The sequence below is a fragment of the Arthrobacter yangruifuii genome (assembly GCF_009192775.1).
In the GTDB taxonomy this organism is placed as follows: domain Bacteria; phylum Actinomycetota; class Actinomycetes; order Actinomycetales; family Micrococcaceae; genus Arthrobacter_B; species Arthrobacter_B yangruifuii.
On the sequence record NZ_VTFX01000001.1, the window covers coordinates 110361 to 224607 of the forward strand.

103 protein-coding genes, 3 tRNA genes, 1 pseudogene and 1 riboswitch (2 of these 108 only partly in view) are annotated in these 114247 nt (G+C 65.5%); of the genes and pseudogenes, 47 read left to right on the plus strand and 60 right to left on the minus strand.

All coding sequences use genetic code 11. The features are described 5' to 3' along the window. The 7 genes from folP to dacB all read right to left on the minus strand — a co-directional run. Positions 1-319, minus strand: partial view of a dihydropteroate synthase gene (folP, locus tag GD627_RS00615; protein WP_152270943.1) — the start only. It extends 587 nt beyond the left edge of the window; the window shows 319 of its 906 coding nt (coding positions 1-319); its start codon is at positions 317-319; its stop codon lies beyond the left edge, outside the window. Positions 320-326: 7 nt separating this feature from the next. Next, on the minus strand, positions 327-938 hold the full coding sequence (gene folE, locus GD627_RS00620; RefSeq protein WP_146359557.1) for a GTP cyclohydrolase I FolE: 612 nt from the start codon (positions 936-938) through the stop codon (positions 327-329). A gap of 72 nt (positions 939-1010) precedes the next feature. Further along, entirely contained in the window at positions 1011-3098 is a 2088-nt protein-coding gene (gene ftsH / locus GD627_RS00625) for an ATP-dependent zinc metalloprotease FtsH (protein ID WP_152270944.1), read from the minus strand. A gap of 188 nt (positions 3099-3286) precedes the next feature. Beyond that, complete coding sequence (hpt, locus tag GD627_RS00630) at positions 3287-3838, minus strand: hypoxanthine phosphoribosyltransferase (protein ID WP_146359563.1); 552 nt, start codon at positions 3836-3838, stop codon at positions 3287-3289. Positions 3839-3875: 37 nt separating this feature from the next. Continuing rightward, on the minus strand, positions 3876-5036 hold the full coding sequence (gene tilS, locus GD627_RS00635) for a tRNA lysidine(34) synthetase TilS (RefSeq protein WP_425481867.1): 1161 nt from the start codon (positions 5034-5036) through the stop codon (positions 3876-3878). A gap of 6 nt (positions 5037-5042) precedes the next feature. Beyond that, complete coding sequence (locus GD627_RS00640) at positions 5043-6212, minus strand: zinc-dependent metalloprotease (protein WP_152270945.1); 1170 nt, start codon at positions 6210-6212, stop codon at positions 5043-5045. 100 nt (positions 6213-6312) lie between these two features. After that, the gene (gene dacB / locus GD627_RS00645) at positions 6313-7743 is read right to left on the minus strand and encodes a D-alanyl-D-alanine carboxypeptidase/D-alanyl-D-alanine endopeptidase (RefSeq protein WP_152270946.1); all 1431 of its coding nucleotides are present in this window, start codon (positions 7741-7743) and stop codon (positions 6313-6315) included. A 214-nt stretch (positions 7744-7957) separates the two neighbouring features. Here dacB and GD627_RS00650 point away from each other — a divergent pair, with 214 nt between their 5' ends. After that, on the plus strand, positions 7958-8503 hold the full coding sequence (locus GD627_RS00650; protein ID WP_146361602.1) for an inorganic diphosphatase: 546 nt from the start codon (positions 7958-7960) through the stop codon (positions 8501-8503). 392 nt (positions 8504-8895) lie between these two features. Next, on the plus strand, positions 8896-9537 hold the full coding sequence (locus GD627_RS00655) for a hypothetical protein (RefSeq protein WP_152270947.1): 642 nt from the start codon (positions 8896-8898) through the stop codon (positions 9535-9537). Between the two features lies 1 nt (position 9538). On the opposite strand, the gene GD627_RS00660 is transcribed toward GD627_RS00655, so the two are convergent. Both GD627_RS00660 and serS read right to left on the minus strand, forming a co-directional pair. After that, positions 9539-10387: an HAD family hydrolase gene (locus GD627_RS00660; RefSeq protein ID WP_152270948.1), complete on the minus strand. Its 849-nt coding sequence runs from the start codon at positions 10385-10387 to the stop codon at positions 9539-9541. A gap of 131 nt (positions 10388-10518) precedes the next feature. Continuing rightward, complete coding sequence (gene serS / locus GD627_RS00665) at positions 10519-11793, minus strand: serine--tRNA ligase (RefSeq protein ID WP_146359580.1); 1275 nt, start codon at positions 11791-11793, stop codon at positions 10519-10521. A gap of 67 nt (positions 11794-11860) precedes the next feature. Here serS and GD627_RS00670 point away from each other — a divergent pair, with 67 nt between their 5' ends. Then, on the plus strand, positions 11861-12934 hold the full coding sequence (locus GD627_RS00670) for a diacylglycerol/lipid kinase family protein (RefSeq protein WP_152270949.1): 1074 nt from the start codon (positions 11861-11863) through the stop codon (positions 12932-12934). A 47-nt stretch (positions 12935-12981) separates the two neighbouring features. Here GD627_RS00670 and GD627_RS00675 read toward each other — a convergent pair whose 3' ends face one another. From GD627_RS00675 to GD627_RS00690, 4 genes are all read right to left on the minus strand, one after another. Continuing rightward, positions 12982-13248, minus strand: coding sequence for a hypothetical protein (locus GD627_RS00675; protein WP_146359586.1), 267 nt, complete (start codon positions 13246-13248; stop codon positions 12982-12984). Between the two features lie 97 nt (positions 13249-13345). Beyond that, the gene (locus tag GD627_RS00680) at positions 13346-14320 is read right to left on the minus strand and encodes a DNA topoisomerase IB (protein ID WP_152270950.1); all 975 of its coding nucleotides are present in this window, start codon (positions 14318-14320) and stop codon (positions 13346-13348) included. 50 nt (positions 14321-14370) lie between these two features. Further along, on the minus strand, positions 14371-15348 hold the full coding sequence (pheA, locus tag GD627_RS00685) for a prephenate dehydratase (RefSeq protein WP_152270951.1): 978 nt from the start codon (positions 15346-15348) through the stop codon (positions 14371-14373). After that, positions 15345-15671, minus strand: a complete 327-nt coding sequence (locus GD627_RS00690) for a rhodanese-like domain-containing protein (RefSeq protein WP_146359595.1) — start codon at positions 15669-15671, stop codon at positions 15345-15347. The genes pheA and GD627_RS00690 overlap by 4 nt, the downstream gene beginning before the upstream one ends. Positions 15672-15819: 148 nt before the next feature. Between GD627_RS00690 and GD627_RS00695 the strand changes: the two genes are divergently transcribed. Continuing rightward, positions 15820-17220 carry an amidase gene (locus tag GD627_RS00695; RefSeq protein WP_152270952.1) on the plus strand — a complete coding sequence of 467 codons (1401 nt, stop codon included), beginning with the start codon at positions 15820-15822 and terminating at the stop codon, positions 17218-17220. A 6-nt stretch (positions 17221-17226) separates the two neighbouring features. Here the strand turns inward: GD627_RS00695 and GD627_RS00700 are convergent, their stop codons facing one another. Beyond that, positions 17227-18213: an MsnO8 family LLM class oxidoreductase gene (locus GD627_RS00700; protein ID WP_152270953.1), complete on the minus strand. Its 987-nt coding sequence runs from the start codon at positions 18211-18213 to the stop codon at positions 17227-17229. Between the two features lie 275 nt (positions 18214-18488). Here GD627_RS00700 and GD627_RS00705 point away from each other — a divergent pair, with 275 nt between their 5' ends. The 3 genes from GD627_RS00705 to pgm all read left to right on the plus strand — a co-directional run bounded on the left by GD627_RS00705 (position 18489) and on the right by pgm (position 23071). Further along, a complete protein-coding gene (locus tag GD627_RS00705) occupies positions 18489-19892 on the plus strand; it encodes a peptide MFS transporter (RefSeq protein ID WP_152271697.1) in 1404 nt (467 codons plus the stop codon). 124 nt (positions 19893-20016) lie between these two features. Beyond that, positions 20017-20141, plus strand: a riboswitch (SAM riboswitch). Positions 20142-20156: 15 nt separating this feature from the next. Beyond that, positions 20157-21362: a cobalamin-independent methionine synthase II family protein gene (locus tag GD627_RS00710; protein WP_146359604.1), complete on the plus strand. Its 1206-nt coding sequence runs from the start codon at positions 20157-20159 to the stop codon at positions 21360-21362. A 77-nt stretch (positions 21363-21439) separates the two neighbouring features. After that, positions 21440-23071 carry a phosphoglucomutase (alpha-D-glucose-1,6-bisphosphate-dependent) gene (pgm, locus tag GD627_RS00715; protein ID WP_194265914.1) on the plus strand — a complete coding sequence of 544 codons (1632 nt, stop codon included), beginning with the start codon at positions 21440-21442 and terminating at the stop codon, positions 23069-23071. 66 nt (positions 23072-23137) lie between these two features. On the opposite strand, the gene GD627_RS00720 is transcribed toward pgm, so the two are convergent. Both GD627_RS00720 and GD627_RS00725 read right to left on the minus strand, forming a co-directional pair. Beyond that, positions 23138-24544: an aldehyde dehydrogenase family protein gene (locus GD627_RS00720; RefSeq protein WP_152270955.1), complete on the minus strand. Its 1407-nt coding sequence runs from the start codon at positions 24542-24544 to the stop codon at positions 23138-23140. Then, the gene (locus GD627_RS00725; protein ID WP_146359613.1) at positions 24541-25404 is read right to left on the minus strand and encodes an SDR family NAD(P)-dependent oxidoreductase; all 864 of its coding nucleotides are present in this window, start codon (positions 25402-25404) and stop codon (positions 24541-24543) included. The genes GD627_RS00720 and GD627_RS00725 overlap by 4 nt, the downstream gene beginning before the upstream one ends. A 133-nt stretch (positions 25405-25537) precedes the next feature. On the opposite strand from GD627_RS00725, the gene GD627_RS00730 reads away from it, so the two are divergent. Further along, positions 25538-26851: a uracil-xanthine permease family protein gene (locus GD627_RS00730; protein ID WP_152270956.1), complete on the plus strand. Its 1314-nt coding sequence runs from the start codon at positions 25538-25540 to the stop codon at positions 26849-26851. A 7-nt stretch (positions 26852-26858) separates the two neighbouring features. Here GD627_RS00730 and GD627_RS00735 read toward each other — a convergent pair whose 3' ends face one another. Next, positions 26859-27968: a glycerate kinase gene (locus tag GD627_RS00735; RefSeq protein WP_152270957.1), complete on the minus strand. Its 1110-nt coding sequence runs from the start codon at positions 27966-27968 to the stop codon at positions 26859-26861. A gap of 46 nt (positions 27969-28014) precedes the next feature. Then, complete coding sequence (locus GD627_RS00740) at positions 28015-28824, minus strand: glycerophosphodiester phosphodiesterase family protein (RefSeq protein WP_152270958.1); 810 nt, start codon at positions 28822-28824, stop codon at positions 28015-28017. Positions 28825-28951: 127 nt separating this feature from the next. Between GD627_RS00740 and GD627_RS00745 the strand changes: the two genes are divergently transcribed. The 3 genes from GD627_RS00745 to GD627_RS00755 are packed head-to-tail and all read left to right on the plus strand — an operon-like array spanning position 28952 to position 33583. After that, on the plus strand, positions 28952-31492 hold the full coding sequence (locus GD627_RS00745) for a bifunctional lysylphosphatidylglycerol flippase/synthetase MprF (protein ID WP_152270959.1): 2541 nt from the start codon (positions 28952-28954) through the stop codon (positions 31490-31492). A 4-nt stretch (positions 31493-31496) separates the two neighbouring features. Further along, positions 31497-32807 (plus strand): alpha/beta hydrolase-fold protein, encoded by a 1311-nt coding sequence (locus GD627_RS00750; protein WP_152270960.1) that lies wholly within the window; start codon positions 31497-31499, stop codon positions 32805-32807. Next, complete coding sequence (locus tag GD627_RS00755) at positions 32804-33583, plus strand: phosphatase PAP2 family protein (RefSeq protein ID WP_152270961.1); 780 nt, start codon at positions 32804-32806, stop codon at positions 33581-33583. The genes GD627_RS00750 and GD627_RS00755 overlap by 4 nt, the downstream gene beginning before the upstream one ends. Here the strand turns inward: GD627_RS00755 and GD627_RS00760 are convergent. The 4 genes from GD627_RS00760 to GD627_RS00775 form a co-directional block, all read right to left on the minus strand. After that, complete coding sequence (locus GD627_RS00760) at positions 33504-34355, minus strand: HAD family hydrolase (RefSeq protein WP_152270962.1); 852 nt, start codon at positions 34353-34355, stop codon at positions 33504-33506. The genes GD627_RS00755 and GD627_RS00760 overlap by 80 nt on opposite strands. A gap of 72 nt (positions 34356-34427) precedes the next feature. Beyond that, positions 34428-34958, minus strand: a complete 531-nt coding sequence (locus GD627_RS00765) for a YbhB/YbcL family Raf kinase inhibitor-like protein (protein ID WP_152270963.1) — start codon at positions 34956-34958, stop codon at positions 34428-34430. Between the two features lie 57 nt (positions 34959-35015). After that, positions 35016-35930, minus strand: coding sequence for a carbohydrate kinase family protein (locus GD627_RS00770; RefSeq protein ID WP_152270964.1), 915 nt, complete (start codon positions 35928-35930; stop codon positions 35016-35018). Positions 35931-35964: 34 nt separating this feature from the next. Further along, the gene (locus GD627_RS00775; RefSeq protein ID WP_152270965.1) at positions 35965-36723 is read right to left on the minus strand and encodes an alpha/beta hydrolase family protein; all 759 of its coding nucleotides are present in this window, start codon (positions 36721-36723) and stop codon (positions 35965-35967) included. A gap of 98 nt (positions 36724-36821) precedes the next feature. Between GD627_RS00775 and GD627_RS00780 the strand changes: the two genes are divergently transcribed. Then, on the plus strand, positions 36822-37928 hold the full coding sequence (locus GD627_RS00780) for a GTP pyrophosphokinase (protein WP_152270966.1): 1107 nt from the start codon (positions 36822-36824) through the stop codon (positions 37926-37928). A gap of 7 nt (positions 37929-37935) precedes the next feature. On the opposite strand, the gene GD627_RS00785 is transcribed toward GD627_RS00780, so the two are convergent. Both GD627_RS00785 and GD627_RS00790 read right to left on the minus strand, forming a co-directional pair. Then, positions 37936-38346, minus strand: coding sequence for a VOC family protein (locus GD627_RS00785; protein WP_152270967.1), 411 nt, complete (start codon positions 38344-38346; stop codon positions 37936-37938). 31 nt (positions 38347-38377) lie between these two features. Beyond that, entirely contained in the window at positions 38378-38839 is a 462-nt protein-coding gene (locus GD627_RS00790) for a helix-turn-helix transcriptional regulator (RefSeq protein WP_194265915.1), read from the minus strand. Between the two features lie 190 nt (positions 38840-39029). Here GD627_RS00790 and GD627_RS16920 point away from each other — a divergent pair. Both GD627_RS16920 and GD627_RS00800 read left to right on the plus strand, forming a co-directional pair. Then, positions 39030-39200, plus strand: a pseudogene (locus GD627_RS16920) (DNA glycosylase AlkZ-like family protein); the annotation flags it as partial. A gap of 74 nt (positions 39201-39274) precedes the next feature. Further along, the gene (locus GD627_RS00800; RefSeq protein ID WP_152270969.1) at positions 39275-39982 is read left to right on the plus strand and encodes a DNA glycosylase AlkZ-like family protein; all 708 of its coding nucleotides are present in this window, start codon (positions 39275-39277) and stop codon (positions 39980-39982) included. Positions 39983-40008: 26 nt separating this feature from the next. On the opposite strand, the gene GD627_RS00805 is transcribed toward GD627_RS00800, so the two are convergent. After that, positions 40009-40998, minus strand: coding sequence for a LacI family DNA-binding transcriptional regulator (locus GD627_RS00805; RefSeq protein ID WP_152270970.1), 990 nt, complete (start codon positions 40996-40998; stop codon positions 40009-40011). A gap of 157 nt (positions 40999-41155) precedes the next feature. On the opposite strand from GD627_RS00805, the gene GD627_RS00810 reads away from it, so the two are divergent. Then, positions 41156-42154 carry an SDR family NAD(P)-dependent oxidoreductase gene (locus GD627_RS00810; protein WP_152270971.1) on the plus strand — a complete coding sequence of 333 codons (999 nt, stop codon included), beginning with the start codon at positions 41156-41158 and terminating at the stop codon, positions 42152-42154. 78 nt (positions 42155-42232) lie between these two features. Here GD627_RS00810 and GD627_RS00815 read toward each other — a convergent pair whose 3' ends face one another. The 3 genes from GD627_RS00815 to GD627_RS00825 all read right to left on the minus strand — a co-directional run bounded on the left by GD627_RS00815 (position 42233) and on the right by GD627_RS00825 (position 47951). Beyond that, positions 42233-42700, minus strand: coding sequence for an SRPBCC family protein (locus GD627_RS00815; protein WP_152270972.1), 468 nt, complete (start codon positions 42698-42700; stop codon positions 42233-42235). Between the two features lie 96 nt (positions 42701-42796). Beyond that, positions 42797-45277, minus strand: coding sequence for a phosphoketolase family protein (locus GD627_RS00820; protein ID WP_152270973.1), 2481 nt, complete (start codon positions 45275-45277; stop codon positions 42797-42799). A gap of 37 nt (positions 45278-45314) precedes the next feature. Then, positions 45315-47951: an ATP-dependent DNA ligase gene (locus GD627_RS00825; protein ID WP_152270974.1), complete on the minus strand. Its 2637-nt coding sequence runs from the start codon at positions 47949-47951 to the stop codon at positions 45315-45317. A 170-nt stretch (positions 47952-48121) separates the two neighbouring features. On the opposite strand from GD627_RS00825, the gene GD627_RS00830 reads away from it, so the two are divergent. Further along, positions 48122-49621 (plus strand): SDR family oxidoreductase, encoded by a 1500-nt coding sequence (locus GD627_RS00830; RefSeq protein ID WP_152270975.1) that lies wholly within the window; start codon positions 48122-48124, stop codon positions 49619-49621. A gap of 176 nt (positions 49622-49797) precedes the next feature. Beyond that, a complete protein-coding gene (locus tag GD627_RS00835) occupies positions 49798-50994 on the plus strand; it encodes a L,D-transpeptidase (RefSeq protein WP_194265918.1) in 1197 nt (398 codons plus the stop codon). Here GD627_RS00835 and GD627_RS00840 read toward each other — a convergent pair. From GD627_RS00840 to soxR, 4 genes are all read right to left on the minus strand, one after another. Next, positions 50991-51668, minus strand: a complete 678-nt coding sequence (locus GD627_RS00840; RefSeq protein ID WP_152270977.1) for a pentapeptide repeat-containing protein — start codon at positions 51666-51668, stop codon at positions 50991-50993. The genes GD627_RS00835 and GD627_RS00840 overlap by 4 nt on opposite strands. A 2-nt stretch (positions 51669-51670) precedes the next feature. After that, positions 51671-51889: a hypothetical protein gene (locus GD627_RS00845; RefSeq protein ID WP_146359673.1), complete on the minus strand. Its 219-nt coding sequence runs from the start codon at positions 51887-51889 to the stop codon at positions 51671-51673. Between the two features lie 56 nt (positions 51890-51945). Further along, positions 51946-52509: a flavin reductase family protein gene (locus GD627_RS00850; protein WP_152270978.1), complete on the minus strand. Its 564-nt coding sequence runs from the start codon at positions 52507-52509 to the stop codon at positions 51946-51948. Positions 52510-52592: 83 nt separating this feature from the next. Then, positions 52593-53051, minus strand: coding sequence for a redox-sensitive transcriptional activator SoxR (gene soxR / locus GD627_RS00855; RefSeq protein WP_246165223.1), 459 nt, complete (start codon positions 53049-53051; stop codon positions 52593-52595). A 249-nt stretch (positions 53052-53300) separates the two neighbouring features. On the opposite strand from soxR, the gene GD627_RS00860 reads away from it, so the two are divergent. The 4 genes from GD627_RS00860 to GD627_RS00875 all read left to right on the plus strand — a co-directional run bounded on the left by GD627_RS00860 (position 53301) and on the right by GD627_RS00875 (position 56225). Next, positions 53301-53936, plus strand: a complete 636-nt coding sequence (locus GD627_RS00860; protein ID WP_186764141.1) for a TIGR00266 family protein — start codon at positions 53301-53303, stop codon at positions 53934-53936. Positions 53937-54039: 103 nt separating this feature from the next. Beyond that, positions 54040-54969: an alpha/beta hydrolase family protein gene (locus GD627_RS00865; RefSeq protein ID WP_152270981.1), complete on the plus strand. Its 930-nt coding sequence runs from the start codon at positions 54040-54042 to the stop codon at positions 54967-54969. Positions 54970-54984: 15 nt separating this feature from the next. Next, positions 54985-55905, plus strand: coding sequence for a non-homologous end joining protein Ku (gene ku / locus GD627_RS00870; protein ID WP_152270982.1), 921 nt, complete (start codon positions 54985-54987; stop codon positions 55903-55905). A gap of 5 nt (positions 55906-55910) precedes the next feature. Continuing rightward, positions 55911-56225 (plus strand): hypothetical protein, encoded by a 315-nt coding sequence (locus GD627_RS00875; protein WP_152270983.1) that lies wholly within the window; start codon positions 55911-55913, stop codon positions 56223-56225. 53 nt (positions 56226-56278) lie between these two features. Here GD627_RS00875 and GD627_RS00880 read toward each other — a convergent pair whose 3' ends face one another. Both GD627_RS00880 and GD627_RS00885 read right to left on the minus strand, forming a co-directional pair. Next, positions 56279-56518: a DUF2630 family protein gene (locus GD627_RS00880; protein ID WP_152270984.1), complete on the minus strand. Its 240-nt coding sequence runs from the start codon at positions 56516-56518 to the stop codon at positions 56279-56281. A gap of 70 nt (positions 56519-56588) precedes the next feature. Continuing rightward, positions 56589-57092 carry a DUF4383 domain-containing protein gene (locus tag GD627_RS00885; protein WP_152270985.1) on the minus strand — a complete coding sequence of 168 codons (504 nt, stop codon included), beginning with the start codon at positions 57090-57092 and terminating at the stop codon, positions 56589-56591. A gap of 209 nt (positions 57093-57301) precedes the next feature. On the opposite strand from GD627_RS00885, the gene GD627_RS00890 reads away from it, so the two are divergent. After that, on the plus strand, positions 57302-58786 hold the full coding sequence (locus GD627_RS00890) for an FAD-dependent oxidoreductase (protein ID WP_152270986.1): 1485 nt from the start codon (positions 57302-57304) through the stop codon (positions 58784-58786). Between the two features lie 70 nt (positions 58787-58856). On the opposite strand, the gene GD627_RS00895 is transcribed toward GD627_RS00890, so the two are convergent. After that, positions 58857-59447: an SRPBCC family protein gene (locus GD627_RS00895; protein ID WP_152270987.1), complete on the minus strand. Its 591-nt coding sequence runs from the start codon at positions 59445-59447 to the stop codon at positions 58857-58859. 286 nt (positions 59448-59733) lie between these two features. On the opposite strand from GD627_RS00895, the gene GD627_RS00900 reads away from it, so the two are divergent. Continuing rightward, on the plus strand, positions 59734-60231 hold the full coding sequence (locus GD627_RS00900; protein WP_146359709.1) for a Dps family protein: 498 nt from the start codon (positions 59734-59736) through the stop codon (positions 60229-60231). Between the two features lie 100 nt (positions 60232-60331). Here GD627_RS00900 and GD627_RS00905 read toward each other — a convergent pair whose 3' ends face one another. After that, positions 60332-61036, minus strand: a complete 705-nt coding sequence (locus GD627_RS00905) for a FadR/GntR family transcriptional regulator (RefSeq protein WP_152270988.1) — start codon at positions 61034-61036, stop codon at positions 60332-60334. Between the two features lie 243 nt (positions 61037-61279). Between GD627_RS00905 and GD627_RS00910 the strand changes: the two genes are divergently transcribed. From GD627_RS00910 to GD627_RS00920, 3 genes are all read left to right on the plus strand, one after another. Beyond that, positions 61280-61798 carry a gluconokinase gene (locus GD627_RS00910; RefSeq protein ID WP_152270989.1) on the plus strand — a complete coding sequence of 173 codons (519 nt, stop codon included), beginning with the start codon at positions 61280-61282 and terminating at the stop codon, positions 61796-61798. Between the two features lie 112 nt (positions 61799-61910). After that, positions 61911-62687, plus strand: a complete 777-nt coding sequence (locus GD627_RS00915) for a metal-dependent hydrolase (protein ID WP_246165225.1) — start codon at positions 61911-61913, stop codon at positions 62685-62687. A gap of 46 nt (positions 62688-62733) precedes the next feature. Then, positions 62734-64464: a cation:proton antiporter gene (locus GD627_RS00920; RefSeq protein WP_152270990.1), complete on the plus strand. Its 1731-nt coding sequence runs from the start codon at positions 62734-62736 to the stop codon at positions 64462-64464. Between the two features lie 15 nt (positions 64465-64479). Here GD627_RS00920 and GD627_RS00925 read toward each other — a convergent pair whose 3' ends face one another. Further along, positions 64480-65247, minus strand: coding sequence for a LysR family transcriptional regulator substrate-binding protein (locus GD627_RS00925; RefSeq protein WP_152270991.1), 768 nt, complete (start codon positions 65245-65247; stop codon positions 64480-64482). 79 nt (positions 65248-65326) lie between these two features. On the opposite strand from GD627_RS00925, the gene GD627_RS00930 reads away from it, so the two are divergent. Further along, positions 65327-65689: a DUF5997 family protein gene (locus GD627_RS00930; protein ID WP_194265976.1), complete on the plus strand. Its 363-nt coding sequence runs from the start codon at positions 65327-65329 to the stop codon at positions 65687-65689. Positions 65690-65898: 209 nt separating this feature from the next. Here GD627_RS00930 and GD627_RS00935 read toward each other — a convergent pair. Beyond that, positions 65899-65981: transfer RNA gene (locus tag GD627_RS00935), tRNA-Leu, on the minus strand. A 481-nt stretch (positions 65982-66462) separates the two neighbouring features. Here GD627_RS00935 and GD627_RS00940 point away from each other — a divergent pair. From GD627_RS00940 to pknB, 7 genes are read left to right on the plus strand one after another with little or no spacing between them, the layout of a single operon-like run. Then, positions 66463-67194 (plus strand): FHA domain-containing protein, encoded by a 732-nt coding sequence (locus tag GD627_RS00940; RefSeq protein WP_152270993.1) that lies wholly within the window; start codon positions 66463-66465, stop codon positions 67192-67194. 2 nt (positions 67195-67196) lie between these two features. Then, on the plus strand, positions 67197-67679 hold the full coding sequence (locus GD627_RS00945; RefSeq protein ID WP_146361607.1) for an FHA domain-containing protein FhaB/FipA: 483 nt from the start codon (positions 67197-67199) through the stop codon (positions 67677-67679). A gap of 2 nt (positions 67680-67681) precedes the next feature. Next, positions 67682-69178, plus strand: a complete 1497-nt coding sequence (locus GD627_RS00950; RefSeq protein ID WP_425481868.1) for a PP2C family protein-serine/threonine phosphatase — start codon at positions 67682-67684, stop codon at positions 69176-69178. Next, positions 69178-70593: an FtsW/RodA/SpoVE family cell cycle protein gene (locus GD627_RS00955; protein ID WP_152270994.1), complete on the plus strand. Its 1416-nt coding sequence runs from the start codon at positions 69178-69180 to the stop codon at positions 70591-70593. Before GD627_RS00950 ends, GD627_RS00955 begins: the two co-directional genes overlap by 1 nt. Beyond that, positions 70590-72029 (plus strand): peptidoglycan D,D-transpeptidase FtsI family protein, encoded by a 1440-nt coding sequence (locus GD627_RS00960; protein ID WP_152270995.1) that lies wholly within the window; start codon positions 70590-70592, stop codon positions 72027-72029. Before GD627_RS00955 ends, GD627_RS00960 begins: the two co-directional genes overlap by 4 nt. Then, positions 72026-73915 (plus strand): protein kinase domain-containing protein, encoded by a 1890-nt coding sequence (locus GD627_RS00965; protein ID WP_152270996.1) that lies wholly within the window; start codon positions 72026-72028, stop codon positions 73913-73915. The genes GD627_RS00960 and GD627_RS00965 overlap by 4 nt, the downstream gene beginning before the upstream one ends. A 6-nt stretch (positions 73916-73921) precedes the next feature. Continuing rightward, positions 73922-75847 carry a Stk1 family PASTA domain-containing Ser/Thr kinase gene (pknB, locus tag GD627_RS00970; RefSeq protein ID WP_152270997.1) on the plus strand — a complete coding sequence of 642 codons (1926 nt, stop codon included), beginning with the start codon at positions 73922-73924 and terminating at the stop codon, positions 75845-75847. Between the two features lie 21 nt (positions 75848-75868). Here the strand turns inward: pknB and GD627_RS00975 are convergent, their stop codons facing one another. From GD627_RS00975 to GD627_RS00980, 3 genes are read right to left on the minus strand one after another with little or no spacing between them, the layout of a single operon-like run. Beyond that, on the minus strand, positions 75869-76507 hold the full coding sequence (locus GD627_RS00975) for an aminodeoxychorismate/anthranilate synthase component II (RefSeq protein WP_152270998.1): 639 nt from the start codon (positions 76505-76507) through the stop codon (positions 75869-75871). Positions 76508-76511: 4 nt separating this feature from the next. After that, entirely contained in the window at positions 76512-76682 is a 171-nt protein-coding gene (locus GD627_RS16535; RefSeq protein ID WP_186764142.1) for a hypothetical protein, read from the minus strand. A 1-nt stretch (position 76683) separates the two neighbouring features. Next, positions 76684-77403, minus strand: coding sequence for a class E sortase (locus tag GD627_RS00980; RefSeq protein WP_152271701.1), 720 nt, complete (start codon positions 77401-77403; stop codon positions 76684-76686). A 284-nt stretch (positions 77404-77687) separates the two neighbouring features. Here GD627_RS00980 and GD627_RS00985 point away from each other — a divergent pair, with 284 nt between their 5' ends. Beyond that, the gene (locus GD627_RS00985; RefSeq protein ID WP_152270999.1) at positions 77688-77939 is read left to right on the plus strand and encodes a cell division protein CrgA; all 252 of its coding nucleotides are present in this window, start codon (positions 77688-77690) and stop codon (positions 77937-77939) included. 388 nt (positions 77940-78327) lie between these two features. On the opposite strand, the gene GD627_RS00990 is transcribed toward GD627_RS00985, so the two are convergent. Continuing rightward, positions 78328-79038, minus strand: a complete 711-nt coding sequence (locus tag GD627_RS00990; RefSeq protein ID WP_343032368.1) for a rhomboid family intramembrane serine protease — start codon at positions 79036-79038, stop codon at positions 78328-78330. Between the two features lie 216 nt (positions 79039-79254). Continuing rightward, on the minus strand, positions 79255-79797 hold the full coding sequence (locus tag GD627_RS00995) for a peptidylprolyl isomerase (protein WP_146359752.1): 543 nt from the start codon (positions 79795-79797) through the stop codon (positions 79255-79257). 152 nt (positions 79798-79949) lie between these two features. On the opposite strand from GD627_RS00995, the gene GD627_RS01000 reads away from it, so the two are divergent. Continuing rightward, entirely contained in the window at positions 79950-80996 is a 1047-nt protein-coding gene (locus GD627_RS01000) for a hypothetical protein (protein WP_194265919.1), read from the plus strand. Positions 80997-81117: 121 nt separating this feature from the next. On the opposite strand, the gene GD627_RS01005 is transcribed toward GD627_RS01000, so the two are convergent. The 11 genes from GD627_RS01005 to dnaA form a co-directional block, all read right to left on the minus strand. Then, positions 81118-82038: a DMT family transporter gene (locus GD627_RS01005; RefSeq protein WP_146359755.1), complete on the minus strand. Its 921-nt coding sequence runs from the start codon at positions 82036-82038 to the stop codon at positions 81118-81120. 123 nt (positions 82039-82161) lie between these two features. After that, positions 82162-82234 (minus strand) — tRNA-Ala (locus GD627_RS01010). Between the two features lie 66 nt (positions 82235-82300). Further along, entirely contained in the window at positions 82301-82420 is a 120-nt protein-coding gene (locus GD627_RS16625) for a DLW-39 family protein (RefSeq protein WP_210244034.1), read from the minus strand. 47 nt (positions 82421-82467) lie between these two features. Next, positions 82468-82541: transfer RNA gene (locus GD627_RS01015), tRNA-Ile, on the minus strand. Positions 82542-82652: 111 nt separating this feature from the next. Further along, positions 82653-83039: a DUF3566 domain-containing protein gene (locus tag GD627_RS01020; RefSeq protein ID WP_425481869.1), complete on the minus strand. Its 387-nt coding sequence runs from the start codon at positions 83037-83039 to the stop codon at positions 82653-82655. Between the two features lie 119 nt (positions 83040-83158). After that, positions 83159-85807, minus strand: coding sequence for a DNA gyrase subunit A (gene gyrA / locus GD627_RS01025; RefSeq protein ID WP_152271001.1), 2649 nt, complete (start codon positions 85805-85807; stop codon positions 83159-83161). Between the two features lie 76 nt (positions 85808-85883). Next, positions 85884-87923 carry a DNA topoisomerase (ATP-hydrolyzing) subunit B gene (gene gyrB, locus GD627_RS01030; RefSeq protein ID WP_146361610.1) on the minus strand — a complete coding sequence of 680 codons (2040 nt, stop codon included), beginning with the start codon at positions 87921-87923 and terminating at the stop codon, positions 85884-85886. A 286-nt stretch (positions 87924-88209) separates the two neighbouring features. Continuing rightward, a complete protein-coding gene (locus tag GD627_RS01035; RefSeq protein ID WP_146361611.1) occupies positions 88210-88668 on the minus strand; it encodes a DciA family protein in 459 nt (152 codons plus the stop codon). A gap of 64 nt (positions 88669-88732) precedes the next feature. Beyond that, positions 88733-89917: a DNA replication/repair protein RecF gene (gene recF / locus GD627_RS01040; protein ID WP_152271002.1), complete on the minus strand. Its 1185-nt coding sequence runs from the start codon at positions 89915-89917 to the stop codon at positions 88733-88735. Between the two features lie 181 nt (positions 89918-90098). Then, positions 90099-91223 (minus strand): DNA polymerase III subunit beta, encoded by a 1125-nt coding sequence (gene dnaN / locus GD627_RS01045; RefSeq protein WP_146359767.1) that lies wholly within the window; start codon positions 91221-91223, stop codon positions 90099-90101. Positions 91224-91824: 601 nt separating this feature from the next. Beyond that, the gene (dnaA, locus tag GD627_RS01050; protein ID WP_146359770.1) at positions 91825-93246 is read right to left on the minus strand and encodes a chromosomal replication initiator protein DnaA; all 1422 of its coding nucleotides are present in this window, start codon (positions 93244-93246) and stop codon (positions 91825-91827) included. Between the two features lie 535 nt (positions 93247-93781). On the opposite strand from dnaA, the gene rpmH reads away from it, so the two are divergent. The 8 genes from rpmH (at position 93782) to GD627_RS16540 (ending at position 99815) form a co-directional block, all read left to right on the plus strand. Further along, complete coding sequence (rpmH, locus tag GD627_RS01055; RefSeq protein ID WP_022892375.1) at positions 93782-93919, plus strand: 50S ribosomal protein L34; 138 nt, start codon at positions 93782-93784, stop codon at positions 93917-93919. Positions 93920-93982: 63 nt separating this feature from the next. Continuing rightward, the gene (gene rnpA / locus GD627_RS01060) at positions 93983-94348 is read left to right on the plus strand and encodes a ribonuclease P protein component (RefSeq protein WP_146359773.1); all 366 of its coding nucleotides are present in this window, start codon (positions 93983-93985) and stop codon (positions 94346-94348) included. Positions 94349-94355: 7 nt separating this feature from the next. Next, positions 94356-94727 carry a membrane protein insertion efficiency factor YidD gene (yidD, locus tag GD627_RS01065; RefSeq protein WP_152271003.1) on the plus strand — a complete coding sequence of 124 codons (372 nt, stop codon included), beginning with the start codon at positions 94356-94358 and terminating at the stop codon, positions 94725-94727. A 9-nt stretch (positions 94728-94736) separates the two neighbouring features. Next, a complete protein-coding gene (yidC, locus tag GD627_RS01070; RefSeq protein ID WP_146359779.1) occupies positions 94737-95699 on the plus strand; it encodes a membrane protein insertase YidC in 963 nt (320 codons plus the stop codon). Next, a complete protein-coding gene (locus tag GD627_RS01075) occupies positions 95696-96241 on the plus strand; it encodes a Jag family protein (RefSeq protein WP_152271004.1) in 546 nt (181 codons plus the stop codon). Before yidC ends, GD627_RS01075 begins: the two co-directional genes overlap by 4 nt. A 40-nt stretch (positions 96242-96281) precedes the next feature. Then, the gene (gene rsmG / locus GD627_RS01080; protein WP_146359785.1) at positions 96282-96914 is read left to right on the plus strand and encodes a 16S rRNA (guanine(527)-N(7))-methyltransferase RsmG; all 633 of its coding nucleotides are present in this window, start codon (positions 96282-96284) and stop codon (positions 96912-96914) included. Between the two features lie 354 nt (positions 96915-97268). Beyond that, a complete protein-coding gene (locus GD627_RS01085; protein ID WP_246165336.1) occupies positions 97269-98210 on the plus strand; it encodes a ParA family protein in 942 nt (313 codons plus the stop codon). A gap of 147 nt (positions 98211-98357) precedes the next feature. Beyond that, positions 98358-99815 carry a ParB/RepB/Spo0J family partition protein gene (locus GD627_RS16540; RefSeq protein WP_425481887.1) on the plus strand — a complete coding sequence of 486 codons (1458 nt, stop codon included), beginning with the start codon at positions 98358-98360 and terminating at the stop codon, positions 99813-99815. A 4422-nt stretch (positions 99816-104237) separates the two neighbouring features. On the opposite strand, the gene GD627_RS01095 is transcribed toward GD627_RS16540, so the two are convergent. The 6 genes from GD627_RS01095 to GD627_RS01120 form a co-directional block, all read right to left on the minus strand. Beyond that, entirely contained in the window at positions 104238-105431 is a 1194-nt protein-coding gene (locus tag GD627_RS01095; RefSeq protein WP_146359823.1) for a peptidoglycan-binding protein, read from the minus strand. A 6-nt stretch (positions 105432-105437) separates the two neighbouring features. Continuing rightward, the gene (trxA, locus tag GD627_RS01100; protein ID WP_146359826.1) at positions 105438-105764 is read right to left on the minus strand and encodes a thioredoxin; all 327 of its coding nucleotides are present in this window, start codon (positions 105762-105764) and stop codon (positions 105438-105440) included. A 27-nt stretch (positions 105765-105791) separates the two neighbouring features. Beyond that, the gene (trxB, locus tag GD627_RS01105; protein ID WP_146359829.1) at positions 105792-106832 is read right to left on the minus strand and encodes a thioredoxin-disulfide reductase; all 1041 of its coding nucleotides are present in this window, start codon (positions 106830-106832) and stop codon (positions 105792-105794) included. Positions 106833-107001: 169 nt separating this feature from the next. Continuing rightward, on the minus strand, positions 107002-108489 hold the full coding sequence (locus GD627_RS01110) for an ABC transporter substrate-binding protein (protein WP_152271006.1): 1488 nt from the start codon (positions 108487-108489) through the stop codon (positions 107002-107004). 173 nt (positions 108490-108662) lie between these two features. Continuing rightward, positions 108663-110324 (minus strand): murein biosynthesis integral membrane protein MurJ, encoded by a 1662-nt coding sequence (murJ, locus tag GD627_RS01115; RefSeq protein ID WP_281349948.1) that lies wholly within the window; start codon positions 110322-110324, stop codon positions 108663-108665. A 66-nt stretch (positions 110325-110390) separates the two neighbouring features. Beyond that, entirely contained in the window at positions 110391-110921 is a 531-nt protein-coding gene (locus tag GD627_RS01120; protein ID WP_146359833.1) for an NUDIX hydrolase, read from the minus strand. 143 nt (positions 110922-111064) lie between these two features. Here GD627_RS01120 and GD627_RS01125 point away from each other — a divergent pair, with 143 nt between their 5' ends. The 3 genes from GD627_RS01125 to GD627_RS01135 form a co-directional block, all read left to right on the plus strand. Beyond that, on the plus strand, positions 111065-112591 hold the full coding sequence (locus GD627_RS01125) for a CCA tRNA nucleotidyltransferase (protein WP_152271007.1): 1527 nt from the start codon (positions 111065-111067) through the stop codon (positions 112589-112591). Further along, positions 112588-113244 carry a histidine phosphatase family protein gene (locus GD627_RS01130; protein ID WP_152271008.1) on the plus strand — a complete coding sequence of 219 codons (657 nt, stop codon included), beginning with the start codon at positions 112588-112590 and terminating at the stop codon, positions 113242-113244. Before GD627_RS01125 ends, GD627_RS01130 begins: the two co-directional genes overlap by 4 nt. A gap of 684 nt (positions 113245-113928) precedes the next feature. Further along, positions 113929-114247, plus strand: partial view of a hypothetical protein gene (locus tag GD627_RS01135; protein ID WP_152271009.1) — the 5' portion only. It continues 2 nt past the right edge of the window; 319 of the gene's 321 nt are visible here — the first part of the coding sequence; its start codon is at positions 113929-113931; the stop codon is cut by the window's right edge — 1 of its three bases falls inside, at position 114247.

Here is a 114247-nt window from a genome sequence, read left to right on the forward strand (position 1 = left end):
GCGCCTCGACCACGGGAAGGACCCGGGCCTGCTCCTCCTCCGGGGAGACACGGACGGCGTCGGGCCGCGTGGACTCGCCCCCGACGTCGATGATGTCCGCGCCTTCGTAGTGCATCTTCAGCCCCGCCCGGATCGCCGCGTCAGTGTCGGCGAACCGGCCGCCGTCGCTGAAGGAATCCGGGGTGACATTGAGGACGCCCATGACCAGGGTGCGGTCGGCGGGAAGGTCGGCGAAGGTGCGTGCTTTGCGGGCCGGCCGGACCACCGGAAGCGGTGACGTTGCGGGTCCGGTGCCGGGTGCGGCAGCGAGTGAATCCATGGTGGTCCTATCGTCCGAGTATCAGGCTCATTGCTTCTGCACGGGTCGCGGTCTCGCGTAGCTGGCCGCGAACCGCCGAGGTCACGGTCTTGGCTCCCGGCTTGCGCACCCCGCGCATCGACATGCACAGGTGCTCGCATTCAATAACAACTATGGCACCGCGGGGGGAAAGATTAGTCATCAGTGCGTCCACGATCTGGGTGGTCAGCCGTTCCTGGACCTGGGGGCGGCGGGCGTAGACGTCCACCAGCCGGGCGAGCTTCGACAGCCCGGTCACCTTCCCCTCGTGTGAGGGGATATAGCCAATGTGCGCGCTGCCGTGGAACGGCACCAGATGGTGTTCGCAGGTGGAGTAGAAGGGAATGTCCTTCACCAGGACCATTTCCTCATGATCCAGGTCAAAGGTCGTCGCCAGCAGATCCGAGGGGCTCTGGTGCAGCCCGGCAAAGATTTCCGTGTAGGACTTCGCCACCCGACTGGGGGTTTCCCTTAAACCGTCACGGTCCGGGTCCTCCCCGATAGCGAGGAGGATTTCCCGGACCGCACGTTCAATCCTTGGCTGATCCACCGGCGAATCCGCTGCGGCGCGGGTCAATAGGTCGTCATCGAAATCCGTCACTGGTCGATCCTACCGCGCCGGGACTTTGTTCCCGGGCCGCAGCGGGCGGCCGGCCGGGCCGCCCGCAGCCTACTACTCTGCTGCCGGGGTGCCGCTGCCGGAAGCATCGTCCCGGCCGGAGTGCGTGCCGTTGCCGCTGCTGCGGGGCAGCCCGTTCCCGGAGACGTCGAAGTCCTGCGGAAGATCGGCGTCGGCAATCTGGTCCTGGGGGGCAACCGAGGCCGGATCCGGGGCACCGAGTTCCTTGGCTTCGCGCCGTTCCTTCGGGGACACCACGGGCGGGATGCTGTGCACGGGGCGGGTGGGCTTGGACAGCCAGACCTCCCGCACGTCGCGCTTGCGGACGTCGGAAAAGACCTCCGCGATCTCCGCCTGGTTCAGCGTCTCGCGTTCGAGCAGCTCCAGGGCCAGGCGGTCCAGGACGTCACGGTTCTCCGTGAGGATCTGGTAGGCCTCGTCATGGGCGTTGTCCAGCAGGCGCCGGACTTCCTCGTCCACCACGTAGGCCACCTGGTCGGAGTAGTTCCGTTCCTGGCTCATGTCCCTGCCCAGGAACGGTTCCCCGCCGCCGGAGCCCAGCTTCACGGAGCCGATCCGTTCGCTCATGCCGTACTGGGTGACCATCTTGCGGGCGGTGGAGGTGGCCTTCTCGATGTCATTCGAGGCACCGGTGGAGGGATCGTGGAACACGATTTCCTCAGCCACCCGGCCGCCCATGGCGTAGGCCAGCTGGTCCAGAAGTTCGTTGCGGGTGATCGAGTACTTGTCATCCTGCGGCAGGACCATGGTGTAGCCCAGGGCACGGCCGCGCGGCAGGATGGTCACCTTCGTGACGGGATCCGTGTTCCGCAGCGCCGCGGCCACCAACGCGTGGCCGCCTTCATGGTAGGCAGTGATCTTGCGTTCGAGTTCCTTCATGACACGGCTGCGCTTCTGCGGCCCGGCGACCACGCGGTCGATGGCCTCGTCCAGGGCGCGGTCGTCAATCAGGTCGGCATTGGACCGTGCGGTCAGCAGTGCCGCCTCGTTGAGCACGTTGGCCAGGTCCGCACCGGTGAAGCCCGGAGTCTTCCGGGCAACGGTTTCGAGGTCGACGCCGGGGGCCATCGGCTTGCCCTTGGCATGGACCTGGAGGATGTGCAGGCGGCCCTGCATATCCGGGGCTTCCACACCGATCTGGCGGTCGAAGCGGCCGGGACGCAGCAGTGCCGGGTCAAGGACGTCGGGCCGGTTGGTGGCGGCGATCAGGATGACGTTGGTGTTGCCGTCAAAGCCGTCCATTTCCACCAGCAGCTGGTTCAGCGTCTGCTCGCGTTCGTCGTTGCCGCCGCCCACGCCCGCTCCGCGGTGGCGGCCGACGGCGTCGATCTCGTCCACGAAGATGATGGCCGGTGCGTTGGACTTGGCCTGCTCGAAGAGGTCGCGGACACGGGAGGCGCCCACGCCGACGAACATTTCCACGAAGTCCGAGCCGGAGATGGAGTAGAAGGGCACGCCTGCCTCGCCGGCAACCGCGCGCGCCAGCAGGGTCTTACCGGTGCCGGGAGGGCCGTACAGCAGCACGCCCTTGGGGATCTTGGCGCCCACGGCCTGGAACTTGCCCGGATCCTGCAGGAACTCCTTGATCTCGTGGAGCTCTTCAACGGCCTCGTCGGCGCCGGCGACGTCGTCGAAGGTAACCTGCGGCATGTCCTTGTTGGTCAGCTTCGCCTTGGACTTGCCGAACTTCATGACCTGCGAGCCGCCGCCCTGCATGCGCGACATCAGGAACCAGAAAATCAGGCCGATGATGATGAACGGCAGGAACAGGCCCAGGAAGCTGGTGAACCAGTTGGTCTGCACCGGCTGGTCAGTGTAGTTCGCACCGGAATCGTTGACGGCCTGGACTATTTCCTCGCCGCGCGCAGTGCTGAAGTAGAACTGGACGTCACTGGTGCCCTGGTCCTTGGCTGCGTCGTCCTTGAGGGTCAGATCGACCCGCTGCTCGCCGTCGAAAATCTTGGCTTGCGTCACGTCCGGGCCGTTGAGCAGCTCCAGGCCTTCCTTGGTGTCCACCTGCTTGGCGGCGCCGCCGGAAAGGCTCGGGATGATGATCAAGAGAGCCGCCAACGCCAGCGCGATCCAAATGAGCGGGCCTTTGAAGAAGTTCTTGGATTTCATTCGTCGTCAGGGCTAATGCCCCGTCCCTCCTGGTCAACCACTGGTGTGCGCGGAATTTACCTACTAGCTATACACGGTCCCCCAGAAGAACACGGTCCGGGGAAGGGATAAGTTCCCTCAGGGCGTAGAGCGTGGTGTCCGTAACAGTTCCCCCGGAAAGGGGACGGGGAGGAACGGGGCGGCAGCCGTTATTCGTAAACGTGCGGCGCCAGGGTGCCGATGAAGTCCAGGTTGCGGTAGCGCTCGGCAAAGTCGAGGCCGAAACCGACCACAAACTCGTTGGGGATTTCATAACCGACGTACTTAACGTCGATTTCCACCTTGGCGGCATCCGGCTTGCGCAGCAGGGTGCAGATTTCCACACTGGCCGGGCCGCGGGATTCCAGGTTGGTGCGCAGCCAGGACAGCGTCAGGCCGGAGTCGATGATGTCCTCGACAATCAGCACGTGCTTGCCGAGCAGGTCCGTCTCGAGGTCCTTGAGGATGCGCACGACGCCGGAGGACTGGGTTCCGGAGCCGTAGGAGGACACCGCCATCCAGTCCATGGTGACGTGGCTGTGCAGTGCGCGGGAGAGGTCTGCCATCACCATGACGGCGCCCTTAAGCACGCCGACAAGGAGGACGTCGCGGCCGGCGTAGTCGCGGTCAATTTCCGCCGCCAGTTCGTTGATCCGGGTTTGGATCTGTTCCTTGGTGTAGAGAACGTGCTTGAGATCTGACTGGACGTCGTGTGAATCCACGAATGACTCCCGGGTGCGAAGTGTTGCAGCTTGGATGTTAGGTGCTGCTCTTTTTCCTAAAAACAAGATTGCCATAGCTTGAGGCACCGTGGTGAACGGATTTGGCGCGCGGCTGACGGTACACACTGACTTTGCCCACCAGCTGGACCGGTCCTGCGGACCCCGTACGCCGCAGCAGCGACTGGACCGCAGCGAGGCGTTCGTAGCTCGGCTGGGACCCGCCCAGCGAGAGCGCAGCGAGGGCCAGGACACGCTGGCGGACGGCGGGGGCAAGGTTCCGCAGCTGCGCTTCAGGCAGCAGCAGCTCCTCGGAATCCGTGCCGCTGCCGGCCGGGGCCGCGGCCCGCAGTTCCTCGAAAGACTGCGCTGCCACAGTGTCCAGATAATCGGCGTCGGCAGAGAGGATACGTGAGGAACGGAACAGTGCCTCGGCGATGCCGGGGCCCAGTTTGTCCTCCAGGAACGGCAGCACCTCGGTGCGGACCCGGGACCGGGCGTAGGCGGGATCCCGGTTGCTGGGATCATGCCACGGGTCCAGGCCGGCATGCCGGCAGATCTCCAGTGTCTGCTCCCGGCGCAGCCCCAGGAACGGCCGGAGATATTTTCCGCGGACGGCGGGCATCCCGGCGAGGGAGCGCGTTCCCGAACCGCGCATCAGTCCCAGCAGGACCTGCTCGGCCTGGTCATCGAGGGTGTGGCCCAGGAGAACCGCATCGGCTCCCAGTTCCTCCACGACGGCGTCGAGGGCTGCGTACCGGACCGTCCGTGCCGCCGCTTCCGGGCCCATGCCGGACTCGGGTACGGATACCTGCCGGACGAGGACGGGAGCCAGCCCCATCTGTTCGAGCTTGCCCCGGGCCGAGTCGGCCACCGCGGCGCTGTCCGGCTGCAGGCGGTGGTCAACCACCACGGCGCCCACGCGGTAGTCCCCGCGCCGGGCGAAGAACGAGGCCGCCAACGCCAGGGCCAGGGAATCGGGACCGCCGCTGCAGGCCACCAGAATCAGGGGCGGGAGCTCGCCGCCCGGGGCCAGGCCGGCGTCGCGCAGGGTGTCGCGGATGCTGTTGCGGGCATCTCCCAGCGTTGGAAGGAGCCGTTTGCGGACCCTCGGGGCGGGGCGGGAGGTGCGGCCGGAAGCAGTGTTCTCTGCGGAGCCGTCCTCGGGGGAGCCGTCAGCAGTCAGGTGTTTCTCGGGCACGTTCGGTTACAGTCCCATCCTGGAAATCCATAGGTCGGCGGAGTGGATCTCCGCCTCGGTCGGGAGGTTTTCGGGGCGTTCCCAGACCCGGTTGAATCCTTCCATGCCCACCCGGGAGGTGACCGCGCGGACAAAGCGGGCGCCGTCGCTGTATTGGCGCATTTTGGCGTCCAGGCCCAGAATCTGGCGGAAGAAGCGGTCCATCCAGTTCCGCTTGGCGCCGCGGTTGTTGAACCGCTGCCGGATGGTCTTGACGCTGGGCACAATGCCCGCGTCCACGGCGTCCATCACCACGTTCGCGTGGCCTTCAAGAAGTGACATGACCGCCGTGAGGTGGGAGAGGCGTTCTTTGTCCCGGGGATCCTGCAGCAGGGACAACAGGTCCACGGACTTGTGCGGCACGCCGTCCGCGTCCAGCCCGTCCTTGGGAGCGGTCAGCGCCTTGACGGCGGACCCCAGCCGTTCGGAAAGGGTTGAGGCCGTGTCCATCATGCCGTTGGAGAGCTCGCTGATCTGCTCCAGCAGATGCCCGCGCAGCCACGGTGCGGCGGCAAACTGCACCCGGTGCGTCTGCTCGTGCAGGCAGACCCAAAGCCGGAAGTCCGCGGGTTCCACGTTCAGTTCGCGTTCCAGCGTGACGATATTCGGCGCCACGAGCAGCAGCCGCCCGCCGGGCTTGCCGACGCCGCCCAGGGCAGCAAAGGGATCATACTGACCCAGCACCTTGCTGGAGAGGAAGGCGAGGATAGCGCCCAGCTGCGCGCCGGTCACGGCTCCGCCCACCGCCGTATTGGCGGCGTCCAGCTGGTCCGGCCGGGTTTCGGCCAGGTGCTGCAGTGCCGGTCCCATCAGTACGGAGAAACTCTGGGAATTCGCGCGGGCCCAGGACGCGCGGTCCACGATCAGCACATCCGAATCCCGCAGGTCGCGGGCGGCTTCCAGCCCGGTGATGCGGTGGACGTGCGCCACGGAGGCGTCGGCGGCGGCACGCAGGTCAGCCACCGCAGCGCGGATCTCACGGGCGGTCATCTTCGGTCCGGGCGCCACCATGGCGGCGGCGGTCGAAGCTGCCAGGTCCCAGTTCACCAGCGCCGGCGCTGCGCCCGCGGGCGCACTGTTCCGTCCTGCCGCAGGCGCGGGGACAGGGGCGGGGCGGTTTCGCTCGTTGCTCTCCATGGGTCCATTCGACCACATCGGCTTCCGGCGCCACACCATCCGGGGCGAACAGGGCTGCTGCCGGCCGGGTCCGCTCGGTGTCAACAGGTCCGCACGGGTGTCAGCGGCAGCCGCATCCGGCCAGCACGGCGGCGGCGGCATCCACGGCATCCCGTGCCTGCCGGGTATTGCCGTCCAGCCCGCCGGCAAGGAAGGTGAAGGCAAGCACCCGGCCGTCGGCGTCGGTGGCGTATCCGCTCAGGGCGGTGACGGCCAGCAGGGTGCCGGTTTTGGCCCGCACAATTCCCGCCGCCGCGGAGTCGGCGCTTTCGTCGTAGCGTCCGGCCAGCGTGCCGCTCAGTCCCGCAACGGGCAGGCTGCCCGCCACCGAGCGCAGATCCGGGTCCGCGCCGGTCAGCAGGACCCGCATCAGCGAGGTCAGCTGCGCGGCGGAGACCGAGGTTTCCCCCGACAGTCCGCTGGCATCCCCCAGCACCATCGAGGAGGTGTCCACGCCAAGGGCGGACACCTGCGCCTTGACCGTTTCGATTCCCCCGGCGAAGGACGCCTCCCGGCCTACGGCTGCCGCACTGAGCCGCGCCAGCGCCTCGGCCAGGTAGTTGTCTGAGTTCAGCAGCATGTACCCGACCTGCTCGGTCAGCGGCGCCGAACGGACCTCGGCCAGGGGTACGGCTCCGGCGTCGGCGGTGCCGCGCTCCGCCTGCGGGTCCACGTCAATGCCGTGTGCGGCCAGGGCCGCGGCGAGCGCGGCGCGGTAGGACTCTCCGGCGGACAGGGCGGGATCGTCCACCCGCTGCCCCGGGCCGGTCCCCTCCTGCTCCCAGGCCGAGCTCACGGCAAGGGCATGAACGGGCGCAATTTCGCCGGCGTCTATGTCAGCCTGCCCCCAGGCGTCGGAGAGCGCCGGGCCGGTGAACAGCGAATCGTCCACCAGGACCTTCACCGGACCCTGCGTCCCGCCTGCGGCCAGGGCCGCGGCCGTCTGCTCCGCCAGAGTGGCCAGTCCGGCGCGGCCGGCCACCGACTCCGGGTCCGAATCCCCCTTGGTCAGCAGCACGTCTCCCCCGCCGCGCAGGACCACCGTTCCGGGGTCCTTCCCCGGCAGAGCCGTGGTGGGGAAGGACGTGTTCCCGTCCATCGCGGACAGTGCCGCGGCGGCGGTGAGGACCTTGAGGGTGGAGGCCGGGGCAAGCCCGGTGGAACCGCCGCGCTCATAAAGCACGGTGCCGGTCAGCGCATCCTGCACGACGGCGAAAAAAGTGCCGCTGCCTTCCACGGTCAGCCGGGCATCCAGCAGGCGTGCCAACTCCGCCGTACCGGGCAGCGGGTCTCCCGCCTGCGGCGCGGACACCGCTGAACCGCCGGTGAGTTCCGCTGGCGGTTCCTGGTAATCCGGGACCACTTCGGCACGGGGCAGCCGCTCGCCTCCTTCCCAGGAGGCTGCGACCGGCGGGAGGGCATAGCAGGCCAGCGGAACCAGCAGCGCTGCAAAGGCCAGCGCCAGCACCATGCCGGAGAACATCCGGGACATGTTCCACCGACTCTTTCACTCTCGCCGGCAAATCCGGCCAACGGGTCCTGTGCGTCGAACACGGCGCGGGACATATATCTTTAAGACTAGACCGACGCCGACGCCCGCCCTGACCTTTGCGGATCGCGGGCATGCCGGTGCATGATCGCCGTCAGTATCTTTCCAGTGGTTCCTCAGCGGGCCACGCCAGTGAGGAGTCGCAATGCCAGAAACCATGAAGCTTGACGTCACCATCGAGATCCCCAAGGGATCCCGGGTCAAGTACGAAATTGACCACGAAACCCACCGCCTGCGCCTGGACCGGGTCCTGTTCACCGCCATGGCCTACCCCACCCACTACGGCTACTTCGAAAACACCCTGGGCGAGGACGGCGATCCGCTGGACGCGCTGGTGATGCTGCAGGACTTCGACCTGATGCCCGGCGTGCTGGTGGAATCCCGCCCCATCGGCGTGTTCAACATGGTGGATGACGGCGGCGGAGACGCCAAGGTCCTGTGCGTTCCCGTGGACCCCCGCTTTGACCACATCCAGGACCTCTCCGATGTGTCCAGCTTCCTCCTGGATGAAATCAAGCACTTCTTCACCAAGTACAAGGACCTGGAGCCGGGCAAGTGGGTTGAAGCCGCTGACTGGGCAGGCCGCGAGGCCGCCGAGGCCGAGGTCAAGGCTTCCCTGGCCCGTTTCGCCGCCCACGGCGAAGGCCACGAAGACGACGAAGCCCAGGGCCGCGACGTCGACGCCAACCCGGTGAACAACTAACTTCCGCGCAAACGACGGCGGCCGGTCCCCTCAGGGGCCGGCCGCCGTCGTCGGTTAACGCCGTGTTAGGGCCGTTGACTCATCCGTGTGTCCGCCGCCGGGCCCAGGTACGCACGTCAGAGGCATAGGTGCGTGAGGGGAAAAGTGCCACGGCCACCGCAACCAGAAGGACCACCCAGCTGGAGGTCAGCCAGGCCACCCAGAGCCCCAGCAGGATAACCCCGCAGGCGAACAGCAGGGAAGCAGCGGTCGGCGGTTCGGGCGCGGCGGGTGCTCGGTGCTGGTCATGCGGCCGACTCTACCCCGCGGGTGGAAAACGCGGCCCGCCACCCACCGGGACGCGCCGCAACCGCAATCGGTTGTTTTCAACGCGCGTCTGACATGCTGGTGCCATGCATTTTGTGCTGACCATCAACCAGCGGGATTCCCGCGACGTCGGGGACCTGGTTCCGGAACTGATCCGGTCCCTGCGTCATCTGCCGGCCGCGGTTCCTTTCCAGCGGACCGTCGGAGATGAGGCCCAGGGGGTGCCTGCAGATGCAGCCGCGGCGGTGGATGCAGCCCTCATCGCAGTCCGGCAGCGCCGCTGGCATGTGGGCGTGGGCGTCGGGGAGCTGTTCCCTGCCGAGAATTCCCCGCTTGATCTGAAGGATGCACGCGGACACGGCCTGGTCTATTCCCGGCGTGCCGTGGAACGTGCCCAGCGAACAGGCGACCGCGTTCCGCTGGCCGTGGACGGGCCGGACGGGGAGCTGGCAGCGGAGGCGGAAGCCGTACTGCGGCTGCTCGGCCTGATTGTGGCAGCGCGGACCGAGGCCGAGTGGAAAGTGCTGGATCTGATGACTCCCGGAGCGCGCGGGCAGCAGAAATTCGTTGCCCAGGAACTGGGCATCACCGCGCAGGCCGTGAGCAAGGCAGTGGTCCGGTCCCACTGGACCGAGGAGTGGGCCACCCGCCCCGCGGCCGCCCGGCTGCTCGGGCTGGCGTACGGTCCGGCCGTGCTTCCACCGGCCGCACTGCCCTACCGGGCGTGAACTACGCCGCGCCGTCCAACACGCTGGCCAGGACGTTGACCGCGCCGTCCTCGTAAACCGTGCCGGTGACCTCGGAGGCCACGGCCAGCACCTCGTCCGGAGCCTGCCCCATGGCCACGCCCCGGGCCGCCCAGTCCAGCATTTCAATATCGTTGCGCCCGTCGCCCAGGGCAACGGTCAGCGTGGGGTCGACCTCCAGCCGACGCCGGACCTGCTCCAGTGCGCTGGCCTTGGTGACGCCCGCCGCGGCAATGTCCAGCCAGGCGGTCCATCCGACGGAATACGTCACCCCGTGCAGGCCGATTGCCTGTACGGCCGAGCCGAATTCCTCCGCGGTGCTGTCGGTGCTGAAGACCACCACGCGGACTGCCTGCACGTCCAGCAGGGTTTCGAAGTCCACGGCGAGGGCCTCGGCGCCGAAGCTGGCGTCCTGGAATCGTTCCGTGGACAGGAACCGCCCTTCAGCGTCCTCCAGCGCGAATTTGGCGGCCGGCAGTTTGGCCCGGAGCGCAGCCAGCGCCGGCTTCGGGTCAAAGACCACCCGGTCCAGCACTTCGTAGCCGTCCTCCAGTGACGGGTCCAGGCGCAGGGTCACGGCGCCGTTGGAGCAGACGCAGTATCCCGTGGTCAGGCCAAGGAGTTCGAGGATGGGCAGCGCCGCCCCGTAGGACCTTCCTGTGGCAATCACCAGATGGTGGCCCGCCTCGATGGCGTCGCGCGCGGCGACGCGCACGCCCGGGGACATGTGGCCGTCGTGGTCCACGAGGGTGCCGTCCACGTCCAGCGCTACGAGGTGCCGCTTGTCAGGTGCCTGCTGGTCTTCGATGCCAGCTGTACTCAGTGTTGTCATCGTTTTATCTAAACATCCCTCACCGGGATGGCGGTAGGAGACAGGCCATAGGAGTGCGGCGGCGGGGACGCAAACGGCGGGACCTGTGGCAGGTCCCGCCGTTTTGGTGCGGACGCGGTCTTTCCCGGACCTTAGAGGACCGGAAGGACTTCCAGTCCGCCCAGGTATGGCTGGAGGGCGGCCGGCACGTTCACCGAGCCGTCCGGGTTCTGGTGGTGTTCCAGGATGGCGACAATCCAGCGGGTAGTGGCCAGGGTGCCGTTCAGGGTGGCGACGGCGCGGGTGCCCTTGCCTTCGCCCTGGCGTTCGCGGATGTTCAGCCTGCGGGCCTGGAAGGTGGTGCAGTTGGAGGTGGAGGTCAGCTCGCGGTAGGCGTTCTGGGTGGGGACCCAGGCCTCGCAGTCGAACTTCCGTGCCGCGGACATGCCCAGGTCACCGGCGGCCGTGTCGATGACCCGGTAGGGCAGTTCGACCTTGGCCAGCATTTCCTCTTCCCAGGCCAGCAGGCGCCGGTGCTCTTCAGCAGCGTCTTCCGGCCGGGTGTAGACGAACATTTCCACTTTGTTGAACTGGTGCACGCGGATGATGCCGCGGGTGTCCTTGCCGTGGGATCCGGCTTCACGGCGGTAGCAGGAGGACCAGCCGGCGTAGCGGACGGGTCCGCCGTCGAGCTCAAGGATCTCATCCGCGTGGTAACCGGCCAGCGGCACCTCCGAAGTGCCCACCAGGTACAGGTCATCTTCAGCCAGCCGGTAGATCTCGGCGTCGTGGGCCACGTCGAAACCGGTGCCCTGCATCGTCTCCGGACGGACCAGGGTGGGGGTAATCATCGGGACAAACCCGGCCTTCACGGCCTGGTCCATGGCCATGTTCAGCAGGGCCAGTTCCAGGCGGGCGCCCACGCCGCGCAGGAAGTAGAAGCGGGAACCGGAGACCTTGGCGCCGCGTTCCATGTCGATGGCGCCCAGCAGCTCACCGATCTCCAGGTGGTCGCGCGGAGCAAAGCCCTCGGCCTCGAAGTCGCGGGGCGTGCCGACGGTCTTGACGACCTCGAAGTCGTCCTCGCCGCCAACGGGGACACCGTCGGACACCAGGTTCGGGATCCGGCGCAGCAGTGCATCGGATTCCGCCTGGATGGCGTCAGCTTCGGCGCCGGCGGCCTTGACCGCGCCGGCCAGTTCCTTCACCTCGGCCAGAAGTGCCTGCTTCTCTTCGCCCTTGGCGGCGGCAACGCGCTTGCCGAAGGCATTCTGTTCGGCACGCAGGGTCTCATAGCGGGTCCGGGCATCACGGCGGGCGGCGTCCGCGGAAATGATCGCGTCCACAATGCTCTCGTCGGCCAGCCGGGCACGCTGCGAGGCTCGGAATTTTTCAGGATTTTCGCGGAGCTCATTTACATCGATCACGTCTCAAGAGTACCGAAAACCCGCCCGGCCTTGGCGGCGCCCCGCGGCGGCTATTCTGGGAGGCATCATGCCCGTTGAAATCACGCTCTTCCTGGTCCTCTGCGCCGCCCTGCTAGCCTCCGCGGCGACGTGGGTCATCATCGGCAACCGAAGCCGGAAGCGGGCGGCGGCGGATGCGGCGGTCTTCGCCCCGCGGGGAGCCGCGCACCAGCGGGTCGCCATGGTCATCAATCCGATCAAGGCACTGGCGCCCGACGCTGCAGCGCTGCTGCGGGCATCCTGCGACCTTGCGGGCTGGGATCCGCCGCTGATCCTGGAAACCACTGTGGACAGCCCCGGTTACCTGCAGGCGCTGCAGGCGCTGGAGTCCGGGGCCGACGTCGTCCTCGCAGCGGGCGGCGACGGCACCATCCGCGAGGTCTCCCGGGCCGTGGCCCATTCGGGAGCCGCCCTGGGACTGATTCCGCTGGGTACCGGCAACCTGCTGGCCCGGAACCTGGACATCTCGGTGGCGGACCTGACCGGCAATATCCGCAACGCCCTGCACGGGGACGTGCGGCAGATCGATATGGCATCGATCCTGCTGGAGAATGAGGCAACCGGCCACAGCTCCCACAACGCGTTCCTGGTGATGGGCGGAATCGGCCTGGATGCGCAGGTCATTGCAGCCACCCGGGATGAGCTGAAAAAGCGGGTGGGCTGGCTGGCCTACAGCGAGGCCGGCGTCCGCCTGCTGCCGGGGCGCCGCACCCGCATGACCGTCAGCATTGACGACGGCCCGCCGCAGTCGCAGAAGGTCCACAGCGTGCTGGTGGCCAACACCGGCCGCCTGCCGGCAGGAATCGACTTCATTCCGGACGCGGTGGTGGATGACGGGCTGCTGGACGCCATCATCATGAGCCCGCGCAGCGTCCTGGGCTGGGCCTGGGTGGCAGGAAAAGTGATGACGCGCTATCCCAAGGACCTCCCGGTGATCCACCACCACCGGGTGAAGAAAATCAGGGTAACCGTCGCGGAACCCACCCAGACCCAGCTCGACGGAGACCTCACCGGTTCCGCCACCGCCATTACCGTCGAGGTGGACGCGGGCGCCCTGCTGGTCCGTGTTCCGCCCTCCCCCGTCCTGGCGCCCGGAACGTAAAACGGCACCGCACCCCCGGGGTGCGGTGCCGCTAAGACAGAAGGACGTTACTTGCCGTCCTGCGTCCCCTCGGAGTCGGTGTAGCCGCCTTCGCGGTCCCTGTCCGTCCGGGCGCCGTCGGCGTCGGTGTACTTGCCCTCATCGTCGGAGAGCGAGGACTTGGACGCCTGGTCACGGATCAGGGCTTCCTCCTCGGCGAACCGGATGTCGTTGCCCTGGTCTCCAACGTCACCGCGGTAATTGTCGTCATTGGTGGAAACACCGCTGGGCTTCGGGTCCTTGAGCTGTTCTTCTTCATTGGGGTACTCGCTCATGCCGGCACCTTCCTTCGTTGGGGTGGTTGTCCAGTGCGCCAATACTGCGCGCGCCTTCCATCAGCATACTTATTGCCGCCTCCGGCGGAAACCCCGGCTACTCCTGGAGCATCAGGCGTACGGCCGTCTCCGAGGCTGAAAACCCGGTGACCGGAATGACTTCGCCGTCATAGAAACGGTCCACCACCCGCGGATCAATGTATGACTTCCGGGCAATGGCGGGCGTGTTGCCGAGATGCTCCGCTACGTCCCGCGCCGTGGCGGCTACGGCCATCTGCCGGGCGCGCTTAGTCGCGGCTTCGGACCCCTGCCGGGCCAGCGACATTGCGGCCACGACGGTGGCCTGCCAGGTGCGGAAATCCTTGGCGCTGAAATCCCCTCCGGTGACCTCCTTCAGGAAGGCATTCAGCTGCGCCGCATCGACGCTGTGCCAGGCGCCGTCTGCACCGAGGTAGGCAAGTGCGGTGTCAGCGTCCGGGCGCCGGAGCATCGGCTCGAGGGCACGCGCGAGATCGGCGTCCGTCATCGAGGTATGCCATTCCTGGCCGCTTTTGCCGGGAAAGTCGAAGCGGACCGCAGCACCCTCCAGATGAACGTGCTCAATCCTCAGGGTGGTGGTGCCGTAGGAGCCGTTGGCTTCGGCGTATCTGGCGCCGCCGACCCGCAGCGCGCCGGCGTCGACGATCCGCAGCGCTGCCGCCAGGGCACGTTCCGAGGTGCTGCCTTCCATCCGCAGGTACTTGGTGATCAGGCGGCGTGCCGCAGGCAGGGACTGGGCGAAGGCCAGGGCGCGGTCGAACTTCTCCCGGTCCTTCATTTCCCGCCAGTGCGGATGGTAAATGTACTGCCTGCGCCCGGCACCATCCGTTCCGGTGGCCTGGATATGGCCGTTGGCGTAGGGGCTGATCCAGACGTCCGTCCAGGCCGGCGGGATGGCAAGCGAACGGACCCGGGCCAGCACCGCACGGTCGGCGATGACGTTGCCGCGGAGGTCACGGTAGCTGAAGCCCTTGCCCCAGCGCCGCCGGGAGTACCCGGGATGTTCACAGTTGCTTCGCCGAAGCCGAGCCATGGTCCGCACCTTTCGCCCGCTGCGGACCGGTTCCGCCGCAGCGTATGGCCCTAGTATCCGTTCAGCAGGGATTCAAGCCAAATGTCGGCGGCGCGGAACGCCTCGTCGCTGGTGTGCCGGGAGATTTCGGTTTCCCGGTGGTCCGCCCGCGGGTATGACCCCAGGAACCGCAGATCCGGGCTGATCCGGTGCAGGCCCTTCAGGGTGTCGGCCATCCGGGCATCGGCCACATGGCCGTCGGCGTCGATGCTGAAGAAGTAGTCGCCGAGGAACATCCCCGTGGGGCGGGACTCGATCCGGCTCAGGTTCACCCCCCGCGAGGAGAACTGCTCGAGTATTTCCATCAGCGCGCCCGGGTGGTCCTCCGGCAGGGGAATCACCAGGGTGGTTTTGTCGGAACCGGTGGGTTCGGGCAGCAGCCCCGGCAGGCTGATCATCACGAAGCGGGTGACGGCGTCCCGGACATCGCCGATGTCCTCGGCCAGGACTTCCAGCCCGAGCCGCTGCGCCACCAGCGGGGCGCAGATCGCAGCGTCAAAGGACGGGTCCGCTTCGCTGAGTTCCACGGCCGCCGCCGCCGTGGAGGCCGAAGGAAGATATTCCGCCTCGGGAATATTCACTGCGGCCCAGTCCCGGCACTGCGCCCAGGCGTGCGTATGGGTGGAGACCGTGCGGATATCGGCCAGTGCCACACCCGGGCGCACGGCCAGCACAAAGGTGATGGGCACCAGGACCTCGCGCAGGATCCGCAGCGGAGTTCCGGCGGACAGCGCATCGAGGGTGGCGCTGACGCCGCCTTCCACGGAGTTCTCGATCGGCACCACTGCAGCGGAGGCCCGCCCGGAGCGGACCATTTCCAGCGCGGAGTTCACGCTGGGCGCCGGAAGACGGATGGCGTCCTGCGCGCCCGGAATACTCAGCAGGGCCGCCTCCGTGAATGTGCCCTCCGGGCCGAGGTAGGCATAAACCACGGTTTCCCCCAGCGGGCCGGGGTGGTGCGGGGCCTGGGTGTCGGCGGCGGAGGTCATTTAACGGTCGGTTCCTGCCCGTTGTCGGAAACCATGGGCTTGCCCGCTTCGAGCCAGGCACCCATGCCGCCGTTGACGTTGACGGCGGAGTACCCGTTGGACTCCAGCCACTGCGTGGCGCGGGCGCTGCGGCCACCGGTGCGGCAGATGACGGCGAGGTCCTGGTCCGGGTCGAGCTCATCGAGGGCATCGGGCAGCCGGTCGAGCGGAATGTGGAGGGCGCCGTCGACGTGGCCGGCTTCCCATTCGTAGTCTTCCCGGACGTCGAGGATTTTCGCTCCCTCGGGAATGGTGTCTACGGTTACGCTCTGCATCTCGGTCATGGCTGCCCTCACTGTCATACGGGGTGTCGCCCCGCACCGCAGTCCGGGCACGCCCGGGCCGCCGCAGGGGGCCGTTTTCTCCAGCCTATAGTGGGACGCGGTCCGAGAGAACAAACCCCCGGCACCCGCACGCACCGAAAGGCAGGCAATGCCCGCTCCCCACGAACTGACCGCCGTCGAACTGCGGGATGCCCTGGCCTCCGGCGAACTTGGTGCCGAAGAAGTCACCGTCCATTATCTGGAACGCATCAACGAGCTCAACCCGGCGCTGGGTGCCTTCCTGACACCGACGCCGGAACTCGCCGTGGCTGAAGCAAGGTCCGCGGATGCGCACCGTGCCCGCGGAAAACAGCTGGGCCTGCTGCATGGGATGCCCCTGGCACACAAGGACCTGACCGATGTTGCAGGTGTCCGGACCACCCTGGGCAGTGCCACCCTGGTTCCGTGGACGGCACAGGAGGACGCGCCTCTTCCGGCCGTCCTGCGCCGCGCAGGGGCCATCAGCCTGGGTAAGACCCAGGTGCCGGAATTCGGCCTCAGCAGTTACAGCGAAAACTTTGTAGGGCCGCCCGCCCGGAACCCGCGCGATACGCGCCTCAGCCCGGGCGGCTCGTCCGGCGGCAGCGCAGCCGCAGTCGCGGCCGGGCTGATTCCCTTTGCACCCGGCACCGACGGAGGAGGCTCCGTCCGCATCCCCGCGGCGGCAACCGGCCTGGTGGGCCTGAAACCCAACCGCGGGCGGATTCCCTCCGGCTCCGGCCAGCAGGATCTGGGCCAGTTTGTGGTGGCCGGGCCGCTGGCCCGGAACGCTGCGGACGCCGCTTTGCTGCTGGATGCCATGGTCGATGAACCCCACTACCGCGCCACCGGCGCATCCCCGGCCGGGGGAACGTTCCTGGCAGCCGCCCTGCGCGCCGAGGGGCAGTTCCGAATCGGGGTCAGCACCCGGTCTCCGTTCGAGTCCCGGCTGGACATCCGGCTGGACCCGGAGGCGCTGCAGGCGCTCGACGCCGCCGCCGCCGCCCTCACCGGCGCCGGCCACGAACTGGTGGACACCGACCTGGTTTATGACGAGGGGTATCCGGAAGCCTTCCAGGTGGTCTGGACCGCGTCATTGGCCGCCCTCTCCCTGCCGGAAGGCGGTGCAGAGCGGCTGAGCGACCTGGCGGCCGTCATGCGGCAGCGGGCGCTCCGGCGCACTGCCGCGGAACTGGTCACCGCCGTCGACGTCCTGCGGACCTTCGAAACGGAGACCATCCGGCAGTACAGCGCCTACGACATGATCCTGACACCCACCCTGGGCATGACGCCTCGGCCGGTCGGCTGGTATGGCAGTGACAGCGGCGGGGCGGAAGACCGGGCGGATGAGGATTACGCACGGCAGTGCCTGTACTCCCCCTTCACCTCCATGGTTAATGTCTGCGGGCTTCCCGCCATTACCCTGCCGGTTTGGGATACTGCTGCGGGGCTGCCGATGGGCGTCCAGCTGATCGGCCGCCCCGGTGCGGAAGCGGATCTCCTGGCCGTGGCAGTCCAGCTGGGCTACTGACCGGAGCTAGAAGAGGCCGGCCAGCAGACGGTCCGACTCCCGCTGGCCCTCAATGTCGAAGGCCCCGCCGGTCACCAGCAGCTCGTCCGCCCATGCGGAAGCCGCCAGTTCCTCCAGCCGGGCCTGCACCTGTCCCGGAGTTCCGTAGACAGAGGTCTCGAGGGTGGCACGGACCAGATCCTGCCACCGGGCGGACGAGGAGGTTCGGTTTCCGGCGCCGGACAGGGCAGGGAAAACACCTTTGGTCCGGGAATCGGCCAGGGCCTGGGCCTCGGGGAGCAGCAGTTCCCGTGCGGCAGTCTCGCTGCCGGCCACCGCAACGTTGACTGCCGCCAGCACGTAGGGGCGGGGAAAGCGGTCCGAGGGACGGAATGCCCTCCGGTACCGCTCCAGTGCACCCGTCTGCCCCGCGCTGTTCCGGCGGAACAGTGCGGGGCCGCCCAGGACGACACCGAGCCCCGCCCGTGCAGCTATTTCAACGCCGGTTCCGGTGGCCAGCACAAACACCGGCGTCCGTCCGCGGTCCCGGGGACGGGCAGTGATTGGCCCGCTGCCGTCGAGGTAAGCGAGCAGCTGCGCCAGATGCTCCTCGAACTGCTCCGCGTCCTCCGGGCCTGCGCGCAGCGCGGTCCGCACCGCCGGGGTGAAACCGAGGGAGCGCCCCAGCCCGAGGTCAATCCGGCCGGGATACAGGGCCTGCAGCGTCGCCGCCTGCTCGGCCACGACCAGCGGCTGGTGGTTCGGCAGCATCACGCCGCCGGAGCCGATCCGGATGCTGTTGGTGCGTGCCGCCAATGCCGCCATCAGGACGGCGGGTGCCGAGCCGGCAATTCCGGCCACCGCGTGGTGCTCCGCCACCCAAAACCGCCGGTACCCTGTTTCTTCGGCCGCTTCCGCCCGCTCAAGTACAGCCGAGAGGGCATCGGTTTCCGAAAAGCCTTCACGGATGTGGGCTCGGTCGAGGATGGAGACGGGAACACTGAGGCTGGCCATACCACTGCCAACCGGGCGTCCGGCTAGGGAATTCCGGCCCCTCCGCGCAAATCCTTCCGTCATGCAGGCCCACTCGCATGTAACGAGGGCGGATTCACCCGTTTTGCCTGTGAGCTTCGGCACGCGGCGAACCGCAAGCTTCCTTGTCTCCTGCGGATTCTTTTGGTTGGGGCTGCAAGACCGTGCCCGGCAGGTGGGAATATTAGTGCGTGAGCCATACCCCCAGTACCCCAGGCGTAAGAGAAGCGCGTAAAACCTTCTTCGGCCATCCCCGGATGTTGGCCAACCTCTTCAGTGTTGAGCTGTGGGAGCGATTCTCCTTCTACGGCATGCAGGGCATCCTGCTGTACTACATGTACTACAGCACCACCGACGGCGGCCTCGGCATCGACGAAGCCATTGCCGTCTCCCTGGTCGGCGCCTATGGCGGTGGCGTGTACCTTTCCACCATCGTCGGCGCGTGGCTTGCCGACCGCGTGCTCGGATCGGAGCGGGTGCTCTTCTACTCCGCCGCGATCGTTGTACTCGGCCACATCTCCCTCGCGGTCCTCCCGGGCTCGGTGGGGCTCGCGGCCGGTTTGATCCTGATCGCCCTCGGTTCCGGCGGCGTCAAGGCCAACGCCACGTCGCTGGTGGGCACCCTGTACGAGGAGAAGGACGAACGGCGCGACGCCGGTTTCTCCCTCTTCTACATGGGCATCAACCTCGGCGCCCTGGTCGGCCCCCTGCTGACCGGCCTTCTGCAGGTCCGCCTCGGATTCCACTACGGCTTCGGCCTGGCCGCCATCGGCATGGCCATCGGCCTGGTCCAGTACGGCCTGACCCGCAAGTACCTGCCCGAAACCGCACACCAGGTCACCAACCCCCTGCCGCGGCGCAAGTACGGCGTGATGGGCGGCATTGTTGCTGCAGTCATCGTCATCATAGCCCTGGCCGTTGTGTTCGGCCTGCTCAAGGCGGAGAACCTGGCCGTGGTCATGGCCACGGTGGCCATCGTGGCATCCATCGCGTACTTCGTGATCATTCTGCGCAGCCCGAAGGTCGGCCGGCTTGAACGCCGGCGCGTGTACTCCTTCATGCCGCTGTTTATTGCCAGTGCCGCTTTCTGGGCCCTGTTCCAGCAGCAGTTCACCGTGGTGGCCCTGTACGCCGACACCTCCCTGAACCGGCGCATCTTCGGGTGGGAAATGCCGCCGAGCTGGGTGCAGTCGATCAATCCGATCTTCATCATCATCTTCGCTGCGGTATTTGCCGCGGTCTGGACCAAGCTGGGCAATCGGCAGCCTTCCTCACCGCTGAAGTTCGCGTTGGGCCTGGCCGTCATGGGCCTGGCGTTCCTGGCCTTCATCCCGTTCTCCGGCGGCGGCCCCAACAGCACGCCGCTGCTGGCTATTGTCGGCATCCTGCTCCTGTTCACGTTCGCGGAACTGTTCATTTCCCCGATCGGCCTGTCCGTCGCCACCAAGCTTGCACCGGAAATCTTCCGGACCCAGATGGTGGCGCTGTTCTTCCTGTCGGTTTCCCTGGGCACCACCCTTGCCGGCTGGCTGGCACAGTTCTACGACCCCGAGACCGAGGTCAGCTACTTCCTGTTCAGCGGCGGAACGGCCATTGTTCTGGGCATCGCCCTGGCAGTGGCCACTCCGGCCATCAAGAAGCAGATGGGCGGCGTGCGCTAGCAGCACGGCAATACCAGCGCCTTCCCAAGGACGGCGGTACCGGAAATCCTCCGGCACCGCCGTCCTTTTTGCTTCCGTCACATGCTTGGTCCACGACCCGGGGCGTGGTTAGGATGGGCACCAGCTTCAGGAGACACGGCCGCCAAGCTCCGACTTGGCCGTGCACCAACCCCATGCTTCGCGGGTGGTTCGGATGACGAAGCGGCCTGCACCGCCTTTTCAGGCGTCCGGTGCGGGCAAGAGCACCAGTTCCCAAGGATCGCCATGCGCAAAAGCACCGACCGAATTTTGACCACCCACGCCGGATCCCTTCCCCGGACTCCCGAACTCCTCGCCGCAAATGCGGCCCGTGAAACCTCCCCGGAAGACACGGACGGATACGCGGAGCTGCTGCAGGAAGCCGTCACCGATCTGGTGCGCCGCCAGCAGCAGGCCGGCATCGACATCCCGAACGACGGCGAGTATGGGCACGCGATGTCAGCCGAGGTGGACTACGGGGCCTGGTGGTCCTATTCCTTTGCCCGGCTCAGCGGCCTGAGTGTTGCCGAGACCGGGATCTGGGAGATGGAGCCGCGGCGCTCGGAGCCGGGCAAGGTTGTCCTCACCAGTTTCGGCGACCGCCGCGACCGCCGGCGTTTCTCCGCGGCCTATACCGATCCCTCCTCCGGCATCACCACCGGCAAGCAGAAGGTTTTCCCCAAGGTGACGGGTCCGGTGAACTACACCGGGCACGACGCCGTGGCCGGGGACATCGCCCACCTCAAGACCGGGCTGGCCTCCGCCGGTTTGTCGGAAGGATTCCTGGCGTCGCTGTCCCCCGGATCCTGTTCGCGGATCGCCAACGATTACTACGCCACCGAGGAAGAGTTCATCTACGCCTGCGCGGATGCGATGCGCGAGGAGTACAAGGCGATTGTCGACGCCGGCCTGATTGTGCAGATCGATGACCCCTCCATTGCCGAGAACTGGGACCAGATCAATCCGGAACCGTCTGTGGAGGATTACCTGCGGTTCACCGAAATCCGGGTGGAGGCGCTGAACTACGCCCTGCGCGGCCTGCCTGAGGAGCAGATCCGCTTCCACCTCTGCTGGGGATCCTGGCACGGCCCGCACACCACCGACATCGAGTTCCGCCATCTGGTGGACACCCTGCTGAAGATCAACGCCGGCGGCTACAGCTTCGAAGCCGGCAATGTGCGGCACGAGCACGAATGGCGGGTCTGGGAAGACACCAAACTGCCGGACGGCAAGGTAATCATCCCCGGCGTCGTCTCCCATGCCACCAACGTGGTGGAACATCCTGAGCTCGTCGCGGACCGGATTGAGCGGTTCGCCCGGCTGGTGGGACGGGAAAACGTCATCGCTTCCACGGACTGCGGCCTGGGCGGACGGGTGCATCCGCAGATTGCGGCAGCGAAGCTGGCCACTTTGGGAGAGGGCGCCCGGATAGCCAGCAGCCGTCTCTGGTAGGCCCGCGCGGCCGGGCGGCAGGCTACGTACAGGCCCGTGTCTGCCGCCGGCGCCGTTTGTTTGGCATGCTTAGGGGTATGTCTAATCGTGCCGGCCAGCGTGCCGAACCTTCCGACCTTGTAGATCTCACCGCGCTTTTGGACGCCTATTACGACGTCGTCCCGGATCCGGCCAACGTTGCCCAGCGCGTTGTCTTCGGTACCTCAGGGCACCGCGGATCCTCCCTCAACGGAGCTTTCAACGAGCGGCACATCGCCGCGATCACCCAGGCCATCGTGGAATACCGCACCTCTGCGGGCATCACGGGACCGCTGTTCATGGGCAAGGACACCCATGCCCTGTCCGAACCGGCGCAGAACACTGCGCTGGAGGTCCTGGCCGCCAACGGGGTGAATGTGCTCATTGATGCGCGCAACGGGTTCACCCCCACGCCGGCGGTGAGCCATGCGATCCTGGTGCACAATTCCACCCGCACGGAGCAGGCGGACGGCATTGTGGTCACCCCTTCGCACAATCCGCCGGCGGACGGCGGCTTCAAGTACAACCCGCCCACGGGCGGACCCGCAGGTTCGGACATCACCAACTGGATTGCCGACCGCGCCAACCAGCTGCTGGAAAACGGCCTGGACGGGGTAAAACGCATTCCCGTGGGCGAAGCACGCCTGGCCGATTCGGTGGGCACCTACGACTTCCTCCAGCGCTACGTTGAGGACCTTCCCGCGGTGCTGAACCTGGATGCGATCCGCAGCGCCGGGCTGCACATCGGCGCCGATCCCCTGGGCGGAGCCTCCGTGGATTACTGGGGCGCCATCGCGGAACAGCACCACTTGAACCTCACGGTGGTCAACCCCAATGTGGACCCGCAGTGGGCCTTCATGACGCTGGACTGGGACGAGAAGATCCGCATGGACTGCTCCTCGCCCTATGCCATGGCCTCCTTGATTGCCCGCGCCGACCAGTACGACATTGCCACCGGCAACGACGCCGACTCCGACCGCCACGGCATTGTCACCCCGGACGCGGGACTCATGAACCCGAACCACTACCTGGCCACCGCCATCGACTACCTGTACCGCAACCGGTCCGGATGGAGCGCGGATGCCGTGGTGGGCAAGACCCTCGTCTCCTCCTCCATGATCGACCGGGTCACCGCTGATCTGGGGCGGGTCCTCATGGAGGTCCCGGTGGGCTTCAAGTGGTTCGTGCCGGGCCTGCTCTCCGGTGAGGCCGCGTTCGGCGGCGAGGAATCCGCGGGCGCCTCCTTCCTCCGGCTCGACGGCCGGCCCTGGAGCACCGACAAGGACGGCCTCCTGCTGGCGCTGCTGGCCTCCGAAATGACCGCCGTGACCGGCAAAACGCCGTCCCAGCGGTACCGCGAGCTGACCAGCCGGTTCGGCGATCCGGAATATGCACGCGTGGACGCACCCGCCACCCGGGAGCAGAAGGCAGCGCTGGCCAAGCTCTCGCCGTCGGACGTCACCGCCACCACTCTGGCAGGCGAGGAAATCACCGCCCGCCTGACCGAGGCGCCGGGCAACGGTGCGCCCATCGGCGGGCTGAAGGTGACCACGGAGAACGCCTGGTTTGCCGCCCGCCCGTCGGGTACCGAGGACGTCTATAAGATCTACGCCGAGTCCTTCAAGGGCGAGGAGCACCTGCACCAGGTCCAGGCCGAAGCCAAGGCCATTGTGGACGGCGTCATTTCCTAGGCGCCGCCGATAGACGGAAGGGGTGCACCGGACGGTGCACCCCTTCCGTTTATCCGCAGCAGCAGGTCACAGCAGCCGGCGCAGGACCCGTTTCTTCAGCCCCGTGTAGGGCGGATACGCGAACCGGAGCGTGTCCACCAGGGTGCCCTTGGTGAAGACGGGCCGCAGCTGGCTGAACGTGTCGAACGTGTACTTCCCGTGGTAGGCCCCGGTGCCGCTGGCACCCGCCCCGCCGAACGGCAGGCCCGGCACGGCAAGCTGCACGGTGCTGGCGTTGTGGCTGATGCTGCCGGCCCGCACCCCCTCCTCGAAGGCCTTCCGGTGCGCGGCGGAGTTGCTGTACAGATAGGCGGCCAGCGGTACGGGACGGGAGCCGATGAACTTCATGGCCTCGTCCAGGTCTTCCACTTCGATGATGGGCAGGACAGGTCCGAAGATTTCTTCCTGCATCACGGGCGAATCCGGGGCGACGTCGGTGAGGATGGTCGGCTCCAGATACAGGCTGCCGCGGTCGCTGTGCCCGCCGGAGAGGATGGTTCCGCTCTCCAGCAGACCCACCAGCCGTTCCCAGTGCTGCTCGTTCACGATCCGGCCCAGGTCCTTGCTGCGGGACGGGTCCTTGCCGAACTGCTCCGCGACGGCCCGCACCAGGTGCTTCTTCAGTGCCGGTGCGGCCTCCTTCGTCACCAAAACGTAGTCCGGGGCGACGCAGGTCTGCCCGGCGTTGAGCAGTTTTCCGAAGACCAGGCGGCGGGCAACAACTGCCCAGTTCCCGTCCAGCACCACTGCGGGCGATTTCCCGCCCAGCTCCAGGGTGACCGGAGTGAGGTGTTCCGCGGCGGCCTGCAGGACAATCCGGCCCACGCGTTCCCCGCCGGTGAAGAAAATCGAGTCGAACTGTTCCTTCAAAAGCGCTGTGCTGGTTTCCTGTCCGCCCTGGACCACGGCCACCGCGTCCGCGTCCACATAGCGCGGCAGCAGGTCCGCCAGCGCTGCCGACGTCGCCGGGGCCAGTTCGCTGGGTTTGAGCACGGCCGCGTTGCCGGCGGCCAGGGCACCGACCAGCGGCGCCAGGACCAGCTGCACCGGATAGTTCCAGGGGCCGATGATCAGCACCACGCCCAGCGGCTGCGGTTCGGTCCGGGCCGACGCCGGCAGCAGGCCGGGCGGGACCGGAACGCGGCGGCTGCGGGTCCACTTGTCCAGGTGCTTCAGCGCATGTTCCGCTTCGGCCCGCACCAGCGAAAGTTCGGTGACGTAGCTTTCGAGCGGGTTCTTGCCCAGGTCCGCTGCCAGGGCGTCCGCCAGTTCCTGTTCCCGCTCGTCAAACAACCGGATGAGTCCCTGGAGCTGCTCCCGCCGCCAGGCGACCGGACGGGTACGCCCGGACCCATAGGTTTCCCGCAGCTTCACCAGCAGCGCCGGAATGTCCGCCGGAAAGGTATCCGGGAACGCCGAAACCGTTTTGCTCATGAGCGGGCGCCTTCACCGGCGGCGGAGGTTTCCGGTTTACGCCCCGTGAAATGGTCCATGGACTGGTAGACCTTGAACACGCGTCCGGCCACCACGTCCCAGGCGGGCTGGGGCAGGACGTTGCGCAGGGCACTGCCCAGGGCCACGGTCCACGGCAGCTGGAGGCGCGGCTTCCCTGCCAGCAAGGCCTCCCAGGCCTTGTCCACCACATACTCAGGTTCCATCAGGGGCGTCAGCAGCGGCCCGCGGGCGCCTTCGAACATGCCGGTCTTGATGTAGCTGGGAATGAGGGTGGTTACGGCCACGTGGCCGTTTCCGGATTCATCCAGTTCCAGCCGCATGGAGTCGCTCCAGCCGATCACTGCCCACTTCGAGGCCGTGTAGACGCTCATTTTGGGCACGGAGAGCGTGCCGGACGCCGAGGCGACGTTGAGGATGCGCGCCGGAGTGCGCCGTTCAATCATGCCGGGAAGGAAGGCCCGGGTCACCTGCATGGGGGCCAGGGTATTGACCTGCATCACGGCGTCGATGTCCGCTTCCGGGTCATGTTCCCAGAAGTACTTTCCGCGGACGATCCCGGCATTGTTGATCAGGATGTCGGGAATGCCGACCTCCCGGCCCACCCGCTCGGCGGCAGCGGTGATGTCCGCCAGGGAAGCGACGTCGACCGCGTAGGGGTGGATCGCCGACGACCCCCTTTCCCGCAGCTGCCCTGCGGTTTCCTCCAGGGCCTCGGCATTGAGGTCCCACAGCACCACCGCTGCCGCCCCGCCGCGCACGGCGCGCTCGGCGTACAGCCGCCCCATGCCCATGGCTGCACCGGTGATGAGAACTACACGTCCTGCCGCTGAAATGCTCATGCTGCTCCGTTGTCGGTAGGTGGCCAGGGTTCTTTGCTGTAACCCTGGATACTTCCTATGCAACGTAGCATCCCGGTCATCGGCGGACAGCTAGAATTTTGCTTAAACACCATATTGTCCGGAAGGCACCATAATGAGCAGATTCGGTATGGACTGGACCCTTCACGGAGACGGCAAGACCATCCGGCCGGGCGCCTATGTTGCCCCGGAGGAACGGTTGAGCTGGCCGCGGACCATCAGTATCGGTTCCCAGCATGTGGTGGCCATGTTCGGGGCAACGTTCCTCGTGCCGCTCCTGACCGGGTTCCCCCCGGCCACCACCCTGCTGTTCTCCGGTATCGGAACCATCCTGTTCCTGATCATCACCGCCGGGCGGGTCCCCAGCTACCTGGGTTCAAGCTTTGCGTTCATCGCCCCGATCGGTGCGGCCACCAACCAGCACGGTCCGGGCGGTGCCCTGGGCGGGATCATCATGGCCGGTTTTGCGCTGTTCCTGGTCGGGCTGGCGGCACAACTGGCCGGCACCCGCTGGATCCAGGTCCTGATGCCCCCGGTGGTCACCGGCACCATCGTGGCCCTCATCGGACTCAACCTTGCCGGGTCCGCGAGGGACAACTTTGAACAGGGGCCCCTGACGGCCACCGTCACCGTGGTCGTCATCCTGCTCACCACGGTCCTGTTCAAGGGGTTCCTGGGCCGGCTCTCCATCCTGGTGGGCGTCGTCGCCGGCTACATCGCAGCCATGCTGCAGGGCGAGGTGGATTTCCAGGCCATCGGTGACGCCGCGTGGATCGGGCTGCCGGAGTTCATGTCCCCCACCTTCCATGTTTCCGTGATTGGCCTTTTCGTGCCGGTCGTCCTGGTGCTGGTGGCGGAAAATGTGGGGCATGTGAAGTCCGTGGCCGCGATGACGGGCCGGGACCTGGACCCGTACGCCGGGCGGGCGCTGATGGCCGACGGCCTGGCCACCATGCTGGCCGGCTCCGGCGGCGGGTCGGCCACCACCACGTACGCGGAGAACATCGGCGTGATGGCCGCCTCCCGGGTGTACTCCACGGCGGCATACTGGGTGGCCGGCATCGTGGCCATCCTGCTCAGTCTCTTTCCGAAGTTCGGCGCAATGATCGCCACCGTACCCGGCGGAGTGCTGGGCGGGGCCGGCGTCGTCCTTTACGGGATGATCGGCATCCTGGGCGTACGCATCTGGGTGGACAACCGGGTGAACTTCTCCAACCCGATCAACCTCTCGACCGCAGGCCTGGGACTGATCGTTGCCATTGCGAACTTCACCTGGATCGTGGGCGGGCTGGAGTTCGGCGGCATTGCCCTCGGCACCGGTGCCACGTTGATTGCCTATCACGGCATGCAGGCAATCGCCCGCTGGCGCGGAACCGATCCGGACGAACCGCAGGAGGATGCCGGGTCCGTGCCGGGCCGGCTCGTCTAGCGTCCGCTCACGCCCCTTCCAGGACGCGGCGGGTGGCCCAGGAGACGTACTTTGCGGCCTGGTCCATGGCGTCCTGCGGCCGGGGTGCCACATCCAGCAGGCTGACAGCCGCAACGATTCCGTATTCCTCCAGCTGATCCGGGGTCAGGGTGATCCGGCCGGCCACGGCAACCACGGGGATTCCGGCGTCCCGTGCCCGGACCGCCACCTCCAGGGGGGCCTTGCCGTAGCGGGACTGCTCGTCCAGGGAACCTTCCCCGGTGAGCACCAGGTCGCAGCGGGTGAGGGCCGTGTCCAGGCCGGTGAACGCACTGAGCAGTTCAAACCCGGGGTTCACCGAGGCCTGGGTAAGGGCCAGGAACCCGGAAGGGAAGCCGCCGGCTGCGCCGGCGCCGGGAATGTCGACGTCGACGCCGGTAGCGGATTCCAGCAGCCGGGCCCAGTTGCGCATTGCCTCTTCCAGGACGGCCTGCGCCGCGGCGTCGGCGCCTTTCTGGCTGCTGAACACGGACACGGTGCCTTCCGGCCCCAGCAGCGGGTTGGTGACGTCCGCGGCTATCCGCAGATCCGCCCCGGCCAGCCTCGGGTCCAGCCCTGCAGCGTCCAGGGACGCCGCCCGCAGCAGGCCGGCGCCGCCGGGAGGCACGGGCGTCCCGGCGTCGTCGAGGATTTTCAGGCCCAGCGCAGTCAGGGCGCCGGAACCGCCGTCCGTCATTGCCGAGCCGCCGATTCCCAGGATGATGGTGCGCGCACCATTGTCCAGTGCCGCCCTGATGAGCTCCCCGCAGCCGTAGCTGGTGGCGGACAACGCCGTCTCGGGGGTGGGCTCCAGCAGGGCCAGTCCGCTGGCCCGCGCGGTTTCGATCAGGGCCGAATCTCCGGTGAGCGCCCAGACGGCCGTCACTTCGCGGCCGAGCGGTCCGCGGACCCTGGTGCTCCGCGGCTCGGCCCCGGCCAGCAGGGCGGCGTCGAGGGTGCCTTCGCCTCCGTCCGCCACCGGAACCGCAGTGACTTCGGCGTCGGGATAGACGGCCAGCACGCCTTCGCCCATCGCTGCGGCAGCCTCCGCCGCGCTGAGGGATCCCTTGAATTTGTCCGGAGCAATAACTACACGCATGAGCCCATCCTGCCAGCCGGCACCCACATGGCGGCGCAAGTAGTTCCTACCGCCATTGACCGCGTTCCGTGAGCACCTCTACGAGGAGGTCCGAACGGTCGGTGACAATGCCGTCCACGCCCAGGTCCAGCAGCCGGTGCATGGTGGGCCGGTCATTGATGGTCCAGACATGCACCTGGATTCCGGCCCGGTGGCAGCTGCGGACAAAACCGGGTGTCACCACGGACACGGGGCCAAAGGACAACGGAACCTGAACGCACTGGAACCGGCCCGCCCGGGCGAGGATGCCGGCCGCCCCCAGCGGGGCCAGCACGCGCAGCAGGGCGGTGAGCGCACTTCCCGCGGAGCTTGCGGCCGGGCGGCCCAGCAGGCGCAGCGTGCGAAGCCGGCGGACGTCCGAAAAGGAAGCCACGAGGACCCGGTCATGTGCAGCATGCTTTTCGATCAGGGCGGCCAGCAGCCGGGCTCCGGCGGCATCCTTGACGTCCACGTTCAGCCGCATTCGGGGCCATTCGGTCAGGAGTTCCTCGAAGGTGGGGATCCGTTCCGTTCCGCCTATCAGTACCTCGTTGAGTTCCTTGCGGGTCAGCTGGCTGATCCTGCCCGTCACGCCGCCGGAAAGCCGGTCAACAGTTTCATCGTGGAAAGCCATCAGGATGCCGTCCCGGCTGGTGCGCACATCGGTTTCCAGATAGCTGATTCCCAGCTCGGCGGCGTTTCGGAAGGCCGGCAGGGTGTTTTCGAGGCCGTCCGGGGAGAAACCCCGGTGTGCCAGGGCGATGGGTGCCGGCGGACGGACGGCGACGGTCTGGGGCCCGTCGCCCGGTGCACGGAAATACGGATAGGTAGCTAACACATTCGAACCCTACCAAGTGCCGGACCGGACGAAGGCAGTCCCCCTGCGCATCCACGCGCATACACTGGCAGGACCGCGACCGGCACGGTTTTACCCTCAGCCGGCTTAGCCCGTGGAGGTCAGTACCGTGTCTGACACGTTTGCCAGCCGTCCCCGCTTCGCGGCTGTTGATTGGAGGCGCCGGCTGAAGCGGCTGCGGGGCAGCGCCCGTGCAGCTCCCGCTACGCTCTCCTTCCTGGCGCTGTTCTGGATTCTGGGAGTGGTGACGTCATCGCTCGGAACCGGGCCGGAAGGGGCGTTGGAGGACTGGGTTACCGTGTCCGTGGGCACCGCCGCCTCGAATCCAGCTGCCCTGGTTCTGTGTTGCTTCTGGGCGGGCGGTCCGGGGGGATATCTGGGTGGAACCCTCCTGGCGCTGGTGGCCGGCGTTCCCTCCGAACGCCGGCTCGGGACCGGGCGCTTCCTGCTGGTCGGGTTGGGTGGACAGATTGTGGGCCTGGTGCTGGCCACGGGTTTTGCCCGTCTCACAAGCGCCTCCATTGGTGACTGGTCCCGGGCGCTTGTCTCCGAATCCTTTGTGGGCCCCCTCGCGTTCCTGGCGGCAGCGGTGGCCGCTGCGAGCGCGCAGGTGGGGACTCTGTGGCGCCGCCGGCTCCGGGTTACTTTGTTTGTCCTGCTGGTTCTGCTGGCCCTTTACGGTGGGAACTTCTCCAGCCTGACGGTCCTGGGCGCGGCTGCCGCCGGTGCGCTGTCCGGGCCTTATCTTGCCGGCCGCCGCCCCTCCCTCCCGCGCCGGCTGGTCACCAGCCGGCATGAGGCCCGGGTGCTGGTGGCACTGATAGTCCTGGCTTCCGCCGCCGGGCCCGTCATCAGTGCGCTGAGCAGCCATGCCGTTGGCCCGCTTTCGGTGCTGCGTTATCTCGTTACGGATGTGGAAGTGAGGACGCCGGCTGAGCTGGCACAGTTGTGTGCGGAGGAAAGCCATGCCCGGTGTGTCGCTGCGGGCATCCAGCTGCGCGCCGGTCCGGCAGCGTTTTTCCTGGCCACCCTGCCTCTGGTGCTGCTGGCGGTGTTTTCCGAGGGCCTGCGGAGGGGCCGCCGGTTCGCATGGCTGGCCGCGTTGGTGCTTCAGGGAGCCATGACGGTGCTGGCGGCGGTACGGGTTGTCCGGCTGCTGTCCGGAGACGATCCCCCTGCCCTGGCCCCGGGAACCGGCCGCTACATAGCCTTCCTGCTTCCCATGGCGGTTCCGCTGGCGGTGCTGCTGCTGCTTGCCTTTACGCGGCGGTTCTTTCCCGTGTCCGCGCCGGCGGGCACCTACCGGCGGCTTGCGGGTGCCGTCACGCTGGCCGCCGTTGTGCTGGCAGCGGTTTACCTCGGGGCGGGCCTGCTGAACCGCAACGGTTTCTCCCCCGCGGCAACGTCCGGCCTGCTGGCTGCGGATCTGCCCGGACGTTTCCTTCCCGTCCTGGAAGTCAGTTACACGGCCCCCGGGCTGGTGCCGGAGAACCTCCCCGCCGTGCTGCTGTATGAGGGCGTGGGGGTGGTTTTCTGGATCTTTGTCTGTGTGCTGCTGCTGCGTTCCTTCCTGGTTCCGCCGTACGGCCCGGGGACCGCGGATGCGGACCGCGCTGCAATGCTGCTTCGAACCCAGGGCGGCAGCACCATGGCGTGGATGACACTGTGGCAGGGCAACAACTACTGGTTCTCCCCCAGCGGCAATTCCTACGTGGCCTACCGGATGGATCTGGGTGTGGCGCTGACTGTCGGCGAACCGGTGGGTCCCCGGGAGGAGCTGGACCGGACGGTGGAGGGCTTTGCCGCATTCTGCACCGCCAACGGCATGACCCCGTGTTTCTACTCGGTGGGCCAGGAGGTGCGCGAATCCAGCGAACGGCTCGGTTTCTCCTCGCTCCAGGTGGCGGAGGAGACCATGCTGTCGCTGGATTCCCTGGCTTTCAAGGGCAAGAAATTCCAGGATGTGCGCACCGCGTTGAACCAGGCCCGCAAACACGGCATCACCGCGCAGTGGATCAGGTATCCCTCCGCTCCGCTGGCCGTCAAAGACCAGCTCTATGCCATTTCGGAGGAGTGGGTGGCGGATAAGGACATGCCGGAAATGGGTTTCACGCTGGGCGGTCTGGAGGAACTGGATGATCCGGAGGTGCGCTGCCTGCTGGCCCTCGACAAAGACGGGACTGTGCATGCCGTCACGTCCTGGCTTCCGGTGTACCGGGACGGAGCGGTGGCCGGCTGGACCCTGGACTTCATGCGCCGCCGCAGCAGCGGATTCCGGCTGGGAATGGATTTCCTTATCGCGTCCGCGGCGCTGTCGCTGAGGGATGAGGGCTACAGCTTCCTCAGCCTTTCCGGAGCGCCGCTTGCGCGGGCCCAGGGAACCTCCGGCCACTCCGGCCCCCGGGAAGAAACCGCCATGGACCGGTTCCTGGACCGTCTCGGTGCAACTCTGGAACCCGTGTATGGCTTCCGCTCCCTGCTGGCGTATAAGGCCAAGTTTGCTCCGGAGTATGTTCCGTTGTTCATGACCTACCTGGACCCGGCGTCCCTGCCGGGAATTGCCAACGCGTTGGCCCGGGCCTACGTCCCGGATCTGTCCCTGGGCCAGGGCCTCCTGTTGGCCCGGCGGCTTGTGGACCGTCAGGTCTGAGGACATGACGGACCTGATGTCCCTGTCGCTGATTGACGGGCTCCTGCCCGTTGCCATCCTGACGCTGGGTGCGGCTGCCCTGATCCTGCTCGGGATCGCGGGGAGGAAGCTGGGCGTGCGCCGGGTCCTGATCTTCGTCCTGGTCGCCGCCGGCAGCACGGGGCTGCTGTTTCTACTGGCCGAGGTTATATTCCTCTGGTGGAATTCTTCTTTTCCCCGGCTCCTTTACCTTTACTGGGCGTTGGGGATCCTGGGTATCCAGCTGGCTTTCGCACTGGCGGTAAGGCGGCGGACTCCCCTGGCCGGCCGGGTGGCCGGCATTGCGGCAGCATTGATCGTGCTGCTGGCCGTAGCCTGCACCGTGAACCTCGCCTATGCCCAGTACCCCACGGTCCGGTCCCTCGTGAATCCGCCGTCCGCCACCGATGATCCGCTGCCCCGGCCCGCCGCCGTGGATGCCACACTGCCCGCGGCCTCGGAAAGAACCTGGGTTCCGCCCTCGGATATGCCGGGGGAGGGAAGGGTGTACCGTGCGGAAATTCCGGCGGCCGCCTCCAAGTACAAGTCCGCCACCGCCCTGATCTATCTTCCGCCGGCCTATCTGGCTGACCCCGGAGCGGTAAACCTGCCGGTGCTGGTGCTGATCCACGGGCAGCCGGGGTCACCCAATGACTGGCTGATCAGTGGGCGGATAGCCGAAATGATGGACGACTTTGCCTCACGCCACGCCGGCCTGGCACCGGTGGTGGTGATGCCGGACGCCAGCAATGACTCCAATCCGAACTGGCCGTTGTGTATGGACACTTCCGTCAGCGCCTCCGCCACCTATCTGGCCCGGGACCTTCCCGCCTGGATACAGCAGCAGCTGGGTGTCGGAACGGCCGGACCGCAGCAGTGGGCGGTGGCAGGCTATTCCTACGGCGGTACCTGCGCAGTGCAGCTGGCCGCCAATTTCCCCGACGCCTACCCCACCTTTGTAGACATTTCCGGGGAAAATGAACCTACCGATTCCGAGGGGCACCAGGCCCTGCTGGACACGTATTTCGGCGGGGACGGAAAAGCCTTCGCGGAACAGAATGCCGTGGACCGGTTCGGCCGGATGCCCTTTCCCGGCCTGGCCGGAAAAATCGTCGTCGGCCGTGAGGACACGGTGTACGGTCCGGAAGGGCGGCAGGTATATGAGGCAGCCCGGGCCGCCGGCGTCGACGTGCAGCTCCAGGAACTCCCCGGCGGGCACTCCTGGCTGGTCTGGCGGGCCGGGCTGGAAAACAACCTGGATTGGCTGGGCGCACGCCTTGGCATACTGGACCCATGACGCCCGATCGCCCGCAGCACCCCGCCCCAGTGGAAAACCGGCTCATGCGGCTGCTGCACGCCGTCAGCCAAGCAGCCTCTCCCCGTGCGGCCCTGCTGCTGATCCTGGCCGTCGGCCTTCTTCCGGCCCTGGCCCTGACACTGGTGTCCGCAGAGGTCTACGAGTCCGTCACCGACGCGGACGGCGTTGCCGGACTGGACCGGCCGGCATTGGACTATGCCCTGACCCTTCGCACTCCGGGCGCAGATGCGGCCGTGACAGGATTTACCAACCTGGCCGGCACCATCGGCATGCCGGTCATCGCGGGGGTGATTGTCCTGGTGATGTGTCTGCGCTGGCGTTCCTGGACACCGCTGATCCTCACGGCCGCCGCAGCCGCGGGGTCACTGCTGATGACCGTTTCCGGAAAGGCCCTGATTGGACGGACCCGCCCGGACCTGGCCGATGCCGTCCCGCCGTATGAGTCCTCCGCGTCATTTCCGAGCGGACACACCCTCAATTCGCTCGTGATCGCCGGGATCATCGCCTACCTGGTCATCCTGCACGTGCAGACCCGCCGCGCGAAGGGCGCTGCGGTGCTGGTGGCTGCCGCCTTCACCCTGGCCGTGGGCCTAAGCCGGGTCTACCTGGGCCACCACTGGCTCACCGATGTGCTGGTTGCGTGGACCCTGGGGGCGGCCTGGCTGGCAGTGGTGATTACCGCGCACCAGCTTCTGCGACGGCTGCCCGGCCGCCAAGAAGCCGCTCCAGGATCACCGCCACGCCGTCGTCATTGAAACCGGGTGCCGTGAACTCCGCCGCCGCCCGCGCCGCCGGATGCCCGGAGGCCATCGCGTAGCCCTGGCCGGCCCAGCCCAGCATCTGGACGTCATTGGGCATGTCCCCGAAAGCCACCGTTTCTGCGGCGGCAATGCCCTTCCGCGCGGCATAGTCAGCGAGCGTGACCGCCTTGTTCAGCCCGGGCAGCGACATTTCCAGCAACGGCATGCTCGGGGCCGAATGGGTGGTGGCGACCAGTTCCGCGACTTCCGGTGCCACCCGGCGGAGGAAATCGTCCGGCGAAATACCGGAGGCACGGGCCAGGAACTTAGCCACTCCGGGCTGTCCGGCGAGGGATTCCTGCAGGGGTTGCGGGATGATCCCGCCGAGGATCTCCGCGGACCCGGTGTCGGCAAAGCCGGCTTCCAGATGGATACCGTCCACGGTTTCAGCGGCGAAGGTCACCGCCGGAAAGAGTCCGCGGATCACTTCGGCGGCAGCAAACATCTGGTCCAGCGGCAGCAGGTTGCTGGCCAGGACCTCGTCTGCGGCAAGGTCATAGGTGATGGCCCCGTTGGAGCAGATCACGGTGCCCTCATGGCCTATCCGTTCGCGCAGCGGGTCCAGCCAGCGGGGCGGGCGCCCGGTCACGAAGACGACGTCGATTCCTGCCGCCCGGCAGGCCTGGAATGCCCGCACCGTGCGGTCACTGATGCTGTTGCCGGCACCAACTATGGTGCCGTCCATGTCACTTGCTACCAGCCTTACCGGGCTACGCTGCTCCTGCATGCTTTCCAGCTTACTTCCGGCGGCAGCGGCAGCCGGACCGGGTCCCGGTCCGGCTGCTCCCGCGCCGGAAACCTACTCAATCTCGGCAGTGCCGATCATCACGGCGCGGGCCAGGGTGTGGGTGAACAGCGCGAAGCCCAGGGCTGCCGGAGTGGCATCGGCCGGGACGTCCAGTTCCTCGGTGTCCACCGCGTGCACCACCACGAAGTAGCGGTGCCGCCCGTGCCCCGCGGGCGGCGCCGCACCGATAAACCCGGTAAACCCGGCATCATTGGCCAGCTGCAGCGTGCCTTCGGGCATCCGCCCGGTGTTGGCGGCATCCGCGGCGAGGCCGGTGACCGAGGCCGGAATGTTGAAGGCCGCCCAGTGCCAGAAGCCGCTCGCAGTGGGGGCATCCGGATCGTACATGGTTACGGCGAAGCTGCGGGTCTGCTCCGGGAATCCGGACCAGGAAAGCTGGGGCGAGGCGTCGCCTCCGCCCGGCACGCCCATCTTGGCGCTGTACTGGGCCGGAGCGAATGTGCCTCCGTCCACGAACTCCTCGCTGCTGACGGCAAAATCGGGCACCTGCGGCAGCGCCTGATACGGGTCGTAGCTCTCCACTGCATTTCCTTTCGGGAACGGATAGTTGGCATTGGACCGCCGGGGACAGCGGCAGGACTAGGGGACTTCGCGCCGGTAGGGCGGATTTGCGCCTGCGCGGGACACGGTGACGGCGGCAGCACGGGCAGCGAAGGAGAGGATGGCCTCAAGCTCCGCCACGCCGATCCGGGCCAGCTCGCTCCGGCGGGCACCGCCGTCGAGTTCCCGGTCCATCAGTCCCACCAGCAGGGCGGACATAAAGGAGTCCCCTGCGCCCACGGTGTCCACCACGCTGACGGTGGGAGCGGCCACTTCACATTCACCTGCTGCGGCCACGGCCCACGGGCCCTTGGAACCGCGGGTGACAACCACCAGCGAGGGTCCCGCGGCGAGCCAGCGCCGGGCTGAGTCCTCAACCGGGTCATCCGGGTAGAGCCACAGCAGGTCTTCATCGGAGGCTTTGACGACGTCGGCCAGGGCCACGAATTTTTCGGCCTGCTCCCGGGCATAGGCGACATCCGTGATGATAGTGGGCCGGCAGTTCGGGTCATAGGTAATGGTGCAGCCGGGACGTGCCTGTTCCACGGCGCGGAGCACATGGCCGGCGCCGGGCGGAAGCATGGCGGCAATGGAGCCGGTATGGAGCATGGTGCTGCCGTCCAGCAGGGCCGGAAGGTCCGCGGCAAGTTTCGGGAGCTGCCACTCCAGGTCAAAGGTGTATCTCGCACCGCCGGCAGGATCCAGGACGGCCGTGGCCACGCTGGTGGGCAGCTCATCGGCTTCAAAGGCGGTCAGCACGGAGTTGGTTCGGAGGTGCTCGGCGATCATCGCGCCGTAGGTGTCTGAACCGAAGCGGCCCACAAACTGCACCGGCCGCCCCAGCCGGGCCACGCCCACGGCAACGTTCAGCGGGCTGCCGCCGGGATGTGAACGCCGCGGGGCCGTGTCGCTGACCACTTCATCAACAAGGGCTTCGCCAATAACTGTAAGCACACTGCCAACCTAACAGAGCAGTCTCCCGGTTTCCTTAAACTGCGGGTATTCCGGCGGCCTCGCAGACCACCTCGACAACGCGGTCCCAGGCCCGGGTGCCGGGCGTGATCATGGCGAAGTGGTCGCCGGGGATCAGGCGCAGCCGTGCCTGTGTTCCGCTGGCCCGGGCGGCCTCCACCCAGCTGCTGGAGGAGCTCAGCGGCACCGTCGTGTCGTCCTCCCCGTGCAGCGCCCACACCGGAACCGGCAGCGGGAGGGCATGCATGGGATCGGCGTCCCGGTAACGCTGGGGATCCTGCTCCGGGGAACAACCGAGAAAGTTCTCCACCGCCCCGTTACTCAGCCCCAGTTCGTAGGCCTCGGCCAGGTTCAGCACTCCGGACTCACTCACGACGCCGGCAGGAACTACGCGTGCGTTGGTCCGCGCCGCCGCGAGCACAGCCAGGTGACCACCGGCAGAGTGGCCCAGGAAGACCACCCGGGAGGGGTCGACGTCGTGCTCCCGCGCCGCCTGCGCAAACGCGTCAATCCCGGCACTGACGTCCTCGAACGTCCCGGGCCAGCCGCCGCCGCTGCCGGCCCGCCGGTACTCCAGGTTCCAGGCGGCAAAACCCCGCGCGGCAAGATCAACGGCCAGCGGCCGGCCCAGGTCCGCCGTGTAGGCCGGGCGCCAGTATCCGCCGTGGATGATGACCACCGCGGCACGGGGTCCGGAAGAATCCGCGGGGAGGGTGAGTTCGGCGTACTGATCCGGGCCCGGCCCGTAAGAAAAGCGCAGGGGCGCAGCTGGCATGACAATCCTTCGGCTCGCGGGGCTTAATCTGATAGGGAGCTTATCGGCACGTTGCACCGACGCCGTGCCCTGAGCTGCCGGCGGGGAAAGGGATAGTTTTGAGCGCGTGGGACACACTGGATGAGCGGCTGAGGCCCGTGGTCCAGGCCAGCACGGACGAGTACGCCAGAGTCCGGCCGGCGCTGGAGGCGGTCACGGCGGAGATGGAAACAAACCTGCGTGCGGTCTTTGACGACAGCCCGGTGAAACCGCTGTTTGTCACCTCGCGCACCAAAACGGTGGAGTCCTTCCGGGACAAGGCCTCCCGGATGCTGCCGCCGGAACATCCCGGGGAACTGCCGTCCCTGCTGTTCCCGGACCCGCTGCGCAACCTGACCGATCTGGTGGGGCTGCGCATCATCATGACCCTGCCGCACGAAGTGGATCAGGCGGCCAACCTCATCAAGCGCCAGCGGGCGGAGTTCGACTGCCGCGGGGACCGCGAGAAGGACATTGGCTCCATCGAATCCGGTACCTACGGCTACTCCAGCCGGCACCTGATCCTGCGGACCATCCAGAATGACACCGTCCGCAGATTCCACGCGTTGCTCGAGCCGGACCAGCGCCCCAACGGCAGCTACCTGTTTGAAGTGCAGATCCGCACCGTGCTTGCCCACGCCTGGTCCGAAATTGAGCACGACATCCGTTTCAAGGCCGGCGATCCGCGGGCCTGGAACCCCTACTTCGACCGGCAGTTCACCGCCACGGCGGCCATGCTGGAAACCGTGGAAACGGCTTTTGCCGAGCTGCATGAACGGTACGAGACGGTGACCGGCTTCTGGGATGAGGACGGCCAGGGCAGCGCTCCGCTGACTCCGAACCGGATCCGGCACGTCTGGATGACCCTGCTGCCGCACGTGAACCGCAAATCAGGAGATGACTGGGGCTGGGCGGCCGAGCTGCTCGCCGCGCACGGCATGAAGACCACCATGGACCTGGCCGGCCTGCTGCAGGCCGATGCGATCACCAAGGTCCGGGCAGCCCTGGACCACCGGTATTCCCCGGGTCCGGACCGGCTGCTCGATGACCTGCTGCTGTGGCGGTTCGGCAAGAAGCACATTGACCTCACGGCGGAACCCGAGGATGCCCCGGCCAAACCCCGCCGGGAGTCCCTGGGCCGCCGCTACCGGCTGATGCAGCTGTACCGGGCACGGGAAGCGGAGTAGATACCCGTTACCCCAGGGCGTTGATGCGGATCAGGTTTCCGGCCGGGTCCCGGAAGGCACAGTCGCGGATCCCGTAGGGCTGGTCCACAGGTTCCTGAACCACTTCCGCACCGCGGGCGGCCAGCTGGCCGAAGTCGGTGTCCAGGTCCGGGCTGGCGAAGGTGATCAGGCCGTAGGTGCCTTTGGCCATCATGTCGTAGATGGTTTGGCGTTCGTCCTCCGTGATGCCGGGGGAAGCCGAGGGCGGGTAAAGGACTATGGAGGTTTCCTGGCCCGGTGCGCCCACCGTGATCCAGCGCATCTCGTCGCCGTTGCCGACGTCGTTGCGCACCTCGAAACCGAGCATGTCGCGGTAGAAGCCCAGGGCCGCCTCCGCTCCGGTGTGCGGCAGGAACGTGGTGCTGACGGTGATGTCCATTGTCGTGCCTCTCGTAGCGGGTATGACGCTTTTAGGGTAGGAGTGCGCGGAGTGCCGGCGCTTCTTGATTCCGAACCGGTTTGCCCACCTGCTTTTCCAGACACGGGAGGCCGGTGGACCCGGCGGCGGAGGCCAGTTCCCGGTAGGTGCTGGGCGGCATACCCGCCAGTTCGGAAAACCGCATGCTGAACGTGCCCAGCGAGGAGCACCCGACGGCGAAACAGACGTCCGTCACGGAGAGCCGGCCGGTCCGCAGCAGGGCCATGGCCCGTTCAATGCGGCGGGTCATGAGATACGAGTAGGGGCTTTCACCGTAGGCACTGCGGAAGGAACGGCTGAGGTGGCCGGCGGACATGCCCGCCGCACCGGCTAGAGACTCGACGTTCAACGGCTGGGCGTAGTCCCGGTCGATCCGGTCACGCACCCGCCGCAGCGGCACCAGGTCCTCCCGCCGTGCCCGGCGGGCCGCGGCGGTGGTTCTTCCGGATTCCACGCGGTCAGGCTACCGCAGGCACCACCGGGCACCAAGGGATTGGCGCCGGTCCTTGCCCCAAGCGGCAGCGTCCGCAAGGCTGGGCTCCGTGGCCCTTGAACTTACGGATACGCAGGCGAGGCGTCTCCGCCTGCGTAGCCACCTGCTGCAGGGTTCCGATCTGGCCCCGGCCGACGTCGTGCGCCGCGCGGTGGCACTGCAGGGACAGGACCTGCCTGCCGTGCTGCGCGCCGTTGCCGTGCGCTCACGCCCCGGCACCACCGTGCAGGACGTCCGGGATGCCTTCGACAGCGGTGAGCTGGTGCGGGGGTGGCCCATGCGCGGGACACTGTTCGCGACCACCCCGGCGCATCTGGCGGCCCTGTTGCGCTTCACGGCGGAACGACCCGCGCCGCGGCGGCGCGGAGAAGGACGGAACTCGGCCTGGATGACGCTGTGCTGCGCCGCAGCCGAGCGTCCCTGCGGGAGGCATTGGGCGAACGGCCGCTGCGGCGGGCAGAGATTCTGGAGCTGTGGTCCCGGGCGAGGATTGAGACGGCTGACGGCCGCGGCTACCACCTGCTGATGCACCTGGCGGTCGAGGGCCTTTTCCACTGGGGCAGGTTTGCTCCGGCGGGCACGGAACAGCTCGCCACCCTCACGGAAGACCGTGGCACGGCCGACACCGGAGGGGCCGGCGATGACCTCAGCCCTATCGTCCGCGGATTCGTGCAGGCGCGCGGCCCGGTCACGGACGCGGACCTGGCGTGGTGGACCAAGCTGCCCAAAACCGTGGTGCGGCGTGCGGCCGCGGAGGCCGGGGATCTTCTGGAGGTGTCGGTGCAGGGCAGGCCCGCCTGGCTAATCGGGGACGCAGCAGCTCCGGAACCTTCCGGTGTCATCCTGGTGCCCGGCTTCGATGAATGGATCCTGGGATACGCGGACCGTTCACTGGTGGCCGGGATCGCCGCGCTGCAGTCGGTGGTGCCGGGGAACAACGGTATTTTCCGTCCGGCAATCCTGGTGGACGGCGTCGTGGTGGGTACCTGGCGTCCGCCGCGGGGCAAACGCACGGCAGAACCGGTGATTCGCCTGGTGGAGCCGGTAACGCCTGCCACCCGGCGGGCGGTGGAGGAGGCCGTGGCGGCGTGGCCGCACGGCTAGCGCCGAGGTGGAATTCCGCTGCCGGGTCAGGCCGAGGCCCGCAGGACCAGGCTGACCGCAGGCGGGCGGGCCACCGCCGGCGCTGCACCGTCCGCGGCTGCTCCGGAGGCGGAAGCCAGTGCGGCCTGCCCAAAGTGCTCCCCCAGCCGGCGCGCATCCACGCTCACCGTGGTCAGCGGCGGCACGGCCAGCCCGGCCAGCGGAATGTCTTCGGCACCGATCACAGCCAAATCCCGGGGGGCCTGCAGCCCGCGGACCGCCAGTCCGGACAGCACTGCGAAGGCATGGTCGTCATCGAACGCGCAGACCGCGCTGACCGGGTCCTCCGTGTCCAGCCAGCGGCCGACGGCGGATGCCGCCTCGTCGGCGTCCAGCCCCAGGCGCTCCACGGCGGGAGCAGGCAACCCGTACCGGGCACAGGCGTCCGCGATGGCGGCCACCCGGACCCGGACACGCCAGGCGTACCCGGACTCCGGCGGCACGGCCACGCCTATCCTGCTATGCCCGGACTCCACCAGGTGCTTTACCTGCAGCGCACCGATACCCAGGTCCGGAGCCAACGGATCCCCTGCTGCCTGTGGCAGGGAAACAACCGTGATGCCGGCCGCCTGAACCGCTGCCAGCTCCGTTTCCTCCAGCGGGGCGATAAGAATCAACGCGGCCGGCGCCAATGACTGCACAAGGGATACGGCTCCGCCCCGGGACGGCAGCCGATGTGCCACCAGACGCAGTCCGTGGTGTTCCACCTGTTCGGAGGCCGCGTCGATGATCATGGCCAGCGCCCGGCCCAGGGGCTCGGGCGGCAGCAGCATCAGCACCAGGTCGCTGCGTCCGCGGCGCAGTGTGCGGGCAGCAGTGGAGGGCGTGTAGCCGAGGACCCGCGCGGCCGCAAGCACCCGGTCCCGGGTGGCAGCGGAGATGCTCTGCCCGGTCCGGCCGTTCAGCACGTAGCTGACCGTGGCCCGGGAAACTCCCGCAGCCTTGGCAACGTCGCTGGAGGTGGCCCTGCGTTCCACGGCCTTCCTTTCGGTCTTATGCCTTTCGGATTTCTCCGGTACTCTGACGGTACAGGCAACTTACACGTGTAAGTATCATACGGACACAGCAGTGAGGCTGCCCTGTCACCCGCGGCCGCGGAAAACACGGCCGCCCTCGATTGGAAAGGACCGGTCCATGGCCAATTCGCCCATCACCGCCCAGAACACCGTCCAGCAGTGGCTCGACCACCCCACCGGCGGCCCCGCCCTCCGCGGCATGCTTGCGCAGGCCGGCAGCGACGAGTCCACACTGGGCCCGGCACTGACCCTGAAGCTGCAGCAGCTGGTGGACCTGAGCCAGGGACAGTTCCCGCAGGCCGCCGTCGATGAACTCGTCAAGGCTGCGAACGGCGGCGTGATGCCGGAGACCGAAGCCACCGTGCTGCCGACTGTGGCCGGCCGCTTCGAAGGCCGCACCATCATCGTCACCGGTGCCGGATCCGGCATTGGACGGGCCACCGCCGCCCGGATCTCCCGCGAAGGCGGCCGCGTGATCGCCGTCGACATCGCCGAAACGAAAATCCAGGAGCTCGCCGGCGAGCTCGGTGAGTCCATCGTCCCGGTGGCGGCAGACCTCACCGACCTTTCCGCCGTCGAGCGCATCATCGCCGCCGCCGGATCCAGCATCGACGGCCTGGCCAACGTGGCGGGCATCAATGATGACTTCTCGCCGCTGCACGAGGTCTCCGACGCCATGTGGCAAAAGATCTTCGCCGTCAACGTGGACGGTCTGGTCCGCCTGACCCGCGCCGTGCTGCCCACCATGCTCGAGGCCGGCAAGGGCTCGATCGTGAACATCACCTCCGAGGCCGGCCTGCGCGGCTCCGCCTCCGGCGTGGCCTACACCGCCTCCAAGCACGCCGTGGTGGGCATTACCCGCAGCACCGCGTTTATGTATGCCCGTGAAGGCATACGCGTCAACGCCGTGGCTCCCGGCGGCGTCGCCACCGGCATTCCGATGGGCGGCAAGACCAGCGAGTACGGCGAGGCGCGCCTGGCCCCGGCACGCGTCAACATCCCGGGCCTGGCCTCGGCCGAGGACCTGGCGGCGTCCATCACCTTCCTGCTCAGCGATGACGGCGTGAACATCAACGGCGCCATCCTGCCCTCCGACGGCGGCTGGTCCGCGGTCTAATACCAGGCCAAACGTACGACGGCGGCCGGCGCCCTCCCGAAGGAAGGCACCGGCCGCCGTCGTACGTCTATGTACCTCTTACGCGCCGGAAACCGCTGCGGCGAGCTTATTCAGCGATTCCTCAAGGTCGTCCTTGGACACCATCGGGAAGGAGACCTGCTTCAGGGTTTCCTTGTCGGTGACGTGGGACCAGTCGTAGGTCAGGGTGACCTCGGTGGAGTCGGCACCCTCGGCCTGCAGTTCCCAGACCCACTGCCAGCCCTTGGGTTCGGTGCCGGCCGGAGCCGTCTGCCAGGCCAGCAGCTTGTTGGCGTCGTACCCGGTGACGTGGTTTTCCGTCTGGTAGTCGCCCATTTTTTCGTTGTGCATGTTCATCTTGAAGACCTGGCCGGAAGCCGTAATGCGGTCGGTCTTCTCATCCGAGACCACCATGCCGGAACCGTCCAGCTCGTGGTGGCGCTCGGGGTTGGACAGCAGGTTGAAAATGTCTGCTGCCGAGGCATCGATGACCCGGGAAACTACAACACTCGTCTGATCAGTGGTCAATGAACTCTCCTTCGATGGATGGATCGTACTTTTTCCACGGCGGCCGGCCGGTGAGCCGGCGCCGAAGCCTGTGCGTATCCGCCCGGACCGATGAAACTAGCCGGGCGTGTCCTGCTCTGCTTCCTGCAGGTTCCAGCCGGTGATGTACGGCGGATCCTGCCCCTCGTCGCGGGTGTACTGCCGGGCACGTGCCCGTTCGTCCTGCAGATACTGCCGGAAGGACGCCTGCGTCGATCTCAGCGACGCTACCCGGTCCAGCACGTCGATGGCCAATTGGAACCGGTCAATCTGGTTCAGCATGGCCATGTCGAACGGCGTGGTGGTGGTGCCTTCCTCCTTGTAGCCGCGCACGTGCAGGTTGTCGTGGTTGGTGCGCCGGTAGGTCAGGCGGTGAATCAGCCACGGATAGCCGTGATAGGCGAAAATCACCGGCTTACCGGTGGTGAACAGGGTATCGAAATCCCGGTCCGGCAGCCCGTTCGGATGCTCCTTCGGATCCTGCAGCGCCATCAGGTCCACCACGTTGACCACCCGGATCTTCAACTCGGGCAGCTGTTCCTTCAGCAGCGCGGCGGCAGCGACCGTTTCCAGGGTGGGGACGTCACCGGCGCAGGCCATCACAACGTCAGGTTCGGTCCGGGCGCCCGGGCCGGCACCTTCGCTGCCGGCGAAGTCCCAGATGCCGACGCCGCGCTCAACGTGCAGTAGAGCCTGTTCCGGGTCCAGCCAGACCGGGGCCGGCTGCTTGCCGGAGACCACCACGTTGACCCGGTCCCGGCTGTCCAGGATGTGCCCGGCCACCGCCAGCAGGGTGTTGGCGTCCGGCGGCAGGTAGACCCGGATGACCTCTGCCTTTTTGTTCACCACGTGGTCGATAAAACCCGGATCCTGGTGCGAGAACCCGTTGTGGTCCTGCTGCCAGACGTGGCTGGAGAGCAGGTAGTTCAGCGACGCGACCGGCTGCCGCCAGCTAAGGCCCCGGCTGACCTTCAGCCACTTGGCGTGCTGGTTGAACATGGAATCCACAATGTGCACAAAGGCTTCGTAGCAGTTGAACACCCCGTGCCGGCCGGTCAGCAGGTAGCCTTCCAGCCACCCCTCGCAAAGGTGCTCGCTGAGCACCTCGGCCACGCGTCCGCTGCGCGCCAGGTGTTCGTCGAGTTCGTCGATCCGCTGCTGCCAGGCCTTGTCGGTGACGTCATAGACGGCCTGCAGCCGGTTGGACGCTGTCTCATCCGGGCCGAAGATCCGGAAGTTGGACGGGTTCTTCCGGATCACCTCGCGCAGGTAGCCGCCCAGGTTAAACATCGGGCTGACCCGTTCGGAGCCCGGATGGTCGATCTTCACCGCATGGTCCGCGTAGTCCGGCAGGTGCAGGTCCTGGAGCAGGCGCCCGCCGTTGGCGTACGGCGTCGCGCTCATCCGCAGGTCCCCTTCCGGGGCCAGCCGGGCAACCTCCTCCACCAGCCGGCCGTCCGCGCCAAACAGGTCCTCGGGGCGGTAGGACTGCAGCCATTCCTGCAGCTGGGCCAGATGCTCCGGGTTGTCATGGATCTCGGACAGCGGCACCTGGTGCGCCCGCCAGGTGCCTTCGACCTGCAGCCCGTCGACGACGGCGGGACCGGTCCAACCCTTGGGGGAGCGGAACACGATCATCGGCCAGCGCGGCGCATGCTGCTCCACCGCGTCGGCGCCGGGGACGTCCGGGGCCATCGCGGTCTTTTCGCCGGTGCGGTACGGCTCCTGGATCGCGGTGATTTCCGCCAGACAGGTCTCCAGCACAGCCGCGAAGTCCTCATGCGCCTGCCGGACGGCGGCCGGGTCCTCCACTGTCACCACGTAGGGGCGGTAGCCGTAGCCTTCGAGCAGTTTCAGCAGCTGTTCCTCGGGCATCCGGGACAGGATGGTGGGGTTGGCGATCTTGTAGCCGTTCAGGTGCAGGATGGGCAGCACCGCTCCGTCCACGGCCGGGTCAAGGAAGCTGTTGGAGTGCCAGCTGGCGGCCAGCGGGCCGGTTTCGGCCTCGCCGTCGCCGATCACCGTGGCAGCCACCAGGTCCGGGTTGTCGAAGACCGCCCCGTAGGCGTGGGCCAGGGAATAGCCCAGTTCACCGCCCTCGTGGATGGAGCCGGGGGTCTCGGGAGCCGCGTGGCTGGGGATGCCGCCCGGGTAGGAGAACTGCCTGAACAGGGTGCGCAGGCCCTCTTCGTCGCGGCCCACATGGCTGTAAATCTCGGAGTAGGTGCCCTCCAGCCAGGCATTCGCAACATTGGCAGGGCCGCCGTGCCCGGGTCCGGTAATGAACAGGACGTTGCGTTTCTGCTCGCAGATCAGCCGGTTCAGGTGGGCGTAGATGAAGTTCAGCCCGGGTGTGGTCCCCCAATGGCCCAGCAGCCGCGCCTTGACGTCGGATTTTTCCAGCGGCCGGCGCAGCAGCGGGTTGTCCCGCAGGTAAATCTGCCCGGCAGAGAGGTAGTTCGCGGCCCGCCACCAGGCGTCCACGCCGTCCAGGGCGCTGTCTGGATGCGGTTCGGTGCCGGGAATGCGGGCCGGCGGGGCGGCACTGGTCTCGGTCATCTGAGGGTCCTTTCCGGTCGGTGTCGGCGTGGTTCGCCTAGGCGGTCTCCACCACGACGTCGGACGGTTTCTTATCCGGGCGCAGGCCGCGCCAGACGGGATGGCGGAGTTTTCCGGTGCCGGTGCGCTCGGAGAAGGTCACTTCGCCCACCAGCGCGGGCCGTACCCACTGGGCATCGGAGGCATCTGCCGAGGGCACGTCGTCCAGCGGTGCCGTCTTGCGGGACATCTTCTTCAAGCGCGGACCGATGGTTGCGAGGTCCTTCTCGCTCAGGCCGGACCCCACCCGTCCGATGTATTTCAGGTCCACCCCGTCCGGAATGGCAACCAGGAGGGACCCGACCTTGTTCTGCCGGTTGCCCTGCCCCGGCCGCCAGCCCACCACCACTACCTCCTGCGTGAGCTGGTTCTTCAGCTTCACCCAGTTCTTGGAACGCCGGCCGGGAGCATAGGTGCTGCTGCGGCGCTTGGCCACCACCCCTTCCAGGCCGAGTTCCTTGCTGGCTGCCACCGCCTGGTCCATGGACATGTCCAGGGCGGGCGGAACCTGGAGGTGCCCGTCGGGAACGGGCTCGACGGCCTGCTCGAGAATTTCCCGGCGCTGTTCGTAGGTGAGGTCCGCCAGCGAGTTTCCGTCCAGCCAGAGCAGGTCGAAAACCATCAGGTGCACCGGCGTCCGTGCGGCGGCGGCCGCGATTTCCCGCAGCTTGGTCAGGTGCATGCGCGGCTGCAGCAGCCCGAAGTCCGGCCGGCCGGCCTTGTTCAGCGCAACAATTTCAGCATCCAGTACGGCCCGCTCGCCATTCAGGTGGGCACGGAGATCCTGCAGTTCCGGATACGCGGCGGTCATGTCGTTGCCGTTGCGGGAGAGAAGCCGGGCTCCCTCCGGTGTCACGGTGACGACGGCGCGTACACCGTCCCATTTCATTTCGAAGGCCCACTCGTCGTCGTCGTTGATTTCGGCGCGGCTGCCGGCTGTTGCCATCATCGGTTCGACGCGGGGCATGGAGGCGTCTGCGGCGTCACGGGACACCTTCTTGATATCGACGGTCACGGTTTCCGCCGGGGCCGCAGCCGTAGCCGTCTGGGCCCGGACGGCTGCCGCAACACTGCCCGCGGGTGATTCCGGCGCTCCGGCAGGGGCGCCGCCGGGCGCGTCCTCCGCCGGCACCTCACCTTTTTCGCCCGGCCGGGGCTGGTTTTTCATCAGGTGGATCAGCCAGTTGTTGTTGGCCTTGCCCTCGCCGGAGCCGGTGTGGATCAGCGCGTAGCGGCGGTCCGCCGCTCCCTCCCGGGCCAGGCCGCCGTCGGGCTGGCCATGCAGTACGGCGATGACTTCCTTGCCATCCCGCCACTTTTCGCGCTCGTAGGTGCCGTGATCCCAGATGGTGACGTCCCCGCCTCCATATTCCCCTTTGGGAATATGTCCTTCAAATGTCCCGTAATCCAGGGGATGGTCCTCGGTCTGCACGGCCAGGTTGTTCTTTCCGGACGTCGACGGCGGTCCCTTGGGCAGTGCCCAGGACACCAGCACGCCGTCATGCTCCAGCCGGAAATCCCAGTGCAGCCGGCGGGCATGGTGCTCCTGGATCACGAAGGTGTTGCCCTCCGAGGGGGTGGACGGCTCATCCGGGACCGGCTCCGGTGTCTTCGCGGCGTCGCGCATGCTCCGGTACTTGGTCAGCCGGTCCGTGCCGCCGCCCGCGGACCGGACCTCCCCGGGCGCCTCCCCGGAGTCCGCCGTGGCCTCCTCCAGCGACTCCTCCTCGAAGATGCCGCTCTCCATTCCCGCGAGCGGGGCGGCGCCGTCGCGGACCCTCTCCAAAACCTGTTCATAGTCCAGCTGCGCCAGGTCCGGATCATCCAGTTCCTCCCAGGTCCGCGGTGCGGCAACCGTCGGACTGAACCGGCCGCGCAGGGAGTAGGGGCAGATGGTGGTTTTGTTGCCGTTGTTCTGGCTCCAGTCCACCAGCACCTTGCCCTTGCGGAGCGTCTTTTTCATATCGCTGACCACCAGGTCCGGATGGTCTGCCTCCAAGGCGCGGGCCAGTTCATGGGCGACGGCATTGATGTCATCGGAGCTTTGGCTGCCGTCCAGCGCAGCGTAGAGGTGGATGCCCTTGGATCCGCTGGTCACGGGCCGGGCATCCAGGCCCATGTCGACCAGGATGGTCCGCGCCAGGCGGGCCACTTCGGCGCATTCGGCCAGTCCCGCGCCGTCCCCGGGGTCCAGGTCCAGCACCATCCGGTCCGCGTTGCCGATCCGGCCGCGCGGCCCGAACTGCCACTGCGGAACATGGATTTCCAGGGCGGCGGACTGGGCCAGCCAGGTCAATGTGGCCAGGTCATTGACCAGGGGATAGATGTTGGTACCGCTCTTGTGCTCGATCGGGAACCGCTTCACCCAGGACGGTGCGGAGTCCTCAATGTTCTTCTGGAAGAACACCTGCCCGGGATGGTCCGGCGTGCCGACGCCGTGCACCCAGCGTTTACGGGTGGCCGCCCGGTTGCGCGAGTGCGGCAGCATAACCTCGGCCACCGCAGCGTAGTAGGAAATCACGTCCGCCTTCGTGGTCCCCGTTTCCGGATACAGCACCTTGTCCAGATTGGTGAGGCGGAGCCGGTGTCCTTCCACGCTGACGGTTTCCTGCGTCTTCCCTCCGCCTGTCGCCATGCCCCTAGTCTTACCGGGATAACGAACAAATACCAGTATTTCATCAGGGGGCTTATCAATAGTTCGGGAATGCGCGGTTCCGGCGGGCAGAACTCAGGTTGGACACCCATTTCGCCCAGAGCGTTCCGCCGCCCTGACCACCGGGGGCAGCGCGTGTGTATGTTGGGGAAATGACAGATCGCCAGCATGTCCTGGTCACCGGCGCCACGGGCTACATCGGTGGGCGGCTGGTTCCGCTGCTGCTCGAAGACGGCCATCAGGTCCGGGTCCTGGCCCGCTCCCCCGAAAAGCTCTCCGACGTGCCGTGGGCGTCCGACGTCGAAATCGTCCAGGGCGACCTTTCGGACCGGGACTCCACCAGGGAAGCGTTCACCGGCATCGATACCCTGTATTTCCTGGTGCATTCCATGGCTTCCGGCAAGGGGTTCAGCGACCAGGAGTCGGCGATTGCCCGGCTGGTGGCCGAGACGGCAGCGGAAGCAGGGGTCAAACGGATTGTCTACCTCGGCGGCCTGCATCCCGAAGGCGAACTGTCGCCGCACATGAAATCCCGGACCGAGGTGGGACGCATCCTGCTCGACGGCGAGGTTCCGGCGGTGGTGTTCCAGGCCGGCGTCGTGATCGGCTCCGGGTCCGCGTCCTTCGAGATGATCCGGCACCTCACGGAAACGCTGCCCGTCATGCCGGCGCCCAGCTGGGTGCGGCGCCAGATCGAGCCGATTGCCGTCCGGGATGTGCTGCATTACCTGGTGCGGGCCGTGGACATCCCCGCCGAGGTGAACCGGACCTTCGACATTGGCTCGCGTGATGTCCTGACTTATGCGGAGATCATGAACGGATACGCGGAGGAGGCCGGGCTGCCCCGCCGGCGGATCTACGCACTGCCGCTGCCGGCCCCCCGGCTGGCCGGACACTGGGTGGCCCTGGTGACGCCGATTCCGCGTTCCATGGCGCTGCCGCTCGTCGAGTCCCTGCAGCACGACGCCGTCGCCAAGGAACACGACATTGACCGGTATCTGCCGCTGCCCGACGGCGGGCTGACCGACTACCACGACGCCGTGAAGCGGGCACTGGGCAGGGAAAAACGCGGCGAGGTGGAAACCACGTGGGCCAATGCCACGGCCTCTGCCGATCTGGCCTCCGATCCGCTGCCCAGCGACCCGGACTGGGCGGGGCAGACGGTCTATGTGGACTCGCGTCAGCGCCGGGCGGACGTTGATCCGGCAGCGGTCTGGCAGGTTATCGAGGGAGTGGGCGGCCGCAACGGCTGGTATTCGCTGCCGATGGCGTGGGCCATCCGCGGAGTCCTGGACAAGACCGTGGGCGGTGCCGGCCTGACCCGCGGCCGGCGCAATCCCACCACGCTGTATACCGGGGACGTGGTGGACTGGTGGCGGGTGGAACGGCTCGAGCGCGGCACCCTGCTGCGGCTGCGCGCGGAGATGCGGGTACCGGGCAAGGCCTGGCTGGAGATGCGCGTGGATCCGGACGGCAACGGCGGCAGCATGTACCGGCAGCGGGCCATTTACTTCCCGAAGGGTCTGGGCGGGAAGCTGTACTGGTGGCTCATCGCCCCCTTCCACGGCCTGATTTTTCCCTCCATGGCGAAGAACATCACCCGGCAGGCCGCCCGGCTGACCCCTCCCGCCAGTCCGCAGGCTGCCGGGTAGGCGACGATTCCATAACGGTGCTCCGGATATCCGGACAAGCTAATATCATCGGTAGGATAATAGGCGCCGGACCAGCCGGCTCAGCTGTAATAGTGTCGGTTCCGTCTGTTTGACGGTGCCGGCGGATACTTTGAGGGGACCTGGCTGTGCAGGACAAAAAGAGCCGAAAGTGGCCGATGGCCGTGGCGGTAGCCGCTGTCCTGGTCGTGGGCGGAACCGCCTGCTCCCCGGACAACTCCGGGGAGTCATCCCCCGGCGCCGGTGCGTCCTCTGACGCCGGTGCATCGTCGTCGGCTGCGCCGTCCAAGCAGGCCGACCCGGTATCCATCACCACTACGCCGGCGGACGGGGCTGTAGGCGTCAACCCGGCCGAGACGCCCTCGGTCACCGCCGTCAATGCTGAAATCACAAAAGTGACCCTGAAGCCGGCGTCCGGCGGCGAGCCCGTTCCCGGCGTGCTGTCCGCCGACGGCGCCGCCTGGACCGCCGACGCACCGCTGGCGTTCAACACCAAGTACGGCATGGAAGTGGTGCTCAAGGACTCCAACGGCAAGGAGACCACCCGCAGCCAGGGCTTCGAAACCGTGCTTCCCGCCAATGAAGCCAATGCCTTCATGTATCCGCAGAACGCGGCGGACGTCGGTGTCGGCCAGCCCATCGAGATCACCTTCAGCGAACCCGTCACCAACAAGGACGCGGTGGAGCAGGCCATCAAGATCACCAGCACGTCGGGCCAGACCGGCGCCTTTTACTGGATTACGGACAACCGCGTCCGCTACCGGCCGGAGGCCTTCTGGGCTCCGAACAGTGCCATCACCGTGGACATGCAGCTGTTCGGTGTGGATTTCGGCAACGGCATGATCGGCAACTTCAACGAAACCCGCACCTTCACCACGCACAACACCCGCCTGGCCGTGGTGGATAACAACACCAAGACCATGCAGGTGTTCCTCGACGGAGCACTGGTCCGGACCTTCCCGGTGACCCTGGGCGAACCTACCTGGCCCTCACCCTCGGGCTATCAAGTGGTGGTGAGCCAGCATGAGAAGCTGCCCTTCCGCGCCGAGAGCATCGGCCTGTCACCCGGAGACCCCGACTACTACGAGCCGTTCGACGCATCCTGGGCCAGCCGCCTGACCAACAGCGGCGTCTTTGTCCACCAGGCCCTCAACGGCGCCGTGGGTGCCCTGGGAAGGATCAATGTGTCCCACGGCTGTGTGGGGATGTCGGAAGAGGGTGCCAAGTACTTCTATGACACGTTCGACGCCGGGGACTTGGTGCAGGTACTGAACACCGAAGCCGGTCCGGTGTCCATCGATGACGGCTACGGGGACTGGAACATCCCCTGGGACCAGTACGCGGGCCAGCCCTAGGCTTCCACCCGCAGGCCCAGCTGGGCCGCGAGCAGCGGAGCCAGCAGCACCAGCTGCTCTTCGTCCACCGTGAATCCCTTGAGCCCGGCCAGGCCCGTGATGCTCCGGAACGCCGATCCGCGCAGGTCCGCGTCCACGGCCATGCCGCCGCTGCCCAGCAGCAGCGAGTCGATCCGACAGTCGCGGAACGCCACCCGGTTCAGCCGCGCGCCGTCCAGGTCCAGTTCACCGATGATGCAGTTGGAGAACAGGACGTTGGTCAGCGAACAGCCGCGCAGGTTCAGGAAATCGATCTTTCCGCCCTCCACCCGGACGGAGTTCCAGGTTCCGCCGTAGAGCTCCGCCGACCCCAGCCGCGGGTTGTCGATCTCCACGTCCCGGAAGGTGGTCCGGGCAGCCCGGAGCACCGGCGCGTACAGGTTTTCCAGAATGGATTCCAGGAACCGGGCGGCCGTGAGATCGGCGTTATCGAGGGAGACTCCGGTGAGGCTGCATTCGGAGAACACTGCTCCGCGCAGCTCTTTGCCGGCGAAGGATTCCCCGGTGTAGGCCACGGCTTCCTGGTGGCTGCCCACGGGAACATCGACGCCGGCCGCCAGCTCCTGCAGGCGGACGGGATCCAGGACGGGTGCTTTGGTTCCAGTGCTGCCGGAGGCGGTTCGGGACCGGGACATGCCTAGGCGGAGCGCCGGCCGAACAAGAAGTAGGCGAGGGGGCCGGCGAAGTTAATACCGCACGCAGCCATCCACCAGCCGCGGCTGCCCCGGATGAGGTCCTTCGGACGCCGCCGCAGATCGCGCAGCGCGGCTCCCGCAAGCAGGAACTGAAGCCCGGCCAGGACACCGACGCCCTTCTTCTGTCCGCTGCTGAGGTCCTTGAACTTCTTTTTGGCCATGGCTGTGCCTTCCGGAGGATTCCCTGCCGGCAGCCGCCGGCAGGTGTTATACCCGATTATTCCCTATGCGCTGCAGGGCCGCCGGATGCAACCTGGCCGGCCTGGCCCAGTACGGAGTGTCCGCCCAGCCGGTGATAGGTCCGGTTGTGGTAGACGAGCGGTTCCTGATCCGTGCCGCCCGGCAGGACCTCCAGGACGGTGGCAGCGATCAGGATGGAACCCCCGACGGGGATCCTGCCGTCGATCCGGCACCGCAGCGCCACGGGGGCTTCCTCCAGGAGCGGTTCGCCGCCGGGCAGGGTGCGGCTTGGCGTGGAGCCGAACCTGTCTGCGCCCTGGCGTGCGAAAAGCGCTGCCAGGCCGGCATTGTCTGCACCGAGCAGATGGACGACGACGGTCTCGGCGCGGGCAATCACCCCGGCCGTGCCGTGGGTTGAGGCCAGGGAGAAGGACAGGATCGGCGGTTCGGCTGACACGGAGGACACCGAGGAGGCGGTCAGCCCCACCGGGCCGCTGCCGTCGTCGGTCGTAATGATGGCCACTCCCGCCGGATGCGCCCGAAAGGCGTCCTTGAAGTCATCCGTTATCTTCCGCTCGCACAGAGCCGTATTCCGCGTCATTTTGAGTCCTTCCCCAGACCAACCCATCGAGGGCATTCCTCAACGCTAAAACCTCAACCTTAGTTGAGGTCAAATCGCTTGAGTCAGAGGTCGAACGCCCGGGCGCCGGTTCCGGTGCCGGAATCCCCCGGATTGACAAACCGGCACTGGGCCAAGGAGAGACAGCCGCAGCCGATACACCCGTCCAGCCGGTCACGCAGTGCCTGCAGGTGCCGGATACGGGTGTTGAGTTCCTGCTGCCACGCGGCCGAAAGGCGTTGCCAGTCGGCCTGGTCCGGCACCCCGTCCGGAGGCAGCTCCGCGAAGGCACGGTTGATGACGGCGAGGGGAATGCCTGCCTGCTGGGCGGCACGGATCACGGCCACCCGCCGCAGTACCGAACGGTCATAGCGCCGCTGGTTGCCCTGGGTACGGCGGCTGGAGAGCAGCCCCTGCCGTTCGTAAAAGTGCAGCGCAGAGACACTGACCCCGCTGCGCTCGGCAACCTGTCCCACGGACAGTTCAACGCGTGCCGGGGCGGTTTTGGGGATATTCGATTCCACGGCACAGCCTTTCCTTGACTGCATCCATTATCCGCCGCGCGCCTCTGTCTCCGCTCCCTGCCGCCGCCCGGTGGAAGGGGCCTGCGGGATTCCGGGACAATCCACTCATATTCCCTGCGTGGAATATCTCCCCGCAGCTCCTGCTGGGGAACACTCCGAGCGCGTGCGCCCCGGTTTTCCGGGGCACTTCCCGTAGGATTCGGGACAATCCGAGGTTCAGGCCCTACTCCCGATGCTTATGAGGTAATTGTGAAAGTTGAAATCCGCCATAGCCCCGCCTACGCGGTAGCCCGCTGCTTCCTTGCTCCGCACGAAGCCATGAAAGTGCAGCCGGGAGCAATGATGGCCCACTCGTTCGGGGTGACCCTTGCTGCGAAAGCCGATGGCGGGTTCATGAAAGGCCTGGGCAAAATGATGGGCGGGGAAAGCTTCCTCACCACTGTTTTCACTGCCCCTGCCCAGGGCGGGTGGGTCGATGTCATCTCCAACACCGTCGGTGACGTGGTGTCCGTGGAGGTGGACGACACCACGGGGTTCCGCTTGACGAAGGGCGCCTGGCTGGCCAATGACGGCAACCTCGAGGTAGGCCCGGATGCGTCCCTGAACGGCATGTTCTCCGGGTCGGGTCTGATTGTGCTGAGGGTCAGCGGCCAGGGCAACCTCCTAGTGTCCTCCTACGGCGCCCTGGACGTCGTTTCCCTGAAGGCGGGCGAGGGGTTCACGCTGGACACCGGCCATCTTGTCGGCTGGGAGTCGAGTGTCCAGATGCGGACCCGTAAGTCTGCGGGCATCCTCAACTCGCTGAAGAGCGGAGAAGGCCTGGTGGTTGATCTGCAGGGACCGGGTGACGTCATTATGCAGACCCGCGTCTTCAGCCCCGTCTGATCCGCTGGCGGCCGGGAATCGACCGTGTGAAAGTGTCTCTGTCAGCCCCTGGATTCCCGGTTTCCCGGATCCGGGAGGGTGTAGCCGCAGCAAAGGAGGCAGCGTGGAGCCCATACCCGTCGGCCCGCCCGAGAAACCCGGAACCCTGGTCTTCCTGCCGGGTACCGGACGGCCCAACCCCGGATTCACGGACCAGATCCGGGAGCAGGCAGCGCTGGTTCCGGGGCTGTCGGATTACGGCGTGCTGGCCGTTGACTGGGCAGCAGCCGCGCCGGACGAGGTAAGTTTCGTCCCGGCGCTTCCCCCGCGGTATCTCGCCGACGATCCGCCGGGGGTCTCCGACGCATCCATGGCACTGGCCCTTTTCGGTATGGATCTGGGGGCGGCGGATCCGCTGCAGCGGGCCGCGTCCGCCGATGCGCCGCCCGGAAGGCCCGACACGGCCTTCCTCGGGGAGACACTGCAGGATCTGGTCCTGGGGGCGGTCACGAACGCGGGAATCCGGCACCGGATCCGCCTGACCGACGCAGCCGGGAGCTTCTTCAGCAAGATTGCCTTCTATCTGCGGCATGGTCCTGCAGCCCGCGCCGGCATCGCCGAGACGCTCCGCAGCCTTGACCAGGACGCCCCGGTGGTGCTGTTCGGCCACAGCCTGGGATCGGTGGCGGCCGTGGACCTGCTCAGTTCCCCCGAAGTCCGGGAGCTGCGGGTGGACCTGCTGGTGACCGTCGGCTCCCCCGCTCCGTGGTTCTACCTCCTCGACGCTCTTGCCTACCTGGGACCGACCCGCAGCGGCCCGGGTCCGGCTGTCCCCTGGCTGAACTTCTGGGACGAGCGTGACCTGCTTTCCTTCTGTGCCGAAAGGGTTTTTGCCGGCCGGGAGGTGAACGTGACAGACAGTGAGGTGGAGTCCGGCAAACCGTTTCCGGAGTCCCACACCGCGTACTTCACCGATCCGAGGGTGTATCGGCTGCTGTGGGAGAACCTTCAGGAGGCACGTGGCACCGCCTCTGGCAACGGAACCGGGAGGTAGTGTTCACTGGTCTTCATGAGAGCGATTTGGAAAGGCGCCATTGCGTTTGGACTGGTCAACGTCCCGGTCAAGGTCTATTCGGCCACCGAGGACCACGACGTCAGCCTCCATCAGGTGCACGGCACGGACGGCGGACGCATCCGCTACCAGCGGCGCTGCGAGATCTGCGGCGAGGTGGTGGAATACAAGGATATTGCCAAGGCGTACGACGACGGCGAGCAGACGGTGATCCTCACCGACGAGGATCTGGCCTCCCTGCCTGTGGAGAAAAGCCGGGAAATCGACGTCGTGGAATTCGTGCCCAGCGATCAGGTTGACCCCATCCTGTTTGACCGCACGTACTATCTCGAACCGGACTCCACGTCGACGAAATCCTATGTCCTCCTGCGCCGCACTCTGGAGGACACGGACCGTACGGCCATCGTGACGTTCTCCCTCCGGCAGAAGAGCAGGCTCGGCGCCCTGCGGGTGCGCGGCAACGTCCTGACCCTGCAGACCCTGCTGTGGGAAGACGAGGTCCGCGACGCCAGTTTCCCCTCCTTGGATGAAAAGGTCCGCATTTCGGCCAAGGAACTGGAAATGTCGTCGGCGCTGGTGGATTCCTTCAGCGGGGACTTCGACTCTTCCGAATTCACGGACGAGTACCAGGAACAACTCAAAACCCTCATCGACGCGAAGCTGGAACAAGGTGATTCGCTCGACACGGAGGCCACTTTCGGCGGAGAATCCGAGGAGGACGAGGGCGGCAAGGTCCTGGACCTCATGGAGGCCCTGCGCCGCAGCGTGGAGAAGAACCGCGGGGCCAAGGGCGGATCCGGCACCAGCAACGCCAAGGACGCCAAGGACGCCAAGGACGACGACGGCGGCAAGAAGACCCCGGCGAAGTCCAGGGCTGCAACCTCCAAAAGCACCGCTAAGACACGGAAAGGCGCCTAGACACCATGGCATCTCGCAATTTCTTCACGGATGATTTCGGCCGGCAGACCATTTTCAAGCTGCCCAACGGGCCGCTCATCGGCTGGGGTGTGTTGGGCGTGGCATCCATGATGGCGCTGACGCCCCGCAACGCCGGATTGCTGAAGAGCCTGAGCAAAGGCTGCCTGATCCTCTGGGCACTCGGAGAGACCTTCCGCGGCGATAGCGGTTTCCGGCGAAGCATTGGTGCCGCCACGCTGCTGCGGGAGGTCCGCGGCAGGGAGGAATCGGCGCCGGCTAAGGGGAAGGCCATCCCCGCATCAGACTCCACCCGGGCCTAGTCCGGATCCAGCCGGAGCTCACCGGCCTCGTCCAGCCAGGCGCGAGCCGGTCCTTACTGGCGGTAGCCCTCAACTTCACCCACGGGCCGCTCCCGGGCATCGTCCGGGTCCTGCCCGGCGTCGGCCTTGGCACGTTTCTGTCGGAGCAGATCCCAGTACTGGTCAATCTGTTCCTCAATCCGGCGCAGCTCGGCGGCATGTTTTTCCGGCTCATCAGCAGGATCCACCCCGCGGAGGGCTTGTTCCTCCTCGACGAGTTCCTGGATCCGGTGCTGAATTTCCTGTACGTCCATGCGTCAACGCTAACCGGCGCTGACCGCGGATTCCAGATCCGGCACCGGGCTTCCCGCCCCTGCGGAGGCCCTAGTTGGGGATTGACCCTTCACCGGGATTCGGGTTCCCGCGGTAGGAACGCGATTCGCCCTGCTGCCGGCCGAGGAAAATGCCCAGCAGGATCATCACTATGGCCAGGACCGCGTGCAGCCAGTTGTCCGCCGTGTTGAACGGGACGAAGTTGGCATCCGAGTCCAGCGGGATGAGCAGGCCGTAAATAAGGAGCAGCGCGTAGAGAACACCGGCCCCCAGTAGATAGAGCCTGGCGGAGGAGTGCCTTCGTGCCATGGCAAGCCCCGCGAACCCCAGCAGCATATGGACTACGTTGTGCAGAACGGAGACCTGGAAGATCCCAAGCAGCGCGGCCTCCGAGGCGTAACCCGAGAAGTACAGCTGGCCGTAATTGATGGTGGCCCCGGGGATGAATCCCAGCGCGCCGATCAGCAGGAAAACCACCCCGAAGACCATCGCCGCTTTCTGCGCGTTGGTCCTCCGGGAGGTAAGGCCGCCTGAACTGTAACTGGAGTATGCCATGATGACTCCTCAGCCCCGCAGCACCGGACACCCGGACCTGCAGGATTAGATGATCAGGACTTTAAACTCTTGCACGATTGGGGCAAGGTGGGAAGCATGCTGACTTTCGAGGAGGGGGTGCCACTGGTGTTTTCACCGATCGGCATAGTCAGCGCATCGGCCGCAGGGCGGCTCCCCCATCACTTCGCCAGTCCGGCGGGAAGGACACCGTGAAATCTTTATGGCTCGACACTGCTCCCGTTATATCCACTGATCCCTTTGACCCCGGGGAATCCTTCGACACCGTGGTGGTCGGTGCCGGCCTCACCGGCCTGACCACGGCGGCCCTGCTGGCCCGCAGCGGACAGCGCGTGGCCGTCCTGGAAGCCCGCACGGTAGGCGCCGTATCCACCGGTAACACCACCGCCAAAGTCTCCCTTCTTCAGGGAACGCAGCTGTCCAGCATCACGTCGCACCATAACGCGGACATCGCCCGCCAGTATGTGGAAGCCAACCACCAGGGGAAAAGCTGGCTGCTGCGCTTCTGCGACGAAAACGGTATTGGCTACGAAATCCGGGACGCGTACACCTACGCCACCACCGAGCAGGGCCTCAAGAGCCTCCGGAAGGAACACGAGGCGGCCCGGGCGGCCGGTCTCGACGTCGAGTTCACCACGGACACGGAGCTTCCGTTTGAAACCACCGGCGCCCTGCGGCTTCGGGACCAGGCGCAGATCCACCCGCTGGCCCTGCTCGGCGGACTGGCCCAGGACTTCCGTGCCCACGGCGGCAGTCTGGTGGAAGGTGTGCGGGTGACCGGTGCCCGCCACCAGGACGGCAGCGGCATCAAGGTCCTCACCAACCACGGCGAGGTAAGTGCACGTCATCTGGTGCTGGCCACCGGCACCCCGATCCTCGACCGCGGCGGCTATTTCGCCGTTCTGAAGCCGCAGCGCTCCTACGCTGTCGCCCTGCCGGTGACAGGTACGGTGCCGCAGGGGATGTACCTTTCCGTCGACTCACCCACCCGGTCGCTGCGGACCGCGGAGTCCAACGGCATCTCCTACCTGCTGGCCGGCGGCAACGGGCACACCGTGGGACGCAAGAAGCACACCCAGGAACTTGTGGATGACCTGGTGGGCTGGACCGTGGAGAACTTCGCCGTGGGAAGTGCCGCAAGTTACGCCTGGTCCGCCCAGGACTACTCGCCGGCAGGCAGCCTGCCCTATGTCGGACAGCTGCCGCTGATGGGCACCAACATCTACGCCGCGACCGGCTACAACAAGTGGGGCATGACCAATGCGGTGGCGGCGTCGCTGGCCCTGAGCGCGGAGATTCTCGGCGGTGAAAATCCGTGGGCACGGGAGCTGTATAAACCCCGGGTGGCTCCTCTGGATGCCGCGTCCACTCTGCGGGACAACGCCGAGGTGGGCCTGGAAATGCTCACGGGGTGGACCGCGGGACTGGTCAACAGCACGGACACGGCGCCGCCTGAGGGACAGGGCACAGTCTCCCGCGAACACGGCAAACCGGTGGGCACCTGCACTGTCGCCGGAACAACCAGCCGCGTGTCGGCAGTGTGCCCCCATCTCAAGGGCATCCTGAACTGGAACGACGCCGAGCAGTCCTGGGACTGCCCGCTGCACGGCTCCCGTTTCACCGCCACGGGAACCCTGCTTGAAGGCCCGGCGGTGAAGGACCTCGATCCCGCCTGAGCCCGAGCCTTAACACGCCAACTGCGGATGCCGCCGTGGCATCCGCAGTTGGAAGTGGCAAACGGCGAGGCTAGAGGCCGGCCCGGGGTCCGCCGGACTCCGGGTCATCCATCGCCGGATCCGCTTCGGGTGCGGCAGCCAGCCGCTCCGTGGCTGTTGAAGTGGGCCCTGTGGCAGCCGGAGCCGGCCCGCCGGTTGCAGCATTGCCCGGGGCCTGCACGTTTCCGCGCCAGGATCCCGTCTCGGCCGCGCGGCTCTCAATAAATTCCTTGAAGCGGGTCAGATCCGACTTCACCTGCCGGTCATCGGCGCCGACAACGGATCCCAGCTTCTCGATGAAGTTTTCGGGGTCCCAGTCCAGTTGGACGCTCACCCGGGTCTCCGAATCGCCCAGTCGGTGGAACGTCACCACGCCTGCATGGGACTTTCCATCCGTGCTTTTCCAGGCAACCCGTTCGTCCGGATGCTGTTCGGTGATCTCGGTGTCGAACTCCCGTTCAACGCCGGCCACCTTGGTCACCCAGTGGGTGGTGGTGTCCGAAAGCTGCGTGATCGAGATGACGCCGCCCATGAACTGCGGAAAGGACTCGAACTGGGTCCACTGGTTGTAGGCCGTGGTTACCGGTACCGATACGTTGATTGACTCTTCGACGGTGGTCATGCTGTCCCTCCGATAGTGCGAATCCTGCGTAGAACCGGGCCTTTTCCCATTGGCCCCGTTGTCCTCACGGTACACAGGAGGACAAGGCACTTCAACTAGAAGTAAGGTTGCTTATATTAGCTTCCCCGGGAGCCCCGGTCCATCTGGCAGGGACCGCACTCCGGGGTTAGGCTGGGGAACAATCCATCCACCGAAGATCCGGGTCCGGGCCGCCGCGTCCGGGGCAGTGCCGGAACTTCCGGAGGATGCATGCAGTACTCATTTTTCGTCACCAACGGAGGAAAACATGAAGGCATCTGAAGAGCTAACCACCAACCTGCAGGCCGTCCTGGTCGACATGATCGAACTGCACCTCCAGGGCAAGCAGGCACACTGGAACGTGGTGGGGAAGAACTTCCGGGACCTGCACCTGCAGCTTGACGAGATCATTGAGGACGCACGCCTCTTCGCCGATGAACTGGCCGAACGCATGCGGGCGCTACAGGCGGTCCCGGACGGCCGCAGCCTCGCAGTGGCCAACGGCACCAGCCTGCCCCCGTTCCCCGCCGGCCTGGTCGACACCCGCGACACCGTCACGCACGTCGTCGCCATGCTGGACGCCGTCGTGAAGACGATGCGCGACGTCCATGATCAGGTCGACGAGGAAGATCCGACCAGCGCTGACATCCTGCACGGCTTCATTGCCAAGCTGGAGCAGTACTCGTGGATGGTCAATGCCGAGAACATCTCCGCCACGGCCTCAGTGGTCACCCCCGAAAACAGCAACCAGGAAGCCACGCGCTAAACCTGCGGCCATCCTGCGCCGGCGTATCCCTTCCGGGGGTGCGCCGGCGTTTTTCATGCACGGCACTGCGCCGCGGCAGCAGCCCTGTCTGCCGGATGGCCTAGCCGACGACGGCCTGGCGGACCTCTTCCAGCAGCTCGGTCATGTGCGCCAGTGCGGCGGCGCCGTCACCCGCGGCGATGGCTGCGGCTACGAGCCCGTGGCTCCGCAGACCCTCCTCGGTCGGATGCGGCGGCATAAGGCCCTGCCGGGTGCGGCCGGTCAGCACCTCGGCGACCGCCTCCTGCAGGGAGGCGAACATGTCGTTGCCGCTGGCACGCAGCAGCAGCGTATGGAATTCGATGTCTGCCTGCAGGAACCCGTCCAGTTCCCCTGCCTCCCCCAGCAGCCGAAGTTCACCGGCCAGCTCCACCAGCCGGGTTCGTTCCTCCTGCGCGGCATTCCGGGCCGCCGCGGCGGCGGCCACCGGCTCCACTCCCACTCTCAGCTCCGTGAGCGTCCTGAACTGCTCGGACCGGCCCGGTCCGGCGAGGCGCCACTGGATAACCCGCGGATCAAACACATTCCACAGTTCGGGTTTCTGGACCACTATGCCAATCCGGCGCTTGGAGTACACAAGGTTCATGGACTCAAGAATCCGCATGCAGTCCCGGACCACGGTGCGGGAAACACCAAACTCCTGCTGGAGCCCCTCAAGCGTGAGGCGGTCTCCGGGCGCGAGGACGCCCGAGATGATGTCCAGGCCCAGCGTCTCCGTAATCCGGGCGTGCAGGACGGCGGCCGGAGCACCGGCGTGTTCACTCATATTCGCGTCTTTCCGCTGGATTAGCGTTATATTCTCTGAAATGCATATTGGAATCCCGGCGCTGGACTCCGGGTCCGTTGACCTCTGCAGTCGATGGAGGAACCTGCTCCAGACTAACGCCCGCCCCTGGCTGCCTGCACTTCGGATTTCCTCCTGAACAGAGGCTAGGTTTGGTGCTACCTTTGGACCACCGGACCGGCTGGCCGGTCACCGGCCCGACAATGGCGTCCTCAGGAGATTGAAATGCCCTCTACTGCACAGCATCTGGTCATCATGGGCGTCGCCGGCTCGGGAAAGACCACCATTGCCAATCTGCTTTCCAAACGGCTCGGCTGGATCGCCGCCGAGGCGGACGAGTTCCATCCGGCAGTCAACATCGCGAAAATGTCCGCCGGTGTTCCCCTGGACGACGACGACCGCTGGCCGTGGCTCTTCGCCATCCGCGATTGGATGGGTGCCCAGGCAAAAAACGGCCGCTGCACCATAGTCACCTGTTCGGCCCTGAAACGCACTTACCGCAACGTCCTCGCCCAGGCCCCGGGGGAGGTGGCCTTCGTCCACCTGGATGGAAGCGGTGAGCTGCTCGCCCAGCGCATGAAGACGAGAACCGGGCACTTCATGCCGCCGTCCCTGCTGCCTTCACAGCTGAACACCCTGGAACCCCTTTCGCCGGAGGAAGCCGGTCTCCGCATTGAGATCTCGAATTCGCCGGAGGAAATCGTGGACGCCATCCTGCAGCATTTGGGGTGGGCAGTCGCCTGACCGGCCACGGCGCCGCCGGTGAACGAGGGTCCGCGGAAACCGTGGAAAAATAGGTAGCTTCGATACATCGTTTTTCGGCGCCTGCACCGCCCTCTGGAAGGACTCTTCAGCCATGATGGGTGGTCACCATGCCGCTAGCGGCGCCGCAGCATGGGTTGCCGTCGCTTCCACTGCCCCGCATGCGCTCGGCTGGTATCCGGTAACTCCTCTCGGTGTAGTGACCGGTGCCCTGCTGACCGCCGGTGCGGCACTGCTGCCGGACCTCGATCACCACAGCGGCACCATTGCCCATTCGCTTCCGCCCGTTACCAAGATCCTTGCAAGACTTACTGAGGCGGTCAGCGGTGGGCACCGCCGCGGCACGCATTCACTTCTCGGTCTGGCCGTTTTCGTGGCATTGTCGACGGCGCTGGGCAGGGTGAGCACCGAAGTGCCGGTGTTCGGGTCCGTCGCGGTGGGAGCCGGCATCCTCTCCGTCCTGCTGATGGGATTCGCATTCAAGGCCCTGAAGATTGCCGGAGGACCGGCCCGCAGCTGGTTCCTGGCCCTGGCCTTCTCCGTATTCATTGCGCTGTACGCGCCGGAAAACAATGACTGGTTGCCCGTTGCGGTTGGGCTTGGTGTTGCCGTGCATATTGTCGGCGACCTCCTGACCCATCAGGGCGTGATGATCCTCTGGCCGCTGCGGATCAAGCGCCCCCGTTCCCTGGCCAAATTCCCGGTGGTCAACAAGCTGTGGCGGAGCAGCGGAGCGTTCTCCCTGCCGTTGATCGGGGCGGCCGGTTCCTGGCGGGAATGGGCCCTGATGGTGCCGGTTACCGTGTACGCGATTTACGGCGTGACCGTCGACGGCCTCACGGCCCTTACGGGATGGTCCCCGTACGCCTAGACCCTCCGCCCGAGGGGTGCAACAGGCACGGGGTTAAGGTTTAAGGGTGGAATTGGGACTCGTTGCCGTACTAGGCGTTGCCGTTATCGTGACGGTTGCAGCCTTCTCCAAGCGCCTGGGAATAGCTGCACCTCTCATCCTGGTGGTGGTCGGGCTCGGCCTGTCCTATACGCCGGGGGTGCCGGACGTCAGCATTCCGCACGAATGGATCCTGATGGGGGTGCTGCCTCCGCTGCTCTACGCGGCAGCGGTCAATGTTCCGGTGGTGGATTTCCGCCGCAATATCGGAGCCATCTCCTCCCTGTCCGTCCTCCTCGTTCTTTTTTCGGCATTCGGCACCGGCGTGCTCCTGTACCTGCTGCTGCCTGACCTGAGTTTCGCCGCTGCGGTGGCCCTGGGAGCCGTCGTGAGTCCGCCCGACGCCGTGGCCGCCACCTCCATCGGCAAGCGGCTCGGCCTGCCGCCGCGGCTGGTCGCCGTGCTCGAAGGTGAGGGCCTGGTCAACGATGCCACCGCACTGGTATTGCTCCGCTCCGCCGTGGCTGCCTCAGCAGGCGGCCTGGCCAGCATCTGGGCCGGCATCGGGGACTTCGGATATGCCGTCGTCGTCGCCGTGCTGGTGGGACTGCTGGTGGGAGCAGCCACCGTCTATCTCCGGGCCAAGCTGCAGGATCCCGTGCTGGACACGGCAATCTCCTTTGTAGTTCCGTTCCTTGCCTTCATACCGGCAGAGGAAGCCGGAGCATCCGGTGTCCTTGCCGTCGTCGTTGCGGGGCTGTACACCGGCCACCGCAGCGCCTCCGAATTTACTGCGCAGGTCCGGATCAATGACGGCATCAACTGGCGCACTATCCAGTTCCTGCTGGAAAACGGTGTGTTCCTCCTCATGGGTCTGGAACTGCGCCACCTCGTGGAGAATATCGACGCCGACCTCCTCTCCGTGGGCGATGCTGTACTGATCGGCCTGGCCACAACGGTGCTGCTGATCCTGCTGCGTTTTGTCTGGGTCACTCCCCTCATTTACGTGCTGCGGGCCAAGATCAGGTACCAGGACCGCAGGACCAAACGGTTCCGGCTGGGCCTGGACCGGATCAAGGCACGGGGGCTGAAGGATGCCCGGCAGCTTCGGCGGCACCGGCGGGCGGAGCTGCTGTACCGGCGGCGCCGCGCCGACGTCGAACAGCTCAACCGCGAGGGTCTGGGGTGGCGGGGCGGCATGGTGATCTCCTGGTCCGGCATGCGTGGCGTGGTGACGCTGGCGGCCGCCCAGTCCCTGCCGGAGCAGACTCCCTACCACCAGCAGCTGGTGCTGATTGCCTTCACCGTTGCCGTCACCACCCTGTTGCTGCAGGGCGGGACGCTGCCCTGGCTGATCCGTATCCTGGGTGTCCGGGGGCGGGATGCAACTTCGGACCAGCGGGAGCTGGCCAAGCTGCTCGATGAGCTCAGCGGCGCCGGCCTGAGCGTTCTGGAGGCGCCGGAGGAATGCCTGGGCGCCGGCGGCGAAGTGGACCCGGATGTCGTGGAAAGGGTGCGGCAGAGCACCTTCCTCCGCAGCGAACTCGCCTGGGAACGGGTACGTGCTCTGGGGGCAAGCGAGGACCCGACGCCGCAGCTCCAGTACCGGGCGCTGCGCCGCGCCGTCGTCGAGGCCGAACGGGACCAGCTGCTGCTGGCACGCCGCGAGGGACGGTATCCCTCACGGACCCTATCGGAGGCACAGCGGCTGCTGGATCTCGAGGAATCCCGGCTGCGGCCGCGGCTGGGCGAACGCTGACCTCCTCGCTGCGGTTTACCTGCTGCGGCGCGGCTTACCGCTCTTGCCTGTGCCTTTCCCGGGGCCCTTTCCGGTGCCCTTGGCCTTGCCCCCGGAGGGGCCGGCGGACTTCGGTGCCGGCTTGGATCCGCTCCGGGTCTGGCGTTCCTTGGTCCGCTTCTTCGCCGACAATTGCTGTTCGGCCTGGATCGAGGGTTGGCGGGAGCTGTTCGCGGTCCGCCCCCGCACCACACCAATGAACTCTTCAATCTCGGCCTCGTCCCGCTCCTGCAGCCAGGCAATGCCGATCCGGGTCGGTGCCACCCCGTTCACCGGCCGGGCTTCAACATCCTTCCGGGAGTGCAGACGCGCCACGGACATGGGCAAAATCACAATGCCGGTGCCGGCGGCCGCCACCTCCAGGGCGACGGCTGCTCCTCCCATCTCATCGATGTCCAGGATCGTTTCGCCGTCGAGGTCGGCAAGCTCAACGGCATCGAAGGCTGCCAGCGGATGTTCCTTGGAAGCAGCTGCCACCGGCTGTTCTTCATACAGCGGAATCAGGTTAACGCCCTCCGGCCGGGTGAAACCCTCGGCGGGAATGCGGATGAACGCCAGATCCGCGCGGCCGGAGGCAAGTTCCTCCAGTGCTGCGGATTCCTCGCACTGGAACGTGCGCAGTTCCTGTTGCTGCCGTTCCTGCCAGCGGGTGATCCATTTGCCCGGCGTCACGCCCGGCACGTAGGCCACGGTCAGCGGCCGCGACGTCGATCCAGGCAGAGGCGCTGATGTGTCTGTGGGCATCAAAACACCTTAGCCCACGGGGCGGGAGCCGGCAGGCGGATACCCTTGGAATATGACCACCGAGAAATCTCCCCAATCCATGAAGCCTGCCACGGCAGCCAAGAAACTGGGCATCTACCTGCCCGCCGCGCCGCAGGACTTCCAGGACGGGCCTATTTCGCGGGCCCGGTTCGACGAGCTGCAGTCCAATCCGCCCGAGTGGCTTACCGAGCTGCGCCGCAACGGGCCGCATCCGCGCCCCGTAGTAGCCCAGAAACTCAATGTCTCGATCGGCGGACTGACCCGTGCCGGTGTGACCGAGGCACTGACCACCGAGGAAATCAAGGCACTGCTGGCTGAGCCGCCGGCCTGGCTGGTGGAAGAACGCGCCAGCTTTGCTGCCGTGCGTGCCGAAGCCCAGCGGGTTAAGGAAGCGGAAGCCAAGAAGGCGGCAGGCGCCTAAGCAGCCACCGGGATCCGAACGAAGAGAGGGACCGTGCAGCCACTGCACGGTCCCTCTTGTTTGGCCCTTGCTTTGTTTGGCCCTTGTTGGGTCCGGCCCGGTGTGACTGGCCTGTTCGGCGCGGGCTCCGGAGACAATAACGCGGGGCTTCGAAGACAAGAAAAGGAAGAACCCCGGCCGCTTGGCCGGGGTTCTTCCTTTTATCTATGTGCGCGAGGGGGGATTTGAACCCCCACGCCCTTTCGGACACTGGCACCTGAAGCCAGCGCGTCTGCCGTTCCGCCACTCGCGCATAAATTGTTTCCCGGGGAAACTGATCGGATAACCACAGGCGGTCCTGATTGACCATGTACTGCGGTGATCCGTTGGGATTCCTCGGGAACAGCAGAATCAAGCATACCGGCATTTTGGCCAAACACCTAAACGGCTTCCCGCACGGCCCGGAAACCCCGGATCTACGCGGAAAACCGGACTCCTTCCATGCGGCTTCCATGCGGCGGCGGAGGCGGTGGCTCCCCCTCGGACACCAGGCGGCTGCCCCTCCGCGGCGCGGGGCCGGCCTTTTGCGGCACGCGGGGCCCGATGACCGCGGTAAGACATTTGTCTACGCTCACCAGTACTATCGAAGTGGACGCATGTATCTGTGCCTTGCCGGAACCAGTCCCGAACCAGTCCCGGCGGACATTCCACCCCGCATCCCGCCCCGCGGCGGTGCCGGGACCAGATGCTGCTTACGCGGTATTTCATCGGACAGGACACGGAAGGAGACGGACATGGGCTTACTCGACAATGTGGAACGCGGAATCGAAAAGATTGTCCGCGGCGCTTTTTCGTCCGGTTCGTCCGGCCGTGTTGAACCCCTGGAGCTTGCCATCGCACTCCGCCGGGAACTCGACCAGCGCTCCATGGTCCTGGGCCAGGGGCGGACCCTGGCGCCGAATGTCTTTACGGTCCGGCTGTCCAGTTCTGACTTCACCCAGGCGCAGAAGTGGGGCGCACCGCTGGCTGAAGAACTCTGCGATGTAGTCATCAAGCACGCACGCAGCCAGTCCTACACCCTCCAGGGGCCGGTCCGGGTCTCCTTCACCCGGGATTCCTCGCTTAAGCCGGGAGTGCTCGAAGTTGATTCGTCCACCGAGAAGGCTTCTTCCGCGCAGTCCCGGGTCTCTTCGCCCCCCGCCCCGCGGCAAGGACCCACAGCCCGGCTGCAGCCCGTCCTGGATGTCGACGGCCAGCGATACACCCTCAACGCCCCCTCGGTGGTTCTGGGCCGCTCTTCTGAAGCAGACATCCTTGTGGACGACACGGGAGTTTCCCGCCGCCATCTGGAAATCCGCACCGAGAACGGGGCCAGCCGTGCCATCGATCTGGGCTCCACCAACGGCAGCTTCGTCAACGGCCAGAAAGTTCAAGGTGAAGCAGTGCTTACCGACGGATCCACCATTGCCATGGGGCGCACCCGAATCGTGTTTCGTCTGCTGCCCGTCCGGACCGGGGGACGTTAGTGCTGAGTGAATTAACCGAAACGCTCCTGCGCTACGGCTTCCTGATCCTGCTGTGGATCATGGTCATCAGCGTGGTGGGTGCCATTCGCCGGGACCTGGTCGTGGGCAGCCGCAACCGGACCGGCACCCCAACAGCCCGCCAGATCCGCAAAGACCCTTCCCTTCAGAAGCGTGTCCCGGCTCCTGCAAAGGTCACGCCGCGCGAACTCGTGGTTACGGAAGGCCCGCTGCGAGGCACCACGCTGGAACTTTCCGCCAGTCCCATCCTGCTTGGCCGGGCACAGGAAGCAACGCTGGTCCTGGAGGATGATTACGCGTCCGGACGCCATGCCCGTCTCTTCCCGCAGGGAAGCCGCTGGTTCATTGAGGACCTCGGCTCCACCAACGGAACCTATCTTGGCGGAAGCCAACTCACCCGGGCGCTGCCCGTCGAACCCGGTGTACCCATCCGCATCGGTAAGACGGTCATTGAATTGAGGCCCTGACGGTGGCCCTGGTTCTTCGATATGCAGCACGGTCCGACGTCGGCATGGTTCGTTTCAAGAATGACGATTCCGCGTACGTTGGCCGTTACCTCGCCGTGGTTGCTGACGGCATGGGCGGACACGCCGGAGGCAATGTCGCCTCAGCCTCCACCGTGCTCGATCTGGTCCATTTGGACAGTGCTGTCTACGAAGATGACCCCCTGACCGTCCTTGCCGACGAAATCCAGGCGGCAAATTCGCTTCTGTCCGAACTGGTGACCACCAGCCCCCAGCTCTCCGGAATGGGAACCACGGTCACCGCACTGCTGCTGCATGAGCAGCGCCTGGCACTGGCCCACATTGGTGATTCCCGTGCCTACCGGCTCAAGGACGGCCGTTTCGAGCAGATCAGTGTTGACCACACCTTCGTCCAGCGGCTGATCGACGAAGGCAGGCTGCGGCCCGAAGAGGCCGAAGTACACCCGCACAAGAACGTCCTCATGCGCGTGCTCGGAGACGTTGATGCCAGCCCGGAACTCGATCTGGCCAGCTTCGACGTGGAGCCGGGAGAACGCTGGCTGCTGTGTTCGGACGGGCTGACGGCCGTTTTGCGGGACTCCGACATTGAAGGAGTCCTCCGCTCCACCCAGGATCTGCAGGAGTGCGTAGACACCCTGGTTGAACTGACCCTTGCCGGCGGCTCTCCCGACAATGTCACCGTGGCCGTCATCGAAATTGCGGAGGACCCCGACGCCGGGTCCGCCCCCGTGACGGCGCGGTTCTCCGAAGTGCCCTCCCGCGATCACGGATCCCGCGCCGCGGCAGCGACTGCGGCGGCGCCGCCGGCCGTGAAAGACGCACCGGAAGAACAGGCTGCCGATGCCCTGGACGACGATGAGAGTGAACGTGCACGCGCCGAGCTGATCCGCCAGGACCTCTCCTCCCGCCCGCATGTCCTGGTCGGTGCTGCCTCACTCGCCACCGAAACCGGCGAGATTCCCATCGTCACCAAGCGTTCGGCGGAGCGGCGCGCCGCCCGTATGCTCACGCACAAGGCGGATACCGAGCAGCCGCAGCAGAGCCCGGAGACCCCCCGTACCGGCTGGAAGCGCTGGCTGCTGCCCGTCTTCCTGACCGTGGTGGCCCTCCTGCTGGCCGTGGTGGTGTGGCTCGGGTACACCTGGACGCAGACCCGATACTACGTAGGGTCCTACGACAACCGCGTGGCGATCTACAACGGTGTTTCCCAGACGGTGGGGCCCATCCACCTGTCCCACGTCACGGATATTTCCGATATTCCGGTTTCAAGCCTCTCCGAGTACCACCGCAACCGGGTGGAAGACACCCTTCCCGCCCGGGACCTTGAGCATGCCGGAGAGATTGTCAACGAGCTACGCGACACCGCCAAGGCGGTGCTGTGCCCGCCTGCGGACACCACCTCCCCGAGCCCGGCACCCACGCCCGGCGCGACGCCGGCGCAGGGAACCGAACAGAACAATGCCTGCGGAGGTGAGCGCTAATGTCGGACCTCGTCACGGTAGCCAAGCCGCGCCGCAATATTGAAGCACTCCTGCTCCTCGTTGCCCTGCTCGTCGGGGTCGGTGCGAATATGATCGTCGGCCTCGACGAAGACCGGGCCTTCGATTCGGATTTCTGGGTACAGGGCGGCACCCTGATGGCGCTGGTCATCGTCTTCCACCTGGTGCTCCGCTTCCGTGCGAAGTATGCCGATCCGGTAATACTTCCCATCGTGACTGCCCTCAACGGTATTGGTCTGGCGATGATCCACCGGCTGGACATCGCCAACGGAGACGATGCCGCGGACCGGCAGCTGCTGTGGAGCGCCGTGGCGGTCGCGGCAGGAATTGCCGTGCTCTTCATCATCAAGGACCACCGCATCCTGCGCCGCTATACGTATATCTCCTTGATCGTCAGCGCCGTTCTGCTGCTGCTTCCGCTGATGCCGGCTCCCCTGGGCCGGGAGATCAACGGTGCCCGGATCTGGATCAACGTCGGCATCGGAACCTTCCAGCCCGGCGAAATCGCCAAGATCACCCTGGCCATTTTCTTCGCCGGGTATCTCTCCACCAACCGGGACCTCATTCTGCTCGCGGGCAGGAAGGTGGGACCGCTGCAGTTCCCCCGCATGCAGGACATGGGCCCCATGCTCGTGGCCTGGATCGTCAGCATCGGCGTCCTGGTCTTCCAGCGGGACCTGGGCTCGTCCATTCTGTTCTTCGGCCTGTTCATGGCCATGATCTACGTAGCCACCAGCCGCGTGAGCTGGGTGCTGATCGGCGTCGGCCTGCTCGCAGCGGGCGGTTTCGCCGCCCTGCAGCTGTTCAACCACCTTCAGCTGCGCATCCACGGCTGGCTCAACGCCTTTGACCCCGAGGTCTACAACGGAATCGGGGGCAGCTACCAGGTGGTTCAGGGCCTCTTCGGCCTGGCCAGCGGCGGCCTGGCCGGCACCGGTCTCGGACAGGGCAGGCCGGATCTGGTGACCTTTGCGAACAGCGATATGATTATTGCCGCCCTCGGCGAGGAACTGGGCCTGATCGGCATTTTTGCGATTGTCCTGATGTACGTCCTGCTGGTGTCCCGCGGATTCCGTGCCGCCCTGGGCACCAAGGATGGTTTCGGCAAGCTCCTGGCCTGCGGATTGTCCTTCATCATCGCGCTGCAGTGCTTCGTGGTGATCGGAGGCGTTACGCGCCTGATCCCGTTGACCGGCCTGACCACCCCCTTCATGTCGGCGGGCGGATCCTCGCTGCTGGCCAACTGGATCATCGTGGCGCTCCTGCTTCTGATCTCCAATGCCGCACGCAGGCCCACGCCCACCGGCCCGCTGGCCACTGACATGGTCCCGGCCATGTCCGAATCCCCCGGTGCTTCCGCACGCACCCGGCGTTCCCCTAAGGAAGGAGACGAATGAACCAGGCTATCCGTAACAGCTGGGTAGTGGCCCTGGCCATGTTCGTGCTCATTCTCGGTTCGCTGACGTATGTGCAGTTCTTTGCCGCCGAGAAACTAAATACCAATCCGAATAACAACCGGGGCATCTACCGGGACTTCGGGCAACCCCGCGGATCCATCCTGGTGGACGGCAAGGCCATCGCGGAGTCCGTCCCCTCGGACGACCAGTTCAATTACCAGCGGGTCTACAACAGCCCCGAGCTGTATTCGCACCTCACGGGGTTCTTCAACCTGAACGGAACCACCCAGCTGGAAATGACGATGAATGCCGAGCTGACCGGCAACAGCTCCCAGCAGTTCTACGACAAGCTGGTCTCCCTCTTTTCCGGTGCCCAAAGCCAGGGTGCTTCAGTGGAACTGACGATCGACCCGGAACTGCAGCAGCTGGCCTATGACCTCATTCCGGACGGACAGCGCGGATCCATCGTGATGATGGATCCCAAAACCGGGGACATCCTCGCCATGGTGTCCAAGCCCAGCTATGACACCAATCTCCTGGCCGGACACGACACCGCAGTGCTCGGAACCAACATGGAGGCGCTGACTTCCACGCCGGGGCTCTCTCCCTACCTGAATCCGGCCACGCAGTCCCTGTTGGCTCCCGGGTCCGTCTTCAAACTCGTGGACACCGCTGCCGCCCTGGAATCAGGCAAGTATGACGCCGACTCCATCATCCCGAACCCGCCCGAGCTCCCGCTGCCCGGAACCAACATCTCGCTCCCGAACTTCACCACCGGTGCCTGCTCCGCCCGGTCGGAGGCGGATTTCGCCTTTGCCCTCGCCTGGTCCTGCAATACCGTCTTCGCCCAGGTGGCACTGGACCTGGGGCAGGACAATATCGCCGCGCAGGCCAAAAAGTTCGGATTCGACACCCCGCTGGCCATCCCCAACGAGGTTGTGGCCAGCCACTTCCCCGATAACGAGGACGAGGCCCAGCTGGCCCTGGCCTCCATTGGCCAGGGCAGCGTGACCGCCACTCCGCTGGAGGTCGCCATGATTTCCGCGGCGATCGCCAACAACGGTGTGCAGATGACCCCCAATCTGATCCGCAGCGTCCGCGCTCCTGATCTGTCCGTGATCGACGAACCGAAACCCACTGAACTGAACACTTCCATCAGCCCCGACACGGCCCGCCAGCTCACCGAATGGATGGTTGGCGTTGTAGACAACGGCTCGGCCTCATCCGCCCAGGTCCCCGGCTTCAAGGTGGCCGGCAAAACCGGCACAGCCCAGGTTGACGGCCGGGGAGACAATGCCTGGTTCACCGGCTTCGCTCCGGCCGACGATCCCCAGGTCGCCATTTCCGTCGTCATGGAAGACGTGGACCTGGCTACCGGTGCCCAATTGACCACTCCAAGCGCGCAGAAACTCCTAGAGGCGGTGTTGAATAAGTGAGGCCTACATCGGGTATCACCTTAGGCGGCAGATTCCAGCTGACCGACCGTATTGCCATTGGCGGTATGGGCGAGGTCTGGAAGGCACGGGACCTGGTCCTGGGCCGTATTGTTGCCATCAAGATCCTCAAGGAGGAGTACACCGGGGATCCGGGCTTCCTTAACCGATTCCGTGCGGAGGCCCGGCACACTGCGCTGCTGAACCATCCCGGGATCGCCAATGTCTTTGACTACGGTGAAGAGGACGGTTCCGCCTATCTGGTGATGGAACTCGTGCCGGGACAGCCGCTGTCCGCGATCATTGAGCGGGACAAGGTCCTCACACCGGACCGGACCCTGTCCATCATCGGCCAGGTCGCCACGGCCCTTGCCGTAGCCCACAACCAGGGCCTGGTGCACCGGGACGTGAAGCCGGGCAACCTGCTCATCATGCCCGACGGCAGGGTCAAGATCACCGACTTCGGCATTGCCCGGCTCGCCGACCAGGTGCCGCTGACCGCCACCGGACAGGTCATGGGCACCGCCCAGTACCTGGCTCCGGAACAGGCAACAGGGCAGCAGGCTACGGGATCCAGTGACATCTACGCGCTTGGTGTCATTGGATACGAGCTCCTTGCCGGCCGCCGTCCGTTCTCCGGGGAATCGCAGATCGCGATTGCCCTGGCACAGGTCAATGACACGCCTCCGCCGCTGCCTGAGACCATTCCGGAACCGGTCCGCGCCCTGATCATGTCCATGCTGGCCAAGGATCCGGCGGACCGTCCCGCGGACGCCGAATCGCTGGCCCTGGCCGTCGGGGCCATCCGCCGCGGCGACATCAACGCCGCGCAGGAAGCCGTCCCCGGCATGCTGCTCTTCGGTTCCTCCGCGGATGCGGTTACTGCGCCGGTCCCCACCACCGGCACAGCCGCAACCCGCGTGGTGGACACCTCCCCGTCGACGTCGGCCCTGCCCACGGTCGCCGGCGCGGCGGTGGCTGCAGACGCTGCCCGCACGGGCGAGCTCGCTGCGTCCCGGGATTGGACTGACGAAGACGAAGCCGATTACGACGACGGCGCCCCAACGGATGCCGTAGAGGAAAAACGCCGCAGCCCGTGGACCATTCCGCTGATTGCCCTGCTGGTGCTGATCCTGGCCGCCGTCGTGGCTTTCTTTGTGCTTGCCGGTTCCGAATCCGACGATGACGATCCTGCTCCGGCTGCGTCGTCCTCCGCGGCAAGCCCGACGCGCAGCGCATCGCCGTCGAAAACCCCGTCCCAGACGCCGACCCCCGAGGACGAGGAAATCAATGTCGTTTCGGCCTCGTATGCCGGCCGCCCCGTCAATGACGTTGCAACCGAACTCAGCAACCTGGGCCTGCAGGTCAACCGCCTTCCGGTGTCCGACGCGGACGTTGCCGAAGGAATGGTTATCGAGGTCAACCCCTCCGGCCTGCTCAAGCGCGGGGATGCGGTAACGGTCATGTACTCCTCCGGGCCGGAAATGGTCTCGGTTCCCTCCCTGCAGGGTCGGGCAGAGGCGGATGCCCGCCAGCGGATCGTTGATGCGGGCCTAGTCCCGGTCAACGGCGGCACCCGGCAGTCCAATGCAGCTCCGGGCACCATCGTGAGCGCCGATCCCGGCGAGGGAACCACCGTGCCGCGCGGATCTTCCGTCACGTACTACGTTGCCGAGGCCGCTGCCCCGGCGCCGGCTCCCGTCCCGACCCAGACCCCGACCACCCCTCCTCCGTCCGCAACAACCAACTCCGGCAACTCCGGCAACCCCGGCAACTCCGGCAACCCCGGAAACGGAAACAGCGGAAACAACGGCGCCGGGTCCGGAAACGGTGCAGTTCCGGACCAGCCCGGCGCCGCCGGCATGGCCGGTCCGACAGACAGTAATTAACACACTATGAGCGCAGAATTCCTTCGAGGGCAGCCCACCCTCAACACCGACAACGTCCTGAACGGGCGATACGAGGTAGGTGAACTCATTGGACGCGGCGGAATGGCCGACGTCTATCTCGGGCGTGACATCCGGCTGGGGCGGACCGTGGCCATCAAGGTATTGCGCCCCGATCTGGCCCGGGATCCGCTGTTCCAGTCCCGTTTCCGGCGCGAGGCGCGTGCCGTCGCCGGTTTGAACCACCCTTCCGTCGTGTCCGTGTACGACACCGGGGACCAGGAATCCGTCTCCTCCCGCGACGATGTGCGGCTGCCCTACATCGTGATGGAGTATGTCCCGGGCCGGACGCTGCGCGATCTCATCAAGGCTGATGAGATCACCATCGAAAAAGCCATTGACTACTCCCTGGGTGTCCTCGCCGCCCTGGATTACAGCCACCGTTCCGGGATAGTCCACCGGGATATCAAACCTGCCAACGTGATGGTCACGGCCGACGGCGGAGTGAAGGTCATGGACTTCGGCATCGCGCGTGCCATGGCGGATTCGGCCGCCACCATGACCCAGACCCAGGCCGTGGTCGGGACCGCCCAGTACCTCTCCCCGGAGCAGGCCAGGGGCGAAACCGTAGACGCCCGCAGCGACCTTTACTCCGCAGCCTGTTTGCTCTTCGAACTGCTCACCGGCCGGCCTCCGTTCATTGGTGACAGCCCCGTCTCCGTGGCCTACCAGCACGTGCGTGAGCAGCCGGTCACAGCCGGCAGCCTGAATCCGGAAGTTCCGGCGGCCCTGGACGAGGTCTTGAAACGTGCACTGGTCAAAGACCGCGACCACCGTTACCAGACGGCCCGGGACTTCCGCGACGCCCTGCTGTCAGCGCGGGACGGCGGTCCCGTCACTGCTGCCACGCAGGCGATCCCCGTGCCTGGCAAGGCTGCCCCCGCCACAGCCGCCATGGCTGCGCTGCCCCCTTCCGCTGACGAGGAACTGCAGACCCGTGCCATGGCCAAGGTCCTCCCCTCGGGCTCACGGCGGCCGGAACAGGACCATTCCCGGGTGGAAGAAGCTGACACGGCCTTCGCCGTCGGATCCACAGGCGACCGCGATCCCCGGCAGAAGGCGCGCCGGCGCGCCTGGATGACCGTCTTCGCCGTCCTCGTCGTCCTGGGGCTGGCCGTCGGCGGATTTGTTGGGTGGAATATGCTCAACGCCGAACCCGCCGCCCCCGTGACCGCTACTGTGCCCGAGGTCGAGGGAAAGTCGCAGACGGACGCCATGAACGAGATCATCGGAGCCGGTTTCCAGCCGCCACGGATCACCGACGAATACAGCAACAGCATTGCGGAGGATCTGGCTATCCGGACCAGTCCTGCGGCCGGTGCCAACGTCGCCAAGGACGAAAGCATCACGCTCTACATCTCGCAGGGACCGTCGAGCGTAGTCATTCCCCGGGACCTGCTGGGAATGACAGAGTCCGGTGCCCGGGACGCGCTCCGCGGGCTGGGGCTCTCCGGCGGCGCCACCACCAAGGCCAACAGCTCCACCATGGAAGAAGGCCGTGTCCTCGGAACCGATCCCGCGGTCGGGGAAACGGTTCCGGTGCGGGAAAAAGTCGACATCATCGTCTCCAGCGGGCTGGTGACGGTTCCGGATCTGCTGGGGACGCCCGCTGCCCAGGCCCAATCCACCCTGCTCGATCCGTCCTTGCTGCTGACACCCAAACTGGTGGAAGTGGAGTTCGCGGACGCGGCGCCGGGTACGGTCTTCATGCAGAGCGTCCCGGGTGGCACCAACGTGGTCCCGGGAACTTCCGTGGTCCTGTCGATTGCCAAGGCTCCGGCTCCGGAGCCGGCTCCCACGCCGACTCCATCGCCGTCGCCGTCGCCGTCCAGTACACCGTCCGCTACTCCTACCGCCCCCCAGGGACGGCGCTGACAGGACGGCGGCCTGGCGGACCTACCTGCTGATGAGCGGGCTGAGTGTGGCGGCATGGGCCGCGGCTCCCACCAGCCCGGCCGACTCGAGCCAGTTTCCCAGCATCTGGTAGCCGCCCTCGGTGAGGACTGATTCCGGGTGGAACTGTACCCCGGACAGCGGCACCGCTGCGTGGCGCAGGCCCATGATAATGCCGCTTGCCGTCCTCGCGGTGACCCGTAGCTCGGCAGGAATGCTGTCGGCAACGGCTGCGAGGGAATGGTACCGGGTGGCTGTCAGGGGACTGGGCAGTCCCGCAAAGACATCCTCGCCGCCGTGTTCCACGAGCGAGGTCTTCCCGTGCATCAGCTCGGGTGCGTGCGTGACCGTACCGCCGTAAGCCTCTGCCAGCGCCTGGTGGCCCAGGCAGATGCCCAGCATGGGAGTGGCGGAGGATCCGCACCAGCGGATCAGGTCCACCGATACCCCCGCCTCCTCCGGCGTTCCCGGCCCCGGAGACACCAGCACACCGTCATGGCGGGCAGCCAGTTCCACGGCATCCGCCACGCTCAGGTCATCATTGCGGATGACGGTGGTCTGCGCGCCGAGTTCCTGAAGGTAGCCCACCAGTGTGTAGACAAAACTGTCGTAGTTATCGACCACCAGGATCCGGGTGCTCATGGTGCTAGGAACCGCCAATCGTTGAATCCGTGAAAGAAGGAAGGAAGCTGCTCTCGGCAATCCAGGGGAAAACATACTCCATCAGGGCCAGCACTGCCGCGGCGATCAACACCGCGGAGAGAAGGACCCGGACCCACAACGGACCGGGAAGGTGCCGGAACAACCATCCGTACATTTTAGCGACCTCCGGAGGCATTGGCGGCAACGGCGGCGGCGATTGCCGGCGGCGGTCCTGCGTTCAAGGGCTGCCATGAATCCATCACGGCATAGGCAATAATGCGTTCCGCAGAGCCGAAGCGCGGGTTGCAGCTGGTGAGGGTGAGGAACCGTTCGCTCGGAACAGCTGCGGGTTCAGTGGGGACGGCTGCGAGTACGTCCACCCGGTCCGGCATCACTATCTGGGTGTTGCGGTAAACGTAGTCGTAGTAGCCGTCCGCAGTCTGCACATAGATATGGTCTCCCGGAACCAGGGTGTGGATGGGATCCAGTGCCTTGCCGTGGGTCTGCCGGTGACCCGCGACGGCGAAGTTCCCCACAGCTCCGGGCATTGCCGTGGCGGGGTAGTGCCCGAGGCCAAGCCTGTCCAGCACGGCGGTGCCCACACCGGTGGTCACGGGAGCCGAATAATCCGCGCCGAACCGGGGAATGTAAACAACGCCGAAGGTCTCCCCCTCCCGGTCTGAGGGCGGCAGCACCACCGGGTCCCCGTAATCCTGCGGTGCGGACGCCGGCTCCGGCGGATCCGTGGGGAGGTCAAAGTCATCGAACAGCGTATGAATGGCTTCCTGCTGTGCCTGGTTCGACTCGAGGTTGGTCCACCAGAGCTGCCAGGCAACGAACAGGGCCAGGACAAGCCCCAGCGTAATCAGAAGCTCACCTGCCACCTGGATAGCCATCCGGCCTTTTCCACCTGAGCGGCGGGAAGGGGCACGGCGTCCGGGGCGGTGCTGCGCGGTGGTCTCGACTGGTTCAGGCAACGCTCTCCTTGTGACAGGCACCGTTTTTTAACGGCCTAGGCGACCGGCGACAGCTCGGCCGGGGAATTCGCTAGGATAATCAGAACAGGGATGACCCTAACAGGTCTGCGGGGTGAAGGAGACTTCTCTCGCGGGCTGTCGTTGTCCCAGACCATGACTACCACCCGCCGGCGCCCGCAGAGCCGGTTCCGCTAGGAGGATCCGTGCCTGAGTCCAAATCCCGCAAGAAGGCGTCCCGCCCTGCCACCCCGTCCAGGAAGGCGTCGGCACCCACAGAGAACCCCGTCTGGTACAAGCCGGTCATGTTCGGGTTGATGATTATTGGCCTGCTGTGGATTATCACGTACTACATCACCCAGGGCCTGTACCCGGTGCCGGCTTTCGGTGCCAGCAACATCCTGGTGGGCTTCGGCATCGCGATTGTGGGATTCCTGATGACCACGCGCTGGCGCTGACCGCCGGCGTTCCCAGCTTGGCTTCCCCGTACCGTTCGGCATGGGGAAGCCTTTTTTGTGTCCGGGCGGCCGCTGTCCCCGGTTTTTCCTGTTGTTCACAGGTTGTGCACGGAGTTATCCACAGGTGTGGGTAACTCTGTGGGTTACTGAGAGAACTTCCTTGCAAATAAAGGGATGCAGGTTATCCACACCTGTGGAATTACATGTGTGTAACTCTTCCCAGCCTCTGGATAACCCTGTGGATCGGGCCTCGGATCCGTAAATTACATCGATGTAGGTTATTAACACTGTGGGTATCCCTGTGGATAACTTTGTGGGGCTGGAGACGGTGTTAACGTACTGTGCCCGCCGTCGGGAAACGGCGGGCACAGTACGCGGTGGGGGCCGGCTACCCCGGGATGATCCGTACGGGGGCCTGCCACAGCACAGCCGCCGCGATCAGCAGCAGCGCTATTCCCGCCAGCCCGGCGAACTGGATGGCAGTGCGGTGCTTCCCCCTCGGGGTATACGCAAGAATGGCGGCACACGCCGCGCCGGCCAGCAAACCGCCCACATGGGCCTGCCAGGCGATCCCCGGCACGACAAATCCGAGCACCAGGTTCGCCGCCACCAGGATAAGGAGTGACCGCAGCTCTCCACGCCGCTGCCGGATCACCACGAACAGGGCACCGAAGAGGCCGAAGACAGCACCTGAGGCACCCACCACGGCGGTGACGGGATCTGCGAGGTACAGAACGCCCACGGAGCCGCCCAGTGCGGAGATCAGATAGAGCAGCGCAAAGCGGGTGCGGCCGAACAGCGGTTCCAGGCTGCTGCCCAGGAACCACAGGGCATAGAGGTTGAAGGCAATGTGAAGGGGACTGCCCTGGGAATGCAGGAAGGCAGCGGTGAGCATCCGCCAGGGTTGGGAGTCCGTCAGCACGGGGGCGTAGAAGAAGGTGCGCGTGAATTCCGGCACCAGCAGCTGAAGAATGTAGGCCACAGCGCAGACGGCCATGATGGTGATGGTTACCACCGGCTTGCCACCGGGATCTACGCGGCCTCCGAACGAGGTGCGGTAGGCGGGCTGGGCCTTTCGCTGCTGGTTGAAGCAATCCACACACTGCACACCTACGGCGGCGTTCTGCTGGCACTCAGGGCAGGCCGGGCGCCCGCAGCGCTGGCAGCGGATATAGCTGACCCGGTCCGGATGGCGCGGACACACGGGCACCTGCGACGCCGGCTCCTGGGCCGGCACACCATATGACATTGCTGGAACTCCCGGATTGAAGAAAGGCCCCGGCCGGAGAGTCCGGCCGGGGCACCTTCGAACAGATTAAAGCTGTTCGACGGTAATGCTGTTGATGACCACGTCTTCGGTCGGCTTGTCGCGTCCGTCGGTGGAAACAGCGTTGAGCTGATCTACCAGTGCACGCGATTCCTCGTCGGCAACCTCACCGAAGATGGTGTGCTTGCCCTGCAGCCACGTGGTGGGTACGGAGGTGATGAAGAACTGCGAGCCGTTCGTGCCCCGGCCCATCTGCACGCCCGCATTGGCCATGGCCAGCTTGTACGGAGCGGAGAAATCAAGATCAGGGTTGATCTCGTCGTCGAACTGGTAGCCCGGTCCACCGGTGCCGCGGCCCAGGGGATCGCCGCCCTGAATCATGAAGTCCTTGATGATGCGGTGGAAGATCGTTCCGTCGTAGAGCGGGCGGCTGGTCTTTTCGCCCGTCGCCGGATCGGTCCACTCGATCTCGCCGGTCGCCAGGCCCACGAAGTTCTTTACCGTCTTGGGGGCGTGATTTCCGAAGAGGTTGACACGGATGTCGCCCAGGGAAGTGTGGATGGTTGCTTTTGCTGTAGGAATAGCAGTCATAAGGACATTGTTCCACGGCACTCCAGCCTGCGGGCGGAAACGGCATTGTTCAGCGCACAGTGAAAACCGCGCCCGGCCAGGGCCCCTAATAGCAGAGACCAGCCGGAACACGTAGGCTAAGGCTGAAACGACAACTATCCCGGGAGGTAGTTTTGAAGAAGGACCGCATCACCCATGATCTCGAAGCCAACGTCGCAGCAGGCATCGTAACTGCCCGCGACTGGGCATCACCCAAGGTCGAAGCAGCCAGGGACTGGGCCGTTCCGCGCATCGAAAAGGGGATCGAGACCGCATCTCCGAAGATCCAGGACGGCATCAAGCGTGCAGCCGACGAAATTGCCCAGGGCGTAGCGACCGTGACGCCCCGCATCCAGGGCGGCCTCGAGAAGGTTGGGCCACGCATCAGCCACGCTGTGGATGAAGCCGCTCCCCGGATCCAGGGCACCCTGGACCGTGCAACCCCGGCGCTGAACACTGCCAAGGACCGGGTTGTGGACGACTACATTCCCGCACTCTCCACCCGCATCGGCGTCGCAGCAGACAACGTTTCGCGCAGCCTGACGGCGGCCAACGTGCCCGTGCAGACGGCTGTAGCCAAGGTCACCGGCAACAAGAAGGCGCTGAAGCGTGCACAGAAGGCTGCTGCACAGGCTGCCAAGGAAGCACGCAAGAGCCAGAAGCGCGGCAGCAAGGGTTGGCTGGTCTTCGGCATCATCGCTGCTGCACTCACGGCCGGGGTAGCGGCCTGGCGCGCTTCCCGTCCTGTCGAGGATCCGTGGAAGACTCCGGCACCGGCTCCCAAGCCCGCCTCCGCCACCACGTCGGCTCCGAAGCCCGCCGCGGCCACGACCCCTGCTGCCAAGCCGGCAGCCGCAGAGACCCCGGCCTCCAAGGCCGCGGCTACGGCCCCGGCCAGCGCGGGTACGTCCGCAGCGGCTAAGCCCGCCGAGGCGGCCAAGCCGAAGGTCGAGACCAAGACGGCGGCAAAGCCTGCTGCAAAGGCCACGGAGGCTTCCACGCCTGCTGCAGCCGACACTGCGGAGACCGTTGCCAGCATCAAGGAGGCCGCTGAGCGCGCTGCCGCCCGTTCCGGCGAGAAGGATTCCGACGCCGGGAAGCACAGCAAGGGAACCGCCGGCAATGCCAAGGGAGCTGCAAAGCCCTCCGGCGCCCACTCCGAGAACAACACCGGCAAGTAGCAACACCGGGAACCAGCATTCCCCGTTCCGTCATCGGCTCCTAGGCCGGTGCAGGAGCGAGTTGCAAAGCAAAGAAGGGCCCCGCCACCGGCGGGGCCCTTCTTTGCTGCCTGGGCGGCTGCTACAGGCCGTCTCCGCCCAGTGCAGGAGGAGCAGGCGGCACCGGCACCTCCGGCTCCTCATCGGACTGCCGGCGTACCTGACCCGCAATGACCACGGCGAGTCCCGCCAGAATCAGTGCCAGGCCGGCATAGGTCCCGGCCGGAAGCTGCTCGTGGAGGAAGACGGCCGCCAAAATGGCCGCACCCGGGATCTCCAGCAGAATGATCATGGAGACCAGCAGCGGACTCATCACTGCCAGTAGATGGTTGAACACCGTGTGGCCCAGGATCTGCGCCACGATGGTCACCGCAAGGATTCCCAGCCATGCCGCCGGCGGAAAACCCGTAATCGGCTGCCGGAAGGCGGCACAGAGGCCAAGGAGCAGGACGGCGCAGGCGCCGTAGCAGAGGGACGTGTAGGCGCCGGTGGACATGGATTCGCGCGCCTTCCCTCCCGCGATGGTGTAAACGCCGGCCAGGGCGCCGCCGGCCACTGCCAGCACGTCGCCAAGAAGGGCTTCCCTGGACAGGCCGAGATCGAACCCGGAGATGACCACGACGCCGGCAAACGCGGCTGCAAGGCCGGCCAGGACCACTGGAGGGACCCGGATGCCCCGCAGCACGTTGAACAGGGCTATCCAGCCCGCCTGGAGACATACCAGTGCCGTGGCCGCGGCAACCGAAGTCAGCTGCAGGGCCGTGATGAAGCAGGCAAAATGCAGGGCCAGCGCCACCGCGGCGACAGCAGTCCACTGATAGTCCCGTGCGCGCAGCTGACCGAAGTCCCTGCGGCGCCGCAGCACGGCCGGACCGCCCATCAGGACGGCGCCCAGGGCGTTGCGCCAGAAGGCTATGGCGAGGGCCGGAGCGGCAGTAGCCGCCATGATGGGACCGGAGGCGGAGACGCCCAGCACGCCTACCGCGGCGAGGAAAAGATTCACAGGCCAACACTAGTGCAGGGCCGGCGAGTCATCGGGCCGCTGTCACGGGAGGCAACGGGGCGGCGTCGGGCACAAAAGCAGAAGGTCCCCGCTCCGAAGAGCGGGGACCTTCTGTATTTCCGGTGGAGGCACGGGGACTCGAACCCCGAACCCCCTGCTTGCAAAGCAGGTGCGCTACCAATTGCGCCATGCCCCCGAAAGGAGAACTTGTCCAGTATAACCTACCGTTGCCGGGGTTATCGCCAGAACCACCTTTTGGCTGTCAGTCGACCTTATCGGTCGAATCCTTCCAAACGGTTTTCTCAGCGGCAGCTTCCTGCCACTTTTTGTAAGCAAAAATCCCCGCAGCGGCTGCTGCCGTAGCTGCCAGCAACTTTTTCACGGAAATTCTCCTTGCCGTTGTGGTCCACCTTTATCCAAGGTGTTCCGTGGGCGTACCAGGACTTGAACCTGGGACCTCTTCGTTATCAGCGAAGCGCTCTAACCGCCTGAGCTATACGCCCCGAACCTTTTCGGGCCGAGATAAAACTTTACCGCACCTTGGGCCCGGCGCCAAATCGAGCCCTTTTGCGGTTCCGCAGCCTCTCTGCGAGGTGCTGCGGAACCGCCAAAAACTAGTCGTCCGTGAGTGTCACACCGATGCCGCCCACCAGGGTGGAGGCGATGTTGTACAACACGGCCGCAAGCATCGACAGGGCTGTCAGCAGCAGCACGTTCACTACGGCAATGATGGTGGCGAAGGAAACCACCTGTCCCAGCGACGCGAAGTCACGGAGGTCGAATCCGCCGGACTCACTGCCGGCAATCTCGCCGAGCAGCGTGTTAACCCGGTCGAAGATGCCCGTCAGGTCCAGCACGGTCCACAGCACGATGGCGGCCACCACGGTGACGACGCCGAGCGCCACGGACAGCAGGAACGCCATCTTCAGGACGGACCACGGGTCGATCTTGCTGACCAGCAGCCGGGCCTTGCGGGGCTTGGCCCTGGGTGCAGGCTTCACGAGTGACGGATTGTTTCCCGAGGTGCCCTGGCCCCCTGCAGGACGCTGGGCAGGCCGGGCGGGGGCTTTCACCCGCGGCCCGCCGCCCGAGGACGGCCTGGGGCCTGGGTTGGTCGAGCTCACTCGCTACCTCCATCTTGTACTGACGGTGCGTCCGGCGCAGCCGTTTCGTCTGTAGACAACGGTACTTCATCGCCTGCAGGCTCCACAGGTTCCGCTCCCGGCTCTGTCGGCACCGTTTCGGTGCCGGCTTCCGCGTCATCGTCTATGCCCAGGTCCCGTTCGGAGTTCCGGGCAACGGCAATGATCCTGTCATTCTTATCCGGCTTGGCAAAGATCACGCCCATCGTGTCGCGTCCCTTGGCCGGCACACCGGTGACGGAGGAACGCACAACCTTGCCGCCCTGCATCACCACGAGGACCTCGTCCTCTTCCTGCACCACCATGGCACCGACCAGATGGCCGCGTTCCTCGGCAAGCTTTCCAACCTTGATGCCAAGACCGCCGCGGCCCTGGACCCGGTATTCATCGGAGCTCGTGCGCTTGGCGTAGCCGCCTTCCGTCACCGTGAAGACAAAGGAGTCCTCCGTGACGACGTCGGCCGCCAGCAGTTCATCATCCTCGCGGAACTTCATCCCCGTGACGCCGGAGGTGGCCCGTCCCATCGGACGCAGGGCGTCGTCGGTGGCGGTGAAGCGCAGGGACTGGCCCATGCGGGACACCAGCATGAGGTCATCGGTTTCCGACACCAGCTGTGCGGACACCAGTTCGTCGCCGTCGCGCAGGTTGATGGCAATGACGCCGGCGGACCGGTTGGTGTCGTAGTCCTCCAGGCGGGTCTTCTTGACCAGTCCGCGTTTGGTGGCCAGCACCAGGTAGGGAGCGGCGTCGTAGTCCGGCAGCGCCAGTACCTGGGCGATGTGTTCCTCCGGCTGGAAGGCTAGAAGGTTGGCCACGTGCTGGCCCTTGGCATCCCGGCCTGCCTCGGCCAGTTCATAGGCCTTGGCCCGGTAGACCCGGCCCAGGTTGGTGAAGAACAGCAGCCAGTGGTGTGTGGTGGTGACGAAGAAGTGCTCCACCACGTCATCCCCGCGGAGCTGGGCTCCCTTGATGCCCTTGCCGCCGCGGGCCTGCTGGCGGTAGTTGTCGCTGCGGGTGCGCTTCACGTAGCCGCCGCGGGTAATGGTGACCACCATTTCCTCTTCGGGAATGAGGTCTTCCATGCTCATGTCGCCGTCGTAGCCCATCAGGATGTGGGTGCGGCGGTCGTCGCCGTACTTGTCGGCGATTTCCTGCAGTTCCTCGCTGACGATGGACCGCTGGCGCTCCTCGGAGGCCAGGATGACGTTGTATTCGGCGATTTCAGCTTCGAGCTTGGCGTGCTGGTCCTGGATCTTCTGGCGTTCCAGGGCAGCGAGGCGGCGCAGCTGCATGTCCAGGATGGCCTGGGACTGGATCTCGTCGATGTCCAGCAGGCCCATCAGGCCGTTCCGGGCATCCTCCACGGTGGAGGAGCGGCGGATCAGGGCAATAACCTCGTCCAGGGCGTCCAGGGCCTTGAGCAGGCCGCGCAGGATGTGCGCGGCTTCCTCGGCCTTGCGCAGCCGGTACCGGGTGCGGCGGACAATAACTTCGAGCTGGTGGGTGACCCAGTGCCGGATGAAGGCGTCCAGGCTCAGGGTGCGGGGCACGCCGTCCACGATGGCCAGCATGTTGGCACCGAAATTGTCCTGCAGCTGGGTGTGCTTATAGAGGTTGTTCAGGACCACCTTGGCGACGGCGTCGCGCTTGAGCACAATCACCAGTCGCTGTCCGGTGCGGCCCGAGGTTTCATCGCGCATATCGGCGATGCCGGTGATCTTGCCGTCCTTGACCAGTTCGGCGATCTTCACGGCCAGGTTGTCCGGGTTGGCCTGGTAGGGCAGTTCGGTGACCACCAGGCAGGTGCGGCCCTGGAGTTCCTCCACGTTGACTACGGCGCGCATGGTGATGGAGCCGCGGCCTGTGCGGTAGGCATCTTCGATGCCCTTGTGCCCCAGGATGGTGGCACCGGTGGGGAAGTCCGGTCCCTTAACCCGGCGGATCAGTTCCTCGAGCAGCACGTCGTTCGGTGCATCGGGGTTCTGCAGGTACCACTGCACGCCGTCGACAACCTCGCGCAGGTTGTGCGGCGGAATGTTGGTGGCCATCCCCACGGCGATGCCGGAGGAGCCGTTGACCAAAAGGTTCGGGAACCTGGAGGGCAGGATGGTCGGTTCCTGGTTGCGGCCGTCGTAGTTGTCCTGGAAGTCGACGGTCTCCTCGTCGATGTCCCGGACCATTTCCATGGCCAGCGGAGCCATCTTGGTTTCCGTGTACCGGGGCGCTGCGGCGCCGTCGTTGCCCGGGGAACCGAAGTTGCCCTGGCCCAGGGCCAGCGGGTAGCGCATGGTCCAGTCCTGGATGAGCCGGACCAGGGCGTCGTAAATCGCCGAGTCACCGTGCGGGTGGTACTGGCCCATGACCTCGCCCACCACGCGGGCACACTTGTTGAAGGAGCGGTCCGGGCGGTAGCCGCCGTCGAACATCGCGTACAGCACACGGCGGTGCACGGGCTTCAGACCGTCCCGCACGTCCGGCAGGGCGCGTCCCACGATGACCGCCATGGCGTAGTCAAGGTAGGAGCGCTGCATCTCCGTCTGCAGGTCAATCTGTTCAACCCGGTCAGTCAGTGCGGTCCCGGCCAGGGGAGTCTCGTCCCCGGTTACCTCGGGAGTCTCATCACTCATAGTTCTGCTTCCGTTTCTAAATCGCTAAAGTCCATATGCGTTGCTCGCCGGCTGCAGGCGCCGGCACCGGGATCGCCTAGATGTCCAGGAAGCGCACGTCCTTGGCGTTCTGCTGGATGAAGCTGCGGCGGGATTCGACGTCTTCGCCCATCAGCACCGAGAAGACCGAGTCCACGGCGGCGGCGTCATCCATGGTGACCTGCAGCAGCGTGCGGTGGTCGGGGTCCATGGTGGTGTCCCAGAGTTCGGTGTAGTCCATCTCGCCCAGGCCCTTGTACCGCTGGATGCCGTTGTCCTTGGGCAGGCGCTGGTTGTTGGCGAGGCCTCGGGTGATGACCTCGTCCCGTTCCCGGTCGCTGTAGACGTAGTCGTGGGCATGATTGGACCACTTGATGCGGTACAGCGGCGGCTGGGCCAGGTACACGTAGCCGTTTTCGATCAGCGGACGCATGTAGCGGAAGAGCAGGGTCAGCAGCAGGGTGGTGATGTGCTGGCCGTCGACATCGGCATCGGCCATCAGCACGATCTTGTGGTACCGGGCCTTCTCAACGTCGAAGTCCTCGCCGATTCCGGCACCGAAGGCGGTGATCATGGCCTGGACTTCGGCGTTGCTGAGGGCACGGTCGAGGCGGGCGCGTTCCACGTTCAGGATCTTGCCGCGCAGCGGCAGGATGGCCTGCGTTTCGGGGTTGCGGCCGCGGACGGCGGAGCCGCCTGCGGAGTCACCCTCCACAATGTAGATTTCCGACTTCGACGGGTCCTTGGAGGAGCAGTCCTTGAGCTTGCCCGGCATGCCGCCGGATTCCAGCAGCCCCTTGCGGCGGGTGGATTCGCGCGCCTTGCGGGCGGCCAGGCGGGCCTGGGAGGCCTGGATGGACTTGCGGATGACGTCGCGGGCCGGGCCGGGGTTGCGCTCCAGCCAGTCACCGAGCTGATCGGTGACCACCCGCTGGACAAAGCCCTTGACCTCGGAGTTGCCGAGCTTGGTTTTGGTCTGGCCCTCGAACTGGGGCTCGGCGAGCTTGACCGAGATGACGGCCGTCAGGCCTTCGCGGATGTCGTCGCCGGTGAGGTTGTCATCCTTTTCCTTGATGATGTTCTTCTCACGGGCGTACCGGTTGATCAGCGAGGTCATGGCGGCGCGGAAGCCTTCTTCGTGCGTGCCGCCCTCATGGGTGTTGATGGTGTTCGCGTAGGTGTGGACGCTTTCCGAGTACGCGGTGGTCCACTGCATGGCCATTTCCACGGCCATTTTCTTGTCTGAATCCTCGGTTTCGAAGGCGATCACGTCGTCATGGACAACTTCGACCTTCTTGGAGGAGTTCAGGTGCTTGACGTAGTCGAGCAGCCCGTCGGCGTAGAGGTAGTCCACCGTGCGGTGCTTCGGAACCGCGCCTTCTTCCGTCGGCTCGGCGATTTCCTCGGTTTCCTCTTCCAGCGTCCGCTCATCGGTGAGCCTGATGCGCAGTCCCTTGTTCAGGAACGCCATCTGCTGGAAGCGTGCGCGGAGGGTTTCGAAGTCGAACTCGGTGGTCTCGAAGATTTCCGGGTCCGGGTAGAACGTCTGGACGGTGCCGGTTTCGGTGGTTTCTTCGCCCTGGCGCAGATCCCCGACGGGGTGTCCGCCGTTCGCGAAGCTCTGGCGCCAGACGAAGCCCTGGCGGCGCACCTCGGTCTCCACCCGTTCGGAGAGCGCGTTGACCACGGAGATACCGACGCCGTGGAGACCGCCGGACACGGCGTAGCCGCCGCCTCCGAACTTGCCGCCGGCATGCAGGATGGTCATGACAACCTGGACGGTGGGAATGCCTTCGGTGGGGTGAAGGTCCACGGGGATGCCGCGGCCGTTATCGGTGACGCGGACGCCGCCGTCGGCCTGCAGGACCACTTCGATATGGTCGCAGTAGCCCGCCAGCGCCTCATCAACGGAGTTGTCCACCACTTCGTACACCAGGTGGTGAAGGCCGCGGGGGCCGGTGGAACCGATGTACATGCCCGGGCGCTTGCGAACAGCCTCAAGGCCTTCCAGAACCGTAATTTCGTTCGCGCCGTACTCCACGGGGGTGGCCTTTTCCGGTGCGGCGTGGTCCTCTGGTGTTACCTCTGAGTTGTCCATCTCATTGTCGTTAGCCACAGGTGCTGTCGACTCCTCTTGTGTTCGTCAGAAATTGAAGCCTCCCCAGCGGACAGGCATCTCCACTCTCAATTCTACCGCGCCGCGGGCGGCAAACCTGCCCAAAACACCCCGTGGCAGGCCATCAATGAGGGTTTGGAGCGAATCGGAGCGCCCCGGATAGGGACGGATACGCGCCCGGGGGTTTTCCGGCCCCTAACCGGCTCCTGTACGGGCGCCGGTTTCCGGCGGATCACCGTTGGAGGGCAGTCGGCCGGAAGCTCCCGTCCTACCCGTAGGTGTCGCGCGGTCCCCGTCCCTTGACGCTTCGCAGCCCCTTGCGCCAGTTGGGTGCCGCCGGCCCGATGACCTCGATCTTGGTGACGACGCCGGAGCCCAGTTCCGCGTCGAAGCGGGCGATGAGCGTGTCCCGGAGCAGCCGAAGCTGGGTAGCCCATGCAGTCGAGTCGCACCGGACCTGCACCGTGGTGTCGGAGAATGATTCCGGCTTGCAGTGGGCGCTGACCTCGCTTCCGACCAGTTCCTCCCACCGGGAAATCACCGAGCCGACAGCCACCGGCGAATTCCAGCCGCGCTCATTGACGAAGCGGGTGAAGACCTTGCCCAGGCCCTGCGGGTCCCGGCCGACGTATTCCCCCGGGATGAAGGGGGCCTGCCGGCCGCGGGCGGCTTTGCGGCGGGTGGCGGGAGTGCGCTGGTTTCCTCGCGCCTGGGCGGCCTGGCGCATGCGGTTGAGCTGCTCCCGGGCTGCGTCGGGCCGGTCCTCGGGCTCCTCGCCGGGGAGCACACGCTCAGGAGACGGGCACACTGATGCCCCCGGGAACCACGGTAATGACCCGCCCCGTCAAGGCCTGCGGGATGTCGTCACCGACTGCCGCGGTCACCAGCACCTGCTCGGCGCCGGCAACGATGCCGGCCAGCCGTTCGCGGCGCTGGACGTCCAGCTCGGCAAACACATCGTCCAGGATCAGGATCGGCTCCGCCCCGGGAGTGGGGTCGTCACTGGCCAGCAGGTAGTAGGAGGCCAGGCGAAGCGCCAGCGCGAAGGACCAGGTTTCCCCGTGGGAGGCGTACCCCTTGGCCGGGGCCTGTCCCAGGATCAGTTCCAGTTCGTCCCGGTGGGGTCCCACCAGGGAAATTCCACGTTCCAGTTCGCGGCGCCGGTTGGCGGCAAACGCCTGCAGGAACCGCTCGGTCAGGCCCGGTATGTCGAGCCCGTACAACTCGTCCGGATCCTGCGCGGCTTCCACTGCGCCGTCGTCGTTCACCGCGCCCTGCAGAGTGGAGCGGTAAACCGCCCGGGCCGTCTTGGAGCCGTCGGTCAGGTCCCGGTACGCGGACTGCAGGTGTGGCTGCAGCTGTTGCAGCGCTTCAAGCCGTGCAGCCACCAGCTGGGCGCCGGCCACTGCCATGTGCTGGTCCCAGACATCCAGCGTCGCTTCGTGGGCCGAGGTAAAACGGCCGGCCGCACGGGCGGACTTCAGCAGTGCATTGCGCTGCTTCAGCACACGCTCATAGTCCGACCGCGTCGCGGCATGGCGCGGCACGAGGGACACAATCAGCTCGTCCAGGAAACGACGGCGGCTGCCGGGATCGCCTTTGACCAGGGCCAGGTCCTCCGGCGCGAAGAGCACCGTCCGGCACAGGCCGAGGATGTCGCGGGCACGGACCGGGTTGGCACGGTTGATCCGCGCCCGGTTGCCGCGGCCGGGGTTGAGCTCCAACTCCACCCCGGTGGCCTGCGGGCCGCGCACCAGCCGCGCGCGGATCAGCGCCTGGCCGGCATCGAAGTTCACGAGCGGAGCATCCGTGCTCACACGGTGGGAGGAGAGCGTGGCCAGGTAGCCGATGGCCTCGACAATGTTGGTTTTCCCGGTGCCGTTGGGGCCGACAAACACCGTCACGCCCGGTTCCAGCCGGACGTCCAGCTGGCTGTAACTGCGGAACCCGGTCAGGGACAGGTGGTCAACGTACATCGTTCCTGTTCCTCTCCTGTCCGTTCAACCCGTCCAGCTGCCTTCCGGCTGATGAAGCGCCAGTCACAACGGACAAAGTCAAATTGTGTTACATCGGCATTGTTACGCCTTTTGTGAATGCGCCCGCCCGCTTTCTCCGCCGGCGAACGGCAGCCGGAAAAAGCGGACGGACGGCCGGAGACTACTGGTTCGGGAGCCGCACCGGCATCAGCAGGTAGCGGTAATCGGCCTGGTCGTCACCGGTGAGCTCTTCCTGAGCGGAAATCACGGCCGGCTTGGGCGGCGTCGTGAAGGAGAAGCGAACATATTTGCTGGGGAACGCGCTCAGGCCTTCGCTCAGGTAATGCGGGTTGAAGGCAACGGTGATGTCGTCGCCGACCAGTGCTGCTTCCAGCGCTTCGGATGCCTGGGCATCTTCGCCGGTGCCCGCGTCAAGGGTGAGCTGGCCATCGGTGAAGGCCAGGCGAACGGGGGTGTTGCGCTCGGCGACGAGGGAAACGCGGCGTACTGCCTCCACCAGAGCGTGGGTTTCCACCGTGGCGTGAATCGGCGTGTTTTCGGGGAAAAGCGACCGGATCTTGGGGTAGTCGCCGTCCACCAGCAGCGAGGTGGTGCGCCGTCCGCCGCTTTCAAAACCAATAAGTTCGCTGTCATCGGAGAGGGCGATGTTGAGGTCGCCGGCTCCGCCGAGGGTCTTGGCAACTTCGTTGAGGGTTTTGGCCTTGACGAGTGCGCTGGTGGAGATTCCCGGAGTTGCCGGCTTCCAGGACAGTTCCCGCAGGGCCAAACGGTACCGGTCCGTGGCAAGGAAGGTGATGAGGTCATCCTCGATCTCCATGCGGACACCGGTGAGGATGGGAAGGGTGTCATCGCGGCTGGCCGCAATGATGACCTGGGAGACGGCCTGGGCAAAAGCATCGCCGTCGACGACGCCGCTCACTTCGGGAAGTGCGGGAAGTTCCGGATATTCCGCTTCAGGCATGGTGGCCAGGTTGAACCGGCTGTTGCGGCAGGTGAGCGTGACCTTCGCACCGTCGGTTTCCACTTCCACCGGGGCGGAAGGCAGGCTGCGGCAGATCTCGGCGAGCAGGCGGCCGGAGACCAGGATGGTGCCTTCTTCGCTGACATCGGCAGGGATCTGCAGACGGGCGGAAATCTCGTAATCGAAGCTGGCGATGCTTAGCGAACCGTTTTCAGCTTTGATAAGCAGTCCCGAAAGGACCGGAACCGGAGGGCGCGGGGACAGGGAACGTGCTGTCCACGTGACGGCCTCGGCCAGGACATCCCGCTCAACTCGAAACTTCACTGAAGGGTGCCGCCTTTCGCAACGTACTTCTCAGTACAACTGATTTTGTGGGGAGCTCGGTATGAGCCCTGTGTGGTGGAACGGGTTGGTGCATCCGCTGACAAGTCCGGTCCGGGGGCGGGTACCGGGGCTTTATGCCCTGTCAGCCGGACCGTTCGGGTGTGCATGCGAATGACAACCATACTCTGTGACAGCTTAGCCCCGTCTGCCGGTGGACTGCACCGGGAGAGGTTCAGAGCCCACAAGGGTCCGGGACCGGATCCCTCGTCCAAGGATTTTTGGTCTGGACGTGTCGGTCGGTTCGAGGGTGTCGAAAGCATAGTTGTTATTTGGTGGAACCGAATTTCTTAAGATCCGTAGTGTTAATAACTCCTGTGGATACTGTGGATAACTGCCTGCATCGCGGGGCCCCGGCTGTTTAAGCCTGTTGATAACCTGTGGACCCGCCGCAGCGGCTGCGGCCGAGGCTGTTGGAAACTTTTGAAGGATTCCGCGTATCCACAGGGAAGTGTGCGTAACCACGGGTTGTCCACCGGGTTATCCACACCCTTGTCCACAAATGTTAATTCGAGCCCCTTCGGGGCCCGTTTCCCCCGCAGTCTCAGGCCTCGCGCTGCTGCTGCTTGATCCTGTTGGTCAGTTCAGTGACCTGGTTGTAGATGGCCCGCCGCTCGGCCATCAGTTCGCGGATTTTGCGGTCGGCGTGAATGACGGTGGTGTGATCCCGTCCGCCAAGTTCCTGTCCGATCTTGGGAAGCGACATATCCGTCAGCTCCCGGCACAGGTACATGGCGATCTGCCGGGCGGTAACCAGGGTGCGGGTCCGGGACTTGCTGCACAGCTCCTCCAGGCTGATCTGGAAGTACGCGGCCGTCTGCCCAAGGATGGATGCTGCAGTGATTTCCTGCGCGCCGTCGTCGGTAATCAGGTCCTTCAGCACAATTTCGGCCAGCCCCACATCCACCTGCTGCCGGTTCAGGCTGGCGAACGCGGTGACGCGGATCAGCGCGCCTTCCAGTTCACGGATGTTGGTGGAGATTTTGGAAGCGATGTATTCCAGGACATCGTCCGGTGCGCTCAGGCTGTCGCCGATGGCCTTTTTCCGCAGAATCGCGATACGCGTCTCAAGTTCCGGCGGCTGCACGTCGGTCAGCAGGCCCCACTCAAAGCGCGAACGCATGCGTTCCTCGAACCCGGAAAGCTGCTTGGGCGGCAGGTCCGAGGTGATGACCACCTGCTTGTTGTGGTTGTGCAGTGCGTTGAACGTATGGAAGAACTCTTCCTGCGTTGCATCCTTGTTGGCCAGGAACTGGATGTCATCAATGAGCAGGATGTCGACGTTGCGGTACAGCTGCTTGAAGCTGGCACCCTCGTCATAGCGGATGGAGTTGATGAAGTCGTTGGTGAACTCCTCGGAATTCACGTAACGGACGCGGATCCCGGTGTACAGGTGGCGGGCGTAGTGCCCGATGGCATGAAGCAGGTGGGTCTTGCCCAGTCCCGAGTCACCGTAGATGAACAACGGGTTGTAGGCCTTGGCCGGCGCTTCGGCCACCGCCACGGCCGCAGCATGGGCAAACCGGTTGGAGGAACCGATCACGAAGGTTTCAAAGACGTATTTGGGGTTGAGCCGGCCGAATTCCTGGCTGGTGCTCGGCGGCGTCGGAGAGGGAGCACCGCTTTCCCCGGAAGGAACCGGGCTGGGGGCCGCCGGCTGTTCCTCGGGCTCGGGTTCTGCCTCCGCCACAGGTGTGAGATCGGAATCGATGACGAATGCACACTGGATATCAGCCTGGAATACGCCCCGGAGAACCTCGTCAAGGATGTTCTTCAGCTGGGTCTGCAGCACCTCGCGGGTGAGTTCGTTGGGAACCGCCACCAGGAGGGTGGTGCCGATCAGACCCTGGGCTTGGGCCAGCACCACGAATCCACGCTGTCGGGGAGTGACCCGGTCATCGGTCTCCAGTGTCCGAATGACCTTGCGCCAGGAGCTGCCAACATCGTTGATTTCGTCCGTACCCACAAAAACCTCTCATGACGCCCTGCGGCTGTCTAAGAAAACCAGGGACCCCGGCGGGGATCCCGGTACTTCATCCACAGAGTTATACACAGATAGTGGATAAAGTACCCGTCGCCAAGCCTAGAGGATGATTTCCCGTGGTGGTAGCTGGAAATCCGCCGGAACGCAGGCCTGTCGGCCGTCTCACAGCGCCGCAGGACGCAGGATACCCACAGTAGTTGTCCACAGCTGTTGAAAAACGGAGGTGCACAGCCGGGGAGCGGGTATCCACAATCTGTCCACAGGCTGTCCACAGCTTCCCCGGCGGCGGCGGAATCCCGCCGGCCGTATCCCGGTTTGACTGGTGTCCCCGTCTCACCTAACGTGGAGTAGTCCTTTGTGTCTGCTATCTGTACTCACACATGCCCTGCAGGGGTTCTGGAAATCAGGGTCCAGGTCCGGGCGAGTACAGACAGACACATGAAAAAAGCGCCGCTTGTTCTTCCCCCTTGTCGCAACAAGTGCCGGCGCGACTCAAGATTGTCTTGGAGTAACTACCGTGAGCAAGCGGACTTTTCAGCCGAATAACCGCCGTCGTGCCAAGAAGCACGGCTTCCGCCTTCGCATGCGTACCCGTGCCGGCCGTGCCATCCTTTCTGCACGCCGTGGCAAGGGCCGTACCGAACTGTCGGCCTAAATAACCTCAAAGTTTGTCGATGCTGCCTCTAAGCAGCTCTAGCCCGGATTCCAGGTGGTCTTAGTGTTGGCCGTACGGAACCGGGTCAGGGTATCGGCAGATTTTTCTCGTACTGTACGTTCCGGTGCCCGAAGTGGGCGCCGGAACGTAGTGCTATACGCTGTGGAAACCGGCGAGCAGCCGAGCCGCTTTGGCTTCATTGTGGCCAAAACTGTTGGGAACGCGGTGACACGCAACCTCGTTAAGAGAAGACTGAGGGAAGCGGCAGCGCAGAGCCTTGCTCTGAACCCGACGGGACTGGACATAGTGGTGCGGGCTTTGCCTGCGTCCGCTTCGGCGTCGTGGGCCGAGCTCAGCGCCGACTACCGCAACGCCTTCAGTACCTGTACAGCCAAACTTTCGCAGAGACATGCCAGGCAGGGAGGATGAGCCAGCGATGAGGGACTCCGGATCTCATCCGTTGAGGGCCTTGATCGCCGTTGCCCATTTCCTGTGGAATCTTCCACGGACGGTCCTTATTGGACTCCTCATCGCGTACCGCAAGGTCGTGTCGCCGCTCTACGGCCAGGTCTGCCGATTTTTCCCCTCATGTTCCGCCTATGCCCTCGAAGCAGTCACCGTGCATGGAGCCGTCAAAGGCTCCTGGCTGGCTTTCCGACGGCTGATCCGCTGCCACCCGTGGAACGGCGGAGGCGTGGACCACGTTCCTGAGGGACACCGGATTTGGGACACAAAGAAGGTCCCGAGAATCATTGTGCTGAATCACCCCGTGATTCCAGCCGACGAAGACAGCCGCTCGGCGGCCTGAGGAGAGTAAATGGGTTTCTTCGAGACGATACTGTTTCCCTTTAAGTGGGTAGTGTCATGGATCATGTGGATCTTCCACGAGGGGTTCGTTTTCCTCGGGATGGATGCAGCATCCGGCTGGACCTGGACCTTGTCCATCATCGGCCTGGTGATTGTGATCCGTGCAGCGCTGATCCCTGTTTTCGTCAAGCAGATCAAGGCGCAGCGCGGCATGCAGTCCCTGCAGCCGGACCTGAAGAAGCTGCAGCAGAAGTACAAGGGCAAGACCGATCAGCTCTCCCGTCAGGCAATGACGCAGGAGCAGATGGCCCTGTACAAGAAGCACGGCACCAACCCGTTCGCGGCCTGCCTGCCGATGCTGATCCAGATGCCGTTCTTCTTCGCCCTGTTCCAGGTGCTGAACGGCGTATCCAAGGCCAGCGCCAACGGCCAGGACATCGGCGCCCTGTCTTCCAAGGCCATTCAGCAGTTCGATGAAGCCACCATCCTCGGCGCTCCCCTGTCCTCCTCGCTGCTCCACGGCGGCGGCGGCGACGGCCAGGTTGCCGTTGTCATCCTGTCGATCGTGATGATCCTGGCCATGACCGCTTCGCAGTTCATCACGCAGAAGCAGATCATGTCCAAGAACATGTCTGAAGAGGCTCTTGCCAGCCCCTTCATGAAGCAGCAGAAGATGATGCTTTACGTCCTTCCGCTCGTCTTCGGCGTCGGTGGTATCAACTTCCCCATCGGTGTCCTGATCTACTGGACCACCACTAACCTGTGGACCATGGGTCAGCAGTTCTTTGTCATCCGCCGTATGCCGACGCCGGGATCCCCCGCTGCGAAGGCCATGGCGGAGCGCCGTGCACGCAAGGGCCTTCCGATGGTTCCCCTGCTCGGGGAACCGAAGGGTGAAACCCCTGTGGAAGTTGCGGCAGCACCGAAGGGTCAGCGGCCCCAGCCACAGCGGAAGAACAGGAAGAGAAAATGAGCCCTGAGCACATTGATGATCCGGTAGCCCCCGTAGAGGAAGCTTCGGAACCTGTTCAGGGCCGCACCGGCCGGCTGGAGGAAGAAGGCGACGTAGCCGCCGATTACCTGGAAGAGCTGCTGGACATCGCCGACATCGACGGCGATATCGACATCGAGGTCCGCAGCGGCCGCACTTATATCTCCATCGTCTCCGAGGAAGGAGACGACTCCGCCCTCCAGGCACTGGTGGGAGGCGACGGAGAGGTGCTGGAGGCTCTTCAGGAGCTCACGCGGTTGTCCGTGCTGACCGCCACCGAGAACCGCTCCCGGCTCGTCCTGGACATCACCGGGTACCGTGAAGAGCGCGGCGAGCAGCTGCAGTCCATTGCCGAAGATGCAGCCAAGCGCGCCAGGGACACGGGACAGGACATAGCGCTCGTTCCCATGAGCGCCTATGAGCGCAAAATCGTTCACGACGCCGTCGCTGAACTGGGTCTGGTCAGTGAATCCGAGGGTGAAGGCGCAGACCGCCACATCGTCGTATCCCTGCCTGCATCCTAGTTATCCGGCTTCGGCAGTGCAGACAAGGAATATCAAGTAAGTGGTTGAAACAACTCCCGCAGAACTGGATGCTGCCCGGGCGGTGTTCGGCGACCGGCTGAACCTCGCGCAGCGGTACGTTGAGCACCTCGCGACGTCGGGCATGGAACGCGGACTCCTGGGCCCGCGCGAAGTTCCCAGGCTGTGGAGCAGGCACGTGCTCAACTGCGCCGTGGTTGCCGAACTCATTCCAGCGAATGCCACTGTTGCCGACGTCGGCAGCGGCGCCGGGCTGCCCGGCCTATGCCTGGCTATTGCGCGCCCGGACCTTTCCATGACGCTCATTGAGCCGCTCGAACGGCGGGTGATCTGGCTCAACGAAGTCGTTGCGGACCTCGGTCTCGACAACGTGAAGGTGCTCCGCGGCCGGGCTGAGCAGGTGGTCGACGAGGTCAATGTTGACGTCGCAACGGCGCGCGCTGTTTCGGCACTGGGCGGATTGGCGGGCCTCACCGTACCGCTGCTGCACGGCAAGGGGCAGGTGCTCGCCATCAAGGGGCGCAGTGCCGAAGAAGAAGTTCAGAAGGCCGCGAAAGCGATTCGTAAACTGGGCGGCCGCGAGACGGCAGTACTCACCGTAGGTGCAGACGTGCTCGAGGAACCGACCACAGTGGTGCGTATCTCCGTAGGTTGAGCCCTCACTTCCATGCACACACCGACGCCGGTCCCGGGGAATGGCGGAGAAGCGGATAGTCTAGATGGACTAATGCCGTAACGCTTTATGTTGGAAAGTGAGCATGACCAGGTGAGTGCGCGTGATTCTGCCGCAAAACGAATTCCCCCTTTTGCCGCACTCGGTTCTGCCCTGTCTGCATCATTTGGCCGAAAGCAACCGGAACTGACTGCGGTTCAAGATTCACCCGCGATTGTTTCACGTGAAACAGCTGCAATTGCGTCGCCGCAGCCTGCACAGCCCGCGCAGCCTGAAACCAGCGTTGCGCCCGTGAAGCCTCAAAGCAGTGCTGCGACCGTGCCAGCCCCCCCAGCTATCGAAGGTGGTGTATCCGATGAAGCCGCTTCCGCGCCGGCATCGGTAGACGTTATGGATTTGATGGATGAGAGCACCCCTTTGGCCCGGGAACTGGTGAGCGAAACCCGCCGCCGTGAAAAGCTGCGCGGCCGCGTTCTGCCCCGCCCGCCCCAGACCCGGATTATGACGGTGAGTAACCAGAAGGGCGGGGTCGGGAAAACCACCACCACGGTCAATCTGGCTGCTGCTCTGGCAACCGCAGGGCAGAATGTCCTGGTCATCGACATGGATCCGCAGGGAAACGCTTCAACCGCCCTCGGGATCGACCACCGTGCCGAGGTGGAGAGTATTTACGATGTGCTGATCGACGATCTGCCCTTGGCCGACGTAGTGGCACCGTGCCCCGACATCAGCAACCTTGTCTGCGCGCCCGCCACCATTCATTTGGCCGGTGCCGAGATTGAACTGGTGTCCCTCGTGGCCCGGGAGCAGCGGCTGAGCCGTGCACTTAGCGCTTACGCTGCTGAGCGCGAAAGGCGGGGCCTGGAACGGCTCGATTACATCTTTATCGACTGCCCGCCCAGTCTAGGACTGCTGACCGTCAATGCCTTTGTGGCGGCCAGGGAAGTGCTCATCCCCATCCAGTGCGAGTACTACGCGCTCGAGGGACTGAGCCAGCTGCTGAAGAACATCGAGATGATCCAGAAGCACCTGAATGCGGATCTGGTTGTCTCTACCATTCTGCTGACCATGTATGACGGACGGACCAACCTTGCCGCACAGGTTGCAGCGGAGGTCCGTGAGCACTTCCCGGAGCAGGTGCTGAATGCTGTCGTTCCGCGCTCGGTACGGGTCTCCGAGGCACCCAGTTATCAGCAGACGGTCATCACTTATGACCGGTCTTCCACCGGTGCCCTGTCTTACCTGGAAGCTGCAGCCGAAATAGCCCAGCGCGCCTAGAGACACCCCGGCCGGGTTCAGCTGTCAGGCCGGTGCCGCGCCATAGAATACTCTCACTATCAATCCGTGCCGCTTGATTGGCGTGCATAAGGGAAGGACTTACCCATGGCCGAGAAGCGTCGTGGTTTGGGCCGCGGTCTGGGAGCATTGATTCCCAGCAGTGCCGAGCCTGCGGAGACTGAAAGTCCGAATCAGGTAAACGTTGCTTCCGGCCGCCCGGTTGATTTGTTTTTTGCCGCAGCCGACGAGTCGCGTTCGACTTCCGGCACCGCCGGCCCCAGGCGGGGAGCGGGGATCAACAAAGACGCCCTCCGCGGCCCGGCAAAGAAGTCGACTACACGCAGTTCCAACGCGCGGCAGGCGGCAAAGACTGCTTCCTCCGAATCCGCGTCAGCCGAGGATGGCTCTAAGGTTGTCCCCAGTGCCACACCGGAGGCCGGGGCCGCAGTGCCCGGCGTCGAAGGTGGCTCTTCCGTATCGCTCGGTGATAAGGCTCGCAAACGGGGAGGGAAGTCCTCCCCTGCTCCCGTGGAAGGGACCTCCGCCGGAGCCGCTGTAGCGCGGCAGGACGCCCCTGTAGCGCCGCAGGACGGCGCGGGAGCGCAGGGCGGGCCGAAGACTGGGGACGTACCTGAAGCGGGCCCCAGGACGCCTGTGGACGCCTCTCCCAATACCTCCGCACCGCAGGACGAGAACAACGTGTCTGAAGTGGGTAGCCATGTGCAGCCCGGGGATGTTTCACGGGAAACGTCCACAGGGGATGCCGGCGGTACCGGGCTGGTCCAGGTTCCGGGTGCGACCTTTGCGGAACTGCCGATCGATTCCATTCATCCGAACCGGAAGCAGCCGCGTTCAGTCTTCGATGAAGACGACATGGCCGAGTTGGTGCACTCCATCCGCGAGATCGGGGTACTGCAGCCGATTGTGGTGCGGCCTTCCCCCGAGGATGATGCCGAACACCCTTATGAGCTGGTTATGGGCGAGCGGCGGTGGCGGGCATCCCGTGAAGCCGGGCTGGATGCCGTTCCGGCGATTATCCGATCCACGCAGGACGTCGACCTCCTTCGTGACGCCCTGTTGGAGAACCTGCACCGCAGCCAGCTGAACCCGCTTGAAGAGGCAGCTGCCTATCAGCAGCTTCTGGACGACTTCGAGTGCTCACATGAGGAGCTGGCCGAACGTATCGGCAGGTCACGGCCGCAGGTAACCAATACATTGCGGTTGCTGAAGCTTCCCCCACTGGTACAGCGGCGCTTGGCTGCTGGGATCCTATCCGCGGGGCACGCCCGTGCCCTGTTGGGGCTCGGTGATTCCGCGGAAATGGAGAAACTGGCGCAGAAGATCGTGGCTGAGGGACTCTCGGTGCGGGCGACCGAAGAGATTGTCTCGCTCTCTGACGGTCTGCGGAAGCCGGCCAAGACGTCTAAGCCGAAGATCGGTGCGCGTCACGAACGACTTGACTACCTGGCGACGTCGCTCTCTGACCGGCTGGATACCAACGTGAAAATTACTCTCGGTGCCCGCAAGGGCAAAGTTAGCATCGAATTCGCGAGCGTCGATGACCTGAACCGGATCATGGGAGTTCTTGCTGCTCCCAGCGAGTAGCCGCTTTGCGGTATGCCTAAGAAAAGGCCGGTGTTTCACGTGAAACACCGGCCTTAGCATTTAACAGTCTGGTGCTTTAGCCGGCGTATTCAGGTCCGCGGCAGAGGCTGCCGGTTCAATGAGTCCTCTGCCGGTGGCGGGCTGGCGGTCGCCGTTGCAGCCAGAGTTCCGCGGCGTGGGCGTCCTGCTTCTAGTAGATGGCCCAGGTCCTAGAATGGGAGATGTTTCCGAGACATCGCATGAAACGAGATGTTCTTCGGTTGTGTATGCGTCCCCGCCATGCCCGACATCTACGCTTTGCTGTGGCGGCTAGGGGTCTTGTGATTGTAAGAACAGAGGATGGAGTTAGCCGGGTGCTCCGCGGCAGTCCGTGACTGCTCTACTGAATGGACGTGCACGACTGCCGTGTTTCACGTGAAACACCCCGATTGCCGACTCGACATTCCCGGGCCGTGCAGTGCTGGAGTAGGTCAGGCAACTGGCCCGTTCGGGAGAGAAATCTACACTGGCGGCAAAGCGTCCGCAGTTCGTGCCTACCCCACGAGGCGCGCCCACCGGATCTATGAAATCCGCGGCCCGATGTGACTGGCTGTGTGGCTCCGGGACTACCCAGCCAGCCAGACGGCAGGCCCGACTCCGTGCTTTCGGCCCTGACTCTTCAGTGGCCTCGCATAGCGGGCATCGCAAACGCCGGTAGTGCGCCGGCGTTCTTGGAAAGGGCGTCGCGTTGGATGATGAACGAGCCTTTCTTCTCGCGCCAGCAAGCAGCATCGTTTCACGTGAAACAGGCTGCTATGAGCAGTAATGACGAAGGCAGTAGAGAAAACAGCACAGAATAATCGACACGTCGACGGACAAACAGCAGCGTTGACCTGCCCCGCTGCACCGGCATGGTGTTGCGTCGCGATATGACTCCGGCGATCGCAGCGCAGCCATATCTGGCGGACACTGCATCTAGGGTTTCTGACATAGGGAGTGAGCATCGTATTCATGAGAATAGGACCCCCAGCGCCTTTCGAGCGCGGTTAGTGGCTTCTTTCAACGGTCTGGGTAGGGCTCAACCTAGGGAACCAGGGACAAATCTCCACTTGGTGCGCGGGGAAAGACCGCTACCGCCGCAGTGTTTCACGTGAAACGGCTCCGCATCTCCGGCACCACGCGTCTGCTTGCCGTCAATAGTCCCGACTTACCGATGCCAGCTGTCTCGCCGCAATAATCCGGAAGTCGCTAGTCCATCTCCGTGCAGCCGCCAGGCCCTGAGAGTTTACGGGCGCAAATAGCCGGCCGGCTGGTTGTCTATCTGGACCGGCCTTCCGGAAGAACAGGTCGTTATGTGGGGCGCACATGAACCGCGTCCGATCTCTATCCGCCCCAACCAGGTTCTGGGGTGAGTGCGTTTCACTAGCCCGTGGCCACTCCTGTACGGGCGTGTGGATGACATGGTACCCCTGCGCACGGTAGTTCCGCATGGGTACATGATCGGTGGCGACCTGTTCTGAACTCCCGTGGGCTGCTCCCGTGCGAGCCGGATCGGTGCCCGTCATGAGGCGACTCGTACGAAGCGGTCTGGTTTGAGGGCTCCGATCGGTCCTAGAGAGTTGGTCCCGGGGCGTGTGTTTCACGTGAAACGCCCTGGACTCGTGCGGGGCCCTTCGCCGACAGGCCAGGCAAATTATGAATACGAGCACGCGAGGTAGCCAACCCATCCGCTCCAGTGAGTGAAGGCGGGCACTCACGACACGACCTCGGTGAATTGGCTTCAGTTTATTAGGGTCCCTTCGCTGTTAGCAAGGCGACTATCGCCGCACTCCGCCGTGGTACCTGATTGGCCCGTGTACCGGGCGCGGGCCGCAGGGTAATGCGCAGAGAGCCAACTCTGGCGGCACCCCGTTCAATACCCATCGGCAGTCCGGCTCGGACGGACGACCTGAGACGTACTGTTTCACGTGAAACGCAGCCATGCCCAGGACTGGCGCAGCACTGGACAAGGAGCGACAAGCTTTAGCGTGGCTTAGCTGAATCGCAGGATTCAACCGTTGTGGTCCCTGACGGACATTGCTGATCCTGCAGAAGACGGGCCGCGGAGGATCTTCCGGCGTCGGACCTGGCATCTGGCAACCCAAATTTCACCACCTGCCAAGGCAGCCTGGACGTGGTCGGACAACGCTCACCGTAGGTGGCGGAGGTGGGCGCCGTGGGATCACAGCAAGCGGGCTTCCAGCGTTCCCACGTTCGTCATTCGAAGGGCACATACGATTTTGTCAGGGGGACCCATCTTTTTCAGGGTGTCCCATCACAGTCCTGGAGGAATGCACGCGGGCAAGCCCCTGCGGGCAAGCCCCTGCGGGTGGCACTTGTCGTTATCGTGGTTTGTTGTTGAGGAATGCATCCTTGCGTAGTTGACTCGCCGAAGGCACCTCGCCGCCGGGCGGGTGGATCAGTCTCTGTATGCAAGGAAGGGGCACAGCTGCGCTACGGTTGCGGCAGTCCAGAATCAGAGGAATGTTTAGGGATTAGCTGGCCCGCCCGCATCAGGGACCGAGTGTTTCTTGAGCTGCACTCTCAGCGTCCAACGGCGCAGCTGTATTGGCCACGCTGGCCAGGAAATTTCAGAGGTGCCACTCGGGCGCATCGCCACCGCACCCGATGGTGTGCGTATTCCTGCCCTGCCCTGGTGAGGCCTGCCTTGCCCCGCCTTGGTGAGGCCTGCCCTGCCCCGCCTGGCCAGGGCAGGGCAGGGCAGGGCGGGGGACGAGGCACACCTCGCTGTGAACAATGGGGGCTGGGTTCCGCATTTGTCCGCCTCCCACATCACGCCCGCTGCGCGCCTCCCGCCGAAGGCTCGGGGCAGGTACGGCGGCAGCGCCTCGTCCCAGTTGTAGCTGCACATCGATGCACCTATTCCCGGCCACCTGCGGCTGCCCCGCGGACAAGGACACATCAAGGCCGCCCCACAGGAACGACGCTGCCGGCGGCACCCCTTTACCAGCCGTCCGTACGTGCTCCCGGTGCATTCTTCGGATTTTTGCCTGCGTGGGCGGGGCCGGCGGCACAACAGGGAACGACGGAGTTAGGACTCCTGCTTCCGGAACAACGCCGCAACCGGCCGACGGCTTCCCGTGTCTCAAATGAGTATCAGTGCCGACAGTGCGCCGGCATGGGGCCAGGGGCAGGGTGGAAGCGGCTGCAGATACTCGTGTGACGGTATGCGAATGAAGGAGCACAGGCGAAGTGTCCGGCAACGCCGCCTATGCGCCCTGACGCCGGAAGCAGACCGGAACGGGCTACTGGAGGGGCACCAGACCCTCTATAACAATTGCAGTGGGTTGGATTTAGACACCTAGGTCAGACATTTTCGCTCGCCGACCGTTCTTTCCGAGTCAACTGTTTCACGTGAAACGCTGAGGGAAGACGCCTGCAGGTGCTCGTAGGCATCGCTGAACGACTGTAGCCGAGGGGCGAAAACGGTGGGCCCGGTAGGCCGCCGGTGGGCACGGTTGCGTCGAGGTGCAACGGTGGCACGAGTCGGTGAAGGGTAGTGGACGCGTCGTCCAACTCGTAGGGAATCCCTCGCCCACCCAGTGCTGGTATCCGCAAGGTTGGATGCTCGGCCCACGCGACATCGAAGAGGGCGCCGTCAGGTCTACCCTCTCAAAGAGGGGCATCGTCAGTTCTACCAGCTCTGCGGGAGTACCGACGGAGACGGGCCTCAGCGAAGGGGCTGGGCCGCGGCGGTTCCGCCCAGCCCGAGTGCTTCCCCAATGAGGCTTTCGCCTCCGCTGTACCCCAGGGCGTAGGAGCTTCAGGGTGCCGGAAAGCTTTGTGGGAAACCCGGAGACGGGCGGCCGCAGTGCACGGAACCATTGCCCGGAAACGCCGGAAACGCCGAACACCAAACTCCTTCTCGTGCATCCTGCACGTCGCCATGGCTGCCGCGAAAGTGGTTGCGGATGCGGCGGAGGGGATTGCCGGCCGCTCAATCGTCATGGCCATCTGCAGTGTGGAGGTAGGCCGGCAATGCTGCGGCGTACCTGTTCATCCTGCAGGTTGCCGTTCTGCAGGTCTGCCCGGCAACCGGTCCTTCACCACAAGAGCCGCCATTGAAGCGGTGCAGACCCCGGTGAGCGACCCACGCTGCAGCACTCGTGACGGGAGCCCAGCCGGATAGCGCCGGAACGGAGCAAGGTATCGGCGTCAGCTTCAAAGGAGGTCCGACCTTCAGATAATGCTGCGCCAACAACCGCTAAGGGTTGGAATCCGGTGTAATCCTGCCAGCCGATTGGTTCCCCGAGACGGGAATCGTGTCTTTGCCCATGCCCATGCCCGGAACGGCGGCCGGAGCACGGCAGGCGCAGGGATTCATCAGCGCCCTCAATTCGTCCTGACGAAACGGGGCATGAGGGCATCCACGATGCAGGAAACCTACAGTCCGGAAACCCGCCGGGCAGCCGGCTCTTCCCTCGGGTTGAACTTCAGCACGTCATCGAGGGCCAGGGTCCCCGTGGGCTGGTCTTCCTCTTCCAGCAGATACAGCCGCTGGATTCCGATCACGATGGAATCGGCAACCGTCTGGCGGAAGACCGGATCGGCAAGGCGCTCGGCGTCGTGCGCGTTGCTGAGATAGCCCAGGTCGAGCCCCACGGAGGGTACGCCGGGGACCTTCAAGGTGTCCCAGGTCCGGGCATGGACGCCCAGATTGTCCAGGTCGGTACGGGCACCGAGTTCCTTCAGCAACAGGACAGCGGCACGGTGGCCGATGGGGGACCGCGCCTCGCCGGTGCCCGGAAGGCCCCAGTAGTAGGCGGCCATGCCGGAGGCTGCCTGCTGGTCCAGCCAGTCACAGTGGATGTCCAGATTCAGGCTGGGAGTGTTCCGGCGTGACCCCGGCTCGCGCAGCAAATCGGGCTGCTGGGGAACCAGACGGGCACCGAACTCCCGCAGGATGCGTTCAACGCGCCCCGCAATGTCCGTGGTGACCAGCTGCTCGGTCAGCGGTTCCCCGCTGAGGCGCTCCACGGCGTGCGGGGACTGCAGCCGGGACCGGCCGATGTTAACGGAAATGACTCGCCCGCGCAGGGCTGCCGTGGAACGGTCCAGCCGCTCGTAGTCACGCAGGGCGAAGGCCTGGCTGGGTGTAATGGCGCGGTTCACCCGGGACATCGCCTGCATGGTGTCACCGTCGCAGACACCGCTGCCGGGCAGGCCGAGGTTCTGCTGCAGCTCGGCCACGGCGTAACGGGTACGCACGCCGAAACTGCCGTCAATATGACCGTAATAGAAGCCCAGGTGGGATAGGTGCCGCTGCAGTTCGGCGACGTCGTCGCCCCGCAGCTGCCCGCCCTCGACGAAGCTAAGGGTACGGTCTCCGAACCGGAATTGCGCCTCGGACAGCGCACGCTGGGTGTCCGGACCGGCAACGCCGTCAACAATCAGGCCGCGGCTCTGCTGGAACGCACGGACCGCGGCGTCCACATGGTCATCAAAGATCGTCGGATCATTTACGGCGTCGGGTGCCAGGTAGGACAGGGTGACGCCAGCGCGCAGCAACGCTTCACGAAGCGTCACTACGCGCCGGCTGGCATCCAGCCTTCGCAGGCTCTCACCATGCACAGTCATTGATATTTACTTCAGGAAAGCCGCGAATTCCTGCTCCAGGACCTGCTTCGGCTTGGCGCCGATGGACGTCGCCGCAACCTTACCGTCCTGGAACACGTAGACGGCCGGAATGGAAGTGATGCCGTACTGGGCTGCGATCGCGGGGTTTTCGTCCACGTTCACCTTCACCACATCGACCTTGTCGCTGTACTGAGCCGCAATGTCGTCGAGGATGGGGGACAGCATGCGGCACGGACCGCACCATTCGGCCCAGAAATCCACGATGACCGGCTTGTTGGCGGTCAGGACGTCGGTGCCGAAGGAAGCATCGGTTACTGCTTTTGCACTGCTCATTTTTTGCACTCCTTATGAAGAACGGGACTAGAGGGCTGCGTGTTCGGAAACAGCCTCGGCCGGCGGGGTGGGGACCTCCGCCGCGGTGGAGACGGAATCGCCGAGATCGGCGAGGTAATGCTCGACGTCGACGGCGGCCACGCAGCCGGAACCGGAGGCCGTGATGGCCTGGCGGTAGGTCGGGTCGATGACGTCGCCGGCCGCGAATACGCCCGGCAGGGAGGTCTTGGAGGTGCGGCCGAGGACGGCGATGGTGCCTTCCTCGGTGAGTTCCAGCTGGCCGCGTACCAGGTCCGTGCGGGGGTCATTGCCGATGGCAACGAACACGCCTGTGACATTCAGCTCGGACTCGGAGCCGTCCTTGGTGTTGCGCAGGACGAGGCCCGTGACCTTGTCCTCGCCGCGGATGGCAGCTACTTCCGAATCCCAGGCGAAGCGGATCTTTTCGTGGGCGAGGGCCCGCTCCTGCATGATCTTGGAGGCACGCAGGCTGTCCCGGCGGTGGACGACCGTCACGGACGAAGCGAACTTGGTGAGGAAGAGGGCCTCTTCCAGGGCTGAATCGCCGCCGCCGACGACGGCAATGTCCTGACCCTTGAAGAAGAACCCGTCGCAGGTGGCACACCAGCTGACACCGCGGCCGGAGAGGCGCTTCTCATCGGGCAGGCCGAGTTCCCGGTAGGCGGAACCGGTGGAGATGATGATGGCCCGGGCACGGAAGGTCTCGCCGGTACCGATGGTGACGGTCTTGATGTCGCCGTCGAGCGTTACCTCGGTGACGTCCTCGAAAAGGATTTCCGTGCCGAAACGCGCGGCCTGCTTTTCGAAGTTCGCCATCAGGTCCGGACCCATGATTCCTTCGGGGAACCCGGGGAAGTTTTCCACGTCCGTGGTGTTCATCAGCTCGCCGCCGGCGGTGACGGAGCCGGCGATCAGCAGCGGCTTCAGGTTGGCGCGTGCTGCGTAGACGGCGGCGGTGTATCCGGAGGGTCCGGAGCCGACAATGATGACCTCGCGGACGTCGCCGGCTGCGGCGCCGTCGGTGGCTACGGGGTTTGCGGTGCTCACGGGGTGTTCCTCTTCCTTGTTGAACTACAGTCTCGAACTACATCTGCGGACCGGGAGACCCGGTACCTTGGTGGTTACCCTGCACAACCACTATTGTTGCCAGCTTATTCCGGCGGTGCCGCGCGGGTCATGCCCGTTGCGGCTACACGGCCGGATCGGTGCACAGGAGTCAGGAAACGCCGATTTCGGCGATCCTCAGGCCCCACGGGTACTGGGCCTGGACCCCGTTGAGACGGGGCAGCTGGGTGAAGTTAACGATGACGTAGCGGGCAGAGGCAACCTGGCCGTCCGTCTTGGGCACCGGGATGCTGCTGGTCGGGCCGGTGAACCCGCTCTGGGCCACCGGTGTTGCCCCCTCCAGGTCCGGAGTGTCGTTGAGCATCACGGTGAAGCTGCCGCCCGTGCCGTTGACCTGGGTGATGTTGACCTCGTTCACGGCCGATTCCTCACCCAGGTCCACCACCAGGGCCAGGCTCGGGGCGAGTCCGCCGAAGGTGTCGCTGGCGTAGACAAAACTGGACCAGTACGAGGAAGGGTTGCCGTCGATGATCTGCGGCAGGGTTCCGTCATTGTCCGCGTCCAAGAGCGTGTTTTCCGGAACGAAGCGGGTGATGCCGGCGATTTCCGGCGCGGGCGCGGGCGCCGGAGCGGCTTCGCCGGCGTCCGTAGCTTCCGCTGAAGGCTCCTGCGCGGGCTCCGTTGACGTTCCCGCTTCCGAAGTGGACCCGAACATTTCCCCCATTTTGCCCAGCTGGGAGACTGCGAGGACCACGGCCAGGACGAGCACAAGGCTCAGGATCGCACCGATAAGGACGCGGCCGGATTTGCGGTTCGGCTTGTCGCCGGTGTCGTTTGCGTCAGCATCGTAGTCGTCGTCGAAGCCGAACGGGTCATACCCGTCCTCCTCGTAGGACCCGTCCGCCACGGCGGATTTGGGGAAGGTCGAGGCGGAACGGGCGTTGCGTTCGGGCACCGGAACCGCGCGGGGTTCATCCTCTTCCCATTTGGTGACCTTGGCAGTCGCTGAGGACCCGGACTGCCCGGGCCGGCCAACGGGGGCCGGGGGAACATTGGCACCGCCGGTTGCGGCTTCCGCCGGGGCGTCGGCGGCGTCGCCGAATTCGAGGTCCCGTTCCGCGCCGGCGGACCCGACGGCGGCTGCGGTTCCTGCGGCTCCGGTCCTGCCGAGCCGGGACTTCCTGGGCTTGGTGCCGCCGGAGAGCAGCGGCCTGCGGGGCTCACGCTCCGCGTAGTCCTCTTCGTCGTCATTTTCCGGTTCCCGGGAGCGGGGCATGCCGAAGATTTCCGAGCCCAAAGTGTCAGTGAAGAACGGCTCTACGTAGGGAGCGTCCCGCTCAATCACCAGATCCAGGAGATCTGCGGCGTTGGCATTGTTCGTGATCAAGTAGGTACGGCCGTCGCTGACGCCCAGATCCAGCACCTGGACGTTGCTGTTGCGTTCACCGGTGGCGATTTCACGGGCACTGGCCGAGACCTGGCTGGCGTTGACGGGGGCAGCGACGAGGATGCTCACAGATCGGTTGAGGACCTGGTCCACGCCGTCGAGAACCTGATCCTGCTCCGCTGAGGCAAGCACCCGGGCAGTTACCTTGTAACGGCCGCCCAGTACTGAACCGACGTCTAGCGACTGTGGCACGTGTTCCTCCCATGAAACGGCAATAAGACTGCGGCGCGTTTTGTTGCGACCATTGCGTATTTGACCATGCGTACTTTATTCACGGACATGGAACACGGCCGGCTGCCGCAGTCCTGACCTGCCTGCTTTGCTCCCATGCTACCTGTGACGCGGAAGAATGCCGGAAGCGCGCTTTAGGGAGTCCGGCGGAGTTTGGCAAGGAGCGGTGCCAGGAAAGCGTCCAACTCGGTGACTTTCAGGACGCGCAGCAGCAGGTAGTACGCCACTGCCATCAACGCGCCGCAGACCACCAGCACCACTGTGGCCGAGGGGACGGAATGCCAGGCAAACCCGTCCGTTGAGTAGCCGCCCATCAGGGCCAGCATGGCCGAGCCGACGACGCCCGCACCCAGGGCAGCAACCACGAGGCGCACATGGACGTCGAAGATCCGGGCTCCGCCGTAGTCGCCCAGACTGCGCCGCAGGAAGATATGGCTGACCACGACGGCGGCGATGTTGCCAAGGGAATAGGCCACGGCCAGGCCGAAGATGATTTTGTCAGCGGGCAGGGCGGCCGCGCCCACGGCCAGGGCAACGCCGAAAGCCGAGAGGATCACCTGCATGATCATCGGGGTCTTGGCATCTTCGTTGGCGTAGAACGCCCGGTTCATCAGGAAGGTGGCGCTAAGGAAGGGGGCCGTGACCGCCAGCAGCACCAGGACCTGGGCCTGCAGGGTGGCCGAGACGGGCGAACCGCCGCTGAACCAGACGCTGATGGGACCGGCCAGGACAATCAGCACCGCCGAGCAGAAGACCGTGGCCACGCCGATGGCCCGCAGCCCCTGGGAAAGGGTTTCCCGCACGCCGTCGTAGTTCTTCTCGGCGTAGGCATGGGACATGTTGTTGAACAGCACCGTGGCCAGGGACAGGGTGATGACCGAGTGCGGGATGATGTACAGCATCGACGCCGTTTCCAGGTTCAACTGCCCGGCGATCTCCTGGCCCCTGGCCAGATACGCGGGCCGGGCGTCCGAGGCGATCGTGGCCACGTGGGTGTAGACCAGATAGGCGCCGTTGCCAATCAGCATGGTGATGATGGTCCACTTGGCCACATGGCCGGTCTCCCGCAGCCCCACGCCGCGCAGTCCGAAGGAGGGCCGCAGCCCCAGGCCCAGCCGGCGCAGCGGGAACACCAGGACCAGTGCCTGCAGCGCAATGCCGAGGGTGGTGCTTCCGGCCAGGATCACCGTGGCCTGCGTGGTCCAGGTCTCCGGGGAGAACGACGACGCCTCCTCGCGGCCAACGAACGAAATGAAGACGAGGAGTCCGGCAATGGCCACGATGTTGTTCACCACGGGCGCCCACATATAGGCGCCGAACCTGCCGTTGGCGTTGAGGATCTGCCCAATCACCGCGTACGCACCGTAGAAGAAAATCTGCGGGAAGAGCCAATAGGCAAAGGTCGTCGCCAGGGTCAGCCGATCGCCGCTCAGCGACAGGACGGCAGACAGGATCACGGGCGCCGCCAGCGTGGCCACCAGGGCAATGCCGCCCAGCAGCACGAGGCTCAGCGTGAGCACCCTGGAGACGTAGTCCGTACCCCGGTCCGGCCGCTTGCTGGCCTTAATGATCTGCGGCACCAGCACTGCGTTGAACACGCCGCCGGCCACCATCAGGTAGATGAAGTTCGGCAGCACGTTGGCGGAGCTGAAAACATCGCTGACCAGCCCGGTGTTGCCGATGGCAACAGCCAGCAGGGCGGTGCGGACGAGTCCAAGGAGGCGGGAAACCAGCGTTCCGGCTGCCATTACGGCACTCGAGCGCGCGGTACTGGGGGCTATAGTCTTTTCGGCCATCGTGACCCTATGTTCTCACCTCGGGCAGGGATTCCCTCAACCGACGGCCCGGCCGGGCCGGAAGTATCAGAGGTAACGCGGGAGGATTTCGCGGGCCAGGTCCGCGATGCGGCGTTCGTTGGGGAAGGACAGCTTCCGGCCGAGTTCCGCCAGCGGAATCCAGGCAACGTCGACGGCCTCGTGGTCCGGATCATTTTCTATGGTCAGGTGCCCGCCGCAGGCCTCGAGCAGGAAATGATGGACGGTTTTATGCACGCGGTGACCGCTGACCGTGAACCAGTAGTCGATGCTGCCCAGAGCCGTCAGGATGCGGCCGTCGATCCCCGTTTCCTCGGCAATTTCCCGGATGGCGGCACTCTGGTTGTCTTCGTCGTTCTCGGGATGGCCTTTCGGGAGGCACCATTCCAGCCGCCCGCCGCGGTTCAGCCGGGCGATAATGGCGACCTGCAGCAGCTCGGTTGAGGTATCCACCACAATCCCGCCGGCGGAGACTTCTTCGACCGTGGGCAGCGGTGCATGTACCGAATGCGCACCGGCGCCGCCCATTGACGCTGTCAACGGGGTCCGCTTGGGGGCGCTCGGTACGGGATGGGCCATACTCCCACTGTAACGATCTTTGCCCGGCGATGATGACTGTTATCCGGGCAGCCGGGAGGGAAGCGGGAACCCTCGGCGTGTCCGCGCACGGGTGAGCCCCGGTTGTCGGTCTTCGCTGTTTTATCTGGCAGGCTTAAAGCACTATGGTGCACCTTTTTGATAGCTCGGCTTTGAACTCCCCCTTACCCGACGTGATTCCGGAACTCGGTGCGCGCTTCGAGGCTGCCGGGTATGAGCTCTCACTGGTGGGAGGTCCCGTCCGCGACCTGTTCCTGGGCCGGGTGTCGCCGGACCTGGATTTCACCACCAATGCACGCCCGGATGACATCATCAGGGTCATCAAGGGCTGGGCCGATACCTTCTGGGAGATCGGCCGGGAGTTCGGCACCATCGGAATGCGCAAGGACGGCTACCAGGTGGAGGTCACCACCTACCGGGCCGATGCCTATGATCCCGACTCCCGCAAGCCCGCCGTGGCTTTCGGCGACAAGCTTGAAGACGACCTGTTCCGCCGTGACTTTACGATGAACGCGATGGCACTGCGGCTGCCGTCCATGGAACTGGTGGATCCCTTCGGCGGAGCCCGCGACCTGCACGCCGGCATGGTGCGCACTCCCGGTGCGCCGTCGACGTCGTTCTCCGACGATCCGCTGCGCATGATGCGGGCCGCCCGCTTCGCCTCCCAGCTGGGAGTGCAGGTAGCACCGGATGTCTTTGAAGCGATGCGGGAGATGGCCGGGCGGATCGGGATCATCTCCGCGGAACGGGTCCGGGATGAACTGACCAAGCTGATCTGCGGCAAGGCTCCGTGGACCGGCGTGGACCTGCTGGTGGAGAGCGGGCTGGCCGACCATGTGCTGCCCGAGGTCTCGGCGCTTCGGCTGGAGATCGACGAGCACCACCGGCACAAGGACGTGTACCAGCACTCGCTGACGGTGCTCCGCCAGGCCTGCGAGCTGGAAACCGGAAGCGATGGTCCGGTGCCGGCGCCGGACTTCGTGCTGCGTTTCGCCGCCCTGATGCACGACGTCGGCAAGCCGGCTACGCGGCGTTTTGAACCGAACGGATCCGTGAGCTTCCTCCACCACGACGGTGTGGGGGCCAAACTCACCGCCAAGCGCATGAAGGCCCTGCGGTTCGACAACGACACTACGAAGGCCGTTGCACGGCTCGTGGAACTGCACATGCGCTTCTATGGTTACGGGGACGCAGGCTGGACCGATTCAGCGGTGCGGCGGTATGTAAATGACGCCGGACCGCTGCTGCAGCGGCTGCACCGCCTCACCCGGTCCGACGTCACCACCCGAAACCGGCGCAAGGCCGAGCGGCTGGCCTTCGCCTATGACGACCTGGAGCAGCGGATTGCCGCGCTGGCAGAGCAGGAAGAGCTGGCCGCCATTCGTCCGGACCTGGACGGTGAGCAGATCATGGCCCTGCTGCAGATCCGGCCCGGTCCGGTGGTGGGCCGGGCCTACCGGTTCCTGCTGGAGGAACGGATGGAAAACGGACCGCGCAGCGAGGCTGAAACCGCGGAGCTGCTGCACGCGTGGTGGGCCGACCAACCGGAGAACCCGATTGCCGGCACTGGCACAATCCCTGATACAACGGAAAGGGAATCCCGGGAGCAACCGGAAGCAGCAGGACCGAACGAGAAGGACAGCAAAAAATGAGCAACGGAGAAAACTTCGGACCGGCAGTTCCGGACCTGACTCCGTCCGGAACGCGGCTGCCCCGGCTCTGGCTGCTGCGTCACGGAGAAACTGAATGGTCCCGCGAAGGCAACTACACCGGCCTGACGGACATCCCCCTCACCGCAGAGGGTGAAGGCCAGGCCCGGGCAGCGGAAAAGAAGATCGGCCCGGTGACCTTCGACCGGGTGCTCACCTCCCCGCTGATCCGTGCCCGCCGTACCGCTGAGCTGGTGGGCTACCCCGACGCCGAAGTGGTTCCCCACGCACACGAATGGGACTACGGCGACAACGAGGGCCGCAACAGCCGTCAGGTGCGGGCCGAAAACCCCGGCTACCTGATCTGGAAGGACGGCGTGCCCAACGGCGAGACGCTGGCCCAGGTTGCTGAACGTGCTGACCGCATCATCTCCTCGGTGCAGGCCGGCTGCGGCACCGCAATGGACCGCGATCCCGGGGCGACGCCGGTGGAGAAAGTCCTCTTGGTGGCACATGGCCACTTCCTGCGCATCCTGGCAGCGCGGTGGCTTGGTCTTGCCCCCGAGATGGGCAGGCATTTCGCGTTGAGCACCGCCGCCGTCTGCGTCCTCGGCTGGGACAAGCACACCCCGGCCGTTGTCGGATGGAATCTCTAACCCCGCATTAAGGCCGGTTCCTCCTGGCCCGGCATAAACTTTTTCAGGAATTTTATTGAAAGTACTAGGCAGGACCCTGATGCCTGTTGTACCTTTCTTTTGCAGGCACTTTTACGGCCTGCAGACCTAAATGGATTTCCGGCTTATGGCGCTGCTAGGCGTCCCCGTGCCGGGTCCAGGACCCCGGGTACCGCTAACAGGAGGTGGAGATTGATGAATATTCATGGCATGCACGGTGCAGTCACCGGCGGCAATCTCCGGCCATCCTTCCGGGCTCCCCGGGTCCCGACTTCGGTCCCCGCGGGCCGGCTGTCTCCGCGGTTTACCGCGGCCACGGGCCTGCCGGGCGTTTCAGCGTAACAGCTGCCGCCCGGGCAACCGCCCACGCCGGCAACCGCCCGTCACGGTCACTTTGCCCCGCGCCACCGGCGCCGATGTCAGCACAGCTTCTTCGCCTGGACACCCCGGCGCCGCTTCCTTAAGGCGTCCGCGGTTTTTACGCATCTGCTGATCCGCAGCCGGTTTTCCCCTTTGAATGGCATTTTTACGTCATAGTCGGGCATTTCCCGAAAATCGCCTTGATGTGATTAGTTGCGCCGTTCCATAGGGTCTTCGCATCAATTGGATGCCTTTTACCCCGTTATTTCCCGTGCCCTATTCGGGCTTTTCCCGTCGGAGATTCCAGTGCCTAAATATCCCCTGCCCAATACGAGCCTGCCCAATACGAGCCTGCCCAAAACCACCCTCCTCGAAAATGATCTCCCCACCCGGACCGGGCCGGGCAGCGACACCACCGGCAATGCCGTGCAGCTGCTTCCCCCCGCCAGGCCTCCGGAACAACCCGCTCCGCTCCTTCGACGTGTAGGGAAGGGGGTGTATCAGATGCTCAAGCGCCTGCGAAGCTCCTACCTCCGCTCCGAGGCCGTCCGTGAATCGCGCATGGACGCTGCGCTGAACGGCAGGGACGGCTATCTGCTCCTGCACTACTTCAATTCCGTCAAGT

Excerpts from the sequence above, each read along its gene's own strand:
- ftsH (WP_152270944.1), bottom strand. The coding sequence starts at position 3,098 with ATGAAATCCAAGAACTTCTTCAAAGGCCCGCTCATTTGGATCGCGCTG.
- GD627_RS00640 (WP_152270945.1), bottom strand. The coding sequence starts at position 6,212 with ATGGAGAGCAACGAGCGAAACCGCCCCGCCCCTGTCCCCGCGCCTGCG.
- dacB (WP_152270946.1), bottom strand. The coding sequence starts at position 7,743 with ATGTCCCGGATGTTCTCCGGCATGGTGCTGGCGCTGGCCTTTGCAGCG.
- GD627_RS00650 (WP_146361602.1), top strand. The coding sequence starts at position 7,958 with ATGAAGCTTGACGTCACCATCGAGATCCCCAAGGGATCCCGGGTCAAG.
- GD627_RS00655 (WP_152270947.1), top strand. The coding sequence starts at position 8,896 with ATGCATTTTGTGCTGACCATCAACCAGCGGGATTCCCGCGACGTCGGG.
- GD627_RS00660 (WP_152270948.1), bottom strand. The coding sequence starts at position 10,387 with ATGACAACACTGAGTACAGCTGGCATCGAAGACCAGCAGGCACCTGAC.
- GD627_RS00670 (WP_152270949.1), top strand. The coding sequence starts at position 11,861 with ATGCCCGTTGAAATCACGCTCTTCCTGGTCCTCTGCGCCGCCCTGCTA.
- GD627_RS00675 (WP_146359586.1), bottom strand. The coding sequence starts at position 13,248 with ATGAGCGAGTACCCCAATGAAGAAGAACAGCTCAAGGACCCGAAGCCC.
- GD627_RS00680 (WP_152270950.1), bottom strand. The coding sequence starts at position 14,320 with ATGGCTCGGCTTCGGCGAAGCAACTGTGAACATCCCGGGTACTCCCGG.
- pheA (WP_152270951.1), bottom strand. The coding sequence starts at position 15,348 with ATGACCTCCGCCGCCGACACCCAGGCCCCGCACCACCCCGGCCCGCTG.
- GD627_RS00690 (WP_146359595.1), bottom strand. The coding sequence starts at position 15,671 with ATGACCGAGATGCAGAGCGTAACCGTAGACACCATTCCCGAGGGAGCG.
- GD627_RS00695 (WP_152270952.1), top strand. The coding sequence starts at position 15,820 with ATGCCCGCTCCCCACGAACTGACCGCCGTCGAACTGCGGGATGCCCTG.
- GD627_RS00700 (WP_152270953.1), bottom strand. The coding sequence starts at position 18,213 with ATGGCCAGCCTCAGTGTTCCCGTCTCCATCCTCGACCGAGCCCACATC.
- GD627_RS00705 (WP_152271697.1), top strand. The coding sequence starts at position 18,489 with ATGTTGGCCAACCTCTTCAGTGTTGAGCTGTGGGAGCGATTCTCCTTC.
- GD627_RS00710 (WP_146359604.1), top strand. The coding sequence starts at position 20,157 with ATGCGCAAAAGCACCGACCGAATTTTGACCACCCACGCCGGATCCCTT.
- pgm (WP_194265914.1), top strand. The coding sequence starts at position 21,440 with ATGTCTAATCGTGCCGGCCAGCGTGCCGAACCTTCCGACCTTGTAGAT.
- GD627_RS00720 (WP_152270955.1), bottom strand. The coding sequence starts at position 24,544 with ATGAGCAAAACGGTTTCGGCGTTCCCGGATACCTTTCCGGCGGACATT.
- GD627_RS00725 (WP_146359613.1), bottom strand. The coding sequence starts at position 25,404 with ATGAGCATTTCAGCGGCAGGACGTGTAGTTCTCATCACCGGTGCAGCC.
- GD627_RS00730 (WP_152270956.1), top strand. The coding sequence starts at position 25,538 with ATGAGCAGATTCGGTATGGACTGGACCCTTCACGGAGACGGCAAGACC.
- GD627_RS00735 (WP_152270957.1), bottom strand. The coding sequence starts at position 27,968 with ATGCGTGTAGTTATTGCTCCGGACAAATTCAAGGGATCCCTCAGCGCG.
- GD627_RS00750 (WP_152270960.1), top strand. The coding sequence starts at position 31,497 with ATGACGGACCTGATGTCCCTGTCGCTGATTGACGGGCTCCTGCCCGTT.
- GD627_RS00755 (WP_152270961.1), top strand. The coding sequence starts at position 32,804 with ATGACGCCCGATCGCCCGCAGCACCCCGCCCCAGTGGAAAACCGGCTC.
- GD627_RS00760 (WP_152270962.1), bottom strand. The coding sequence starts at position 34,355 with ATGCAGGAGCAGCGTAGCCCGGTAAGGCTGGTAGCAAGTGACATGGAC.
- GD627_RS00775 (WP_152270965.1), bottom strand. The coding sequence starts at position 36,723 with ATGCCAGCTGCGCCCCTGCGCTTTTCTTACGGGCCGGGCCCGGATCAG.
- GD627_RS00785 (WP_152270967.1), bottom strand. The coding sequence starts at position 38,346 with ATGGACATCACCGTCAGCACCACGTTCCTGCCGCACACCGGAGCGGAG.
- GD627_RS00810 (WP_152270971.1), top strand. The coding sequence starts at position 41,156 with ATGGCCAATTCGCCCATCACCGCCCAGAACACCGTCCAGCAGTGGCTC.
- GD627_RS00820 (WP_152270973.1), bottom strand. The coding sequence starts at position 45,277 with ATGACCGAGACCAGTGCCGCCCCGCCGGCCCGCATTCCCGGCACCGAA.
- GD627_RS00825 (WP_152270974.1), bottom strand. The coding sequence starts at position 47,951 with ATGGCGACAGGCGGAGGGAAGACGCAGGAAACCGTCAGCGTGGAAGGA.
- GD627_RS00830 (WP_152270975.1), top strand. The coding sequence starts at position 48,122 with ATGACAGATCGCCAGCATGTCCTGGTCACCGGCGCCACGGGCTACATC.
- GD627_RS00835 (WP_194265918.1), top strand. The coding sequence starts at position 49,798 with ATGGCCGTGGCGGTAGCCGCTGTCCTGGTCGTGGGCGGAACCGCCTGC.
- GD627_RS00840 (WP_152270977.1), bottom strand. The coding sequence starts at position 51,668 with ATGTCCCGGTCCCGAACCGCCTCCGGCAGCACTGGAACCAAAGCACCC.
- GD627_RS00845 (WP_146359673.1), bottom strand. The coding sequence starts at position 51,889 with ATGGCCAAAAAGAAGTTCAAGGACCTCAGCAGCGGACAGAAGAAGGGC.
- GD627_RS00850 (WP_152270978.1), bottom strand. The coding sequence starts at position 52,509 with ATGACGCGGAATACGGCTCTGTGCGAGCGGAAGATAACGGATGACTTC.
- ku (WP_152270982.1), top strand. The coding sequence starts at position 54,985 with ATGAGAGCGATTTGGAAAGGCGCCATTGCGTTTGGACTGGTCAACGTC.
- GD627_RS00875 (WP_152270983.1), top strand. The coding sequence starts at position 55,911 with ATGGCATCTCGCAATTTCTTCACGGATGATTTCGGCCGGCAGACCATT.
- GD627_RS00880 (WP_152270984.1), bottom strand. The coding sequence starts at position 56,518 with ATGGACGTACAGGAAATTCAGCACCGGATCCAGGAACTCGTCGAGGAG.
- GD627_RS00885 (WP_152270985.1), bottom strand. The coding sequence starts at position 57,092 with ATGGCATACTCCAGTTACAGTTCAGGCGGCCTTACCTCCCGGAGGACC.
- GD627_RS00895 (WP_152270987.1), bottom strand. The coding sequence starts at position 59,447 with ATGACCACCGTCGAAGAGTCAATCAACGTATCGGTACCGGTAACCACG.
- GD627_RS00900 (WP_146359709.1), top strand. The coding sequence starts at position 59,734 with ATGAAGGCATCTGAAGAGCTAACCACCAACCTGCAGGCCGTCCTGGTC.
- GD627_RS00905 (WP_152270988.1), bottom strand. The coding sequence starts at position 61,036 with ATGAGTGAACACGCCGGTGCTCCGGCCGCCGTCCTGCACGCCCGGATT.
- GD627_RS00910 (WP_152270989.1), top strand. The coding sequence starts at position 61,280 with ATGCCCTCTACTGCACAGCATCTGGTCATCATGGGCGTCGCCGGCTCG.
- GD627_RS00915 (WP_246165225.1), top strand. The coding sequence starts at position 61,911 with ATGATGGGTGGTCACCATGCCGCTAGCGGCGCCGCAGCATGGGTTGCC.
- GD627_RS00925 (WP_152270991.1), bottom strand. The coding sequence starts at position 65,247 with ATGCCCACAGACACATCAGCGCCTCTGCCTGGATCGACGTCGCGGCCG.
- GD627_RS00930 (WP_194265976.1), top strand. The coding sequence starts at position 65,327 with ATGAAGCCTGCCACGGCAGCCAAGAAACTGGGCATCTACCTGCCCGCC.
- GD627_RS00940 (WP_152270993.1), top strand. The coding sequence starts at position 66,463 with ATGGGCTTACTCGACAATGTGGAACGCGGAATCGAAAAGATTGTCCGC.
- GD627_RS00955 (WP_152270994.1), top strand. The coding sequence starts at position 69,178 with ATGTCGGACCTCGTCACGGTAGCCAAGCCGCGCCGCAATATTGAAGCA.
- GD627_RS00960 (WP_152270995.1), top strand. The coding sequence starts at position 70,590 with ATGAACCAGGCTATCCGTAACAGCTGGGTAGTGGCCCTGGCCATGTTC.
- pknB (WP_152270997.1), top strand. The coding sequence starts at position 73,922 with ATGAGCGCAGAATTCCTTCGAGGGCAGCCCACCCTCAACACCGACAAC.
- GD627_RS00975 (WP_152270998.1), bottom strand. The coding sequence starts at position 76,507 with ATGAGCACCCGGATCCTGGTGGTCGATAACTACGACAGTTTTGTCTAC.
- GD627_RS16535 (WP_186764142.1), bottom strand. The coding sequence starts at position 76,682 with ATGTACGGATGGTTGTTCCGGCACCTTCCCGGTCCGTTGTGGGTCCGG.
- GD627_RS00980 (WP_152271701.1), bottom strand. The coding sequence starts at position 77,403 with ATGGCTATCCAGGTGGCAGGTGAGCTTCTGATTACGCTGGGGCTTGTC.
- GD627_RS00995 (WP_146359752.1), bottom strand. The coding sequence starts at position 79,797 with ATGACTGCTATTCCTACAGCAAAAGCAACCATCCACACTTCCCTGGGC.
- gyrA (WP_152271001.1), bottom strand. The coding sequence starts at position 85,807 with ATGAGTGATGAGACTCCCGAGGTAACCGGGGACGAGACTCCCCTGGCC.
- gyrB (WP_146361610.1), bottom strand. The coding sequence starts at position 87,923 with ATGGACAACTCAGAGGTAACACCAGAGGACCACGCCGCACCGGAAAAG.
- GD627_RS01035 (WP_146361611.1), bottom strand. The coding sequence starts at position 88,668 with ATGCGCCAGGCCGCCCAGGCGCGAGGAAACCAGCGCACTCCCGCCACC.
- recF (WP_152271002.1), bottom strand. The coding sequence starts at position 89,917 with ATGTACGTTGACCACCTGTCCCTGACCGGGTTCCGCAGTTACAGCCAG.
- yidD (WP_152271003.1), top strand. The coding sequence starts at position 94,356 with ATGAGGGACTCCGGATCTCATCCGTTGAGGGCCTTGATCGCCGTTGCC.
- yidC (WP_146359779.1), top strand. The coding sequence starts at position 94,737 with ATGGGTTTCTTCGAGACGATACTGTTTCCCTTTAAGTGGGTAGTGTCA.
- GD627_RS01075 (WP_152271004.1), top strand. The coding sequence starts at position 95,696 with ATGAGCCCTGAGCACATTGATGATCCGGTAGCCCCCGTAGAGGAAGCT.
- GD627_RS01095 (WP_146359823.1), bottom strand. The coding sequence starts at position 105,431 with ATGACTGTGCATGGTGAGAGCCTGCGAAGGCTGGATGCCAGCCGGCGC.
- trxA (WP_146359826.1), bottom strand. The coding sequence starts at position 105,764 with ATGAGCAGTGCAAAAGCAGTAACCGATGCTTCCTTCGGCACCGACGTC.
- murJ (WP_281349948.1), bottom strand. The coding sequence starts at position 110,324 with ATGGCCGAAAAGACTATAGCCCCCAGTACCGCGCGCTCGAGTGCCGTA.
- GD627_RS01120 (WP_146359833.1), bottom strand. The coding sequence starts at position 110,921 with ATGGCCCATCCCGTACCGAGCGCCCCCAAGCGGACCCCGTTGACAGCG.
- GD627_RS01125 (WP_152271007.1), top strand. The coding sequence starts at position 111,065 with ATGGTGCACCTTTTTGATAGCTCGGCTTTGAACTCCCCCTTACCCGAC.
- GD627_RS01130 (WP_152271008.1), top strand. The coding sequence starts at position 112,588 with ATGAGCAACGGAGAAAACTTCGGACCGGCAGTTCCGGACCTGACTCCG.